The organism is Geofilum rhodophaeum, from assembly GCF_002210225.1.
Taxonomy (GTDB): Bacteria; Bacteroidota; Bacteroidia; order Bacteroidales; family Marinilabiliaceae; genus Geofilum; species Geofilum rhodophaeum.
Map to the genome: position 1 here is coordinate 57,672 of NZ_MWUJ01000008.1, position 115,343 is coordinate 173,014.

The following is a 115,343-nucleotide window of genomic DNA, read 5'->3' on the forward strand; positions in this document are numbered from 1 at the left end:
CTGCCCAAATTGAGCACACCCACTCCAGCTAGTTTCTCCACGGAAGCTCCATTATGCAGGCTGGCGTCAAAACCATTGCCACTTTTATCCGGAACCACCGTCCCGCCGCGCTTTAAGCGACCAAAGTCGTAATGCAGACTAAGGCCCTCCTCCTTGACACAGGACGAAAGTCCAACCACAAGAAGCGCCCCCAACACCCAGGTTAACCTTTTCATAAGCTTAAATAATTTGATGGTAGAATACAAAGATCAAATGCTTAGACCTAAAAACCTGTCCTAAAATCGACCAGAACTGTTCTTTTTTCTGCAAAAGCTGCCGCATCGATCAAAAATTAAAAGAGTCATTTTTTAACTTTTTCGATAAAAGAAGCCACTTATTCCATTTTGAAAACAGGAAATAACCGAAAATACTATCTTGCCAAAAAATCAAGAAACAACTATAATGAAGGGATTTGTACTCCTGCTGTTTTGCGTCCTCTCTGCAGGGGCCATGGCCCAATACAGCGCCGAAGATTACCAACGGGCCGACTCTGTGTCGCGCTTTAACAATATGGTGTACAACACCATTTCTGAATCGGGCTGGGTCCCCAACACCCAGGTGCTGTGGTATGCCCTTAAAACCCGGGAAGGAAGGACCTGGTATGTGGCCCAAGCCGACAGTGCAACAACACGTCGGGCTTTTGACCATGAGCGACTGGGTCGCTTACTGCAGCAGACCAACGAAAAGAAAAGCTTTAAGCCTGAGGAGCTGCCGCTGCAAAATGTGAACTTTAGTGCGGGACTCGACACCCTCACCTTTGAAATGGACAACCTCAAGTGGCTGTGCGATTTAAACAGCTACACCCTGAAGGCAACCGGCAAGGTAAAGAAGCGCAACAACTATGGACATTGGGGAAAAACCACCGATGAACTGAGTCAGGGAGCAGTAAGGTCGCCCGACAGTACCTGGGTGGCCTTCATTCGCGATTACAATGTGTATATTCGGCATCAAAACACCAAAGAAGAGTACCAGTTGAGCTTCGACGGGGCAAAAGGCGACACCTACTCCTCCTTCCTGGTTTGGTCGCCCGACTCCAGATTTTTGGCGACCAATAAGGTACGCCTTCACGAGAAACAATTCATTCGCTACATAGAAGCAGCACCTGCCGGCCAGTTGCAACCCAAGCTGCACGAGCTCGAATACCTGAAACCGGGCGACGCCTTACCGGTTAAGAGACCTGCGCTCTTTAACGTGAACGAAAAAGAACAAATCCCTTTAGCGACCAAAGACTTTGAACACCAATACAGCTTAAGCGGTCCCCAATGGTACAGCGACAGTCGCGGTTTCACCTTCGAATTCAACGAAAGGGGGCACCAGCGCTACCAAGTGGTGGAGGTTAATGCCGAAACAGGCGCAGTCCGCATTTTGATAGATGAAAAAAGCACCACCTTTATCGATTACAGCGGAAAGCGTTACCGCCACGATTTAAACGACGGGACAGAGATTATTTGGGCCTCTGAAAGAGATGGTTGGAATCACCTGTATTTGTACAACAGCCAAAAGGGCAAAGCCCGGGCCATTACTTCCGGCCAATGGGTGGTGCGCGGGGTGGACCATGTAGATGAGAAAGATCGCCAGCTGGTCTTCCGAGCCGGAGGCGTCCAGCCCGACGAAGATCCTTACAACGTCCACTATTACCGCATTGGCCTGGACGGAAAAGGACTCCGCCACCTGACGCCAGAAACAGGGCATCATCAAGCCTCCTTCTCGCACAACCAACGCTATCTGTTGGACACCTGGTCCACCCCCGAAACACCACCTGTAAGTGTGTTGCGGGACGCACTGAACGGCGATACGATAATGACACTGGCCAGGGCCGACATCAGCGCGCTCGAAAAGGAAGGCTGGAAGGCTCCGGAAGTCTTTGTAGCGAAAGGACGAGACGGCAGCACCGACATTTGGGGCAACATCTACCGCCCCACCCATTTCAATCCGGAAAAAACCTACCCCATAGTCGAATACATTTACGCCGGTCCCCACAGCTCCTTTGTCCAAAAAAGTTTCAGCGCCCACATGGGCGCCTTCAGCAGTCTGGCCGAACTGGGCTTTATCGTCGTTCAAATCGATGGCATGGGAACCAGCAACCGCTCCAAAGCCTTTCACGATGTATGCTGGAAAAACCTGAAAGACGCAGGTTTTCCGGACCGTATTGCCTGGATCAAGGCTGCAGCAGAGAAGTACTCTTGGATGGACACCACCAGAGTGGGCATATACGGGGCATCGGCAGGGGGACAAAGTGCTATGGGGGCCTTATTGTTTCATCCCGACTTTTATAAAGCAGCCGTGGCCTCTTCGGGCTGTCACGACAATCGAATGGATAAAATTTGGTGGAACGAGCAATGGATGGGCTACCCCGTGGGGCCACACTATGAAGCTTCATCCAATGTTGTCAACGCCCACCTACTGCAGGGCAAGCTGCTGTTGATCAACGGCGAAATCGACAATAACGTGGATCCGGCCTCTACCATGCAGGTGGCTTCGGCACTAATAAAAGCAGAAAAAGAATTTGAACTGCTGATCTTACCCTCAGTAGGACACACCCTCGGGGGCAGTTATGGAGAACGCAAACGAAGGGACTTCTTTATCAGACATCTGCGTAACGAAGAGCCCCCCGCCTGGAACCAAAGCCAATAAGCATCAAAATGGCATGCGAAAAAGGGCCCCTCCGAAATACGGAAGGGCCCTTCAAGTATCTGGCTCCAGCCAACTTAGTACGAACGGGCAAAGAGTACCCTCCGATCAGAGGGTTTACCGGTCACCATACATTGGCCTTCCTCTTCAGGTGCATCCATGGGAATGCAGCGAATGGTCGCCTTGGTTTCGTTTTTAATGCGCTCCTCGGTTTCGGGTGTGCCATCCCAGTGACAAAGGAAAAAGCCCCCCTTCTCATCGAGCAAACGCTTGAACTCCTCGTAATCGTCCACCTTAGTCGTATGGGCAGTTCTAAAGTCGAGTGCCTTCTTATAGATGTTTTCCTGAATATCGTTGAGCAGTTGTTGTACCTTGGTCTCAATACCTTCCAAAGGCATAATTTCCTTGGTGAGCGTATCGCGACGTGCCACCTCCATGGTGCCGTTTTCGAGGTCACGGGGACCAACAGCCAATCGCACAGGAACCCCCTTCAATTCGTATTCGGCAAATTTCCAACCCGGCTTGCGCTTGTCGTCGTTGTCGTACTTCACCGAAATACCCAACGATTTAAGACGCACCACCAGTCCGTCCACCACCTCATTGATACGCTCGAGTTCCTCTGCCTTCTTGTAAATAGGAACTATCACCACCTGAATAGGGGCCAATTTGGGCGGAAGCACCAAACCGTTGTCGTCAGAATGCGACATCACCAACGCGCCCATGAGTCGCGTAGACACGCCCCACGAGGTCGCCCAAACGTGATCGAGCTTCCCATCCTGATTTGCAAAGGTCACATCAAAAGCCTTGGCAAAGTTCTGACCCAAAAAGTGAGAGGTGCCCGACTGCAAGGCTTTTCCGTCTTGCATCAACGCTTCAATGGTAAGGGTTTCAAGTGCCCCGGCAAAACGCTCATTGGCGGTCTTGTAGCCTTGCACCACCGGCATAGCCATCCATTCCTCGGCAAACTTGGCATAAACCTTCAGCATGGTTTCAGTCTCCTCAATAGCTTCCTGGCGGGTGGCGTGAGCCGTATGACCCTCCTGCCACAGAAATTCAGCAGTACGCAAAAACAAACGGGTACGCATTTCCCAGCGCACCACATTGGCCCACTGATTCACCAAAATAGGGAGATCGCGGTACGATTGTATCCAATTTTTATAAGTGTTCCAGATAATGGTTTCCGAGGTAGGGCGCACAATATACTCTTCCTCCAGCTTGGCATCGGGGTCAACAATGACCCCTTTCCCATCGGGGTCGTTCTTCAAACGATAATGGGTTACCACCGCACACTCCTTGGCAAAACCATCCACGTGGGCAGCCTCCTTGCTGAAAAAAGACTTGGGAATGAAGAGCGGGAAGTATGCGTTCTGGTGCCCGGTTTCTTTAAACATATCGTCCAGCACCCTTTGCATTTTTTCCCAAATGGCATAACCGTAGGGCTTTATAACCATACAGCCCCTAACGGCCGAATTCTCAGCCAAATCAGCTTTCAATACCAAATCGTTATACCATTGGGCATAACTTTCTTCGCGACTTGTTAATACTTTTGCCATAGATTAATTCAAAATTGATAGCGCCCGAAAGCATTCTGTTTCAAGTGCCACAAAAGTAAGAATAATCGCCCGAATAATTGAATGCGCCTGCACTTTGTTTTATGCCGCAACCTTGGCCCCTTTGGTCCGTAAACCTTACATTTGAACACAGCTGTTTACAGTTTTTAATGATTATTCAACTTTTTTACACCAAACAAATCACAATACCGGGTTTTGGTATAAATTTTGCTACACATTAGGTGTACAAACCAATGAGGAGGAGAAATTATGAGAGCTTTAGTATTAACATCGGCAATGGTACTGGTTTTACTGGCCGGCGGATGCAGCACAAGCCGCATTGCAGGCCCCGGCGTTTATTACGACGACGTATACTATGTACCCGGTGTCACCCGTGAAAACATGGACGATGCCTTTTCGCCTGTTCCTCAGTTAACACGCGAAGAAGAGAAGAACCAGCAAAGAGAACTGGCTGCCATGCAACGAGAGTACGAGCGCAGCGAACGTGGAAACGCTCAGCAAGACAGGCGTGATTTCTCAGGCATCCAGGAGGAGTACGCCGGTATTTTAAACGATGAAAGCATTGAAAGCACCGATACGCTTTTGTACTATAACGACGAGACCGGCTACTGGGTAGACGGCTTCCAGGGTTCCTCCATGGACCGCGACTACGCCGAAAGGTTGGTTCGCTTCCATAGTCCTGCAGTACGTATCCCCTATTATTCTCCCTTTTACAGCGAGGTCGTGTATTACAACCATTACGATTGGAATGTATATGTTGACGGGGGCTATGCCTACGCCTTCCCGACCTGGACCAATCGTTGGTACGATTACTACTACTACAACAGCTGGCACCGGCCCTACAACTACTATTACGGCTGGAACTATGGCTGGAATTATCCCTACAGTAACTGGGGCTTTGGCTTCGGCTGGAATTATTACAGTCCTTACTATGCCTATAGCCATTGGGGGCATCCCTATTACCATGGCTATCATCACAGTCCCTATTATCACAGCCCTTACTACAGCAATAATTACTCAAATACACAGAAACAATACGGACCGCGAACCGGTTTGAGTTCAAATGCCCGGGAAAGAACCAATGGCACTTCCGGTTTACAAGGAGTCGGATCGGTACCCAGAGCCCAAGGCTCAACCACAAGAAGCAGCGCCCCCAGCACCATCGCCAATGGCTCTGTTCCCCGGTCTCAAAGCGACGCTCCCCGGAGTACGCGGACTACGGATGCTTCTGCCCGTTCAACAACGGCGGCTACGGCACAAAGCAACACATCAAGGGGAAACTCAGGGGTTAACACCACCACCCGGAGGAGTTATACGCCCTCTTATTCACAAACGGAAGGCAACACGCGTCCGGTCTATAACAGATCAAGCTATACCCGTGTAAGCAACAGTCCTCGTCCGGCCCAAACCACCGGCACAGTCCAATCACGAAGCACCGGCAGCTCCAGTCCTTCAGTCACACGACCAGCAGGAACCACAACCAGTCCTGCTTCCAGGAGGACTGCTCCGTCAGGAACTGTTCGAACAGCTCCACAACGCAGCGCTTCGCAACCAGCTGCCACGCGCCCCAGCGCTCCTACCAATTATCAACGAGGCAGCAGTACAGCGCCAAGCAGGTCAAGGAGTACTTATTCGGCTCCTGCCAGAAGTTCTGCTCCCAGTAGAAGCTACTCGGCACCCAGCAGAAGTTCAAGCTCAAGTCCCAGCAGCAGCTACTCGGCACCCAGCAGAAGTTCATCTTCCGGCAGCAGCTACACCCCTTCACGCAGCTCCTCGAGCTCTTCTGGAAGCTCCAGAAGCTCCTCCGGGTCAAGTTCAGGATCTTCTTCCCGAAGTGGTGGACGCAGATAACAATGATGAAGAACCTGTTTATTCAAACTAAAGTCTAAAACGATGAAACGAATATTCTCGATACTGACCCTCTTCGTCTTGGCCTTGGGCATTACGATGTATGGACAAACTACGGATGATGCACTTCGCCTCTCGCTGGCTCGTCCGGCAGGCACAGCACGAAGCATGTCTCTGGGTAACGCTATGGGCGCACTGGGAGGTGATTTCACCAGTCTCAGCATCAATCCGGCAGGCATCGCCGTTTACCGCAGCAGCGAATTTGCCTTCACACCAGCTCTTCACCTAAACCAGTCGTCCACCAATTATTACGGCAACACAGGAGAAGACGAAAAACTAAAACTTTCTATTCAACAAATAGGCTATGTGGGCACCTTTAAACCCGTGAGAGAGGTAAGCAGCGGAATAGTCAGCACTCACTTTGCCATTGGCTACAACCGAAATAATTCTTTTAACCGGAACAGCTATTTTATGGCCAACGGCGTACAGTCTTCACTTATGGATGAGGTGGTCTACTTCGCAGACAACACAGCTCCAAGCTCTTTACAAAGCAGGCAGCGGCTGTTTTACGATGCTTATTTAATAGATCCTATGGCTGAGCAGGATGAAAATGCTACCATCCCATCGGCCTACTACCATGCCTTCGAGGACATAGATGAGGAAGGCCCCTATTGGCCACACCAACAGTATGGCATCGACCAGCGACGACTCGTCGAAGAGCAAGGAAACGCCGGGGAATTTGTATTGTCCGGAGGTTTAAACATCAGCAATATGCTGTATCTGGGTGCAACTTTAGGCATCGCCACACACAGTTACGAGCGAACCTTAAATCACTACGAACAGGTAAACCCCAATAATACCGATTGGAATTACCTGGACCATTACACGCTTACCGAGGAGCTCAGATCCAATGCCATCGGTGCCAATCTCAAAGTGGGCATCATATACAAACCCATCAACGCCATTCGTATTGCCACGGCTGTCCATTTACCTACCTTCTACTCGGTAGATGAAGAATATGCCTACAGCGTTGATTTGCCCAATGGATTTGCAGAGTATCAAAACTACAGCACGCCGCAATACGAATTCTCCTACAATTTCACCACTCCCTTTAAATTTATTCAAAGTGTAGGCTTGGTTTTTGGCAACAAAGGCTTGCTGAGCGCCGATTATGAGTTCACCGACTACAGCAGCATGAAGTTTAAGGCAAAGGGGACCAACCTCGACATTCGGGACGACCTGAGCTTTTTTAATCAGCAAATAAACGACACCTTCCGCGGCAGTCACAATTTGCGGGTAGGCGCCGAAGTTAAGCCTTCCGAAGTTTTATCCCTTCGGGGAGGATGGGGTATGCTCACAAGCCCTTACAAGTCCAACTTCCTGAACACCGACGACACCCATTACACCTACTCCTTAGGCATGGGCTTTAGAATGAACAACATGTTTGTAGATCTAGGGTATATGCTGCGACAAGAAAAAAGCACCTACTCTTTGTATTATTCCGGATTTGTTTCAGAGGAAGATCAACAAACAGCCGACTTAAAATACAACAATCACCAGGTAGCGCTCACTTTGGGCTGGCGCTTTTAGCACGCCCTTCTTATCCTCATAAAATGTACAAAGCCCCCGTCCGATGTCGGACGGGGGCTTCTTTATAACCATGCTCTCCGAATGGGAGACTTGGTATTTAGCGCTTAATCAACATTTTTGACCGCACTTCTGTGCCAGCCTGTAAACGATAAACGTAAGCACCGGAGGACAAAGCCGCTACAGCAGTACCTCCATCAACAGAATGATTGCCTGCTGAAAGGATGCCCTGGTATAGAACGGCGACTTTTCGTCCCTTCATATCGTAAAGAGTCAAAGTAACTTCACTGTCCTTAGCCAGGCTAAAGGTAAAGGTTGTACTGCCGTCAACAGGGTTCGGATGATTCTGATGCAAGTGCAAGCCCTCTGACGCAACTTGAGCAACACCGGTAATCACCTCGGCCGATTTAAGCGAGGCTATTTTACCCACACCCACATTGGCGGGAACGACACTGGCCACAGAACTTGCAGGATCCAGGCTATAATTGTAGGGAATATTCCACCAACCGCAGTCCGATTGAGAGATCTCATTGGCGCCACAACTGCCGGTAAATAGATTGCCCGATTCGCAAATATAACCATTGGGCAAACCATCCACCGGAAATTTATCGGTAGTTAATGGCAGCAATACATCGTGGTAGTGGTTGTTTTCGACCAAAGCGTGAGCGCCAACACGGGCAGCAAGACCATAATCACTGATGTTGTTGAAGTAGTTGTTATACATGTGAATGGCACCAAAACGCAGACTGGGATTACGACCATCGGTATTATGGAAATAATTGTGATGGTAGGTAATGCGCATCTGACTGTCGACGCTCTGTGAGCTGCTGCTGTTGGTGTGACCAATCAAAGAACACTTCATGTGATCGTGCAGATAGCACCACGATACCGTTACATAACGTGATCCCTTCTTAATGTCAAGCAAACCATCGTAGGTATCCACCCCAATGCCCGCACCAATCTTACTGTGCAATTCACAATGATCTACCCAAACATGATTACACTCGTCAATGGTAAGTGCGTCGTTGGGATACAGCACCTCTCTGATTTTCAAATTTCGAACAATCACGTTATCGTAGTTACGAATATTAAGGCCCACATTCTGCAACTCCGCGGTGCTGCCAATACCCAGAATGGAAACATTGGCTCCGTGCTTAACAGTAACAATGGTAGATGAAGACGACGTTATCCGGCCATTGATGTAAACCACCTCAGGCGTTGTGTTACCCTCACGGGAGGCTGCCCAATCTTCCAGCTCAGAAAGAGAACTTATGGTACGTGTTGCACCACCGGCACCACCGGTGGTGGTCGCAAAGCCCTCAGCATTAACTGTGGCATAACCCATCATACTGAAATCCACATTGCCATCATATACAGGGTCGGGATCGGGCTCTGGTTCCGGATCAGGATCGGTGTTGCCATTGTCGCCACTGCAAGAAGCAGCCGACACGCCGTTTCCACTAACCACAACGTAGTCAATATTGGCCAGACCACCGGCATCCAAAGCTTCAAGACGGAGACTATTGACACCAGCCGACAAATTTAAAGAAACGGAAGCCGTACCCCAGCTGGTCCACGAACCAGTTGTGGGCATACTGAAAGACGACACAGCAGTATTGCCATTAACCACTACCCGGGCAGGCCGGTCACTGGCTCCATTGGCATAACGCACCTCAAGAGTAGCACTTCCTCCGGAAGCATTAATGCTGTAGTTAATACCTTTTCCGCTGGCATTTTCGGTGTTGGCAAAACCATCTCCGGTGAAACCACCATTGTTGCTATCCACAGAACCCTCTACACCACAAAAACCACTTTGGTTCTCTTGAATTTGAACAGAAGCTGGAGTAGGCTCAACAGGCCCATCACTTACAGTTACCGGTTCAAACTTAAACTGCTGCCAGGCAGATCCTTCTGTACAATTCCACTGAATAACATTCGTTCCGTTTTCGGTACCGGCAGACAAAACATCCAGACACATGCCACTGTTGCGCGCAACAATGGTATAGTAACCATCACCAGTTGGTCGCAATTGGTATTGCTGACCTTCGCCACCCCAATAGGTCCACAAATCAATATTGGCACCAGCCTCGGTGGAGATTTCGAAAACATCCAGCGCAAGCTCAGGAGCATGAGCGGGACTCAGGCGATAATAACCATCGCCAGCATCAGAAACGACCCATTGCTGATTGGCACCACCAAGATAGGCCCAGGTTTGCACATTAGCTCCTGGCTCGGTAGAGCCCCCATCTACATCAAGCGCCAAACCACTGTGACGAGCGCTGATTTTATAGCTACCAGTAACGAAGTTGTCATCATTCGTTGAACCTTCTCCGGTATCGCCACCGGTATCACCGGGTTGCTCAGCTGTTCCACCGGCCGACAAACTCATATAATACAGATTGGCGACATCGTCTTTGGAAAGGGTGTGACTGCCGGCAGCAAGATCAACAGAGAGAATGCCGGATGCAGCAGAATAACTGGTACCATCCACCTTAAACTCACCATTAAAGTCACTGTTAAAGACCAGAGTCAAGGCTGCTGCTGAGGTCGAAGTAAAAGAAATGGAGGTACTCGACTCAATTTTCAAACATTGCGTAAGGGTAAGACCATTATACACCACTGTTCCCTTTGAATCCGACAGATTACCCGAGATAGCAAAGAATGAACTGCTGGTGCCTGAGGTTGTAAAATTGTGCACCACAGCATCGCCGTCAACCGGAGGAGGTGTTGTTCCGCCACCATTTGAAGAAGCCACAAAAACAGCAGTAATATTTTTATTGGCATTCATAGTAACCGAAAGCGGATTGGATGAGCCGGAGGCATCACCCGACCAATAGCTGAAAGTATATCCGGTGGATGGCGTGGCAGTAAGACTGACATTGGCTCCACTGGCATAGTTTCCGGAAGAGGGACTCACCGAGCCTGAACCCTGTACGTTAGTTGTCAATGCGTAAGTAGTTACAGGTGCAGAACCACCAGATTCGATGGCGCCCAAATCGGGCGCAGAGCCGCTGTAAGTTATGCCTGTGGAACCGACACCGGCATCAATCAGGCGACTGCCACTCTTCAGGTTTAAAAAGCCATTAGAAGTGGGTGCACTATTGGGACCGGGAGACATCGTTACAAAATCGGAACTACTGGCCGAATAGGGCCAGGACGTGTCGGTATCGGTCAAGGCATTGGGCGCACTTGCGTCACCTACAATCCGGTCGGTATGGTTACCATCAAAAGAAACACAGTTTTTAAAAACATGTGAAGCATTGTCCCGGGTATGATAATTGTAATCGCCGTTGTTGTAGGAAGTCAGGTTGGTAAATTCAATGCGGCCTACATTCCCATTGTCAGTAAAACCATGCTTCCCATTGTTAAAGGCAATACAACGACGCAATACATGATTCACAGTATTGCTCGAAGAACCCAGCTTAAACCCGTTTTTGTCTCCTCCGCCGGAAGTAACCCCATCGGTAAGTGTTCCGTTGTTGTGTGCAATACAATTTTCAAAGTAAACTGCACCAATCGGACCAGTATCCGATTTGGTATACAAGTCCCAACCGTCATCAATATTGTGGTGAGCAACACAGTCAATAAAGGAGTTTCCGGTTCCACAAGTCAGTTTAGCCGCAAAACCATCGGCATCTTCATTATCTGAATCTTTGTTGTTGTAGGCCTCACAACCAATAATCTGATTGTTGCTGGGCCATTGAGAAATGCTGTTGGCCGAAGTGTTGTAACGACTCAACTGCAAACCGGTGTCGCAATTATCGCGAAAGACACAATCCTCAATAATATTGTTGTTGCCCGAAAGCAACATGCCATTATCGCCGGCACGCTCTATAGTAATGCCCTTCCAATGCCAGTATGCGGCATCCTGAACAACTCCTCGATTGGAAGAGTTTTCTACCCCATTGAAACGTAAAACCGGTGTTTCTGAACCATAAGCATGAACACGAACCATTGCAGAAGAAGTTCCACTTTTGTCCCTGTCAATAACCAGCGAAGACACCGTCATATTATGCGTGCCTCCCCGAAGGTAAATGTAGTCACCGGGTTGAACCAGGGACACAGCCTTTTCAAGAGTTTTCAACGGACTTCCAATGGAGCCATTGTTCGAATCATTTCCGGATGTCGCCACATAATAGCTGGCACCCAATACATTCATTCCGAGCAAAAAAGCCAGAACAAAACACAGTAAAAATTGCTTTTTCATTTTTAAAGCGTGTTAAAATTAAGGTGAAACATACTCGAAGCCCATTGGCTCCGATTTTCTAATTACGAACTCAGCTGATCAAATAACAGAATCAAAATTATGATTATCTGATGCCGCATTCTGTTAAACCAAACTTAAAACAAAAAAGCACTATGAAACAAGACACAAAATGATATTTAAGGGGGGATAAATTGACATTAATCACACAAAACCCGCCCATTGTCAAAAAAATGAATGTCAGGAAAGGTCGCTGTAGAGCGACCTTTCCTGACATTCATTAAGCAAAAAGAGTTGATTCACCAGAAATTCTTCAAATGGCATCCTCCACATTCCAGACAAAGGCCCTAAGGCCTTGCATCTCTGCTTTGCTGTTGAGACTGCGCAAACGCTCCAACAAAGGGGCCACTTTTTCATCGGGCACAATGGTGAGGATGGTTTCATTAAGGGCAGGCCAGGTGTGGGTGCCCATGTGCGGCTCCCCATCTACCGAACCCCTGCCCTGTACCTGATTCCAGCGGGTAAATCCACGCAGGTTCAATTTATCCAGCACAAATTCCACTTTCTCAGTAAGGGCCTGGTTGTAGGCTATAAACACGGTTTTCATAAGCATTTCGTTTTAAATTTCCTCCTCCATCTGCAAGGCGCGTTGCTTTTCGCGACGCATCCGGTTGGCTCCGAAAAGGGTATAAACCACAGGGATAAGAATCAACGTAATCATGGTCGAAAACATCAGTCCCCCAATAATGCTGATGCCCATGGGCTGCCATATTTCTGAGCCCTCACCAATTCCCATCGCCAGAGGCAACATCGCCAATGCGGTAGTCAGTGTGGTCATCAAAACCGGACGCAAACGTGATTTACCGGAAACAACTACCGCCTGAATCAGAGACAGTCCCCGATCGCGCATCAGGTTGGTATAGTCAACCAGCACAATACCATTCTTAACCACAATACCCACCAGCATTACGGAACCGATTAAGGAAATCAGGTTCAGGGTTTGACCGGTAACCAGCAGGGCAAGAAATACGCCGGTAAAAGCAAAAGGAAGGGTCAGCATAATAATGAGGGGCGAACGCAGGGACTCAAACTGCGAAGCCATAACAATATAAACCAACAGGACAACCAAACCAAACAACAGAAAAATATCCGCAAAAGCTTCCTGCTGCTCTTCTACCGTTCCGCCTATGTCCATCACAACACCTGCGGGAACCTCCAATTGGGCAAAACTATCGCGCAAGTCGGCGACCACATCACGAATCGAAGCCTCATAAAGCGTTCCGGTAACGCGAACGATACGCTGGCGATTCTCCCTTTCAATGGATGGGGGAGCAAAATACTCTTCGAGGCGGCCTACTTCACTAAAACGTACAAACACGCCCTGATTATTGGGCACCAATATGTTTTCAATCTCCGTGAGAGATTCCCTAAATTGTTCATCGTAGCGCACCACAATGTCGTACTCTTCCCCGTCCTCACGAAACTGAGCAGCCGTCATTCCGGTTATCCTATTGCGCAAAGCCATAGCCACCTGAGCGGTGGTAAGTCCATGAACCCCCAGCTTTTCCCGGTCAAGCACCAACTGGTATTCAACCCCCGAGGCCTTTCTGCTGATGTCCACATCTCTCAGGCTTCCCATTCCCCGCATCACCTCGGCCATTTCATTGGCCAAACGATCGGTTTCATCCAAATCGTAACCTGAAATAATCACCTCTACGTTGCTGGCACCACTGCCCATGCCCCCATCGCCACCTCCGGCATCCACACGGAAATCCTCAATTTCAGGAATGGCAGCCATCTCGGTCCGCAACAAATCACTAAGCAGATACATGTCTCTTTCCCGCTCAGTACTGGGAGTCAGCTTAAGATAAAAATTAATAACATGGGGACCGTTGTCGCCAAAAGCCGCCCATATATTGCCCTCCTGTGCAGACCCCGCACTGGTCGACACCAATTCCACTTCAGGATATTTCTCCAGGATCAAGTCTTCCAGCTTACGGGCCACCACTCGCGTCTGATCAATGTTAACCCCCTGCTGCAATTCCACTGTGGCAGCAATCTGCGCATTGTCCGATGGCGGAAAAAACTCGGTTCCCACCAGGGGCACCAAAAACAAGCTGCCTACAAAGACAACGACCGATACCACCACGATAAGTACACGCCGACGAACCGCAAAGGTTAAGGTGCGCTCGTAAAAATTATCCAATCCACCCAAAAATCGCTCAACACCATCAAAAATCCATTTAACGGCACCACGTTTACGCGGTGCATTCTTCCGCAACATTTGAGACGAAAGCATAGGCGTAAGCGTAAGGGCAGCAATGGTGGATGTTGTAACGACCAAAGTTACAATCCAACCCAGAGGCCTAAACATTATGCCACTCAACCCCGACACCAGAGTAAGGGGAAAAAAAACAGCCACCACCGTCAGGGTGGTTGCCACTACTGCCAGGCCCACCTCATTGGTCCCATAAATAGCTGCCTCACGAGGAGATGCTCCCTTTTCGATATGCGTAGTGATGTTCTCCAAAACAACAATGGCATCGTCCACCACCATCCCGATGGCGATGGATAAAGAGGACAAGGAAATGACGTTAATGGTATCTCCGGTGGCATACAAATAAATAAAAGATACAATCAGCGAAACGGGAATGGTCAGTATAATGATAAAAGTAGCGCGCCATCGCCCCAGAAAAAAGAGCACCACCAAAACAACAAAGATGCCGGCGTACAAAATGGTACTGGAGAGACTGCTTATTGAACTTTCAATAAATTCAGAGGTGTCAAAAATGGTTTCCAACTGCACGTCGGGAGGCAGGTTCTTCATCAAGTCGGGCAGCATAGCCTGCACGGCTTTGGCGATCTCTACCGAATTGGCACCACTCTGCTTTTGAATAATGATGCGGGCAGCGGTGCGACCGTTGGCACGTTCATCAAAAGTCATTTTGGCGATGGTGTCCTTTACAACGGCAACATCTGAGAGCTTCACAACCCTTCCCATAAAATTGCCCACCACAAGTTGGTTCAATTCCTCTGCGGTTTTGTACTCACCCTCTACCCGCAATGGATAAGTGTGACTACCGATATCCAGCACCCCACCAGGAAGATTCATATTCTCCTGCCCAATGAGTGTACCCAATTGCTCCACAGAAAGATTAAAAGCCTCCAGCTTCTGCGGATCTACATTCACCTGAATCTCACGCACCGGTCCACCTGCGATCGAAACCGCACCAACTCCTTCAATACGATTCAAAGGATTAACTAAGGCCTCATCCAAAATCTTAGCCAATGCGGGATAACTCTCCTCTGCAGTGGCCGACATCATAAGGATGGGGATCATATTGGTACTGAACTTAAAAATTATGGGTTTCTCCACCCCATCAGGCAACCACGATTCTACCCGCCCCAACACATCGCGAATGTCGTTGGTGGCTTCGTCAAGATTAGAACCCCATTCAAACTCCAGCGTCAGCAAAGAAAAATTATCGCGAGAAATCGAGCTGAGTTTCTTCAGATTATTGACGGTATTGAGCTGGTCTTCGAGTATTCTGGAAATATTGGTTTCGATATCCAACGCACCCGCCCCTTGGTAATAAGTATAAATGGTGACCATGGGCGGATCAATCTCGGGATACAAATCGATGGGCAAATAGCGCACCGAAAAAAGTCCGAAAACGATGACCCCGACAAAGATCAGCACCGTAGTAATCGGCTTTTTAACTGCCGTTTCATATATTCTCATTGAAAAGGGTATTTAAAATTTCTACTTCGGTCTATCCAAAACGGACCTTAGCGACTGACCTCCACTTCCGTACCATCCAGCAAGCGGGACTGACCAGCCACAACCACTTCCTCCCCGGGTTGCAAACCCGAAATAATTTCAAACTGCGATCCAATCAAACGTCCCGGCTCAACCACTTTACGTACAGCCTTTCCATTTTCTACCACAAAAACAAAACGCTCATTAATGCCAGCCTGCCTTATTAAAGCCAGATCAGGGATAACCACACGTTGCTGCTCGCCAAAGCCTAAAGTTACTCGTCCAAACATACCGGGACGAATCAAACCCTCCTTGTTCGGAAACTTCAACTCCAGCTGAAAGGTCCGGGTGCTCGGATCCACGGTAGGATACTTCAAATGAACCGTCCCCTCAAAAATCTCATTGGGCTGGCTGTCGATTCGCAGCGTCACATTCAAATCCTCATCCACCCTGGTGAAATACTGTTCACCCACATGTACCACCACCTTTACAGGGTCAATAACTTCTACAGTAAGAATGGCGGAACGCCCGTCAGCCACAGGGCTCATTCCAAACATCTCTCCATCCTCATAAAAGCGTCCGGTAACGACCCCCGAAATGGGCGAGCGCAACACGGTGTTTTCTTCCAAGTTGGCGTGCGCAGTTTTGGCCACATCGAGTTGGGCCTTAAGCTGATCAAGCTGTTGCTCCGAGATACTGCCCACCGTATAAAGCGTGTCCAAACGCGCATACTCTTTACGAAGGTTTTCAAGCTGTACCGAAGACTGCCGATAATTGGCGGCATCCATCTGAACCAGCATATCCCCCGCGCGCACATAGTCGCCTACCTCTTTTAAAATCCGGCCAATCCGAACCGGCTGGGCACTACTGATGTAAGCCTTCTCAAAAGGTTCAATATTTCCCGCAAAAGTTGCAAGCTGCTCTACTTTTTCGAGTTGTACTGTTGTGGTTTTGACCTGGGGCGTACTTTCCCCCTCTTCGGCTTCGGCAGCACTGCCGCAGGAAGTCAAAACAGAGATTCCCCCCAGGAGCACTAATCCGGCAAACGCCCTTGCAAAATGTCGCTTCATATTCAATGGTATATTATGGCAAATTTTAAAACTAAAGTCACTTACTCTTCACGACCAAGAACCTGTCGGTATTCGGTTTCGGCCGATAAATAATCAAACATAGCCTGGCTCAAATTTAGCTTAGCCTGAGTCAGCGCCATTTCAGCATCATTCAACTCCAACAAAGTTCCCGCACCGGCCTTATACCGGGTTTGTGCAATCCGAAATCCTCTTTCGGCCAGACGAACCCCCTCACGATTAGATTCTATTTGCTCCAGGGCCTTAAGCATATTGGTGTTTGCATTGTTGAGCTGAAGCACCAGGTTGCGCACGGTATAGTCGCGCTGTAATTGCAGCTGCTCTCTTCCCACAGCCACCTGTTTCTCCTGATTCCGAATAGAAAAACCCTGGAAGATCGGAAAACTCAATTGCAAACCTGCCGCCAGTGGATTGGCCCACTGATAATCCCCAAATTTAAAATCATTGGCCTGTGCCACAGCCTGATAGCTCATAAAAGCCGATAAGGTAGGATAACGTTGTGAGCGCACCAGCTTAAACTGGGTGCGCATCTTTTCCAATTGCAAATCAAGTTGGGTCAGTTGCGTATTCTGCTCCAGCATTCCGTCTCCGAAACCAGCCGTCTCCGACAATCCCACGCCTTCAAAATCAAACAAGGCCTCACTCACCTTAATGGGAATTTCCTGCCCCAGTCCAAGCAGCACCCGTACCATCATCTCAGACATCCTAACGCCATTCTCGGCTTGTACCAAACCAGGTTTTAAATTCCGTACCTGTACCTCACTGCGAATGACATCGTATTCAGCCACCAAGCCCTGCCCATAAAACTGACGGACACTTTCCAGATTCACTTCAGCATTCTCTACACTTTGAGCCATCACCTCATAAGTATCTCGGGCCAAAAGAAAGGAAAAATATGCCCTTCTCACCTCAGCTTCCATATTGATGCGCGACGCACGCGCCGATTCCAGAGCCGCCTTCATATCGTGCTCAGACAGCTTGATGTTCTGAAGCAGGGACATCGAAAAAAGTGGCATTCCGGCAGTTACCGAACCCTGAAAACTGTTCTTATAACCCATTTCCATAGCTCCTCCTGAGCCAGGACCAAAAACACCCTCTGGCAAAAACAACACCGGCAACTTCATGTTTCGGGTGTATGATCCTTCGGCTGAAATGGCCGGGAACAAAGAGCTCCATGCCTCCTTGCGCGCATAATCAACCCGTTCAACCTCCTTATTCGCAATAACAATGGTTGGGTTGTCTGAAAGAGCAAGCTCCAGGGCTTTGTCCAAAGTCAGCTCCAGACTGTCGGCGCTTTGATTTACAGGCTCCTGTCCCGTAGCCCTACCAGCATTCACCACAAGAAAAAGCGCCAATACCATAACTGCCATTTCCCTTCTGCCTGTTTGTCTAAACCTCATAATATTCATCTGTATTACAGTTGTTTCTTTTGATAATCACTCAACAGTTGATCCAATTCCTGTAGGCCATTCTTAGTTGAAATTCCACGAATGGTTGTCAAAAAGAGGGTTTCAAAAAGCTCGGACTGACTATATAATTCAGGGGGAAACACGTCCCGGCGATTCATAGCCAACATTTGTTCCATAAATATTTTAGCCACAAGCGCAGCATTGGTGCCCGACCTGAAATAGCCTCCCTTCATCCCCTGTTCAATCAATTTTCGAAGCTGGTCCACCATCGCATCCCTTCGGTAGGCAACCATCTCGTTGTACAGCTTAGGGTAATACAGGCGAAGATCCTCAAAAAAAGCAGGATTGATGATCTTGACTGAGTGGGAACCATAATCCAAAACACGCAGAACAAACTCCAATAAATGTTCGCAATTGCCTTCCAGATGAGCAATCTCTTCATCATTTTGGGCAAAAGACGCAAGCATGCAACAATGAAGCAATTCGGTTTTATCCCGAAAATGCTCATAAATCGTTCTTTTCGACATGCCCAATCGACGCGCCACTTCATCCATGGTTATCCTCCGCACCCCTTCATTTAAAAAGAAGCGGCAGGCTTCCTGCACAATTCGCTCTTTCACTTCCATAACTGGCTATAAACGAAGGCCAAATATACCATAGAAAACTACAAAAACCAAAATAGTTTTCTGCTTTTAACTCAAATTTAACAATAATCTAAAATGCTGAAATTCAGCCTGTTAAAAAAACCACAAAACCAATAGAACCAACGCCCCTCTGCACCCTTCTTTGGAAAAGCCCGAAAAGCAGACCCATCCCAAAAATCAAAAACCGCTCTGTCGGTCCGACCTATAATTGTTGTATATTTGCAGGTCACAAGGGACTGAAAAAAAATGAGAAAGAAGATTCTCTTCATCATCAACCCGGTTTCGGGCATTGGCAAACAAAAGGCCATTGAATCTTATATAAAGGAGGGCATCGACACCAAGCTTGCTGCTGTTGAAATCCTTTATACGCAACACAAGGGGCATGCCTTTGAGCTGAGTCGGAGTGCAGCCAATCACTGCCAGATGGTTGTGGCTGTAGGAGGCGACGGCACTGTAAATGAAGTGGGACGTGGGCTTATTGGAAGCCATACCGCTCTGGGCATTATCCCCACAGGTTCGGGGAATGGCCTTGCACGTCATCTCGAAATTCCCTTTAAAGTCAACAAGGCCATACAAGCGCTGAACAACCCACTCATCAAACCCATCGATGTCATCCGAATGAATGAGTTCCACTCACTCAACGTGGCAGGAATTGGCTTCGATGCCTTCATCAGTCACCTCTTTGCCCAACGCAAAAGACGCGGACCCCTGGCCTACATGCAGTTAATGACCAAAGAATTTGCCACTTACAAATCGGCCACCTACCAGGTCACCATCGGCAACGAAACCAAGGACTGGAATGCTTTCCTGATCAGCTTCGCCAACTCTACCCAGTACGGCAACAACTTTCACATCGCCCCTCAAGCGAGGGTGGACGACGGGCTCATCGACGTGTGCCTCATCCGGGATTTCCCCAAGTATACCGCCCCGGCACTGCTCATCAGCATGCTCGATCAAAGCATCGACAAGAACAAGTACGATATGATTGTAAAGGCCCCGGAAGTCACCATCTCCCACCCCACGCCTATGCTTGGCCATGTAGATGGCGAACCCGTGGAACTCGGCACTGAAGCCAAAATCAGCATTCTTCCCCTGGCCCTGAACGTGGCTGCACCACCCCCTGAGCTGCGTCAGCCTCAAAACTTCTTCTCCCCCCTCATGGAAATGCTTCCCTCTATGCCCATCAACCGCAACTGACCTCCACACCCTCCTCCACTCCGGAAGGGAAGTAGTGTAGAACAGCTGCCTTCAGAAAATAGCGTGATGAACAAGGATGCGAAACGTAACAAGCACGGCTCCACTCCGGAAGGGAAGTAGTGCAAGATGGCGACCTAAAGAAAACACCGTAAGTGAACAAAGGAGTGAAACGTCAAAAACATCGCTGTTTGAGCCACAGGCGAGTTCGATGTTTTTAGTGAAACGACTGCAGTGAACAGGTGTTTTCTGTCAGGCGCAAGATTGCACTACGACCACCCGAGTTTCGATGCTTGTAGCGGAGTGAATGGAGTGAACAAGAAACAGGCAGCAGCGCAGAACAGCTGCATCAAGCAAAACTCCGGAAGGGAAATAGTGCAAGATGGCGACCTACAGAAAACACCGTAAGTGAACAAAGGAGTGAAACGTCAAAAACATCGCTGTTTGAGCCGCAGGCGAGTTTCGATGTTTTTAGTGAAACGACTGCAGTGAACAGGTGTTTTCTGTCAGGCGCAAGATTGCACTACGACCACCCGAGTTCGATGCTTGTAGCGGAGCGACTGAAGTGAACAGGAAACAGGCAGCAGCGCAGAACAGCTGCATCAAGCAATACTCTGGAAAGGAAGTGGTGTAGAACCGTGGCCTTCAGAAAATCTCGTCCAAGCGCAGATACAGCTGTTCAAGCCTCTGAGTGTTTCCGTAAGTGAACGAAGAAGCGCAGCGTTACAAGCACAGCTCCACTCTGGAAGGGAAGTAGTGTAGAACAGCTGCCTTCAGAAAATAGCGTGATGAACAAGCTTTCCTACCGTTACAAGCATCGCTGTTTGAGCCACAGGCGAGTTCGATGCTTGTAGGTAGGAAAGTGAAGTGAATAGCTATTTTATGTAAGCAGCAGGAATACACTACGACAAAGGCCACACCCTTTCAGGTATGGCCTTCACACTAGATCAAAAAACGCTTCTACAGCAACATCCCTGCCGCCACCGTTTCATTCGTCGCCTCATCAATGAGGATCACACTGCCCGTCATCCGATTCACATTATAAGCATCAAAAAACAAAGGCTTGGTGGTGCGTACCGAAATCCGCGCAATATCGTTCATTCCAACAGAAAGATCCTTTTCCTCCTTCTCCAAAGTATTGATGTCCATCTTATACTGAACCTCCTTAATCATACAACGCACCTCAGCGGAAGTATGCTTTAAGGCGTATTTACCACCCGGCACCATCTTCTTATCATTGAACCAGCAAATCATCATTTCAATATTTTGATCGGTTCGGGCTGCGCGACCGTTGGTGGACTTAACAATCATGTCGCCACGACTGATGTCGATGTCGTCCTCCAGAGTGATCGTGACCGATTGCGGGGCAAAAGCCTTATCGAGCGACTCCTGATACAGGTCAATGCTCTTTACTTTGGAGGTGAAACCAGAAGGCAGCACGGTTACCCCATCGCCCACAGAAACAACCCCACTGGCTACACGACCCGCATAGCCGCGATAATCCGGCCAATCCTTCGATTGCGGACGCACCACGTACTGCACCGGAAAACGAAAATCATCGCGATTGATATCGCTGCCAATATGAATGTTCTCCAAAAGATACATCAAAGTAGGGCCATCGTACCAATCCATTTTCTCGCTCCTTGTCACCACATTGTCGCCCTCCAGGGCGCTAATGGGCACAAAGCGAACATCCTTAATGCTCAGTTTTGAAGCAATGGCTTCAAAATCCTTAACAATTCCTTCAAAAACCTCCTCCTTATAGGCCACCAAATCCATTTTGTTGACACAAATAATCAGGTGAGGAATCTGCAAAAGAGAAGCAATATACGCGTGTCTGCGGGTCTGTTCCAAAACACCCTGGCGGGCATCAATCAAAATCAAGGCCGCATTGGCCGTACTGGCACCAGTCACCATATTTCGGGTGTACTGAATGTGGCCCGGGGTATCGGCAATAATAAACTTGCGCTTGGGCGTGGCAAAATAACGGTAAGCCACATCAATGGTAATGCCCTGCTCGCGTTCGGCACGCAAACCGTCGGTCAGCAATGCCAGGTTCACCTGCTCGCCACCGGCCCGTACACTGGCCCGCTCTATGGCTTCCATCTGGTCCTCAAAAATAGCCTTGGAATCGTACAACAGGCGACCTATTAGGGTACTCTTACCATCGTCGACACTGCCCGCTGTAGTAAAGCGCAGCAGCTCCATATCTAAATATCCTGAATTTTTTCCGCTCATGATTCTGTGTCTGTTGAAAATGATTAAAAGTAACCTTCCTTTTTGCGGTCTTCCATAGCTGCATCCGATCGCTTATCGTCGGCACGCCCACCCCGTTCGGTAACCCGGGAAGCAGCCACCTCCTGAATAATGTCCTCCAGACTGTTGGCAGCCGACAAGGTGAGGCCGGTACAGGTAATGTCGCCAATTGTACGGCAACGCACCTGCATTTTTTTCGGCTTTTCATTCTCCCGCAACTGCATAAAAGGCGCTGTCGCCATTAATACACCGTCGCGTTCAAACACTTCTCTTTCGTGGGTATAATAAAGGGAAGGCAATTCAATATTTTCCATGTAAATGTATTGCCATACATCCATCTCGGTCCAGTTACTTATGGGAAAAACCCTAAAATGTTCGCCCATATTTTTACGTCCATTGAACAAGTTCCACAACTCCGGACGCTGATTCTTCGGATCCCACTGTCCAAACTCGTCACGGTGCGAGAAAAAACGTTCCTTAGCACGGGCCTTTTCTTCGTCACGGCGACCGCCACCCATAGCTGCATCAAACTTCAACTCTTCTAAAGCATCCAGGAGGGTTACGGTTTGCAGTTTGTTGCGACTGGCATTGATGCCCGTCTCCTCCTGCGCCCGTCCTTTATCAATAGAATCCTGCACCAAGCGAACAATACACTTAGCACCGGTTTTTTCCATCAATTGGTCCCGGTAATCCAGTGTTTCCTGAAAATTATGTCCGGTGTCGATGTGCAACAAAGGAAAAGGAACCCTTGCCGGATAAAATGCCTTAAGCGCCAGGTGAAACATCACAATGGAATCTTTTCCACCTGAAAACAACATGACGGGATTTTCAAACTGGGCAGCTACTTCGCGAATCACGAAAACAGACTCAGCTTCCAACTCCTTTAAGTGATTGATTTGATACTTATCCATGAGTTTATTTTATATAAGACCACGCAAATTTAACGCTTTAAAGGGAGATTTTGAAATAATCCCCTGAAGGATAAAACGAAAGGCCGACCCCAAGGGTCGGCCTTTGCGGCACAATAATGTTCTATCTGTCAATAAATCAGCCCTCATAAACCTTCCAATCCGCTAGGAATAACCAGTTAAGCGAGGGCACAAATGCGTATTAATACGCATCCGGTTTAGTCCTCCATCTGCACTTCGTTGGGATCAAAACTCTTATTGTATTGTTGCATAGCACGCATGCTCATACCCATGCTGGAAAAGCCTCCATCGTGGAACAGGTTCTGCATGGTGACCTTCCGCGTTAAATCGGAAAAGAGCGTAATACAATAGTTGGCGCAATCTTGTGCATCGGCATTACCCAGCGGAGACATGCGATCTGAAAAGTCGATGAGACCGTCGATGCCCTTCACCCCGCTTCCGGCAGTGGTAACGGTGGGCGACTGACTGATGGTATTCACACGCACTTTCTTTTGACGACCATAAATGTAGCCGAAACTACGCGCAATGGATTCCAGCAGGGCTTTGGCATCGGCCATATCGTTGTAGCCGTAAAGGGTACGCTGGGCTGCCACATACGAAAGCGCAACAATAGAGCCCCAGTCGTTCATGGCATCCATTTTAAAGGCAGTCTGAATAACCTTGTGGAATGAAATGGCTGAAATATCAAGCGTTTTTGCCAGATAATTGTAATCCAAATCGTTGTACAGACGCTTCTTGCGTACGTTCAAGGACATACCTATTGAGTGCAGAATGAAATCAATTTTACCACCGAGTACCTCAGTAGAAGTCTTGATCACATTCTCCAAGTCGGCCAAATTCGTGGCATCTGCAGGAATTACAGTTGCTCCGGTTTTTTCGGCCAGCTCGGTAACACTCCCCATACGGCAGGCAACGTGCGTATTCGAGAGGGTAAACTGAGCGCCCTCGGCATGTGCCATCTCAGCCACTTTCCAGGCAATGGACATGTCGTTGAGTGCCCCAAAAATAATCCCTCTTTTTCCTTTTAAAAGATTATATCCCATATTAGTTTTGATTTTTGAAGCTACAAATATAAGCTATAATCCGCCCGAAAGAAAAACTAAAGCGATTTTTGTTTTTATTAAGTCTATTTAAGGAATTCGCGAGCATTGGTCAGTGCAGCCTCCGAAAGCTCTGCCCCACTGAGCATTCCGGCAATTTCCAGCACGCGCGCATCGGCGTCGAGGGCCTTAATTTCGGACAAGGTGTGGGCTTCGGTATCGCGTTTAAAAACCTTATAATGATGCTGCCCCTTTCCGGCGATTTGTGGCAAGTGGGTAATGCTGATAACCTGCAGGCTTTGCCCCATTTCCAACATGATGCGCCCCATCCGGTCGGCAATTTCGCCGGAGACGCCCGTATCGATCTCATCAAAGATCAGAGTTGGGAGACTCCGTGCAGAGGTCAAAAGAGACTTAATGCACAACATCAAACGAGACAGTTCTCCACCTGAAGCAACTTTGGGAATGTCGCACAAATCTCCATTTTTGTTGGCCGAAAAGAGAAATTGTATCAAATCACGCCCCTGTTCACCATAAGACCCGCTGTCCTGATGCTGCAAACGAAGTCGGGCATTGGGCATGCCCAACTCAGCCAACTGACCCGCTATGCGCTCCTCAATTTCTTTAAAAACAGCCTTTCTGGCTGCAGAGAGTTCTTGAGCCATCTTTTGCAGGGCCTCCTCCTGAGTCGCCACCCGCTTATTCAAAACCTTCAGGTCCTCGTCAAAAGCATCCAAACCGCCCAATTTTTGTTCCAATTCGACCAACAAAGCCAATAAAGCCTTATTGTTGTCCACATGGTGTTTCTGCTGCAACGAATAAAGCAAATCAAGCCTATCCTGAACCATGCGAATCCGCTGCGGATCAAACTCGACCGATGTAGCCCGGTCGCCCAATTCTCTGGCCAGATCCTTCAATTCAATGTAGACCGACGAAAGCCGCTCAGACAGTTCTGAGCCGTTTTCAAGATAATCCGCTATTCTGCCCACCTCCTGGTGCACTTGATGCAGGCCGTCCAAAACCGGAAACTCCTGCTCCATCAACAATAAATTGGCTGTAGCCAGCGCCCCCTTTATCTCTTCGACGTGACTGAGTTGCTGCAACTCTTTTTCCAACTCCTCCTGCTCCTCTTCCTGCAGCGCTGCCTCACGCAATTGAACCGCCTGAAATTCCCAATAATCCCGATCGGCTTGTTGCTTTTGGTTTTGTTCAATCAAAGCATCACGTTCTTTGACCAGCTTTCTGTAGGCACGAAAGACCTCCTTGTACGACTCCAACAGCTGTTCATTGCCCGCCACTGCATCCACCACTCCCAGCTGAAAATCATTGGTCCCCAACAAGAGATTTTGATGCTGCGAGTGCACATCAATCAAATGGTCGGCCAACTCCTTCAAAAAAGCCAGCGTAACAGGCATATCGTTAACAAAAGCCCTCGACTTGCCGCTGGGCAATATCTCCCGTCTGATCAGGGTTTCTTCTTCATAGTCCACATCTTCCCGGTGAAACAAGCTTTCCAGGGCATAACCGCTCAAGTTAAATCCGGCTTCCACCACACACTTGCGGGACTTATCGCGTAAAACAGAAACATCACTGCGCTGTCCAAGAATCAAGGATAAAGCACCCAGCAATATGGATTTACCGGCTCCTGTTTCACCAGTAATTACAGTGAAGCCCGACATAAAGTTAATGTCCGCAGCATCTATAAGTGCGTAATTCGAAATAGATAGGTGATACAACATAAATGAAGTGCTTTAGGCACAAATGTAATAAAAATTACAACCTGTTGTCGTCCTTAAGCAAGGCCTCATACTTATCGGCATTAGCCGGGTTAACCTCTTTCAAGATATTCACCACACGGGCTTTCTCCATAGATGGTGAAGCAGAAAAAACATTCTGAATTTCTTCGGCTTTGGCATCGAAGAAAAAACTCAGTGCAAAAGAATTGGGCCGCTGGCGATACACCTTTTGCAAGAGTTCAAGAGCCGAAATCATAGCCGCCCGTCCCTCCTCGGGCTTGTCGGCCATCAAATCAAGTCCCCTCCGGTGGTACTGATAGGTACAATTACGCAAGGGCGTATGGTGTTCATTCAACAGGTTTTCGACCAACCAGTATCGATTGCGCGTACTCTCGAAAGATTTCCAACCCGATTCACGGGCATTTTGTGACATATTCACAATGTTTTGAGCCTGACGATAATAAGGCGTACCTCCCGAGGAAGAAAAGGAATCGTAATCGTAGCCCAGAATAACGTAGGCGTAATAGGCCAAAATCGCTACCAGGTTCGACTCCATATTATTTTCATTATACACCAGGGGTTCAAATTCAACATAACGAAAATGAAGATCCTGATCCTGAAAGTTGATCAGGGGCGACGAATAGGAAGAATTAAAAACAGGCCGCCTTGCCTGAATCTGCAAAGTACCCTTAAACTCATCGCTGCCAATTTGTTCGCGAATATTGATCATTATCGAACATTCTATGCGCTCCTCATTCTGATACACATGCTCCGTCCAATTTTGGCTGTTCATAAACTCCATAATGGAAGTCTGCAAAGTCTCAAAAACTTCTCGATTGGTCCCCTGAATGCTGGGTGCAACCACCTGCACCATACAACGGAGTTCCTGGGCACTCAAACGCTCCTGAGGCAGCAACAACATCACGCCAAGAGCCAGTAAAAATCGACTAAAACCAAGCTTCTTCCACATAAAAAAGGACTTAAAAACAGTATTACTCTAGTTGGTAATGAGACAGGCTTCCAGATGATCCACGATATCTGACGCCACCTCTGCCTTTGTTTTTAACGGAAAGTCGCGCCTTTTATTATCGGCGCCAATAATACTGATCTTATTGGTATCGCCCATAAAACCCGCTCCCTCTTCGGCCAAAGAATTCAAGACAATAAAGTCAAGGTTCTTTTTTTCGAGCTTTAGACGTGCATTCTGCTCCTCATTGACGGTCTCCAGGGCAAAACCGGCAACAACCTGCCCCGGCCTTTTCTGAAGACCCAATTCGCGAGCTATATCGGGGTTAGGCACCAGCTGTAAACTTAAGGCCTCACCACTGCGCTTGATCTTTTGGGCCGCAGGCTGCGCTACCCGATAATCGGCCACTGCAGCAGCCATAATGGCCCCATCGCATAAGGGAAAAAGTTCCTGGCAAGCCGCCAGCATTTCCGCTGCGGTGGTAACCGAGCTGCGGTGAATATTTGGATGCACAGTTTTCAAGTGCACAGGTCCACAAACCAGCTCTACCCGGGCGCCCCGGGCTGCCAATTCCTCAGCCAGGGCAAAACCCATTTTCCCCGAAGAATAATTACCAATAAAACGCACCGGATCAATGGCCTCATACGTTGGTCCGGCAGTTAACAATATGCGCTTAGCGCTCAGCGGCTTTTTTTTTTCAGCCCCTACAAACCAATCCTCCAGCAGCTGAACAATTGCTTCAGGCTCCTCCATGCGCCCCTTCCCTTCGAGACCGCTGGCCAAAGCCCCACTGGCGGGTTCAATAATGGTGCAACCCCAACTTTGCAGGGTCGTCATATTTTGAAGCGTAGAGGGATGCTGAAACATATCCAGGTCCATAGCCGGCGCCACAAACACGGGACACCGGGCCGACAAATAAGTCGTAACCAACAAGTTGTCGCAAATACCATTCACCATCTTACCCATGGTAGAAGCAGTTGCCGGAGCAATCAGCATGGCGTCGGCCCACAGCCCCAAATCGACGTGACTGTGCCAGGTACCATCTCCGCGCTCAAAAAACTCGCCCAACACGGGTTTCCCCGAGAGGGCCGACAAAGTGACCGGCGTGATGAACTCTTTCCCGGCTTTGGTCATCAAAACCTGTACTTCGGCCCCCTTCTTCACCAAAAGGCGAAGCAGGACCGCAGATTTGTAGGCAGCGATACTTCCCGTAACGCCCAGCACAATTTTTTTCCCTTTAAGCATGCTATCTGTTTGAGGGCTCAAGTTAGAAAAGCCTTAGGTTTACAACAAAAAAAAGATAAAAGAAAGTCGGCTTTCTTTTATCTTTTTAGAACTTCTCAGCAGGATAAACCTTCCTTACAATACATCTGGATTTTCTTCCTTACCGGGGTTACGGAAATAAACATTATCCTCCATAAACTCCGTTACGGCCAAGGCTGAGGCCTTAGGCAAACGCTCATAAAAACGGGAAATCTCAATTTGCTCCCGGTTTTCAAATACCTCTTCCAGGTTGTCGGTATAAGAAGCGAACTCCTGCAACTTACGATTGAGTTCCTCTTTCATATCCACACTGATTTGATTGGCACGCTTAGCCACAATCATAATGGATTCATAAACGTTACCAGTGGGCTCCGACAATTTGGCGGTATCCCAGGTAATGGTGTTTGTAGGTGCTTTTGACTTTTTAAAATCCATAGTACTATCTAATAAAACCGGTTGTTTGCTAATTCAACAAGGAGCTCACCTCCTCAAATATCTTATTGGCCTGACTCAAATACTGACTCTCGGGAAATTCATTGATGAAAGAATAGTATTCGTCCAGCGTGGACCGCAAGCGTTCTTCCTGCTTCTCCTCAACACTGTTAACAGCCTCTATATAACGGGCATCCAGGATAAGAAAAGACAACTCCTCCCGAAACTGAGTGTCGGGATAATCGTCCAGCGTGTTGCGGGCTGCAATAACTGCGCTTTGATAATTATTGCCCATGTAATCACCCAAATTGTAATACAAAGTGGCATTCAAATAGGCTTTATACACCAATTTATCACGCAACTCATCCATCAGGGTAGTGGCTTCTTTCGCCTTTTCGCTTTGTGGGTACAAATTAATGAAAAGCTGAAAAGCATCCAGGGCATTGTAGGTCTCCGTTTGATCAAGTCGGGGATTGGGCGACATTTCGTAGCTGCAATAAGCGGTCATGAACTGCGCTTCCTCCGCCAAATCGCTGGTCGGATAATTCTGCACGAAAGTGGAAAAATAGTGCTTCGCCGTAATGTAGTCTTTCATGTTATAAAGACAATCGGCATAAATATAATGAGAGGTCTCCGATTTCTCAGTACCCCTGTATATCCCAATCAGTCCACCAAAAAGAGTACCGGCACGCATGTAGTCCCCTTTCTCGTAGTACCCCATGGCCTTTTCGTACTTGAGGTCGTGGTCGTTGCTCTTCAGCAACTTCTGGTATTCACTGCATGAACCCAGTGTTGCCAACAACAGCAGCATGGCCAGACTTCGTAGTATCCAAATCTTTCTCATAAGCGCTCTAAAAAGTTTTCGATCAAAGTCTTGAACGGAAACATCCGGCAAAGATAAAGATTTCCATTCAATTCCCTAAGCATATTTTAATAATAAAAAGCCTGAGACAGCACCTCGTTATTATTGTGCCGCCAACGGTGTGCTGCAAAACAAATTTCAGGCCAGACTTACCCACCGGCTCGGCTTTAATAAATTTAAAGCGGATAAGCCGGTAATATTTAAAAAACATTACCTTTGCCCGGGAAATAATTAAAAACTTATTAACGTGGATATTTTTAATAAGATAAACGCCAACATGGGCCCGCTGGGCCAATATGGTAAAGAAGCTCATGGTTATTTCATGTTCCCCAAGCTCGAAGGGGAGATTCATCCAAAAATGAAGTTCCGTGGCAAGGAAGTCCTGACCTGGAGTTTGAACAACTATCTGGGATTGGCCAACCACCCCGAGGTGCGTAAGGCCGATGCCGAAGGGGCAAAGGACTGGGGACTGGGCTATCCCATGGGTGCCCGTATGATGTCGGGACACACCAGTCTGCACGAGGAACTCGAAGCCAAACTGGCCGATTTCGTTAAAAAGGAGGACGCCTACCTGTTGAATTTCGGTTACCAGGGCATGGTTTCTATCATCGACACCATTGCCAACCGCAACGATGTAATTGTTTACGATTCGGAATCGCACGCTTGCATCCTGGACGGACTGCGCCTGCATATGGGTAAGCGCTATGTGTTTCCGCACAACAATATGGAGAACCTGCGCAAGCAACTCGAAAGAGCTACTGCTCTGGCCGAAAAGCAAGGCGGAGGCGTACTGGTTATTACCGAAGGGGTATTTGGTATGGCCGGCGACCTGGGGCACCTCGACAAAATCGTGGCCCTGAAAAAGGATTTCGAATTCCGTCTGTTGGTTGACGATGCGCACGGATTTGGCACCATGGGTAAAACCGGCGCCGGCGTAGCCGAACACTACGGTGTGGAAGATCAGGTGGATCTTATTTTTGGCACCTTCGCCAAGTCGATGGCCGGAATTGGCGCTTTTGTCGCCGGTCGCGAAGACGTAATCAGCTATCTGCGGTACAACATGCGTTCGCAGATCTTTGCCAAATCGCTGCCCATGCCTATGGTCGTGGGGGCCCTTAAGCGACTCGAATTGCTGAAGAACCAGCCCGAATTGCGTGAGAACCTATGGACCGTTGTCAATGCCCTGCAAAAAGGCTTGCGCGAGCAAGGCTTTAACCTTGGCGTTACCGAAAGTCCGGTTACTCCCGTCTTCCTCGATGGTACAGTTCCCGAAGCCACAGAGCTGACTATGGACCTGCGCGAGAATTACAACATCTTCTGCTCCATTGTGGTGTATCCTGTTATACCCAAGGGCCAGATTATGCTGCGCATCATTCCCACGGCAGTGCACACCCTCGAAGATGTGGACTACACCATCAAGGCTTTTGCCGAAATCAAAGAAAAACTGGAAGCAGGCAAATACAAGAGCGACAAAATCGCCAGTTTATAAACCGCCTGAAAGTCTTATATTTAAAGGGCTGCCTGTTAAGGTGGCCCTTTTTTTTGTATTTTTTAACTAAATCTTTAGTCGAAAAGTAAGCCAAGGTGTTGACTGACTAAGAAATTAGTCATAAGTTTGCAGAGAAGGAAGGACAAAAACAAGTGATATGCAACTTACAAAAGCAGAAGAACAGGTAATGCAAATACTTTGGCAGCTCGAAGAAGGGCCGGTAAAGGACATCAGGGAGCAATTCCCGGAGCCCCGACCCGCCCGAAACACGGTGTCGACCATCGTGCGCATCCTGGAGAAAAAAGGCTATGTGGATCATAAGACCTATGGAAACGTTCATGTGTATTATCCACTGGTGCAAAAAGAGACCTATTCAAAGAGTCAGCTTTTTGGTCTCATCAAAAACTATTTCAACAATTCCTTTCCGGCTATGGCCTCCTTTTTTGCTAAAGAAAAGGACCTCTCTGCAAAGGAACTGGAACAGTTACTCGAAGAGACCAAAAAAGAACTGGCCCAACAAAACAAAAAGCAATAAACCCAAAACAACCTTTGTATGACACCTTTTCTCTTATACCTCATCAAAGCCAACCTTTGGATCAGTGCTTTTACTTTGGTTTACCAGTCTTTTTTGCACAACCAACGCTATTTTTCGCTCAACCGACTCTACCTGATTACGGGTATGTTGGCCACCCTGCTTTTGCCCCTCATTAAGGCACCAAGCCGCCTGCCATGGTTCTCTAAAGGGAGTACGGAGACTGTCGCAGCCGGCAAGGCCTTTGCCGAACTCCCTGTCTTTAATGGAATAGTGGAAGCGACTTCAACAACATCGGAGCCGCTGCTCAGTTCCTTCCTTCCTTACATCATTCTGGCAGGTGCTGCTGTTGTATTGTTGCGCCTGCTTTTTCAAACCATTAACATCTGGTCCCTGATTCGCCAATCGGAGACCGATCAACGGTCGGGCTTTCGCCTGGTCACCTCCACCAAAGTAAGCGCCTCCTTTTCCTTCTTTTCCTATGTGTTTGTCCATCCTTCACTTTCAGCACACGAAATCAGGGAAATTCTGAAACACGAGGCCGAACACATCCGACAGCAACACTGGATGGATTTAATTTTGGGAGAACTGTTGACGGCCCTGATGTGGTACAATCCTTTGGTATGGCTTTTCAACCGACATGTTCGTGAAAATCACGAATACCTGGCCGATGAGCAGGTGCTGCGCAACAGTACCCAACCGGGCACTTACAAGGCCGTTCTGCTCAACCAGCTGCTGGGGGCTGAAGTCATCCGCCTGGGACATTCATTCAGTTATTCACTCAACAAAAAACGATTTGCTATGATGACCCAACAAAGCACCCATACCATCCAAAAACTGAAGTTTTTATGGATTATTCCAGCCCTCGTTTTGGTAGCCCTATCCTGTGCTGAACTAGACGAAAAGTACGGCCTTGAGGAAAGCGAGACAAACAAAACCATCCCACCCCGCGAAGACGGCATGCTCTATGTTATCGACGGACGTATTCACGATGTCAACGACAAGGTACTAAGCGAGGTTATCTCCCCGGACAACATTGCCTCCATAGAGGTAGTTAAAGGCGAAGAAGCCATGAAGCGCTACGGTAATCTGGGAAAAAACGGAATTATTGAGGTCAATACCCTTTCGAAGGATATTGTGTCACGTTTAAACAGTTATACAGAGGCAGCTATAGAAAAAAGCGCCATGGAAAGCGTCTTTCCCAAAGACCATAAAGGAGGTGAGATTTATATGTTTGTAGAAGAAATGCCTGAGTTCCCGGGAGGCCAGGAAGCACTCATGAACTATCTGGCCACCAACATCAGATACCCGGCAGCCGCTATAGAACAAGGCCTTAAAGGGCGTGTTTACGTCCAGTTCGTAATTAACACGGAAGGGAAAACCGAACAAATTAAAATCCTTAGAGAAGCACACCCCTTGCTCGACAACGAAGCCTACCGCGTAGTAGCTGAAATGCCCCGTTGGAAACCCGGGATGCAGAGCGGCGAGGCGGTCAGCGTCTCCTATACGGTTCCCGTTAACTTTGCCCTGGAGTAGGAAGATCTTTAATCCCGGCTCAAAACACAAGCCTGACTTGTGTGGAGGCTGCCCGATTGTGGCAGCCTCTGCTTTTTAAGCAAGCAGGTAAGAAGCATCAACTACGCTTTTCTTCAGGCAAAGAGCGACAGCAATTCTCTGATTTCTTCTACCTTTTCGGGCTGATTGCTGCTTTCAAAAGCAAAGACCAGATTATTGAGCATGCGCTGCACAATGTCCTTATTGCTGCAGGGCAAATAATAAGAAGGATTGGGCTCCAGCTTTTGCTGCTTTACAAAAAACTCAATTTCCTTGCGCCCCAAAACTGCGCCTTTATTGATGGGATTCAGGTAAAAAAGAATGGAGATTTCTTCTCCTTTGTTGCCGGACACCAAATCGCCCCCCTCGTCAAGGTAGGCCAAAATAAAGTTCTTGGGCAAATTGACCCCGTACACCGGTAAACCCAGCCGTTGTGCCACCACCGAATAAATCACCGAAAGAGAAATGGGATTGCCTTTTCGGGTATCGAGCACATCGCAAATCAAAGAATTCTGAGCCGCCATAAAATTGGTGGTATTGCGCCCAAAACCATGCACATCAAAAAGAATATGGTTGATCACCCGCACCTTTTCCAGGGCAGTCAGGTGATCGTTAAGCTCCAGCCACACATCCTTGCGCAGTTGGTTTATTTTCAAATCCAATTCCTCGTAACGCAGGCCGGGGTATTGGTAGCGCGCCACCAGCCAGGCGCCGTAGAGCAAATCCTCCGGAGCAGCCAGCCATTGACGGAGACGACCCTTTACATCCTTAAACTGCAGCGTGTGGATCAAGTTCTCGAGACGTCGCTGATAGGTGGAGTCGTAGGTCGATTCCCAGGCCTTTTCCAGATCGGGAACAATGTCCACTTCCTCCTTCAGCAACTCCCCCTCCACGGTACTAAAAATCTCGTCGCTGGGATCATCCAACAGAGTAATGAGAGCGAGTACTTTATTTCTTTCCATACAAACAGCTTAGGTACAACAATACAAGGAGTGCCAGACCTAACGGCTGAGCCGTTCAAGTACATATTCGACCAAACGACGCACCTCAGCCTTATAATCCTTGCTGTAGGTGCCTGCCAGACGATTGGCAATAATTACGCAGACCGTGGCCGCTTCATGCCCCAAGAGGCCAGCCAGACCATAAATGGCAGAGCACTCCATCTCGTAGTTGGTAATGCGCTCTTCACCATGGCGAAAGGCAGTAATGCGTTCGTTGATATCGGGCATGGCCAGGGGCAGACGCAAAACCCTGCCCTGGGGGCCATAAAAGCCGGGAGCCGATATGGTGATGCCGGTCTTTACCTGCTCTCCCTTCAAGCGTTCCAGCAAAAGTGAACTGGCAGGAACAACATAAGGCGCAGTCAATTCAGGCAACCAGCCCGTGCTTTGCACAAAGGCTTTTTCGAGCCCCAAATCACAGAGGGCATCCCTTCCGGCATAAAAATTCAGCAAACCGTCAAAGCCCATGGCCTTTTCACTGAGCAACCAGCTGTCGGCCGGCAAATCCTTTTGCAGAGCACCCGAAGTACCCATGCGGACGAGGTTTAAACTGCGGTGTTCGGCCTTGGGCTCCCGTGTAGAAAAATCAATATTGACCAAGGCGTCCAGTTCGTTCAGAACAATATCAATGTTATCGGTACCTATGCCGGTCGACAGGACCGTAAAGTCCTTACCCCTATATGTTCCGGTAGCCCAGACAAACTCACGGTTACGACCTTCACATTGGACGCTTTCAAAAAAAGAAGCCACCAACTCCACCCGACCGGGATCCCCTACCAACAGGACGTTGTCGGCCAACTGACCGGGCTTAATGTGCAGGTGAAAAACACTGCCATCCGGATTTATGATCAATTCAGATTCTGCAATTCTGGCCATCGACATACATTTTGTTGGATTCAAATTAATAAAAAAAAAGCCACACTCCAACAAAATTCTTATCAACAGCCCTGTTCATTACATAATTCGGGGCATATTTCGTATTTTTGCAAAAAACATAATCATGATTCAACGTATTCAAACCGTCTATTTATTTCTGGCGCTGTTATTTACCAGCAGCTTGTTCTTCCTCGATATGGCGCAGCTTGCCTCAACAAACAGCACTTACCTGCTTAACTTCCAGGGGCTGGTTGAAGCCAACAAACCCACAGAACTGCTGATGCCCGCCACCGCTTTAAGCATACTGCTGACTATGGCCGCAACCCTCACTCTGGTCACCATCTTTCTTTACAAGAAACGGGTGCTGCAAATCAGACTATGCGCCCTCAATCTGGGTCTGCACGCCGGTCTCTCCATTATGATCTATTACTTTGGAAAGGCTGCGGCCCGCGAGTTCCAGGCAGAACTCTCTTTCGACTGGCCCCTTGTACTGCCCCTCGCTGCCCTCATCCTCATTGTACTGGCCCTGCGTGCCATCGGAAAAGACGAAGCCCTCATCCGCAGCCTCAACCGCATCAGGTAGAAACGGCGGCTCCGCCGCCGTGCGGACTTCAGTCCGCTTACCAGAACAGGCGCTCCGCGCCTGACCTATTCCTCCCAATCATAACCCAGGACTTCAGTCCTGGGGCCGGCGTAGGCCGGCGAGCCCCCCCCTACACATCCAACAGCACCGCCCCAGGCTCCCGATCGCCCGTCAGCAAAGCCAGCGGATCCTCGATCCGCTTCTTCACATCCACGAGGAAACCGACCGAATCCTTTCCGTCGATCAAACGGTGGTCGTAGCTCAAAGCCACGTACATCATGGGACGAATCTCCACTTTACCGTTGATGGCTACGGGGCGCTCCACAATGTTGTGCATACCCAGGATGGCCGACTGTGGCGGATTGATCAAAGGGGTAGACAGCATGGAACCAAAGACGCCACCATTGGTGAGGGTAAAAGTACCGCCACTCATTTCTTCGAGACTTACCTTCCCACTGCGCACCTTATCGGCCAGGGACTTCATATCGCCCTCAATGGCCGCCAGTCCTTTGCTGTGCACATCACGAATAACCGGAACCATCAGACCTTTGGGACCTTGCATGGCCACGGAGATGTCCACATAGTTGGGGGTCAGAATTTCTTCGCCATCGAGCATACTGTTGACCATCGGTCGCTTCAAAAGCACCTGAGCAGCTGCTTTCAAAAAGAAACTGATCAAGCCGACCTTATAGCCATATTTTTTTACAAAAGCATCCTGGTACTTGCTGCGCAACGCCATGAGGGCCGACATGTCCACCTCATTAAAGGTGGTAAGCATAGCGGTTTCGTTTTTCACCTGCACCAGGCGCTTACTCAACTGTCTGCGCAGGTTACTCATGCGCTCCCGTTCTATGTCACGTTCGGCAGCAATGGAGCTCCCCACACCTCCTCCGGCACGCAAATCCAAAACGGCATCTACTTCGCGCGAGGACAGCTTGCGCAAGCCCTTCAAAACCTCCTCAGCCGAAAGTCCCTCCGCCTCCATTTTAGAACGTGCCAAAGGCGTGCTCTTCATCCCGGTTGGCGCGGCTGCAGGAGCCTCCTGTGCTTCCTTTCCGGGCGCTTTCCCGGCCGGTTTTGCAGCGACTTTTTCTGCCGGGGTTTCTTCCGAAGCAGCTTCCTCAGGGCTATCCTCCTCCACATCGGGCACTTCCACTGAAGTGTCGATGCGACAGGCAATGGCATTCACCTTAACCGTACTGCCGGCTTCAACAACAATCTCCAGCTTTCCGCTTTCCGGAGCCGTAAGCGACAAAGTGGCTTTGTCCGATTCAATCTCAGCCAAATCCTGATTGCGACGAACCAGGTCACCGTTGGCCACCAGCCAGTTGGCCAGTTCTACTTCCGTTATAGATTCCCCGGGGGTGGGTACTTTTACTTCTATTATCATAAGGTTCCTGACTTTTTTATTAAATGGAAAAACGCCGTGGTTCAACAAAATAATAATGCGCCTTTAATATTTCTTCGCGCGACTTGCCTTCCATACAATCGAGATTGCAATAGGGCAGCTTCAACTCGCAGTGACATTTTTTAAAAACCCGGCCAATAATTTCACGCTGGCCCACATTGTGGAGGCCCAACAGACCGGTAGCGGGACTGGCACTGGCCAGTCGCGCCACTGGCACAAGGGCCTCGCCCGGCATCATACTGCGCACATAGTTCCAGGCACCCATATTCTCCGGCTCCTCCTGCACCCACAGCTTCAGACGGGCATTTTTGTATTTCTTCAACACGGCAGCCACCTGCTTCTTAGGGAAGGGATGCAATTGCTCCACCCGCACCAGGGCCACGTCCCGTGCTTCCAACTCCTCCTTACGGGCCAACAAATCGTAGTATATTTTCCCGCTGCAAAGCACCACGCGACTCACTTCATCCACATCCACATTCACATCGTCAATCACTTCTTCAAAGCCCCCATCCTGAAAATCTTCCAAAGAAGAAACACATTTGGGATGGCGCAGCAAGCTTTTCGGAGTAAACACCACCATGGGCACCTGAAAGTCGCGCTTCATCTGACGACGCAGGGCGTGAAACAAGTTGGCCGGTGTTGTAAAGTTCATCACCTGCATGTTGTTGCGGGCGGCCAGATTTAAGAAACGCTCCATACGTGCACTCGAGTGCTCCGGTCCCTGCCCCTCAAAACCATGCGGCAGATACAGCACCAGTCCGTTCATCAGACCCCACTTCTCCTCGGCCGAACTGATGTACTGATCCACAATCACCTGGGCCACATTAAAGAAGTCGCCAAACTGCGCCTCCCAAATGGTGAGCCCATTGGGAACGCCAAGCGCATAACCGTACTCAAAGCCCAGTACGCCGTATTCGGACAACAAGGAATTGTAAGCATTGAAGGAAGCGGGATTGTCGTCGAGATGCCTCAAGGGCATGTAGCGCTCGTTCATATCCTCCACCGTAAAACTGGCGTGACGGTGCGCAAAGGTGCCCCTTTCCGCATCCTGTCCACTCAAACGAACCGGATGCCCTTCGGTCACCAAAGTCGCATAGGCCATCAACTCAGCCATGGCCCAGTCGGCACGCCCGCTGTCCATCATCTTCTTGCGATCCTCTAAAATCTTGTACACCTTCGAAAAGAAAGTCCTGTTCTCCGGCAAATGATTCAATTGCTCACACAAGGCGTGCAAGCGTTTCAGGGGCACCCCGGTGGCTACCGCCTTTTCAAAATCCTCCGTTTTGGGATAGCGGTAACTGCTCCACAAATCCGGCATAAAGCGGGCTATCGACAACTTGTCTATTTTTCCCGAGGCCTCAAACTCCTTTTCCAAATAGGCATCGAAGCGGTCGATTTTCGCCTGCAACTCTTTGGCCGACATCACGCCCTGCTTCACCAACTCCCTGCCATAAATCTCGCGTGAGTTGGGATGAGACGCAATCACCTTATAAAGTGTAGGCTGCGTAAAACGGGGCTCATCGCCCTCGTTGTGACCATATTTTCGGTAAGATAAAATATCGATAAAGACATCGGTATTGAAACGCTGGCGGTACTCCATCGCCAATTCAAACACATAAACGATGGCCTCGGGATCGTCGCCATTGACATGAAAAACGGGACTGTTGGTGACCTTGCCCACATCGGTGGAATAAGTACTGGAGCGCGCCTCAATATAGTTGGTGGTAAAACCCACCTGATTGTTCACCACCACGTGAATGGTGCCGCCCGTCTTGTAACCCGGCAACTTGGCCATTTGCACGACCTCATAAACCACCCCCTGGGCAGCTACTGCAGCGTCGCCGTGCACAATCACAGGCACCACCTTATCAAAATCGCCCTGGTAAGCATGTTCCACCCGCGAACGGGCCAGTCCTTCAGCCACCGGCGTTACCGCCTCCAAATGCGAGGGATTGGGCAACAAGCTTACCCGCACCTCCTTGCTCAGGGTCTTCACCACATTGTCAAAACCCAGGTGGTATTTCACATCACCCAGCGAAACCGTATCGTCGTACTCATCGGCCACAAACTCCTTAAAAATTTGCCGATAAGGCTTACCCAGCACATTCGAAAGCACATTGAGTCGACCCCGGTGGGCCATACCAATCACAAACTCCTCGGCACCCAGCTCGCCCCCCTTATTCAAGAGCGCTTTCAAGCCCGGTATGAGACCCTCAGACCCCTCCAGCGAAAAGCGTTTCTGGCCCACAAAGCGCTTGTGAATAAAAGCCTCAAAACCTACGGCCCGCTTCAGAAAACGAAAAATGGTTTCCTTGCGCTCCTTGTCGTAGTCGGGCAAATTCTTCACCGATTCCATTTTCTCCCGCAGCCAGGCCACCACCTCAGGAATGCGTACATAAAGAAACTCTACTCCAACACTCTGACAGTAGGTATCCTGAAGATGCTGCACAATCTGGCGCAGGGGGGCGGGACCAATACCAATTTGACTGCCAGCCTGAAAAACGGTGTCGAGGTCCGACTCCGACAAGCCGAAAGTCTCCAAGTCAAGGGTGGGATGGTATTGTCGCCGGGCCCTTACCGGATTGGTCTTGGTAAAGAGGTGTCCCCTTTGCCGGTAACCATGAATCAGGTTGATTACATTAAACTCCTTGTCGATGTAATCGCCCGAACTGCCCTTAAAATTGGCCAGGGCAAAATCAAAGCCCTTAAAAAAACTCACAAAGGCCGGATCAACCGAAGCGGGATCCTTTTTGTACTGTTGGTACAATGCCTCCACAGCGCCTGGTTCGCTGTTCCCGACAAACGAATATTCATCCATAATAACTGTTGCTGCTTGCGCGCTTAATACTTCCTTAAATTAGTATTTTTAATTCAAACGAGCCTTACTGCCCCACCTTAAATTTGCTTTCCCTATATTTGAAGTTCGTACCACAAACATACAGCATGCAAAGTTTTTTGGAACGCCTGGCGCAGTACCACGTCTCTCATCATTTAACAGAAATAAACGATTTTTGTTTTGTTTTCCCGAGCCGAAGAGCTTGTATCTTTTTTGAGCGTCAGTTGGCCCGTTTGGTAGAGCAACCGGTATGGTCGCCCAAAATAATTACCATCAGTGAGTTTTTCCGTGAAGTAGACCCCACTCCGGTGGCCGACAACATCACGCTGTTGTTTCGGCTGCACCTGAGTTATTGTCGCGTTATGCAAAGCGACATCAGCATCGATGAATTTCTTCCGCTTGGAGAGATGCTGTTGAGCGATTTCAACGATACAGACAAGTACCTGGTCGACCCCAAAGAACTGTTCGCCAACCTGGCCGCCATAAAAAAAATGGAGGTCGATTACACCCATCTGGATGAGGACCAGGTGGCGGCCATCCAGAGTTTCTGGGAGACTTTTGACCCGGAGCGCCTGTCGGAACAACAGCAAAGCTTCTTAACCGTTTGGGAACGCTTGCACGAGTTGTACCAGGCTTTTCGCCAGGATTTGGACCAGGAAGGCCTGGTGTACGACGGCATGCTGCTGAGACGTGTGGCAGAGCGGGTGGCACAAAGCAAGCACCTGCCCCTGCCCTACAAGAAAGTCGTATTTGCCGGCTTCAACGCCCTCAACAAATGCGAGAAAAGGATATTTCATCAGCTCTACTTCCAAAACAAGGCCACTTTCTTTTGGGATTATCCTCGGCAGATACTGGAAGAAAAAAGCGACCCGGCCCATCCCGGAATCCGCGTGGGTCACGAAGCCGCCTTTTTCATCAAAAGCAACCTAAGCGACTTTCCGTCGCCGCGCGACTGGGAAGCGCCCTTTGCCGATAAGCTGGCCGACATAACCCTGTCGGCCGCCTCCAACGAACTGGTGCAGGCCCAGGTGGCGCAGGACTTCCTCTCTGAGGTGGCAGCAGCCACCGCAGCAAAGGAAAAAACGGCCCTCATCCTGGCCGACGAGCAGCAGTTGCTGCCCATTCTCCACTCCATCCCCGAAAGCTACCCGGCCATCAACATCACGCTGGGTTATCCCATCAAAAACACACCGGCCTTTTCGCTCGTTGAAAACCTGCTGGCCTTGCAAAAAACCACGCGCAAAACCCGCGAAGGAAAAACCTGGTACTACCATCGGGATGTACTGGCCCTTCTGCGCCATCAATACCTGAAAACCATATTGGGACAGCAAGCCGGAGAACTCATTCAGCAGCTCATCGCCTCCAACCAGCTCTTTATCGAAGCCGCCACCCTGGGCCACGATACACAACTGCAGAGCGTCTTCCGAAAAGTAAATACCACTCCGGAACTGACCGACTACCTCAACGAAATATTGCTGCTGGTTTATCACAAACTGCGCGACATGGAGGGAAAGGAATTGGAAATGGAATTCATCTTCCACCTCTACACCACCATTAAACGCCTGAGCGATGTGCTGGGACAGCTGCCCCAGCAACCCCAGCCCGCTACCTGGCAGAGCCTGTTTCGAAAACTGGCCGCTGCAGCCTCGGTGCCCTTCCAGGGCGAGCCCCTGGAAGGCTTGCAGATAATGGGTCTGCTCGAAACCAGGGCCCTCGATTTCGAAAACCTCATTATCCTGGGCATGAACGAAGGGGTTTTCCCAAAAACCACCCCACCCAACTCCTTCATCCCCTTTAATCTGCGCAAAGGGTACGACCTGCCCACCATCGACAACCAAGACGCCATATTCGCCTATTATTTTTATCGCCTCATTCACCGGGCCAAACGCATCAAACTGGTGTACACCACCTCCCGCTCGGCCACCGAAGAGGGCGAAATGAGCCGCTTTTTGCAACAATTGTACTACGAATACCCCGGCCAATTGAAAGTGGAAACCCCGCTGCAGCAGGTCGACATTCCACTGCAACCCATAATGACGGCCGAGAAGACCCCGGAGGTGCTGCGCATCCTCAACAATTGGAAAAGTCCCGGCAAGCGCGACCTGTCGCCCAGCGCATTGAGCCTCTACATCGAGTGTCCCTTACGATTCTACTACCGCTATGTGGCCGGCATTCGCGAGCCCGAAAGCATCAGCGAGGACCTCGACCCGAGGGTTTTTGGCAACCTCTTTCACGAAATGGTAGAGCGCCTCTATACCCCCTGGCTGGGAAAAATGGTCAACGAAAGCGACCTGGAACAATGGCTGAAACAGCCGGACAAAATACGCGACCTCATGGACGAGATTTTTGAAAAAAACATCCCCTTCATCAGGCAGCGCAGTGGCGAATTCAACGATTTACAGGGCAAAAACAGTCTGGTGTACGACATCCTGCAGCGCTACATTCTGCGCTTTCTCGAATGCGAAAAGCAAAGCACCCCCTTCCGCCTGCTGGCCCTCGAAGAAAAAGTCAGCATGCAGCACCCCGTCAACGAGCAGCTGAAAGTAAATCTGGGCGGTTTAATTGACCGTACCGATGAAAAAGAGGGGGTCATCCGCATCATCGATTACAAGACCGGAAAGGCTGGAAAAAAAATAAAGGCTGTGGAAGAACTCTTTTTGAGTGAAAAGCACAGCGACAACAAAGCCGTTTTCCAAACCCTCCTTTACAGCCTCATCAAAGCTCAGCAAGTGGGGCACACCGATATTGAACCAGGGGTAATTGCCGTGCGTGAGCTGTTCGACAAGCAATACGACAACAGCTTGCTGTTGAAAGAAGACAAGCGTTTTGAGAAGTTGAATCTGGCCAGGGTGGAAGCCGACTACACCGAAAAATTAAACGCCCTGCTGACCCGGCTTTTTGACCCCGAAGTTCCGTTTACCCAGACCGACAACCGGAAAGCCTGCGAATACTGTGCCTTTAAAAAACACTGTCGGCGCGACTAAAGCTTAGTCTTCCAACAAATCGGGGCGCAACTTTCGGGTTCGTGCCAAAGCCTGCTCCTCCCGCCACTGGTCTATTTTTGCCTGGTGACCAGAAAGCAGTACCTCGGGCACCTTCCAGCCCTTATACTCGGCGGGACGGGTATAAACAGGAGGGGCCAACAGATTGTCCTGAAAGGAATCGGACAAAGCCGAAGTCTCATCACTGAGCACTCCGGGAATCAAACGCACCACCGCATCCACCAAAACCGCTGCCGCCAACTCGCCACCGGTCAACACATAATCACCCACAGAAATCTCCAGGCTTACATAATTATCGCGCACCCGCTGATCTACCCCCTTGTAATGCCCACAAAGCAGAATCAGATTGCCCTTAAGCGAGAGTTGATTCACCAATCCCTGCTTCAGGGTTTGCCCGTCGGGCGTCAGATAGATCACCTCGTCGTAGCTGCGTTCCCCTTTCAGTTGGTCAATAATACGCGCAATCGGCTCAATTTGCATGACCATACCGGCACCGCCCCCAAAGGCATAGTCGTCCACCTTCATGTGCTTATCGCTAGAGTAATCCCTAATGTTGTGCAAAACCAACTCCACACTGCCCTGGTCAACGGCGCGACGAAGAATGCTTTCGGAAAAAGGACCCTCAAACATCTGGGGGAAGAGCGTTAGTACATCTATGCGCATAGCTTTAAATTTGGCGCAAAGATAGCAAAGCCTGTTGAAATGCAGGCCAAAGGAATTTTTTAAAAAACTTTGGACTTTGCCCCTAATGTAATATATTCGTAGAGTGAATATAACACCTATGGTGATGGAAGCAAATGAACTGAACAAGGAATCCCAGGAGGAAACCCGTCTGAATGCGACCGAACAGGTCGATGAATCCAAAAAAGAGGAACAAAAGACCCCGGAAGCTGCCCCTGAAAAGGAAGCCGAACCCACTGCAAAGCATGCTGAGGCTGAGACCAATGCCCCATCCGAAAAGCAAGCCTCGGACGAGCAGGCAGCAAATAAGGTGGAAGCTGCAGAGGAAGTGGAGACAACTGCACCGACTCAGGAAGACTACAGCAATCTTGATCGGGAAAGCCTGGTGGCCAAATTCCGACAGCTGCTTAAGGAACAGCCAATCAGTGACCTGAAACCGGCCGTGGATACCTTACGCAAAGTCTTCGACAAAGCCTCCGAAGAAATTGAAAACAAGGCCAAAGCGGCTTTCGTCGCCTCCGGAGAACCCGAAGAGCTCTTTGTCCATCAGCCCGACAACCTGCAAAAGGAATTCTCGGCCCTGCTTTTTGAATACCGCAGCAAACGCGACAGCGAGCGACAATCTCAGGAACACGAGAAAGAAAAGAACCTTGCGGCCAAATACGAGGTCATCGAAGGGATTAAGGACTTGCTGAACCGTCAGGAATCGCTCAACGAGACCTTTCAGGAATTTCGTGATCTGCAACAACGCTGGCGCGATATTGGTCCCGTACCCCAAGGAAAGTTGCACGATTTGTGGGAAACCTTTCACCTACACGTAGAGAACTTTTACAACTACATCAAAATAAACAACGAGCTGCGCGACCTCGACATCAAAAAGAATTACGAGGAAAAGATAGCACTTTGCGAAAAAGCAGAGGAACTGCTGCTCGAAGATTCGGCCGTTAAAGCCTTTAAAGCCCTGCAAAAACTGCACGACCAGTGGCGCGAAGTAGGCCCTGTGCCGCGAGAAAAGAAGGAAGAGCTGTGGGAGCGTTTCAAGGCAGCCACCAGCAAAATTAACCAGCGTCAGCAGGAGCATTTTGAAGCCCTCAAAAACCAGTTGAAGAAAAACCTGGAGGCCAAAATTGAATTGTGCGAAAAAGCAGAAGCGCTGCTGGCCGAGGAACTGCATTCACCCAAAGAATGGGAGGAGAAAAGCAAACAGCTTATTGATCTGCAGCAGGTGTGGAAAACCATAGGCTTTGCGCCCAAAAAAGACAACAATCTGGTATACGAACGTTTTCGTAAGGCCTGCGACAGCTTTTTCAACAGCAAGCGTGAGTTTTTCAAAACCTATAAGGACGAACAACAGAATAATCTGCAGCTCAAAACGGAGCTCTGCATTCAGGCCGAAGCCATGAAGGAGAGCAACGACTGGAAGAAAACCACGGACGAATACATACGCATCCAAAAAAAGTGGAAAGAAATTGGCCCGGTGCCCCGCAAGCAGTCCGACATTGTTTGGAAGCGCTTCCGCGAAGCCTGTGACTACTTCTTCAACCGTAAAAAGGACTTCTTCAGTCACATCGATGAAGAACAAGACAAAAACCTCGAAGCCAAAGAAGCGCTTATTGCCGAACTGACCGGGTTTGAAATCAAAGAGGACAACGAAAAGAACTTTGAAATTTTGCAGGACTTCCAGCGCCGCTGGTCCAACATCGGTTTTGTGCCGCTTAAAGAAAAGGAGCGTATCAACCAGGAATTCCGCAACCTCATCAACCAAAAGTTTGATCACCTTAACCTCGACGAAGTCAACAAAAACCTTCAGAAATTTCGCAACAAGCTCGAAAACTGGAAGGCTGAGGATCAGTTTGCCGAAAAAATCGGGCAGGAACGCAATCGCATTATGCTGAAGTTGAAGCAACTCGAAAACGACCTGGTTGTTTGGGAAAACAACATTGGTTTCTTTGCCAAATCGAAGAACTCAGATGCCTTGGTGCGCGACTTCCAACACAAAATAGAGAACGGAAAGCGCAATATGGAATTGCTGAATAAGAAACTGGACCTGATCGACGAAATGCTGTAATTATTCTTCGGCGCGACCTATTTTCGGTCAGATTTTTCTACCTTTGTGGTTTAATTAAAATTGTAGAATTATTTAACCAGATACGCCGTGCCGGATACTCGTTACGTTTTTGTTACCGGAGGGGTTGCTTCTTCACTCGGAAAGGGAATCATCTCCGCCTCCCTGGCCAAATTGCTGCAGGCCAGAGGATATAAAGTCACCATTCAAAAACTGGATCCCTACTTGAACGTGGATCCCGGAACATTGAACCCCTACGAACACGGGGAGTGCTACGTAACCGAGGATGGTGCTGAGACCGACCTGGATTTGGGACATTACGAACGTTTCCTCAACGTTCCCACCTCCCAGGCCAACAACGTAACCACAGGCCGCATTTATCAAAATGTCATCAACAAAGAAAGACGTGGTGATTTTTTGGGCAAGACGGTACAAATCATCCCCCACATTACCGATGAAATCAAAAGAAACATCAAACTGCTGGGCAGCAAGCACCGTTTTGATGTGGTAATCACTGAAATTGGCGGAACGGTGGGCGACATCGAATCCCTCCCCTACATTGAAGCGGTTCGTCAGCTGAAATGGGAACTCGGATCCCGGGCCGTAAATATTCACCTTACGCTGGTCCCCTACCTGGCAGCCAGCGGCGAGCTCAAAACCAAACCTACCCAACACTCGGTAAAGGCACTGCTCGAAGAAGGCGTTCAGCCCGATGTACTGGTCTTGCGTACCGAAAAAGATCTGGCCCCCGACATCCGCAAAAAAGTAGCGCTTTTCTGCAATGTGGACAGCCGCTCAGTAATTCAAAGCATTGATGTCAGCTCCATATATGAGGTGCCGGTAAAAATGCAGGAAGAAGGTCTGGATGAAATCATTCTGGAGAAATTAAAGTTGCCGGTAGATCAAAAACCAGAACTGAAGGACTGGAAAAGCTTTCTGGACAAATTGCACAACGCTAAAAAAGTCGTAAAGATTGGCTTGGTGGGCAAGTACGTCGAACTCAACGATGCCTACAAGTCCATCATCGAAGCCCTCATACATGCCGCCACCTACAACGATCACAAGGTGGACGTACAACTGATCCAGAGTGAAACCCTCACCTCAGAAAACATAGCCGACACACTAACGGGATTGCACGGCATTCTGGTGGCGCCGGGTTTTGGGCACCGTGGCTTCGACGGTAAATTGCTGGCCGTACAGCATGCCCGAGAAAACAACATCCCCTTCCTGGGAATTTGTCTGGGTATGCAGACTGCCGTCATTGAATTTGCGCGTAATGTACTCAAATACGAGAAAGCCAACTCCAAAGAAATGGATCATACCACCGCTTACCCGGTGATTGATTTAATGGAAGACCAAAAAAACATTACCGACAAGGGCGGAACCATGCGTTTGGGGGCCTACGACTGTAAGCTTAATAAGGAGAGTAAGCTTTCTGCAGCTTATGGCCAGGATTGCATCCGGGAAAGACACCGCCACCGCTACGAGTTCAACAACGAATACCTGTCGGCCTTCGAAGCCGCCGGGATGAAGGCTACCGGCATCAATCCCGATACAGGATTGGTAGAGATTGTAGAATTGCCCGATCACCCTTGGTTTGTAGGGGTACAGTTTCACCCGGAATACAGCAGCACGGTTTTAAAGCCCCATCCGGTATTTATGGCCTTCATTAAAGCAGCAATTAACGAAACTCCAAATACTAAACAATAAAAATGGATAGGAATTCGATAACGGGTCTGATTCTCATCAGTCTGGTACTGATTGGTTTTTATTTCATCAACAAACCTTCTGCCGAACAGGTGGAGGCCATGCAGCACCAACGTGATTCACTGGAAAGAGTAGAGTTGCTGCGCCAGCAAGAATTAGACGCTGCCCTTAAGCAACAAGCCGAAGCCAGCCCCGTGGCACTGGAAGCCGAGGCGGAGGCAACGACAGTAAGTGACAGCATTCAGTTGAACAATCAGCTTCAGGCACGCTTTGGACAGATGGCTCCCTTTGTAGAAGGAGAAGCCACCTACTACACCCTCGAAAACGAAAAGGTACGTATGGTACTGAGCTCTAAGGGTGCCCGCATCTATTCGGTAGAGCTGAAGGAATATAAAACGCACGACGGGCAACCACTGATTCTCTTCGATGGCGAGGCCAACAAGTTTGGCTTTACCTTTACACACAACACCCGCATCTTCAACACCAACGACCTCTTTTTTGAAGCACGACAGGAAAACGAGGAGCAGATCGTTTTTGAATTGGGCACCGAACAGGGTGAGCAGCTGCGTTTCAAATACACCTTGCCGGCCGACGAATACATGGCGCGTTTTGAACTGCAAACCGAGCGCCTCAACAACCTGATGGCGACCCCACGGGGCAGCATTGACCTGACCTGGTATATGGAAATGCCGGCATTTGAAAAGGGTCGCAGCAGCGAGAAGCGCTACTCAGGACTATATTACAAATACCACCTCGACGAAGTGGATTGGCTCAAAGGAGCAGGCGACGGAAGTGAAGATCTAAGAACCAAGGTCAAGTGGATTGGTTTTAAGGGCCAGTTTTTCTCCTCTGTATTTATCGCTGACGAGGCCTTTGCAAGCGCCAACGTGGAAGTAAAGGCAGAAGAAAACGAGCAAAGCAACTTTTTGGCTTACAACAAGGCCGAAACAGTGATTCCGGTGGACCTCTCCACCGACGAGAACATTGGTTTTTCCTTCTATTTTGGTCCCAACCACTTTTTCACGCTCAACAATTACGACAAGGAACTGGAGCTTAACCAACTGATTCCCCTGGGCTGGGGCATATTCGGCTGGGTCAACCGCATTGCGGTCATTCCCGTCTTCAATTTTCTTGAAGGCTTCATTGGCAGTTACGGCATCATCATCCTGATCCTGACCATCCTCATCAAACTGGTACTCTTCCCCCTCACCTACAAGTCGTACATGTCTACGGCCAAAATGAAGGTGCTGAAACCCCAGATTGATGAAATCAATGAGCGCATCCCTAAGGAGAAAGCTATGGAGCGCCAGCAGGCCACCATGGCCCTCTATAAAAAGGCCGGCGTGAATCCCATGGGCGGTTGTTTGCCCATGCTGCTCCAGATGCCCATTCTTATCGCGATGTTCAACTTTTTCCCGGTGTCCATCGAATTGCGCCAGGAGAGTTTCCTTTGGGCAACCGACTTGTCGGCCTACGACTCGATCTTCGACCTGCCCTTCAACATTCCCTTTTACGGAGCGCATGTGAGTCTCTTTACCCTTTTGATGGCGGCAACCAACATGCTGTACACCAAAATGAACTCCGAAATGACTGCCTCGGCCAACCAAATGCCGGGTATGAAGGGGATGATGTATATGATGCCGGTGATGTTCCTCTTCTTCTTCAACAACTATGCATCGGGTTTGAGTTACTACTACTTTGTTTCCACCTTGATCACTGTGGGACAAACCCTCTTGATTCGTCGTTTTGTGGATGAGAAGAAGCTGCTGAAAAAGATTCAGGCCAACCAAAAGAAACCGGTGAAGAAATCTAAGTTTGCTCAGCGTCTGGAAGAAATGACCAAGCAGCAACAACAATTACAAAAAGGCGGCAAGAACAAGAAACGTTAAGCGTTTCCACCGTCAGTTTTACCCATAATAAAGAGGGAGAAAAGCAGCTGCTTTTCTCCCTCTTTATTTTCAAAAAGCCCCTATTTTTCAAGCACCTTCCCCACAAAACGGAGGTGGGGCGACAAAGCCATCCCATTGGGGTTGCAACCCGGCCTTCCTTCGGGAATCTCCACCCCCAAACGCGAATAGTGATCCACCCACAAGGGATGAAAATCCCCCGTTTCGGGATTTTTAAAGGTCATGGCTTCCAGTTCAAAGATGTCTGACGAGCGAAAAAGGGTATACACAAAACCCGAGCAGTAATGGCCGGTCCCATCCATCAGATAGGCATCGTCGTAGGGCAAGCCATTGAGAGTGCGTGCAGTATCCAGCGCAGCGGGTATATGTATGTGCAGGGAGTCGCACAGCCGATACACATCGGCCCGGTGACGGGTTTTCAAAAAAGCCTCCAGACTTTCGCAACTCACCCCCTTCTTGGGGGCTGCATGCCAAATCCACACCGTGGAGTCCCTCACCTCCACCATACCCATGTGGGTATAGGAAGTCTCCATCTCGGTCTTGGTTACATCGTCGATGGCCGTAGACAGCTTATCGCCGCCCCACAAACCGGGACCGGTAAACACAAAGTCGCCCGACTGCAAATCGCTTACTTTAAGGTCTGGGGGCTTATGCCCGCAGCCCGGTGTCCAAAAAAGAATGCCCATAAGCACAACAACAAGACAACTTGCCGGAATGAAACGCTGCCTCATATTCCCAGGGCCCTCAACAGGTCGTCGGCCTTATCGCGATGCAAGGCACAAATCCGGTCTATTTTATCACGCAAAATAAGGTGCGCGCCCATGTACTCATGGGTGGGCGTTATGGGAAAATCCCTGTTGTAGTACTGCATCTCTTCCTCCTGCACTTTAATGCGCTTTTCGAGCTGTTGCAGTTCACTCTCATGGTCCTCCAGCACCATCAGTTCTACCGTATTCATGGCCCTTGCTTCATCGCGCTGCAACAACTCCTCGTTGCGGGCCTTCAACAGCGCCAGCTCCTTCAGATAGTAACTGAGTCTATTTTTCCAGAGTCGGTATTCAAACTCCAGATCAGTCAAAAAAATGCTCCCTTCCTTCATAGCCGTGGATTTTGTAGGGAAGATAGCAGTTTTCGCGCAATCGAACAATGCTTTATTCCTCCATTACGCAAATTTCGCCTCGAAACAGGTGGCGCAAAGTATGCCAGGCCACAACAGCAATAACCACCGCTGAAACCCCGGCAAAAAACCAGGCCATATATTTAAAAGCGGTTTCTCCGGACACTTCAAAGGCCAAAGTGGTGGCCACCGTTAAGGCGGTGAGCGGGAAAGTAAAGGCCCACCACGACATAAAAAACTTAAGCCGTGTAAAACTTCGGTACATGCTCACCAAAAGCACAAAAAAGAACAGGGCCATCATCAGTAAAAACATGGCACCCCCGTCCCAACTGCCAAAAAGCCGCATGTAAGCCAAAAAGCCTACCGCCGGCGGGGCAATTATGATGAAAAAGGTAGGAATAAACTTCTCGGGCAGCTGTCCGTGAAAAATCACCCTGTTCATAAACAGACCAAACAGAATGATCCAGAAGAACATGCCCGAGGAAAAATAAAAATACGACAGCAATTCGGGGGCATGTTCCACCCCACTTATAGGCACCAAAACATTACCCACGGCAGGAATGAACCAGGCGGGATTAAAGTGCTTGATTTCATAACTGTGTGTTATCCAGTAGCCGATGGCTTTAATCATAAAAAGGGTATGCAGCACCACGCCCGGCCACCAAAGATACTGCGATACCGAACTGCTGACCGGCTCCCAGGCAATGGACAAGAGCAGCAAGGAAATAGAAATAGAGGGAAAAAAGTTGATCTTAATGGGATGCAAAAACTCCCTGCGCACCTCGTCCATAAATCGCATGGTCTTGAGCAAATAAAGAGACGCAATAAAAATCGCCAGTCCACTCAAAGTCCACAATGCTGTGCTGTAACACCAGGAAGGCAACCAGCCGTTGCTGCCAAACTTCGACAGGATCAGGGTAGCTCCACTCAGTCCCATAATCACCGTAAAGGCCGAAATGGGAAAATACTTTATCTTATTCCACATAACTGTATGCTTTAAAAAAATCTGCTGCTCAGATTAAAGGTATGAAAAATACCCGGATGAACTCTTTCAGGTCCGATCCGGGCATTTCCAATTAACCAAAAAACAATATCTCTGTATATATAGAAGCATCGGGGCTAAGCCTGCAGCATTTTCTTCAACAGAAAATCCTTACTCTTTACCCCTACAAAACGATCCACTTCGCGACCGTCTTTCAGCAAAAGCAAAGTGGGTATGCTGCGCACCTTAAACTGCTCGGCCAGGCGCTGCTGCTCCTCTACATTGACCTTGGCCACTTGTCCCACACCCCCCGAAGACCTGGCCACCTGATTCAACACGGGAGCCATCATTTTACAAGGGGTGCACCACCCGGCCCAAAAATCGACCAGCACCACCCCCTTGGCGGTCTTTGCTTTAAAGTTATCGGTCGTCAGGTGCTGAATCTCCTCTGCATCTGGCAAGGAGGCAAAGTGCTTCATTCGCCGATAGTTAAAGTACGAATAGCCGATAAAAATCACCACAAAGGCGATGAGTCCATAATAAAAAGGGTCCATATACCAAAAGGTTTTTGTGCTTAGGCCGACTTCGACTTCAGCTGATGCAAATAGTTGGATGCGGCCAGGGCAGCAACGGTGGCATCGCCTACCGCTGTGGTAACCTGGCGATAACGTTTGGCGATGGCGTCGCCAGCGGCAAAAACACCCGGCACGTTGGTCTCCATATCCGCATTTACCACCATTTCACCCCGCTCGTTCAAGGCGACCTTCCCTTGCAGGAATTCGGTATTGGGCACGTAGCCAATGAAGACAAACACCCCGTCGGTAGCAAAGCGCTCTACACGCTGCTCCTTCAAATGGGTAATGTCTACCGCTTCGAGGTTCTCCCCGCCATAGAAGGCGCTCACCGTAGCTTCCATCACAATGGAAATCTTCGGGTGCTTACGGGCCTCCTCAATGGCATGTTCAAAAGCCTGAAAATGATCAAACTGATGCACAATGGTGACCTTTGAAGCGTATTTGGTCAGCGAAACCGCCTCCTCCAAAGCAGAGTTGCCCCCGCCCACTACCACAATCTCCTTATCGGTAAAAAAGTCCCCGTCGCAGGTAGCGCAATACGAAATGCCCTTGCCTTTGTAGCTGTCCTCCCCCGGCACCCCCAAGGTTCTGCTGCGTCCGCCCGGGGTGAGCACCACGGCATCGGCCGAGTAGGTCTCCCCGTTAGACAGGGTAAAAGTCTTCACAGCACCATCCAATTCCATATTGGCGATGTCGATGTTCGACTTTAAGGAACAACCAAAACTTTGGGCCTGTTTTTTCATGATGTTGCCCAACATATAGCCGTTGATCGACTCCACGCCGGGATAGTTGGCAATCTCGTGCGTCAGTACCATCTGGCCCCCTATGGTCCCTTCACTCAAAATAAGGGTATTCAGACGGGCCCGCGACAGGTAAATACCTGCCGTGAGTCCCGCTGGTCCACCCCCCACCACTATAGCGTCGTAATGTTTGTTTTCCATCATAACTTAAGCGTTTTTAGCTGCGCCAAACTGCTCGTTCAAAATACCGGTTACCTGATCGCGACTCTGAATGCTGGAAGTGGCTTTTACCACCTTGCCGTTTTTGTAATAAATGGTAAAGGGGATGCCCATAAAACCACGTACCTCAGGCAAGTTACGAATGACGTGTGCCTCGGGGTTGTCAAATTCCATATCGAAAAACTTCACGTGACTGTATTCGCCTTCCAATTCTTCCATGATTCCGTAAACGGGGATGCACATGGGGCCCATACGGCCACAACAAACCATTACATTCTCGTTCTCGTTGATGATTTTTGCGTGCTGCTCTGCAGTCTCAATGTGATTCAAATTTGTGTACAACATAGTATTCAATTTTTAGCGTTGATATTCGTTAATTAGCACAAGACAAAAGTAGGGCGGCCTCAGCAATTTTCTTTAAATTTGGGCTGCGACGAACTCCGCTTGCGGATTGATTTGCCTCAACTTTTTTATTGATCCGGAAATATGAAGACCATCCAGGAAGACGACAACAACTTTATTTGCGACATAGCGGCCCCCTGTTTTCACCTCCTGGCCGGAGACGAACTCACCCTGGTGCGTGAAAGCAAGACCCAGGTCTTGTTTCACAAAGGAGAAAACCTAAGCAAGCAGGGCACCTTTGCCTCCTACATTTTGTTTGTAATGAAGGGCCTGGTAAAAGTGCAGCTGCAGGAAGGCGATAAAAGCTTTAATTTGCGTTTGGCAGGAGCGGGTGAGTTTCTGGGACTCTCTACCGTTTTTGGCAAAAACACCTTCAACTATTCGGCCACAGCATTGAACGAAACCCAGGCCATGCTTGTTGAAAAGTCGGCCATTGAAGAATTGCTGAAAAGCAATGGACACTTTGCCTACAACCTCATGCGCCGCTACGTAGCCCACAACGACGACCTCTACCAAACCCTGCGCAACCTCATGTACAAGCAAATGAACGGTCGCCTGGCCGGCACCTTGCTGTATTTAAGCAGTGTAGAATTTGCCGGACAGGATGTTTTCAGCCTGCTCAGTCGCAAAGACCTCGGCGAATTTGCGGGGATATCTACCGAAAGCACCGTCAAACTGCTGAAAGCCTATGAACGGGAGGGTATTCTGAAACTGAACGATAAGCACATCGAAATACGGCAAGCGGACCTGCTGCGCGAACTGGCCGAAAAAGGATAAAAGTGGCGATATAAAGATGCAAAAGCGACTTAAAAATACCATCAGCGGACTGCTCCTCCTAATACTGGGGACCTTCAGCAGTTGCGAAAGCGACCTCCACCTACAGTTGAAGGAAGGCGGCGGGCAGCTTGTACTCTTTGCTTTTCCCACAGCCGACTCTACGCTTAGTCTACATCTGAGTCGCAGCGTAAACCACTCCTCGCTCGACGATTTTGAACGCATTTACGATGGCTACCTGGCCCTGTATCGGAACGGAGCCCGGGTCGATTCTTTTGCCTGGCCCTATCAGGAGACCTGGGCCCACCGGACCGGTCTGCCGGTGCGCGAAGGCGATGTGTGGACCATTCGCGGGGGCGACAGTAAAGGACAGCGCATTTCGGCCACCACCACCATTCCGCAGGCAGTCGCCATCGAGGGACTCGACAGCATTGGCCGAGGCAGTAAAAACGGCGATCCCTTTATTCAGTATGAACTCATTTTTACCGATCCTCCCGAAATTGACAATTACTACCAATTGCTGATCTTTGGGGAGACGCGCGACTCCCTCGACCATTTGCTGAACCGGCAAACCCTCAATTATGCCAAGACCGATGAAGTGTTTTACATACGCGACCAGGAGGGCAGCCTCCTGGGCGGCATCGACTTTCTGGGTTCCTTTTCCGACTACCTTATTCAGGGGCAGTCCCACCGCTTGCAAATCGGCATTCCATCCGTTTACCTCAGCAACCCCAAACCCGGCGAAAAACAGGTCATCCGTCTATGTCTGTTGAGTCTCTCCCCCGATTACTACCACTACCTGCGCAGTCGCGTAGTGGCCGAATACAATTACGATTTGCCCGTAGTGGATCCCATAAAAATATATTCGAATACCACGGGGGGACTCGGCCTCGTTGGGGGTATGTCCATAGCCAGCGACTCCTTGGTTCTTATCGGCTCCGACTATGAATAATCAAATTTGTTTATGAAAGCACCCCATCGTTTCGGTACAAGCATTAAGTTTAAATAGGTAACTTTGTCACCACAAAAGCTGCCAAAACTGCCATTTTGAGTTTTGGAATAAAAGTTGCAGATTTGCAGTCAAATTAAAACATATAAATACATACATATTATGGCCTTATTTGGAAAAATTGAGAATTTGGACAGCGGCTCCAACGACAACAAGAAAGACAAAAACATAAGCGACATCGAGAAAGCCCGCGTACTGATTATTGGCTCGGGACCAGCCGGTTACACAGCCGCCATTTATGCAGCACGTGCCAACCTCTCCCCCATATTGTATGAGGGTTTGCAGCCGGGTGGACAGCTTACCACCACCACCGAAGTCGAAAACTTCCCGGGCTATCCCTCCGGAATTACCGGTCCCGAAATGATGGAAGACCTCAAAAAACAAGCGGAACGTTTCGGCACCTCCATCCGTTTTGGCATGGCTACCGAGGTGGACTTTTCAGCGCGTCCCTATAAGGTGACCATCGACGACAAAAAAATAATTGAAGCAGAAGCCGTTATCATAGCCACCGGCGCCACCGCCAAATACCTCGGTCTTGAAGACGAGACCAAGTATGCTGGAGGCGGCGTTTCGGCCTGTGCCACCTGCGACGGTTTCTTTTACCGTGGCAAAGACGTTGGTGTAGTGGGCGGCGGCGACACCGCAGCCGAAGAAGCGCTGTACCTGGCCGGACTCTGTAACAAAGTGTACCTGATTGTACGTCGCGACGAGCTGCGTGCCTCCAAAGTCATGCAGGAGCGCGTATTCGCCACCAAAAACATTGAAGTATTATGGGAGCACCAAACCCTGGGCCTCTATGGCGACGGAGTTGTGGAAGGCGCCACCCTCGTGAAGAAAAAAGGAACGCCCGAAGAGGAGGAAGTTAAAATCAAAATCGACGGTTTCTTCCTGGCCATTGGACACAAACCCAATTCCGACATCTTCAAGCCCTTCCTCGAGACCGACGAAACCGGCTACATCAAAACCGTTCCCGGCTCATCCAGAACCAACGTTCCCGGCGTTTTTGCCTGTGGCGATGTACAAGACCACATCTACCGTCAGGCCGTAACCGCCGCCGGTTCCGGCTGTATGGCCGCCATCGACAGCGAACGCTTCCTGGCCGAAAATCCTTTGAAATAAGCCAAGAGACATTAGAACAAAACCAACAGAGCTGCTCTCCTAAGGGGGCAGCTCTGTTGCAACTTGGGCCTTGAAGGCCGCTGAGTACTTTTTTCTACTGGCTACCATAGCCGTTTTAAAGTTATGTTTTTTCAACTTAACTTGGTGTCCAATATTTGGGGTGCATTATATTTAAGCCTAATCCCTTCTTTTTGGATATTCTCATAAAATGGAGTAATGGAATACTTAGAATGCCATTCGTTCTTTGAATAAATTAATGGTGAAAAAATCTCTCCGGTTTTCAATTCCAACTCATAAAACTCATCCAGAAACTTAGTTTCGAAGTCAAACGAAATATTTGATGCATTAAGCAAGATCAACAAATCCCAATCAGACAGCTTCTTTGCATGTCCTCTGGCTCGTGAACCGTACAAATACACCTCTGAATCTGGTGCATTATTATCCACAACCATTTTTATCATTTGTAGTATTTTTTCTTTCCTGCTCATATTAACAAAGATAGCAATCTACGGCAATTTACACCGGTTTTACCAAAAACAAAAGATCAACTTCTCAATTCAACACCCACCAACAGCAATTCAACCCTTGACATAAACCCCTATGGCACATAGAAACGTAGCGTAACAAGCACGGCTCCACTCCGGAAGGGAAGTAGTGTAGAACAGCTGCCTTCAGAAAACAACTCGTCTAAGCGCAGATGCAGCTGTTCAAGCCTCTGAATGTTTCCGTAAGTGAACGAAGAAACGCAGCGTTACAAACACAATTGTGCTCTGGAAGGGAAGTGGTGCAAGATAGCGACCTACAGAAAACAACTCGTCTGAGCGCAGATGCAGCTGTTCAAGCCTCTGAATGTTTCCGTAAGTGAACGAAGAAACGCAGCGTAACAAGCATCGCTGTCTGAGCCGTAGGCGAGTTTCGATGCTTGTAGTGAAGTGAATGAAGTGAGCAGGAAACAGGCAGCAGCGCAGAACAGCTGCATCAAGCGAAATGAACAGGTGTTTTATGTCAGGCGCAAGATTGCACTACGACCACCCGAGTTCGATGCTTGTAGGGAAGCAAGCGAAGTGAATAGCTATTTTATGTCAGCAGCAGGAATACACTACGACCACTCGAGTTCAAGAATTTTAGCGACTTGAACAAAGGCTCCGGAAATAAGCGAAAGCGCAGATGGTACACATCAAGCGAATTGAACAGGTGTTTTCTGTCAGGCGCGTTCAGCAGCATGAAACACCATTAGAGCCTCCATCGGCGACCGCCTCACCTCTCCCAAACGGCAGCCCTTCTCCAACGCCACCTCCTCCAGCAGCTCCCGGAAAAACCAGGCTACACTCCCCGTAAAGTGCAAGGGCAGCTCCCGGTGCCCCGGATAAAGCAAAATGTTGCGGTCAAAAAACTCGACAAAACTCTCCCTAACCAGCCGACGTACAACCGGCACCTCCAAATGCTCCAGAATAAAAGGGACAAAGCCCGCTAAAAAGCGATTCGGAAAAGGCTGACGATACACCCGCTCTACCACCTGCAAGGCAGAAAGGTCGTAGCGCCCGATAAAAGCAGCCGACAAATCGGCCGGCAACTGTCGTTTAAAAACCGCGGATACCAACTTGCGTCCCAGCACCGCACCACTGCCCTCATCCCCCAGAATAAAACCCAGGGGCGAAATGTGCTCAACAATCTCGCGCCCGTTATAATGGCAGGAATTGGAGCCCGTACCCAGAATGGCAACAAGGCCCTCTGAGCGTCCACACAAACCACGAGCAGCCCCCAAAAGGTCGCTTTCGACCTCCACCCGGGCACCGGGAAAGCGCCCTTCGAGCGCAGTCACCAGCTTATTGCGTTGCGCCTCACCGGCACAACCCGCACCATAAAACCAAACTTCCTGAACCCCCACCCATCCGGGCAGTTCCATCAACACTTTTTCTATGTCGGTCAGCTCTTGATAAAAAGGATTGATGCCTGCACTTAAGGCATTTTCCTGAACCCCGCCATCGGCAGCAAACAAACACCACTCCGTTTTACTGGACCCACTATCGGCAATCAGCTTCATCTTCTTTTAAAAATCTTTGGTTACTCCGCCGGCTCTTGGCTATATTTACACCTTGTTGCGGTACAAAGCCGACACAAATTAAGCATTAATTCACCAAACACAAAGGTCATGAGCAAAGACAGCGGAACTTCAGGTGCCATTTACGGATTGGGCCTCATTGGCGCAGCCATCTACTTCATTTCCGGAGCCACCAGTTTCTGGGCAGGCGTACTCGGCTTTTTAAAGGCCCTGGTGTGGCCCGCCTTTTTGGTTTACGAACTGTTGAAATACATCGGCGCCTAAATATGGACAAAATAGAGAAGCACCTTTTGCTGCAGCCCTCGACTGCGGCCCTGAAAAGTATTGCACAAAGCTGCAAGGCACCCTACCTGTTGCTGCAACTCAGGGAAGCCGACATTGAATGGCTGCCCCGGGCCCGGGAGCGCCTCCTGCAAACAGCAGAAAACACCGGCGCCCTGCTGGTCTATGCCGACGCCTACCGCGAAAAGGACGGCCAACTGCAAGCCTGGCCCCACATCGACTACCAGGATGGGAGTCTCCGCGACGATTTTGATTTTGGTCCCCTGGTACTGGTCCAGACCGCTGCCTTTAAACTTGCCGTGGACCAGCTGGACGACCATAACTACGCAGCCTGGTACGCGGTGCGCCTGCATCTGGCCCGCCGGGGACGCATCCTTCGCCTGCCGGAATATCTTTACAGCTACAGTCGGGACAACGATAAGCGCAAAACGGGACAACAGCAATTCGATTATGTGGACCCGCGCAACCGCGAGGTGCAAATAGAGATGGAGGCCGTCTGCACCCGGCATTTGAGCGAGCTGGGCGCTCTGCTCCAGGCCCCTTTTAAAGAAGCCCCCCTCGAAGAAGGCGAGTTTCCGGTGACCGCCAGCATCGTTATTCCCGTTCGCAACCGCGTTAAAACCATAGAAGAAGCCGTCGCTTCGGCAGCGCGCCAGCGGTGCGACTTTCCGTTTAACATTTTGGTGGTGGACAACCACTCCGACGACGGAACAACGGAACGGCTGCAGGCACTGACGCAACAACACCCTCATTTGCTGCACCTGCAACCTAAAAGCAAGCAGCTGGGCATTGGGGGCTGCTGGAACGAGGCCCTTTACCATCCGCAATGTGGCCGCTTTGTGGTGCAGCTCGACAGCGACGACCTGTACAACAGCGACCAGGTGCTGCAAACCATCGTCGACACCTTTTACCGTGAGCGCTGCGCCCTGCTGGTGGGCAGCTACCAGATGGTCGACTTCCAGCTGGAGGAACTGCCACCGGGCCTCATCGACCACCGCGAATGGACCCCCCACAACGGTCCCAACAACGCCCTGCGCATCAACGGACTGGGTGCACCCCGCGCCTTTTTCACCCCCATTCTGCGTCAAATCGGTTTTCCCAACGTAAGCTATGGCGAGGACTATGCCGTAGCCCTGGCACTGAGTCGCACCTGGCACACCGGGCGCATCTACACGCCCCTCTACCTTTGTCGCCGCTGGGAAGGCAATACCGATGCCGACCTGAATGTGCAGCAGAGCAATGCGCACAATACGTATAAGGACCGACTGCGCACCCTCGAACTGTATGCCCGCACAGCCAAAAAATAGACAAATGGACTACCTTTCGGTCGAACATTTTTTACAGGAACAACTCAGCCAATGGCCCGAGGCCCGCAAGCGCTTCGAAGGTCTGGAGGAAGTCATGACCCGAAGCATCGGCCTGGGACAAGGCGAAAACCTTGTCCTCCAACTGAACCCACAGCGCATCCGCTCCTCCGCCGCCGCCACCGATGCCCCAAGCATTGCCCGGCGGGCCTGCTTTTTGTGTCCCGAACAACGCCCGCCCGAACAGCTCATCTGGCCCTTTGGCAGCGACTACCACATTCTGGTGAATCCCTTCCCCATCTTTCCACAGCACCTGACCATCGTAAGCAAGACCCACGTGCCTCAGCGCTTGGCGGGACGCATAGGCGACATGCTGCACTTGGCCCAACACCTTAAGGGCACTACCGTTTTTTACAACGGCGCAAAATGCGGGGCCTCGGCACCCGACCATTTTCACTTTCAGGCAGGAAGCAGCGACCTTATGCCCCTGGAGGAAGAATGGCGGCAACATAGGCGCGAAACCCTTTGGGAACAAGAAGCCTTGCTTATCCAGGCATCGGCCAACACGCAACGCCACTACCTGATGTTGGAAGACGACGACAGCGAGCGGCTGGAACAGGTATTGCAAAGCATTTTAGAACAGCTCCAAAAGCTACAGGAAGAAAAGGAAGAAGCCCGCATCAACCTGCTGGCGCGCCACCATGGCAGCCATTGGCGCCTCTTTCTCTTTCCGCGCGGGGCCCACCGGCCCCGCCAGTACGCCCTCGAAGGAAAAGAACGCCTGCTGTTGAGTCCCGCCTCCGTAGATTTCGGCGGCCTCTTTATTTGTGCCCGCGTGGAAGATTACGACAAACTGAACGCCCCGCAATTGCGCGACGTACTCAGTCAATGTACCTTGCCTGCCGGTCAGTGGCAGGAATTTAAAGAAAAGTTGAGCGCCTATTTTAGTAAGTTATGAAGTGGAACAACCAGGAACCGGAAATAGCGGTGGGACTGCTGCGGGCACCCGATATACAAGTCACGCTGCACGGCAGCTATCGTTTGAACGAGGAGCTGCTCAGCGGCAGGGTGACCTTCAGCCTGGACAAGGAGCACAAGGGTGCGGGGGGACTGCTCAGTTATCGGGCGGGACAGAAAACCGGTGAAACCGCTCTGCCTCTGACGCTGGTACCGGTCAACTACGACCAGGAAGTGGTGGAGGTCCACCAAATAACCATCGGTATCGATTTTCACTGGCAGCGGAAGGAGGACCAGCGTTTTCGGGGCAGTCTTCGTTTGGTGGAAGAGGGGGGACAACTCAGAGTCATTAATGTACTGAAGCTGGAGGACTATCTGGTGTCGGTCATTTCTTCGGAGATGAAGGCCACCGCCTCGGCCGAATTTCTGAAGGCCCATGCCATCATGTCGCGCAGCTGGCTGCTGGCCCAATTGCAAAAGGCGGCCGAAGGAGGAAATGCCGCCGGGGCAGCAGACCAGGACAACAACCCGGAACGGCACATTAGGTGGTACGACCGGGAAGACCATGCCCTGTTTGATGTATGTGCCGACGACCACTGTCAGCGTTACCAGGGCCTGACGCGGGCGACGGAGCCGCGGGTTGAAGCGGCGGTCCGGGAGACAAGTGGGCAGGTCCTGCTTTACAACGACCGGGTTTGCGATGCCCGTTTCTCAAAGTGCTGCGGCGGAGCCACAGAAAGTTTTGAGGAAGTCTGGGAGCCCATCCCCCACCCCTACCTGGGCAGCTGGCGCGACGGCGGGCAGGGCGACTTGCCCAATTTACGTAAGGAGGAGCAGGCAACGGCCTGGATACTGGGACAACCGGAGGCCTGGTGCAGGACCAGCGACCGGGAGGTGCTGGCTCAGGTATTGAACGACTACGACCAGGAAACGCAGGACTTCTTCCGCTGGGAGGTGGTGCTGAGTCAGCAGGAGCTGCAGCGACTGCTGAAGGAAAAAATCGGTCTGGAACTGGGCGCCATCCAAAGTCTCCGCCCCCTAAAAAGAGGCGGCTCGGGGCGCATCAGCGAACTGGAAATTACCGGAACACAGGGTCGTTGCGTGGTGGGTAAGGAACTGGAAATACGCAAAGCCCTCTCGCCCTCCCACCTTTACAGCTCGGCCTTTGTGGTAGAAGCGCAACCTGCCGGTGCGGCGCTGCCGGAGGCCTTTCGCCTGAGGGGCGCAGGCTGGGGTCACGGTGTGGGCCTTTGTCAGATAGGCGCTGCGGTGATGGGGGCCGCCGGCAAAGACCACACCCGGATATTGTTGCACTATTTCAGGGGAGCCGCCCTTAAAAAACTGTATTGATGGAAAACACGAAACAAGGGAACGGTTGGCGCTGGATTCCCTCTTTGTATTTTGTACAGGGACTGCCCTACGTCATGGTGATGACGGTATCGGTAATCATGTACAAGCGCCTGGGCCTCTCCAACACCGACATTGCACTGTACACCAGCTGGCTCTACCTGCCCTGGTTCATCAAACCGGCTTGGAGTCCCTTTGTCGATTTGTTGCGCACCAAGCGCTGGTGGATACTGGTGATGCAGCTGGTGATGGGGGGCGGACTGGCAGGGGTGGCCCTGAGTATTCCGGTCGATCCTTTTGTGCGCTACACCCTGGCCTTCTTCTGGCTGCTGGCTTTCAGCTCGGCCACCCACGACATTGCTGCCGACGGCTTTTATATGTTGGGATTGAAGGAGGACGAGCAGGCTTTTTTTGTAGGCATACGCAGCACCTTTTACCGCCTGGCCATGATGACCGGTCAAGGGCTTCTGGTGATGCTGGCCGGCTGGCTGGAGCAGCGCATGGGCATCGCCAGGGCCTGGCAAATCACCTTTGTGGCCATGGCACTGCTGCTGGTGGTGGCTGCGCTGTGGCATAGTTGGAGTCTGCCCAGGCCCCAAAACGATGGGGCAACCGAAGCGCAGACTGGTGCTGAGTTGTGGCGGGGCGTTGGCGCCTCCCTGGGCTCCTTCTTTGCCAAACCGGGCATGAAGGTGGCCGTGGCCTTTATGCTGCTCTATCGCCTGGGCGAAGCGCAGCTGGTGAAGCTGGCCGCTCCCTTTTTGCTGGATGCCCGGGAGGTGGGGGGACTGGCGCTGAGTACCGAGACGGTGGGCTTACTTTACGGGACCATTGGGGTGGTGGCGCTGACGCTGGGAGGCATTCTGGGCGGATGGCTGATTACCCGAAAATGCTTGCGCTATTGGCTGTGGCCCATGGCATTGGCCATGAATCTGCCCAACCTGGCCTATGTGGTGCTGGCCTGGTGGCAGCCGGAGGGTATGTCCATGGTGGCCGCACTGATAGCCCTGGAACAACTGGGTTATGGCTTTGGTTTCACGGCCTATGTACTGTTTCTGATTCATTATGCCGACGGGCCCTACAAAACCGCCCACTACGCCATTGGAACGGGACTCATGGCCCTGGGCATGATGCTGCCGGGTATGGCTTCGGGCTGGCTGCAAGACCTCCTGGGCTATCGCTTTTTCTTTATTTGGGTGGTGCTTTGTACCCTTCCGGGTTTTGCCCTGCTGCCCCAATTGAAGATTCCGGCACATTTTGGCCGCAAAAACCAGGGCTTTACCAAAAATTAACGGGCACTCTACAGCAGTTGTATTATCTTTGTGCCCTAAATATTTTAATATTCAACCTGTCGCAGCGTTGCTACCATGACCAAACAACGAGAAATCATTCTGCTGAACATTGCCGGTGAGGACAAACCGGGAGTTACAGCTACCCTGACCAACATTTTGGCCGAACACAATGTCAACATCCTGGACATTGGTCAGGCCGTTATCCATGAGGACCTGGGTCTGGGCATCCTCCTGGAGGTGCCCGAGAAATCGGAATCTTCGCCCATCCTCAAAGACCTGCTTTTTAAGGCCTACGAGATGGGCCTCAATATAAAGTTCACGCCCATTCCGGAGCACAAGTACGAAGAGTGGGTGAACCACCAGGGCAAGGAGCGCTTTATTGTGACCCTGCTCTCGCGCAAGCTCACCGCCAAACAGCTTTCTAAAGTCACCCGCCTCATTTCCGACCAGGGCCTCAACATCGATCTGATCAGTCGCCTCAGCGGCCGTGTTCCCCTGAACAACGGCAAACACAACAAGAGTGTGGTGGAGTTCTGGGTACGCGGCACCCCCCGCGATATTGAAAGCATGAAAACGACCTTTATCGACATTTCGGGAGAAACCGGTGTGGACATCGCTTTTCAGGAAGACAACATCTACCGCCGCAACCGCCGTTTGGTGTGTTTTGATATGGACTCGACCCTTATTCAGGCTGAGGTTATTGATGAACTGGCCCGAAAAGCGGGGGTTTACGAGCAGGTAAGTGCCATTACCGAGGCCGCCATGCGGGGCGAAATGGACTTCAACGAAAGTTTCAAGCAGCGCGTTGCGCTGCTTAAAGGCTTGGACGAAAGTGTGATGAAGGAGGTGGCCGACAGTCTCCCGCTTACCGAAGGGGCCGAGCGCCTCTTTCAAACCCTCAAGAAATACGGCTACCGCACCGCCATCCTGTCGGGCGGCTTCACCTATTTCGGCAACTACCTCAAAGGCAAACTGGGCATAGACTACATCTTTGCCAACGAGCTCGAAATCAAGGACGGCAAACTCACCGGTAAGCATGTGGGGGAAATCATCGACGGACAAAAAAAGGCGGAGCTGCTGAAGCTTATTGCGTTTAAAGAGGATATTCATCTGGAGCAGGTAATTGCCGTGGGCGATGGCTCCAACGATTTGCCCATGTTGCGATTGGCGGGACTGGGTATTGCCTTCCACGCCAAGCCTAAGGTAAAAGCCTCGGCCAAACACGCCATTTCAACCATTGGTCTGGATGCCATCCTTTATCTTTTGGGCTTCCGCGACCGTGAAATCAATATGTAATGCAGCAATATCCTTTTACAGATTTACAACCGGCCGGCATTTGGCAGTACTTCCACGAAATTTGTCAGGTACCCCGCCCCTCCAAAAAAGAAGAACGCATCCGTGCCTACCTGGTCGACTTTGCCCAAAAGCAGGGACTCGAAGTCAGGGAAGATGCCATTGGCAATATTCTGATAAAGAAGGCGGGGACGGGGGGACTGGAAGACCGGCCGCCGGTGGTGCTGCAGTCGCACATCGATATGGTTTGCGAGAAAAACAGTGAGGTGGCGCACGACTTTCTGCAAGACCCCATTCTTCCGCGTATTGAAGGGGATTGGGTGAAGGCTACTGGCACCACCCTGGGGGCCGACGACGGCATTGGCATGGCGGCCCAGCTGGCTTTGCTGGCCGATAAAACCTTGCCGCACGTTCCGCTGGAGTGCTTGTTTACGGTGGACGAGGAAACGGGGCTGACCGGAGCTTTCGGACTCGAAGCGGGTTTCTTTGAGGGCAAAACGCTGTTGAATCTGGACTCGGAGGACGAAGGAGAAATTTTTATTGGCTGTGCCGGAGGGATAGACTCGGTGGGGACCTTTATCCCCGAATGGGAAGCCACGCCGGCGGGCAGTTTTGCCTTTGAAGTGCGGGTAAGGGGACTGACCGGAGGGCACTCGGGCGACGACATTCATAAAGGACTGGGTAATGCCGTGAAGTGGCTCACCCGCTACCTTTGGGAGGCAACGCGCGACTTCGATTTTCGTCTCGCCAGCATAGAAGGGGGCAACCTGCGCAATGCCCTGGCGCGCGAAGCGCGGGCCCTGGGCGTGGTTCCCCGCAAGTACAAGGAGCAGGTAAGGGTATTGCTCAATTGTATGACGGCCGACCTCGAGGAGGAATTTACCGTCACCGAACCGAATTTTAAACTGGAACTGGAGTCGGCCGACCTGCCCGCGCAGGTGTACCGGGCCGACTTTCACCATAAGCTGGTCAACACCCTGATGGCCCTGCCCCACGGGGTTATGGCCATGAGTCAACAGGTGGCGGGACTGGTGGAGACTTCGACCAATCTGGCCTCGATTAAGGAGGTGGAGGGACAGCTGGTGGTATCGACAAGTCAGCGCAGCGCCATCGAAAGTGCCCGCGACCATCTGGCTGCTGTGGTAAAAGCCTGCTTTGACCTGGGTGGTGCCCGGGTAAGGCACTCCGACGGCTACCCGGGTTGGGCGCCCAACCCGGATTCTCCTTTGCTCAAAAACAGTGTGGCCTCCTACCGGAAGCTCTTTCAACAAGAGCCTGAAGTCAAGGCCATTCATGCGGGATTGGAATGTGGCCTTTTCCTGAAAAAATATCCGGGTCTCGACATGATTTCCATCGGGCCCACCATCAAGGGAGCCCACTCGCCCGATGAGCGCTTGCACATCCCCTCGGTAGAGAAATTCTGGAAACACCTGATTGACTTGCTGGTCTGATTTTATCGGGCAAATACTTACTTTATTGTGTATCTATTTAGGTCGCGGTGCGTATAGGTAGGCATTGGGATTATTCAACAACAATAATAAAAGGATTCATAATGGAGAGAGTTTTAACCAAGCATTTCCAGTACACTGGATTGGATGATTACGACATGTCGTTGGACGAGCAGATGAATGCCTTCCTTTCGGAAAACAAAATCACGCCCGAGCAAATACTCGATGTGGAATATGCGGCCCATTCAAGCGGCGGCATCAATACCTACACCGCGTTGCTGTTGTACAAATCATCGCAGTAAACGTTTTTTAGAACAACAAATGTGAGAAAAAAAGGAACATCCCCGGGTGTTCCTTTTTTTATTATTTTAGACAAAAAATTGCGGACATGGGAATATTCGACTGGTTTGCCAAGAGCAAGGACAATCAACCGGAACCCAAGGGCTTAGGCATAGCCCTAAGTGGGGGCAGCGCCAGAGGCTTTGCCCACATTGGGGTACTTAAAGCCCTGGAAGAAGCCGGTATTCACCCCGAAGTGGTGTCGGGCACCAGCATGGGTTCCCTGGTGGGCGTGCTGTATGCTGCGGGACTAAAGCCTGATGAAATCAAGGAGCTGGTGAACAAGCAGCCGGTGCTGAAAATGGTACGTCCGGCCTGGGGCAAGAACGGACTTTTCCAGGTCACCGAGCTGCGCAAGCTGCTCGAGAAACACATCGAGAAGGACGACTTCTCTGTACTCAAAAAGCCTTTCTGTCTGGCCGTTTCGAACATCAATAAGGGCCAAAAAGAAATCATCAGCGAAGGACCCCTCTTCGATTACGTACTGGCCTCCTGTGCCGTGCCCATCATCTTTGCCCCCCAGGTGATTAAGGGGACGACTTACATCGACGGGGGGCTGTACGACAACTTGCCGGCCGACGCCATTCGGTCGCTGTGCAAAACCCTCATTGGGGTACACGTCAATTACATTGGCGAGGTGAAAAAATTTGACGGCATCACCGAAGTGGCCGAACGCACCTTTAGTCTGAGCATCGGCGAAAACGTACGACCCGCCATGGATATGTGCGACTACCTGATTGACCCTCCGGCCATGGTCGACTTCTCCTTCTGGGATTTTGACAAGGCAGATGCCATTATAGAAACGGGCTATAAGTTCACCCGTAAGATGCTCGATGATGGACTGCTGCCGGTGCCGGAACAGCCCAAAGATTGAGAAGTTTAAACGCTCAAAGCAGTTCTTAGTCTGCTTTATCCCAAGGCTTCTTTTTCAGCCCCTACCCCTTAAACTCAAGCCTGAGTACCGCCTGAAAACCGGCACCCACCGGTGCCGGCGTCAAAGGGAAAGTCCCACCGAACCAGCGCCCCTCCTTCAGCAGGGGTGGATTCAAGGCCCATTCCTGCGCAGCCACCTGCACCTCCCTCCTTTCAATGCGCCAAAACCCACTGCTTTGGGGATGCAGCCGCTGCTCCAAAGCCAGATTCAATCGCCCCATGGTGCTGCGCAAATTCAACTCAATGCAAGGATGCAAACGCAAAGCACCCGCCTCGTCCCTAAACAACAGGGCATCCACCCCGGCAAAACCGTGGTAGTGCAGGTGCAAATCCATCCCGCTCAAAGCCTCCTGCAATTGCCCTGCAGCAGCAAGCAACGCCTCCTCCATCGGAAAAGCACCCCACTTTTCAGTAGGCCGCTGCCCGGCATAACAACCCAAAAACTGCCCGTCCTTATCCGTCTCAAAAAAAGTGGTGCCGCTAAAATGTACCCCCTGGGTATCCAACACAAAATGAAAGGACAAGTCCTGCACCTTGTCGAGGAAGGGTTCGGCCAGCAGCGCGCCCTGCTGGCGCAGCTTACCCAAAACCCAGGGGTTACGGGCTGTGCCTTCGGAGCGCGAACGAATCTTGAACAAGCCCCTGCCGGAAGCACTCCAGGGAGCTTTCAGCAACCAGGGCTGCGTCATTGTGGCTTCGAGGACTTCCAGCTCTTCGGGCCGCTGCAAAACACGGGGCACTTCAGGAATGGCCAAAAGCACAGTTCCTTTTATCAGCCCCTTCATTCGCAAAGCCAACTCCCTGCCGGTATAGCGACTCAGCAAGTCGCGGTGGTCCGACTGCCACGGAAGCAGAGGATGGGGTGTCGGCTCCAGTCCCAAAGCTCGTAACCAGCGAATGGCGGCGGGACTCCAACCCCAGGGCTGTGCCGAAACAAGCGTGTTTTTGGGAAGCTCTTGTTCTGTAGCCCACTGCACTTTTGGGCCACCCACCTGCCTCAGATAAGCCGCAAAGGCCTTGTCCACCGACGCAGGCAGCCACAGCCAGTCGCCCTCCCCCGCCAGCCACAACGGCAGCAGTGCCAGCTCCCGCTCAAAAGCACGCAAATGCGCCGGCGGCTGGTACGAAACCTGTCCGTTGGCCACGGCCATTTCACAGGTGGGATTAAAAAAGAAAAATTGTGGGGCCATACATCATCTACCAGAACGGCAAAAGTACAGCTTTCTTTTAGAAACTCATTTCAGCCCGAAACCTTATCCCATGTCGGTCGCTAAAATCCGTATGCCGATAAGTACCGCCCAGCAGCCGTGCGGACTTCAACCCTTGGGGTTTTTCACCACTTACGCCACCGCTGTCCGCGCTACACGCTCCGGAGCACTCCCCAGCACCTCTCTAATCCTTGTCTGCCAGAGCTCGGCCAAACGCAGCTCGTTCGACACCGCAAAACCATCCACCTCCGAATCATAAAAGACCAGGCGTTTGCTTGTTTCTCTAGCCTGCTTCATCTGCAATTCCAAAGCCACAACTTCGATAATCTTTACCGCATCACTTTTGCGTTCAACAGTTCTTGAAACCACGTCAACACGACAACTTTTCACCTGATTCAGACGAATACGAGCAGTTTGACGTTGTGCCTCTTCTCCGCGTGCAAAAACCAAGAAAGCATTTTGAGCATCCATCCCTATTCCGGCATTATTCCACAACTCATGAACCGATAAGTGCCCGCCATCAGCCGCGGCCATTTCGGTCAACAAGGCCAACAAAGCTTTCTTACGGTTCTTTTCTTTCCCGTCTCTAAAAAATATAAAGGGGGTGAACAACAGCGCTACCAGCACTGCGCTCAATACTATCATTCCTGTACTCATTTCTATATCATTTAAAATTAAACCATTGTAATACAACATACATGCACAAAGCGGCCCACCTTATAAAGGCGACCAAGCGCTGCATTTAATGAAACCCAAACTTTATTCCGTTTGGGGACAAACAACAGTTTTCAGGAATAATAATGAAAAGGAAAAAGAAGGTCGAAGACCTGCGGCTCAACCACCAGCCAGCGCGTCTCTTGAAGGTCCTGACGCAACTGCAGAGCAATAAAAGCCAAAGCTGCAGGAGAGTGTATGTCGCTCTTCTTCCCCGGCAGCTTTATCTGAAAATCGGCCTGATTGGCCAACTCACTTAAGAGCACATTCAGTGGCTCTGAAAAAGTACCCTGCGGTACAGCAAGCCCATTGGAAACAACATAAGCATGCTGCTCGCCTACAGGACGCTCTGCCCCACCAGCCATACCCTGTACTCCGCCCAGCAGCAGCAAATACAAGATGGCCAATTGCAAGGCACTATGTTGCACCACTCTTTTCATAATGCAAAGATACAACAAATTTTTGCCGACCCACAAGGCCTCCCAGGACTGAAGTCCTGGGCCATGATTGGGAAAAAGCAGTGTGCCCCCGATAGGGGCACGAACAAAAAAGGGGACTAAAGTCCCCATCGAGGCTTCGCCTCGATACAAGCCCGGGGCACGGGTGCCCCGAGGCTGCGGACTTCAGTCCGCTTTCAAGCACAGGCGCGCAGCGCCTATCCGCTACCTCTTAATCATAACCCAGGGTTTCAACCCTGGGAGACCTGGGAGCCCTGGGAGACCTAAACCACCTATACCACCTACACCACTTCCCGCCCCTCTAAGCACTACCGTGTACACCCCGGGAGCCAAACCAGAAAGTCCCTGCAAATCCGCCCGACCTTCAGTCGCAACAGTCTGAACCCGCTTTACCAAACGACCACTCATATCATAAAAAAGCACCTCCAGCAAGTCTCCACCCGCCCATGAGGCACATTCAATAATCAGATGGTCATCGAACGGATTGGGTGCCACTGTCACATCACCTGCCATGGAGGCTGGCTGGACCAACGAAGTCGATACCTGGGCCGACAAATCACGCACTTCACCAAAAGTCAAGGCTGCCCCAAAAATCTTCAAATCATCCATACTACCAGGATAGGGCGTATTATAATAACCATCACAGTTGCCCAGAATAAGTGCAGAGGTCACGCCAACGCCCCCGGTTGTTGCGTCACTTCTTGAACCCACCAGGGCTCCATCAACATAAACCAACAACTGCTCGGCGGCCTTATCGCGCACACAAACCAAGTGATGCCACTGGTCATCAAACCACTGATCGGCTCCCTCAATATCCAAATTGGTTTTAGTCACATCGTCGTCCACTGCAAAGACCAACTTGGAACCTTTATACTGAATACCAATCCATTTGCCATTTCCCCCATTGTTGTGATCGTGCTTACCCTTATGCAGAAGGTACGAATCGGGCTGCGAACCATCCGACTTAAACCACATAGCAATACTAAAGGACTGCTGATCGAGCAAAATGCTTTCATGGTGCGGGAAGGAAAAGTGCCCCGTGGCAGGAACCGTAGGAAAACCAACACCTCCGTTGAGCTGGCCCGCGGCCCAGTCTGGCTGCAAATCAACGGCAACTGAATTTGTTCCACTAATCACATCCTTGGCCTCCGAACCAGATTGCTCATCAAAGGGAATATGCAACAACAATTCCCTGTCGCCCAATTGTGCGGTAGTAAATGAAGCAACCTCCGACAAGGAAGTGCCCAGCGCATTTTCCGCCTCGATTTGCCAGCGGTAAGTTACCCCCTCTTGCAATTGAGGCAAAACAAAAGCAGGCGCCTGGAGGTTCGCAGCTATTTCCGTTAAGCCCCCTCCGTCTACAGACATAAAGACCTTGTAGGTCAAAGCACCGGCAACCAAATTGGTTGAGTTGCTCCACTGCAACTCCAGTCTTCCATAATCCACACCAAGTGCTCCATCTGCCGGATATACCAATTCGCTAACAACCGGAGGTACGGGAGTTTCCAGTGTCTTAGTTTCGAAGAAAGAAGAATAGTCAGACTCCTGATCTGTATTCACCGTCTTCAGCCTAAAATAGTATACGGTGCCTGGTTCCAAATCCGCTATTAACAACTCTGCTGCCGTTGCATCCACACGACCATATTCAACAAAATGATCCGAGGATGTCCCCATTTCCACAACCACCTGATCTGCCTGAGTTTCCAAACTCTGCCATTGCAGGACTAAATTATTTTCTCCCACCTCTGTAGCCCGAAGCGCATAAGGATAGCGCAAGAAAGACTGCTCATGCTCAAGAACCATCCCATGACCCAAAAAGTAACTAAGATGGGGTGGTTGATTGTACCCCACATTCTGCCAGGCAATGGCGGTACGGTACTGAGCATCATGCATCAAACAAGGAATGCGATAAATCGTAGGAATAACAGTGGTATAGATCCGCAAACTGCTGTTGTCAGCGGCTCTGAAGATAACCTCCTCCCGCCAGTCGCCCAACAAGTCGGCCTGCAAACCCGGATTCGATTTGGTCGAGTTGTTCGAAGCACAGCCTGAGGCAGTAAAAATGGACGTTCTCGGATACTTGGTGATGCTGGTTCCATCCAGCATTTCCCGCAACAAATCGCCATCCCACCATACAGCATGATTTATGGTTGGCCCCGACCCCACAACATCTCCTTTGCTGTTGTATACCCCCATTCCACTGGAAGCCCAATACTCATTGCCAGGATGTTCGGCAATAACGTCGGCTGTTAAACCACGGCCAATATCGTTGCTGTTTTTCTTTTGCCAAATAAGTGCTCCCGTATGTGCATCTCGTAAGGACACGCCATTTCCTCCCGACTCATGGGGCATAAAAATCTCCAGGCCGGGACGATCAGGAACCAGATCGCCCACATGCAGGGCATCGCCATGCCCCAAACCGGTACTGTGCAACCCTTTACCATCATGGTCAATCACACAGGAACCATAAATAATTTCATCAAAGCCATCGGCATCAACATCAGCTACACTCAACTGATGATTGCCTTGTCCCGCATAATCCCCATTACCATTGTCCTTACTGTCAAAAACCCAACGAGGCACCAGCGCACCATCCTGCCAATCCCAAGCGGCCAAAACAGCACGGGTGTAATAACCACGAGCCATAACAATACTTGGACGCTCCCCATCCAAATAAGCCACCCCGGCCAGAAACCTATCCACCCGATTGCCATAACTGTCGCCCCAATCACTGACCTTTCCTCGCGGGGGATGGTACGACACAGTAGCCATCTCTGCCCCGGTAAGCCCATTAAACACCGTTAAATATTCCGGTCCGGTCAAAATATAACCACCACTGTTTCGATAATCTTCGGAATGATCGGCAGTTGCCGCCGGCCCTTCACTTAAAAACCCGCCTTCTCCATCGATGGTCCCAGGCGCTGTTTTACACACCACTTCAGCCTTGCCATCACCATCAAAGTCGTACACCAAAAACTGTGTGTAATGAGCACCTGCACGTATATTTTTCCCCAAATCGATGCGCCACAGAAAAGTTCCGTCCAATTTATACGCATCCAGGTAAACATTACCGGTGTAACCCGATTGCGAATTGTCTTTTGAGTTAGAAGGATCCCACTTCACAATGATTTCATAAGTGCCGTCACCATTCAAATCGCCTACACTTAAATCGTTGGGACTATAGGTATAATTTACCCCGTCGGGAGTCTGCCCACCGGCAGGCACCGATAAAGGAAGATTCAGATAATTGGAAGTCCATACTTGCACCGCTCCATCTCCTGCTTGCTCCACCCCATCAACAACAGCCCGCACTTCATAGGCATGATTGGTCCCCACAGCATCTTCATAGTTTGTAGCCCCCTTTAAAGGATGCTCATTCAGCTTCTCACCATCCCGATACAGATTAAAGCCAACTCCATCTGGGTCTGTCCCCAAATAGCGCCAACTCAGAAAAACAAGAGCATCCGACTTTCGAACGGCCACCAGACCACGATCGAGTGTTTCCAATTGGGGTTGCGCATAAAGCGAAGCGCTAAACAATACCAGCAGTAAAAGAAATGTCTTTTGTTTTGGGCGAAATAGAATTTTCATAATCGGGTTAATTATTTTTTGATGCACCCAAAACTAACAAAAAGTGCCGCCCTCAAGGCAGCACTTTTTGACATTTTTTGTGAACTTTTTGACACTTTTCTACTTTTCCAGCCTAAAATAGCCAATCATAGACTTCAGCTGCTCTGCCTGACCGGCCAACTCTTCGGCACTGGTAGCCAACTCTTCCGATGCGGCTGCATTTTCCTGAATGATGTTGTTCAAATCGTTCAGCGCGTTATTGACCTGATCAACCCCGGCCGACTGTTCGGAACTCGAAGCAGCTATTTCCTGAACCAATTCTGCGGTGCGCATAATTTCAGGAGCCAGCTCCACAAGAATACGCTCCGAGGCTTCGGTAACGGCCAGACTGTTGCTGGATATTTTTGCAATTTCGTCGGCAGCCAGTTTACTTCGTTCGGCCAGCTTGCGGACCTCTGAAGCCACCACGGCAAATCCTTTCCCGTGCTCTCCGGCACGGGCAGCTTCCACCGAAGCATTCAAAGCCAATATATTGGTCTGAAAGGCAATATCGTTGATAATGGAGATTTTCCCGGCAATATCCTGAATGGATTCCAGACTCTCACGCCCCGATTGTTCCATCTGCCCCATACCAGTTTGAGCCTGCAAGGATATTTTTTCGGTTTGCTGCGCATTCTCTGTATTCTGCATGATGTTGGCGGCCATCTCTTCCATAGATGACGAAACCTCTTCGGCAGCCACTGCCTGAGCATTGGCGCCTTGTGACATTTGCTGTGAACCGGTGCTGATTTGCTGACTGGCAGAAGCAATCTCTACTGCTCCTGTTTGAATTCCGGCGACGATTTCGCGCAACTTACTCACCATCTTCATCAAAGCCCTGGTCAACTGCCCCACCTCATCCTTTTGGTCCAAATCAATGTAGGCGGCTAAATTTCCGGCCGCTATTTCCTGAGCAAAAACAACCGCCTTATTTATGTTTGCCGACAAGGAACGACCGATAAAGTAATTGATAAGGACGATGGCCAGCGTACTCAGAAAAATAATCAAAATCAATGCACGACGGAGGTTCACAACCATTTGAAAAATCTCTTCCTCAGACACAGAAACCACAATATAGGCATCCATATCCGGCACATAACTGAAATATTGTATTTTATTTTCCCCCTCCCATTCGTGACGGATGCTTCCTTCCTCTTCGCCCCGACTCATAATTTCCTGGTAAGCCGGGTCACTGGTAATGCTGGCGCCTTCGTACATTGGATGAACCAACAAAGTTCCCTCACCATCCACAATAAAAGGATAGCCCGTTTGGTAGTACTGCTTCCTACCAAACAAAGTCTTTATGCCGCCCATATCTTTCTCGGGCATGCCTACAAACACCATCCCCACGGGTGCTCCTTCGTACATCAAGGGGCGATAAGCGGTCAAAAACCACTCGTTTAAAACAACCGCCCTGCCCAGATAATCCTGGCCCTGTTCTATGGCAGCTATTACCGGAGAGTCATCGGGAATAAAAGTATTGACTGCTCGCTTCCGCTCTTCATCTTTAATGGTGGTGGCCACCCTAAGATAACCGCCCTCTATTTTTTGAAAAAACGTAGCCTCGGCACGGGTCAAGTCCCCAATTTTATCCACCAATGCAGAGTTGTCGTACAAGGGCTCACCATCCAAACGCCAAAGCGGTAAATCAACCAGACTCTTGGCCTGACTGGCTTGGTTAACCACTTCAAGTTCCAACACCTCGCCACGCTGATAAGTTATTTCGCCACTGTTGCTGAAGACCTCCATTGCCACGTCAATACCGGAAGCTACGCGGACTTGCCGCTCCCTGATCTGCAATTCGACAATTTCTTTCAGATTAGCGACCTCTTCGGTCAAATTGGCATTGGCATCCGACAAAATGTTGGCACTTTGCACCCGGTACAAATAAATGCCCATAGCAGTCAACAACAACACCACTGCAACACTGGTAAAAAGACTGATCCTAAAACCAATCTTCAAATCCCTGAATCTCAACTTCACCATACAACAACCTCTCTTCAATTGGGAAAATACATTCTACGTAAAGTCACGTGGCGCGTTGTATAAAAAGCTTTAAATTAAGCTAAATCCACCAAATCACTGAAGCAAAACACCATTCCTCATTCAACAATCCTGACACGATCAAGACTAAAGGTCCCATAAAAGGAATCAAACTGAACATAAGTCTCCTCAAATATAAAACCATCAGAGCCATCCACTTCAAGCATAGAACCACGACTCAGCGGAGTGGTTCTGGATAAAACGTCGGTCAACACAACTGCCCCCTTCTCCTGCAAACAAAGCAGCTCCTCTTTATGAACACCAAGCGGAAAAGTAAAGACACGATGCGCCACTGAATGACCGGAAACATAGTAGCAAATATTTGCAACCACATTTTTATCGCTTAAAACAAAAACCTTATTAGGATGAGCGATTACAAAATCAGCAAGAGCTTTATCATTATTAAAATCCAAACGATTAGCAGGTAAAATGGCCAACGAAGCATTCCAAACAAACATAGCCAATCCCAATTTCCACAAAATTCGATTTGGAAAATCAAAAAATCCAACCAGAACTAAGGGCAAAAGCACTATAAGCACGACCATAAACTCGGCGTTCCCATGCGAGAAAAAGGCAAAGGCCAAATGCAAAACAAAAGCCAGGATATGCACTTTTACTGTAAGCGAAATATGCTGAAAGCTGATCATACGCATAAAGCGAAGGTCAAACAATGATAAAAATGCAAGCGACAAAGCAAAAATTGCCACCCCCCACAATAAAGGAAAGCCTTTCAAAAACAACAGAATATTACCATGAACCTGAAAGAAGGTTCTAAAAAGGCTGATTGGGGTCATAAGAAAGTTTCGGTAATCAATGGAAGCCTCAGCACCATTACCATAAAAGTCATGTAAAACAAACCGCAATAAATCAACCACGCCCAACGCGCCTTCCTCATAAAAAAAATAAACCAACAAATAAACAAAGGGCACGATTGAACTCACCGCCAGGAACGACCAAGCCAATCGACGTGATTTGTGCATCAATAAACCAACAAACAACGCAAACCACCAAAAAATTTGCAGTTGATGAAAAAGGCAAGCCAGGGAAGCAAAAAAAGCAGACAAAAACAGAAAATGGCTTTTACTTTTTCGAGAAAACAAAGCAAAGAATACCGACCCCAACAAGGAGAAAAAAATGGGAATCAGGTAGGTCTCATTTTCAACAGCAAAACGCCATAAGCCAAATGAACTCCCTACAAAAAATAACCAGCCGTTTATGGCTTTATTACTCAGCGACTGCAGATTCAAATACCATCTAAACACCAGAAGGATCCCAAATGCCGCTACCGCATTAAGCACCTTCATAAAGGCCAAAACATCTGCATTTATCCCAACAAGGCCTAAGGCCTTTAACAATACAAAACCCAAAGCATTGTACAACAAATGATGAGAACGAAACAAGTTGTACCCATACTTTATTTCCTCGGCGTAGCCCCAACCATCAACGGTAGAATTATTCGTAGGAAACAGCAGATAAACTAATAGAAAAAAAAATGGGAGCCCCCATTTTTTCAACCCAACGAGGAAGTATGAATTATTAAATCGCATTTCGGGGAAACTATATATTATTTATTTGAAGAGCAGCGGACATTAACCGGCACAAAAATAACAGAATCCTTAATCATCAGCAATTCAAAATACAATTTCCAAAGACCTGGCAACACTACAAATGCCATTCAAAACACTTAGCCTAACAAATAACATTTAGCTAACATCTCAATCCTTGATTCATGCTACTTTTGGCACAGTATCAACCTTAACTATGTATGAACTGGAATTCCTTACCCATTAAAAGCAAGCTGTCCTACAGCTTTTCGGCATTAACCGCCCTCTTTACAATAGGGGGCTTATTGATTATGACCACTCTAATAAACATAAACCAGTCGGCCGGGGAGATGCACAACAGCCATTTGCCCGCACTTACCCGCATTAACAATTTGGCATCGACCTGGCAACAGGCCCTCTTTTACCTGCGAAGTTATACACAGCACAAAAATCCGGAATACTTTCTCAAAGCCCAGGAAATGCTGGATCAGACCGAGTATTGGAGTAAGCTTCAATTGCAGAAAGGCGGCCCGGAAACCAGATCCCTATCCGACTCCATCAACCAGGCGCTTCATAATTTCAGAACGAAAAGCCAACTCGTTGAAAAAGCCATTGAAGGCATTGACCAAAACTACAACAAACTCGATTCGGCCATCAATAACCTCAGAACCTACAGCGACAATTATCTGCAGCTACAGTACCAAAAACTAAAAAACGACGTAGATAAACAGGAGCCTGACCACATTATAAAGCGAAGGGCCGACAAAATTGAGTTGATGAGTCAAATTGTTGCCACAGCTACCCAATTAAAAACCAGCATCGGCGAGGCTAATTTCAAGCACAATTATGCGCTTCTCGATAGTCTTCCGGCCTCGCTTAATGTGGTAAAAAACAATCTCGCGGTGCTTCGCCCCATAACTACCAAGCGCTACGATTTGGATGCTATGGTTGCTATTGAAGAGCTGGCCGACATTTGCAGATCTGCCATCAACCAGGTCATTAACAGCTACAACACAAGCAGTCGCCTTACCGACCACAACAACAATCAACAGGACCTGGCTTTGGTCCACCAATTACGCAACATTACCGAACAGCAAGTGCTCAACCAGGCTGCATCGTACCAAAAACAAACACAACGCGCACAATTTATCTGGTGGATCATCATCCTGCTGGTAGGTGGAACAGGCGCAATACTGGCACTGCGGCTGAGCGCTTCCTTAAGCAAACCCCTCATCAATCTTGCGAAAATTTCTGCCTATCAGGAACAGGGCTTTTTTCCCAGATTTGAACGCCTGGCCAGGAAAGATGAAATCGGCACCTTGACCAACATCATGCAATCGGGTCAGGAAAAAACACGGAACTTGGTAGAAAGCCTGCAAAACATCGCGTCCACCATTGACCGACTGATCAACCAGCTGCACCTACGCAGTGTTAAACTGGATAAAGCCAGCTCCACTCAGTCAAATAATGCCCAGTATATAGCCAACAACCTTAATGCCATCGCCCAACTATCGGAGACCAACGCACGAAATGCAGCAAAGGGTGTTGTCGAAATTAAAAAAGCATCATCCGTTGTTGCCACCTATACCCAACAAACAAAACACTCCCTTGCCACCCTTCAAAACCTTATGAATCATTCGGACAACATTGCTCATTTAGCCCAACAGAGCTATATCTTGTCGTTGAATGCTTCAGTTGAGGCAGCCAGAGACAATTCCAGTCTGCAAAGCAAAGGATTTGCAGTTATCGCCCAAAACATGCGAGTGCTGGCCGAAAACGTACGCGACCTTTCCCAACAAATGAGCAAACTTAGCGCACAAGGTCGTGAAAGCTCCAACAGTACCCTCAACCAAGCCGAAGAGGTGCAGCTGTCCATACAGAAAGCCATAGCTCTGTTTTCAGATTTATCGGAAGGCGCTCAAGGCCAAAACCAAGCCGTAAACAACATCATGAATGCCGCAAAAGAATTTAACCATTACAGCTCGGCAAACACCGGAATCGCTACAGAAATGGCTGGCGAGGCAGCCCAGCTCGGCCAATTGTCTCGACAGCTTTATCAGCTGCTCGAGTTTTACCGAACCGACGACATTATTGTCACGGAAACACCGCATCTGAATAAGGTGCTGTAAGAAAATTCAGGGAAGAACTTTGAGCCACAATAGCAAGAAATAGCTTTCCCACTTTTTCAAAGCCAGAAACTAAAGGGCATCAAAACAAGGACTTTATACTCTTCTATAAGTTTAACCCCAACAAATAGGTAGAAACATTTAGGGATGGACCCTTCGACCAGACTCGGCCTAAATTCGAAAACCACAGCACTTTAAGCTTAATAACCCAACGGATAACATCTCGCTAACGGTCTAATCAAAAGCATCAATGATGGGGATTGGGCCTTAAGAAAGCCCAGTCTAACTTTGTCCAAAGAAAAAAGAAAGCAACATTGGGCAAGCAAAACACCTCAAAATATTCCAACAGGCTACCAAAGAAATCAAAACTACTGCAAGCAATTATTGGTAGTTTACTTCTTTGGCTGTCCCCTCAGGCAATTTGGGGTAAAAGCCCTTTGACGTATAGCGGCCAGGTGGTAGATGCATCAAGCTCAAAAGCAATACCTATGGTAGCCATAGGAATAAAAGAAACGAATCAATGGCTCTATACCAACAGCGAAGGTCGATTTAAATTCACCACTCTGCCCCCCTCCCCATTTTCGCTCCAGATCCGGTGCCTGGGCTATCAAACCCTCGAAATCTCCATAATTGAGCTACCTACCGAATTCCAGACCATTACTTTGCACACGCAAAACCTGAACATCCAGGAGATTACCGTAACCGCAACCGAAAAGCAGGGCGAAAGCGGTACGTCAGTGATCGACCAACAAGCCATGCAGCACCTGCAACCCTCAGGTTTTGGCGATTTACTGGAACTCTTGCCCGGATACCGATGGGAGGCCCAGGACTTATCACAAACCAGCACAATAAAATTGCGTCAGGCTGGTGACGATGCAAATACAGCTCTGGGCACGGCCTTTTACATCGATGGTATTCCCTTAACTCCCGATGCAGAGCTTCAGGGAAACAACCTGTCATCAGGCGATCTTAAACTCTCGGGGCGCCTCAATGCAGGCCAGGGCATTGACCTGCGCAGTCTGGCTACCGACGATATCGAACGTGTAGAAATCATCAGGGGTTTACCCTCGGTAAAATACGGCAACCTGTCCACCGGAGCGGTAATTCTAAACCGGAAATGGGGAGCCAGCCCCTTAAATTTTAGGGCCAAAGCCGACCTAAAAAACAAGGTGCTCGCACTAAACAAGGGCTTTACTCTAAAAGAGCATTCCAGCACCCTCAACCTAAGCACCGAAATACTTAGCTACAAAGCCGACCCTCGAAATCCGCTCGAAAACTATATGCGCAGCCAATCGACCCTAAAGTACGCCCGAAATATTGAAATTGGGGATGGCTCCCTGATAATTAAAGGCGGACTGGACTTCCTCGCAACCATCGATCGTGAAAAGGAAGACCCTGAGTTGAATTATGGCTTAACCGACACTTATAAACATAAGCGAAACAAAACCGGGATCAACTTGCAAACCGAACTGAGCCTGCCTGGCACATGGAACAAAAACACAACTTTTAAAACAGCGGTCGACTACAGCCAAAACAAACTCACCCGGGAGCGAATGGTTTCCTTAACAGGACCTCAACCCCAACCCATAGCCACAACCACAGGAAAAAGCGACGCGCTTTATCTTCCAACACAGTACATGGCCTGGTTTGAGCGAGACGACCAGCCCCTTAACACCTTTACCTCCCTGGATTTCAATCTTGCCAGAGCATGGGATAGTCTTCGGCTCAACATCAGCACCGGAGCCGAATGGCGCAACCACAGAAACCTGGGGCAGGGGGATCGGTTCGATCCGAGGCGCCCAATATCACCGGGCCAGGGTGGACGCCCCTACAACTTCAGTAAAATTCCTACCCTGCACAACCTGGGTGCTTACATCGAAACAGAACTTAGCATTCTACTTGGAAAACACCAAATAAAACTACGCCCCGGAGTCCGACTCAGCAGTATGACGGGACTCTCACAAAACTATGCAATAAATGGCATCGTATATGACGACTGGCGAACACAGGCTACCTACAGCTTCTCCGGACGCACGCTGAATGAAAAACCTGTACGCTTTGCTCTTCATACGGCATGGGGACAATTATCACGGATGCCCAACATGGTTCACCTCTACCCACAGGAAAAATATCGGGATATTGTTGAACTCAACTATTTCTCTCAAAACCCCGATTTGCGACGACTGTATGTGCTAACCACAGTTGAAGATGTTCGCAATTACGACCTGAAACCTGCACGCAACTTAAAAAAGGAAATAGGAATGGAACTGCGCATAGGAACAGCAAGTCTATCCGTTACGGCCTTTGAAGAAGAAATGCAAAACGGCATAGTGGCAGCATCCAGTTACAAGGCGCAGCAATACGATTATTACGAACCGTCTTCTGTTTCGCCAGAAAACCTTGACGGACCACCTGCCTTGTCGTTGTTTTCAAAGGAGGTACGCTCCAACTTATTCAGCTATACCCAATACACCAATGGGGCAACACTAATAAAAAGAGGCATCGAGTACCAGCTTCAGACACCCAAAATTTCGAGCCTCCACACACGCATCAGCATCAGCGGTGCCTGGTTCAAAACCTGCTACGACATATCCCTTCCCGAATACATCGACCGCTCGTTTTATTACGGTGGGAAGGAATACCCGTACGTAGGGGTTTTTAATACCAGCTTCAGTCAAAGCCAGGATAAAGCCCTACACAACACCAATTTGCAGGCAGACACCCATCTTACGCAGCACCGACTGTTGTTATCGCTAAGCCTGCAAACCACCTGGTACGAAAAGCGTCAGTATGTTCCATACAACGGTACTCCGGTGGCTTATCTGGACAACCATGGCATCTACCATACATACAACCAGGCCGATGCCAGCGACCCCATGCTCCGCCTTCTTCAGCGCAGCTTCACTCCCTACCATTTCGACGAGCAAAAAACAGCCATCGACCTGGGAATAAACCTCAAAGTGCGTAAAGAAATTGGAGACAACCTCAGTTTTGCCTTTTATGTAAACCGCCTCCTCAATTATCTGCCTGAGTACCAAAGCTACACAGGTGCTACAGTTATTCGAAACAAACAACCCTATTTTGGAATAGAATTAAAACTAACCATCTAATAAACAGCAATTATGAAACAAATCAAATGGGCCCTGGTCATAGCAAGCACACTCCTTTGGGGTGCCTGCACCGACAACGAAACACCCACAACAGAAGTGACTATAACAGTGGAAATGCCAGAAGTTATGCGCACGGGAACCTCTCCTGAAGGATTGACCATTGAAATTACCAATGTAGGCAACGGCCGTACTTACTCTGGAGAGACCGATCCGTCAGGCGCTTTCAACTCAATTGTGGAAGAAGGGGTGTACAACATTGTAGTATCCGGCGAAAAAAGCTACACCTCAGCAATTGGCGCCGACCAATTTGAACAAACCGTTACGCTTAAAGGTCTGGTCGAGAACATCAGTATCAGTGGCAGCTGGATGGAGTCAGAAGTCGCGCTGTTTATTGCACCCGCAAGCAGCGGCTGGGTATTTAAAGAGCTTTACGTTACGGGCTCACAAACACCGGAAGGGAAGAGCTATTATAAGGACAAATATTTCGAAATTTACAACAACAGCAATGAGGTATTGTATGCCGACGGACTCTCGTTGGGGGAGTCGGACCACACCACTTCTTCGGCTCTGAACATCTGGGCAGACCTCATCAACGATCACTTTGTAACCCAAGTGGTTTACACCGTACCTGGCGGGGGAAGCGATTATCCTGTTCAACCCGGAGAAAGCATCATTTTGGCCGATGTTGCCATCGACCACCGCAACGACAACACCCAGTCCTATGACCTGTCCACAGCAAATTTCGAATGGTACGACGACCATGTCCTGGATGTAGATGTCCCCGAAATCCCCAACCTTATCAAAAACTTCAGCGCATCAGCCAGCATCTGGACACCACACAACCGGGGATTCAAATCCTACGTCATATTTAAGCCCGAAGGCAGTATGGAGAGCTATCTGGCAAACAATATGATTGAGAAACAGAACGCCAACGGATCTACATCAATTCGTTACAAAGTGGCCAACAGCATTATTTTAGATGCCGTGGAAATGGGCACTCCGTCCGACTTTCAAAGCAAAGCACTGAGCGCAGCCCTTGATCTCAGCTACATCAACTGCGGAGACGGCGACGACAGTCGTTATGGAAAGGTGGTCAGACGCAAAATTCAGACCATCGAGAACGGCCGGGTAATATACATGGACACCAATCATTCAGCCGTTGACTTTTTAAGCACCGTAAGCCCCAAGCCCGGTGTTATTGAATAAAGTGTAAGAAGCATCAATGCCACAAAAACTCGTCCTTTTGTTTGTTCTATTCGTATGCCATGCGAAAATGCAGGGAGCCGACACCTTGTCGGTTCCCCTGCATTACTACCAGCGGCACTCGTCAGAAACACTTATATTGAGTATGGGAGATGAGAACCCTGCACTCCATCATTTTTACCCTCTGCCGGGTTACACCGAAATAGCTGCCGGAGTTCTGCATCAAAACCTGGGAGAACAGCGCTATAATTTTCAAGGCAAAACCCAAACACTATTTGAGGCAAAAGCAGCAGGCCTGACTCAAAGAACAAAAACAAGACTCTTTGGGAGCGCCGCCTACCAGAGTGGCAAGGAAGACCAAATAAAATGGACCTATGTTGAAGACGAGCAACGAATTGGTCCCTACCAGGTTGCCGACAGTTCTTCAGGCAACAAAGAATTCGAATCCTATCTGCTTCAGGGAGGGCTTTCATGGGAGAATCCACTGGGTGTATTGGGCCTGTCTGCCCAATACCGGGCAAACAACAACTACCGCACGAAAAATCCACGTAGTCACTCGGTGGTTTCTGATTTCAAAATACAAGCTGGATGGACCTGCAACCTGGGAAAAAATTATCGTGGAGGCTTGTCTGTTCAGGCCGGCAACTACCAGCAATTCCTGAGCATAGCCAATATGCCCAACGAGCGCAAGGACTTGTTCTATTTTATGTACGGCTACGGCTATTTCAATCAAAGCATTTCGGGTACAAATGCCAACTATAGTGTCGACTACACGGGCAATAGTTACGGAGTCGCTCTGCAGCTGATCCCAAGCCTTATCAGGGGCTGGTTTTTTAACGGCAGCTACCATCAGGAAACCACGGACGCCCTTTATGCCAGTCGCACCAGAGGCAGTTATCAGGTGCATCAACTCCAACTGAAGCTTGGCCATCAATGGCAAAGTGAAGGCAGCACACACCGAGGAGGCCTCAAATACAAGTCCTTTTCGGGTTTGGGTACCGAATACTATTATCAGACTGTGGTCACCGACAGCAGCACCAACAGTTCAGAAAGTCGACTGCTTTCGAGAAGTGCAAAATACAAAGAAAAACATCAGCTGTATGCGCTGTTTCTAAACAGTTACCTGAGCCACGGCAACCTTAAAATCAACCCAAAGGTCGAAGGCGGAGTTCAGTCTTTTCAATCGAGCTACAAAACCACTCCTTACTGCGAGCAGACAAAACACTGGTTTGCTCAGGGCCATCTGGATTTATATAAAATTCAGGCTGCCAGCATGTCGGGAATTATCCTAAGCCTTAATTACGAACAATTGATCACCAGCAAATTAATAAGCAACGGCGCCAATCGCATAGTACAGAACACACTTATACCCAACCATACTGCCAGAAGGGCAAATCGTTACTCCGCCCTGGTTGGTTTCCGGCATACACGTAACATCTGGACCAATGCCGCCTGTGGCCTAGAAGCCAGCTTTAATCTTAGCTCTATCTATAATCAAACAACCACCGCAATGGAGGTGACGCTCGCCTTGTGGCTGTAAGACAATAAAAAACATCTTAAATACAAATGGAAACAGTAATCGAATGTCGGAACCTCACCCATTACTATGGCGAACGGTGCATATACGAAAACCTGAACTTCAGAATAGCGAAGGGTCGAATAGTGGGCCTGCTTGGAAAAAACGGCACAGGCAAAACCACCACCATTAACATCCTCAACGGCTACTTGCAACCCCGGGAGGGGGAATGCCTCATGCTGGGGCACAAAGCCGGCCAATTGCCACCCGAAATAAAACAACGCATAGCCCTGCTGCTCGAAGGTCATGTGCAGTATGCATTTATGAACATCCAACAGATTGAGCGTTTCTATTCCTCCTTCTATCCCAACTGGAACCGTGCGCCCTATTACGAGCTCATGAAAAAACTCAAGATAGCTCCGGGGCAACGCATCTCACGGATGTCCTGCGGCCAAAGATCACAAGTGGCTCTGGGCCTCATTCTGGCACAAAATGCCGATCTGCTGATTCTGGATGATTTTTCGATGGGACTGGATCCCGGATACCGCCGTTTGTTTGTTGATTACCTGAATGAGTATGCCAGGGCCGAAAACAAAACAGTGTTTGTCACCTCCCACATTATTCAGGACATGGAAAGGCTTATCGATGAATGTATGATTCTGGATTATGGCCAATTGTTGTTACAAAAACCCATCGACGAAATCCTAAACACCTTCAAGCGCTATCGCATTCATACAGAGAGAGAACCCCAATGGGAACGTTTAAGCGGCATTTTACACCCCGAAAAAATCCGCGATAAAGTGGAGTTTTATTCTTTTAATGGCCCCGAACAGATTGCAACACAATTGCAACAACAAAACATCAATACAGAACAATTAAAAACTGAAAGGCTAACACTAGAGGAAGCCTTCATTGGCTTAACAGGCAAATACTAAACCCATGATAAAAGCACTACTTTATAAAGAATGGCTCAAAACGCGCTGGTTTATTTTGGGCGCAACCATTGCAGGACTCTTACTTCAAAATTGGCTGTTTATGAAAACAGGCCGATCGCTGCGCCTGGTTGGCGCCGAACACATTTGGGATGTTATCATCAATCGCAATCAATTTTTATTTACCGAATTAAAATACCTGCCCCTGTTCTCCGGAGCCTTAATGGGACTGGCTCAATTCTTACCCGAGATCACCAATCGGCGCATCAAACTCACCTTTCACCTTCCCCTGCGCGAAAAGACTATAACGGCATGGATGGTTGGATACGGGATTGGAGTTTTGCTCCTGCTGTTTATCCTTCAAACCAGCATCCTTGCTGTTGGCATGTCGGTCAATTTTGCCCCTGAGATAGTGGCCAACGGTCTCCTTACCGTAATGCCCTGGTATGTTGGGGGACTATGGGCCTATCTGGCCTGTGCTTTCGTTGCCCTGGAACCTACCTGGCGTCAGCGTATTCCCAATCTGCTTGTGACTGTTGCACTCCTTCGCACCCTGTACCTGTCCGACTTCCCGGCAGCATACCAAAAAATGCCCGTATATCTGATGGCGCTTACCATTGTTTTAACGCTATGGACCTGGCTCTCGGTTTACCGCTTTAAAATTGGCCGGCAATAACAACCTGACTCAACAACAATTCAAACGCGCCCAACAACCATGTGCGCTATAGGCCTGATGAAAACAAAAAAATTTTTCAAATGAAAGCATTAAAAACACTACAGATAATTATCACCATTCTAATGCTGTCCTGGCTATTACCCTGGGTATGGAAGCTGGCGACAGATAAGCCCCAAAACAACCCCTTTGTCTACTACAGCAGTCTGATTAATTCCTTTGGCATACGAAGCACCATTAATGAAACAACACTCCTTACCGATGCCCGGGACAACAGCTATACCCAAACCCAGTTCGACAGCATCCTGCCCATGGTTTATTATCGTCAATTAGCACGCGAGGGACAATTACCCGACAGTCTGCACGGGCAAGAGATCAACCAGCGCATTATTGCCCGCAACAATTTCTTTTACCGCTATCGGCCTTCCGACAAAAACCAACCCCTAATCCCGCTCTATGCCCTGTTCGAGTCCATGCCCAAACGGATAGATCTTGAAATGCCGGGAGATATTATGCGCCTAAGGAAGAAACCAGAATTCATTAATCCCGATACCGGCAACTCCAACACTCACAAAAGCGCCCGCTTTGCCATCGAACTTGAAAAAAACGGCTTTGTAGGCCCTCCCTCGCTGATTGCTGGCAATCCCACCACCCGCAAATCGTACGACGAAGGCTACGTTATAGTTGACCAGAACAAAAACCTGTTCCACTTAAAAATGGTCAACGCACGACCCTATGTAGCCAAAATAGAAATGCCTGAAGATTTGCATCTATCTTGGATAACAGTTACTGAATATCCAACCAAAACCTTCTATTGCTTCCTCATTTCAAAGGACGGACGCCTATTTACAGTACAAACCGATGGTTATAAGCTGAAAGAAATCCCTACCCCGTCCTTTGATCCCGAAACAGACAATTTGCTAATAATGGGGAACCTGTTTCATTGGAACATTCAGGTGAGCACCAATCAGAGACAAACCACTTATGCTGTCGACGCCCATAGCTTTAAGCTTGTGAACCAATACACCTTTGAAACACTACCCCCCAAAGAATGGCTCCAAAGCAGCATTTTTCCCTTCAGCATAAACTTTTCATCGGCCAACGACAAATTCATATTTCCCCGAATAAAATTTAACGGCTGGACTCATTTACCGGCTTCCGTTTTATTACTTTTGGGCTACCTGGCATTGCAATACCGAAAAAAGAGCTGGTGCCCGGTAACCACCATCCTGTTGCTGGTCACCGGCATCTACGGACTTCTGGCCTTCCTCTTGGTGGGCGACACCAAACATATTTAACGCAAATAAATCAAACACTAAAAAAAACGAGATGAAAAACATTTTTCTTTTCAGCATCCTTGCCTTATTGGCAACCAGCTGTGGCCACAAAAAAAACCAATCCGGAAACAGTGAACCCACCCGTCCTTCTTTTGAAACTTCCGCCGCCATATCCATCAACGAAATGCTGTCCATAGCCCCCAATAATGTAGGCAAAGAGGTAGTTCTGAAAGGAGTGATAACTCACGTATGCAAACACTCCGGCAAGCGTTGCTTTATTAAAGACAGCACCAACACCTCCATACGCGTGGAAGCAAAAGGTGAAATTGGCGGTTTCAATTCCGAACTAAATGGCCACTCAATATACGTAAAAGGCAACATCAGAGAAAACCGACTGAGCCAGGTGCAAATACTGGATTGGGAAAGAAAAACCCTGGCCCAGAAAGAGCAGGCAGAAATCGACCAAAATCAGTGCAGTGCCGAGTTGGCCAACATTCAGGAAATGAAAGACTGGATGGCTACCAACAACAAAGACTTTTACTCGATTTACTATTTGGACGGAACCGACTACCAAATTGCAGAATAAGATAAGGGGCTTAAGCCCCTTTTTCAAAGCATACAACATCCAAGAGAAGATAACACACCTCTATGAAGGCAAAAAACAAAATCAGACTATGGTTGCGACGCATCCATCGCGACGCTGGCTATCTGGTAGTTGGCATAACCCTGGTTTATGCACTCTCGGGCATTTTCCTACATCACAAAATGGGAGTTAAAACCACCATTGCAACCATTCAGATGGCCCCCAAACTCAATCCTGACCAATTAAAAATCGAATGGCTAAACCAAAGCAACTTGCCATCCATTAACCTGATTGATGAACGTCCGCAACAAATCCAATTCTATTTCCCGGGAGGAATGGGTCACTACCAAAAGGGCAACGGTCTTGCCATTTTCGAAACCTACAAAGATCGCCCCCTGGTTTTGTTCATGAGCAAACTCCACGAAAACCAGGTAAAAGGCTGGTCGATAGTGGCCGACATTTACGCTGTAATCCTTGCTTTTCTGGCCTTGTCGGGACTCTTTATGGTCCCCGGGAAAAACGGCTTTTTACGTCGCGGAATTTGGTGGTTTGCTGCAGGCATTCTTTTAGTTCTTGCCTTTGCGCTTGTATAAAAAACGCCCGGGAGACCTATTTGAGAAATAAAACAACGACTGCCCAAAGGCAGTCGTTGTCCATACCCTCCTACTTTTTTACAGATCCGCGTGTGCTGTAAACCCCAACCTGCACCCAGGCAATGGCAGCTTCTATGGTACTAAAAGGCCTGGAACTGTATCCTTCATCGTGCATCTCAACAAGTACAGGAATTACAATATCCCTGGGAGCCTCTGTAACAATGGCAATTTTATAACCACCAAACACCTCAATATGCCGTTTATAAAAAGCGGCAATTTCAACATGCCTGACAGGTACAACATCGAAACTTGCCTTTCGGTAATCCAAAACAAAACCACACTTGATTTCAGGTATCAAACCCTCCCTAAAAGCAAACTCCCAGGAAGAATTAATGTCCTCAATGGTTATCGCCCCATAGTAGGTTTTAAACAGGATGCCCCGTTCCTCATCAAAATAATATGAAAACTTCTTCTCTTCCATCTCCCATCTAAAATAACCAGACGTCCTTTCTCTTTAAATATACGAAAAAGACACCCCTTTCGCTACAGCCCAATATCAAAAAGACTCGGACTTTCGTCAAAACACAAGCCTTTCGTTCCAAATAATAAAAACCTTTCATGCTTGAATCATCTCGCACGAAAGGTTTTTTCATAACTACTCATTTGATCACTTATTACAACTTCTTCCCGACATAAAACATATAGCCGTAATACTGCTTGTACTTACTGTACAGCTCTGCTTCATAGCGCATGGTTTCTATAAAGCCAGCAGCGGCAGGATTCCCCTCATGCTCTTGTTGAAAAGATTTCAGTCGCAAAGCCTGCCAGGTATAATAATCGGTCCATACCAATTCGGGCAACATAAAGGTGGCCACAGGCAAATACCCGGCGTCCTGCATCTGAGCCACCTTATTCGGAATGGTAGCTATTTCGGGATAAATACTGTCCCAAAAATCCTGTATCTCCGCAGGTCGCTCCCCACTGAACCAGGTATTCTCGGTCACCGCAATGTAGCCACCCGGTTTCAGAAACTTCCTCCACTCCCTGAGTCCCCGCTCAAAACCAATGTTGTAAATCGCACCTTCCGACCAAATCAGGTCAAGCTCCTCCTTCTCAAAGGGCAGGTCGGCCATGTCGCCAACCATACCGCTTACTCTGGTATGCAAACCCCTACTCCGGGCATTATTGTTGAATTGAGCGATAAAATCGGGCCAGGAATCCACTCCGGCAATTTCTCCCTGCAAACTTTCACCCAAAACCATGGTTTGTCCACCGGTTCCACAACCTATGTCGGCAATTTTCGACTTTTCGTTTAGTCCCTGAATAAAACCAAGCGCTTTCATAGTTTGTTCAGGGCTACCTGGGCCCTGACGCTCAGTATGAGCAAAAAAACTGTAAATAATACTCAGGTCAAAATCATGAATATTCTGCTTTTCCTTTTTCATGTTCATTTTAATTTACAAATGCACCAGACCAGAAGCCGCTCAAGGGCGTCCTTCCCCCATGCATTTAATAGAAATAATAAAATAAAAAGCTTTGTCCCCGAAAAGAAACATCCGGGAGCAGAAAAAAGACACAACCCATACCTTAGGTACGGATTGTTTACAGAACAATGTCCAAATTGATTCTAAGCATCCAAAAGATTTATCAACATCAAAAGTAAACAAAAACAGAAAATCAAGTTCTATTTCCCACGAAATTTTTCATACTTTTACCGCACATCGTTGGGGGTGCCTGTATATCCAAACAGGCTGAGATAATACCCCGGAACCTGATCTGTTTAATAACAGCGGAGGAAAACGAGAAAGACATTCGAATTTCATTATTTACAAAAATTCAGGTCGTTTCGCTTTCCGCGAAACGGCCTTTTTTATTTTAAAAACTATGATCAACGCACAATCCATTTCGGCCGACCTGGCGGCAGTGCGCCAGAACAACCCACTGGTACACAACATCACCAATTTTGTGGTAATGAACAACACCGCCAACGCCCTGCTGGCGGTAGGCGCCTCCCCGGTTATGGCCCATGCCCTTGAGGAAGTAAACGACATGGCGGCCATAGCCTCCGCCTTGGTCCTCAATATGGGCACCCTAAATCCCGAATGGGTAGAAGCCATGCTCCAGTCGGGCCAAACCGCAAAAGCCAAAGGCATTCCGGTCGTATTTGACCCGGTTGGTGTGGGAGCCACCCCCTACCGCAACCAGGCAGCTGCGCAAATTCTTGCGCAGTGTCGACCCGACATCATTCGTGGAAACGCCTCAGAAATCATGGCACTGGCCAAAGAAAACACCGCCACCAAGGGAGTGGACAGCACTGTAGCGACCAATGCTGCCTTAAATGCTGCGCAGACCCTGGCTCTTGAAACCGGAGCCATTGTGGTCATCAGCGGAGCGGAAGATTTAATAACCAATGGTCAACAACTCATCCGAATCAAAAACGGAGCTGAGTTAATGGCCAAAGTAACCGGCATGGGCTGTACGGCCTCGGCCCTGTTGGGCGCCTTTGCGGCAGTCAACCAAAACCTGTTACTGGCTGCCGCCCACGGCATGGCGGTAATGAGTATTTGTGGCGAAAGGGCGGCAAAAAAGGCAGCCGGCCCGGGAAGCCTGCAAATGCACTTTACCGACATCTTGTACCAGCTTGACGAAAAAGACATTACCGACACCTTTATTGAGCAGCAATCATGAACCCAAAAAAAACATTCGACCCCAGCCTGTATCTGGTAACCGACCGGGATTTGTCGCTGGGTCGCCCCCTGGAATTTATCGTGGAAGAGGCCATAAAGGGAGGGGTCACCATGGTCCAGTTGCGCGAGACCAGATGCAGCACTCTGGAGTTTTACCAACTGGCTTTACAACTCAAAGCCCTATTAAAACCACAGAACATACCCCTCATCATCAACAACCGGGCCGACATCGCCCTGGCTGTGGATGCCGATGGTTTGCATATAGGACAAAGCGACCTGCCGTGGCAGGTCGCCCGACAGCTCCTGGGCCCCGATAAGATCATTGGCCTGTCGGTCGAAACCCTCCAACAAGCCCGTGCGGCCAATGAGTTGGATATTGATTACATCGGCATCTCTCCGGTCTTTGCCACCCCAACCAAAACAGATACCGCCCCACCCTTTGGTTTAGATGGCGTCAAAGCAGTCTGCGCAGTTTCCCGCCATCCCACTGTGGCCATTGGAGGCATCAACAGCACAAACGCAGCACAAATAATCGCCAACGGCGCCAATGGCATCGCAGTAGTCTCCGCCATTTCGGCAGTAAAAGACCCGAGACAAGCTGCTCAATCTTTAGCAAACATCGTTAAAACCAAAGTTTATGAAATGGAGTGAAGAAGCATGGGGCGCGAACGCTCCCGTTTATGAAGCAGTTATAAATCTGCCTTTTATCAAGGAATTAATGACCGGCGAATTAGCCCAGGAAAAGTTCCACTTTTACCTGCAGCAGGATGCCCATTATCTGGCAGAATACGGAAAAATACTGGCTGCTATTGCCGGCAAACTGGACAGAAAAGAGTGGCGCGAGGCCTTTCTGAAATTCGCTTCCGATACGGTTTCCGTTGAGCAAGCCTTGCACCAGTTCTACTTAAAAGAAAACAAGCACAAGGCAACAGAACCTTCGCCCACTTGTGCGCTTTATACCGGACATTTGTATCAGCAATTGGCCGGCGCATCCATTGAGGAAGCCTTGGCCGCCGTACTCCCTTGTTTCTGGGTTTACCAAAAAGTGGGCGACCACATTCTTGCACATCAAAGCCAAACAAACAATCCTTACCAGGCGTGGATCAACACTTATGGCGGGGAGGACTTTGCTTTGGCCGTTAACAAGGCCATTGCCATTTGTGATGCCGCAGCAGCCGACACAACGCCGGCGCGACGCAAACAAATGACCAGGGCCTTCGGCCTTGCTTTTAAAATGGAATGGATGTTCTGGAACAGTGCCTGGAATCTTGAGCAATGGCCCGTTTAAGACACCTTCACCAGGAAACCGAAACCCATAACGAATAAAAATTTCACACCTAAAAAAGATGAAATACACCCGCGTTCTTAGCATAGCCGGAAGTGACCCCAGTGGAGGCGCCGGCATTCAGGCCGATCTCAAAACCCTGTCGGCTTGCGGCTGCTTTGCCACCACCGCCATCACAGCCATCGTAGATGAAAATACCGTAGGCGTGTATGGGGTCCACCCGGTACCCATCGATTTTGTAAAAGGACAAATCAAATCGGTCCTGGACGACATTGGTACCGATGCCATAAAAATTGGCATGCTGCATTCTTCCGAATTGATTCGGGCCGTTAAAGAAGTACTGCTGCCCTACCAAATCCGCAACATTGTTCTGGATCCGGTAATGGTGGCTACTTCAGGAGGCAAACTGCTGATGGACGAGGCCATAGCCACCTTGAAACATGAGCTGCTGCCTATGGCCCGGGTAATAACGCCCAATATCCCGGAAGCCGAAATCCTCCTCGGTCGCAAAATATCACAACAGACCGACCTGCCGGGCGTTGCCAAAGAACTCTCACACAAAGGCACGGTCTCCGTATTGCTGAAGGCCGGTCATTTTTCCGACGAAGAGCTGGTGGATATTTTCTACAATGCAGAAACAGATGAGACCATAGAATTGCCGTCCCCGCGCATCGCCACCAATAACACCCACGGAACCGGCTGCACCCTCTCGTCGGCAGTGGCTGCCTTTCTGGCGCAGGGCTTAGCCCTTAATGAAGCCATCGTCAAAGCCAAAAACTTCATACACAGCGCCATTGTCGAAGGTGCGCGTTATCAAATCGGAAAAGGAAACGGACCAGTCCACCATTTTCACGCCTGGTGGAAATAAAAGAATTGGGCCCAAAAGCCGGGGCTTTTGGGCCTCAAGATCTATCTCCTTATCCGACGGAATGGCCTAAGCTTTTCCTCGGTCAATTGGGCTTTATACAATTCGTAGCGCGACAAGGCAAAGAACAGGTCGGATAAGCGATTGATGTATTTCAGAATGAACTCTTCCACAGGGTCCTCCCTGTGCAAGGTAAACAATCTGCGCTCCGCCGTCCTGAGCGTGGTGCGCACCACATGACATAGGGCAGAAACTTCATTGCCTCCGGGTAGAATAAACCAATCATGGGGTTGTGGCATTTCATTCAACATCTCATCGATCCATTGCTCACAAAACACCTCGCCATCATCAGGTCGGGCTACGCTGTTTTCCGCTCGTTTGGACGAATGGGTGGCAATGTGCGACATCATATCCATGATGTCGGTCTGAATCTTAAACAAACCCTTCTGCCAAGGATGATCATCATCCAATTTTGCGCGCAGCAAACCGATAAAAGAATTGGCCTCATCCAATTTGCCATTGCTTTCAATTCTTATATCGTCCTTTTTACAGGACATATTTCCAAAGATTTTGGTCAAGCCCTTATCTCCGGTACGTGTGTAAATTCTCATTTTCCTCAATTTTAAAATTTCATCATCAATAATCTATGGTCTTTTGACTTCCAGGGTCAGGGAATTGTTGTGACTTTCCCAACGGTTGTTGCCGATGTTTTCATGGATGGTAACAAACAAAAGTACCAGTCCCGGCTTTTCAGGAATAAAAGTGCAGATCCCCTCCCCATCGGCGAAAATGTTGTTTCGTCTTTGGTTCTCCACGTCGTATAAATCAACGGTGCTATCCAATACATAGTGCTCATTGTCGTAAGCCACCACCATTCGCGCATAGGCAACTGCTTGTCCGTCGCGCAACACCCTGAACCTCACAGGCTCGCCCACTATAAGGGCATTGGGTGGGGACAATGGAATAATCTCCACACCCTGATTCAATGGTCTTGGCGTATAATCGGGCTCGCCTTTGCAGACATAGGTGTCGGCGCTGCTGAAATACTGAAGCGTTATCTTTTTTCCTGTCACCCTTAAAGTATCGTCCGAAAAGTACTTCTTCCCCTCCTCGGTTTCCACTCCCCGGTATTTGGGCCCCTTTCGGGGAGCGGCATGTATGCGGTAGGTGCCCGAATCAGCAATAAGCGGTTCCAAATAAACAGCGGCACTGGTTTTTGCAACGGGTGCAACAATCGATTGCTCCCCTTTGGGATCAATCAGGTAGTAAGCAGGGGCAAGCATAGCAAAATCGGCCTGGAAAGGATCTTCAGTAAAGGACGACTCGACCTGAAACCGACTGTGCAGAACGACAAATTGGTTCGGCTTTAAAAAAGGCACATGGGCGCTAAAAACGACTGCTGCAAGCGCCAATAGAACAGACATAAGGTGTTTTTTCATAGGAAATAATTTTATCTTCTTAATCAAAACTAATTAGCGATTTGATTTAAACGCTGCATTTAAAAGGAGTAACTGTAAGAGGCCATCAACATACGGCCCGGCATATTGTAGCCATCTTTTTCGGTGTAGTTTTCGTTGAGAAGGTTTGAAACAGTAACCCCAAAACGGTAGCTTTTAACCGAATACCCCACAGAAAAATCAAACACCAAATATTCGGGATGCTGTAGAATTTTATCCTTTGCAGTATAGCCCCCACTGGTATAATAGTGCTCTGGCGTCAACCCGGGACGTAACTTTGAGAAGTTGTCCTTTTCTAATCTGGAACCAAGGTACCTGCCGTGAAGGCGCAGCAAAAAGCCTTTATAATTATCATACACCACACCGAAATTGGCATTGCTTTTTCTTGCATAAAGCAGGTCACGGCTAACGATACTGTCCTTCCCGGCGCTTGAAACAAAGGATTCATCCACTGTGTTGTTGAACATGTAAGTCCAATTGCCATAAAGCTCCAACTTAAATGCATCGCTGAACAAAGCCCCGATATTTGTTGAAGCCATCAGTTCCACCCCATTCATGGCCGAATTGTTGGCATTTTTATAAGTGGTCACATCGTAGGCCACCTTGTTCTGGTTCACAACGACTGAATCCAGCGTCGTTTCAATAATCTTGTCGCTGTGTCGGGTGGTAAACCAGGTCAAATCCAGAAAGAGAAATTTATTGGGCGTTGAATAACTCAGTCCCAAATCAATGGTTGATGAGGATTCGGGCTCTAAGTCGGGATTGCCCATGTAATTCTTGACCCACCAAAAATCCCAGGCAGCCAGGTATTCAGATACCGCATAAAATCCAGCGACTTTAAAAGCATCGGGCACCGAAAAACCGGTACCATAGCTGCCGTGCAACTTCAGATTATAAGGCAGTTTATATTGCAGGCCCAGGGAAGGATTTATGGTCTGGTAGTTTTCAGAACCACCGGTTCCCTGGAGCGAGTCGTTCTGCTCGATATGATAAGAGATGTAGTTGTATCTGAGTCCCCCATTCACATCTAAACCGCCCTTGCTGTAGGTCACTTGCGAAAAAAGGGCCGCCTTGGTATTGTTATGATTGGGAGAATAAGGATTGATTGGGCTGGCCTTGCCATTAAACCGGTCCGACGCATAACGATAAACATCCAGATCGGCTCCGGCAAGCACCTTAAAACCGCCCAGTGAAAAATTATCGTGCATTTTAAAACCGTATTCACGTATGTCGCTGTTAAAAGAAACAAAACTTGTGTCGGAATTATCGGTATAGTTCGCATTGACTTCCCGGGTAAAATACGGACTGAAATACAAACTGCTCTTTTGCGTCTTACGCATCAAAGTACCATTCCAATTAATTCGGTCAATGTCCTTTTTACTCTGCCCATAGCTTCCCCAATAATTGCCGGGCGTTTTTATGTCGTTGGCATTGAAATAAATCAAATCAAAACCGGTGCTCCAACTGTCGCTGATGTTGTAAACATACTGACCATTAAGCTGATTGTACTGCCAGGTGGAATTTTTCATCACATCACCAAACGAAGCCTTGTCCAACATCAGCTTCCCCTTCTCCGATAATTTCAGCGCATTGCTCTTTCCAATTCGATAATCGAGTCTTTGTTCATTACGCAGGAACCCAATGCGGAACAACGATCTGGGACTCAAAACTCCGTTAACGCTGGCACTCATTTTCAGGTTCCCATAACTGCCATAGCCGACTTCTGCGCTTCCATTGTTCTGCGCAACAGGCTTTTTGGTAATGATGTTGATGACCCCTCCCATGGCATCAGAACCGTATAAGGTTGAATAGGGACCTTTAATGACCTCAACCCTTTCCACAAGATCCTTATCCAGACAGCTGATGTTGGTGGTGCCCAAAGGATTGCCATTCAGGAGCAAAAGCGTATAGCTTCGGGCATGGGCACTGGGCGAAAAACCCCGCATGCCAATGGTTGAGGACAAGCCAGGATATTGGATGACATCAAGATTTGTAGCAGTTTTAAGCACATCGGCCATATTGCTAGAAGGCAAGGATTGCAACATGCCCTTGTCTATTATTTCCACCTTTTGGGGTATGTTCTTTAATTGGGTATTGGCACGGGTGGTAGCCACCACCACCTCATCCAGCTCATACCGCCTGAGTGAATCCTTCTCTTGAGAAAAAGCAGGGTTCGAAATAAGGCACAGCATACCCATTAGAAATAAATTCTTCATTTTTTAAAGGTTATAATTTAACAATAAAAGAAGTAGAAACCTTCCTCCCGAAAGCTATGATAGATAGAACCTTGCAGGCCTTCTGGCTTGTCCTGTTTTGTTTGAAACTAAAAAGACCGCAGGATTCTTTGACCTCGGATTTTCCTGTGTAAGTACCTCGGTCTTATATACATCTTCAATATTTTTAAAATTTAAAATCTCATTAGGCGTTCCTTGCCTGTATAAGGCGCCTGAGCGCATTAATATCAAGTAGTCACAATACTCGCTGGCCAAATTCAAATCATGAATAACCATAATTACAGTCAAGCCAGGCGCTTGCGTCAACTGATGTATCAAATTCAAAATCTGCACCTGGTGCGAAATATCGAGATGGGAAGTAGGCTCATCCAACAGAAGCAAAGAGGGCTCCTGGGTCAGGGCCTTTGCAATGCTTGCCAATTGCTGTTCGCCACCGCTTAGTTTCGAGAACTTCTTAGCTCTTAGTGGGTATATCCCGGTCAGTTTCATATATTTCTGAGCAATTTCATAATCCCGCTCAGTTTCAAAAAACTGATATTTCTTTCGATAGGGAATCCGGCCCATTAAAACATACTCTTCAACGCTGATATCAATGGGTTCTGAAAATTGGGTTACCACAGCAATTTCTTTAGCCCGTTCGGTATCTGTAAAACCAGCCAGGTCTTTTCCTTTAAGAAAAACCTGGTTTTCGGGCAGTGCCAGTTCGCCGCTGATGCCTTTAAGAAGGGTTGATTTACCGGAACCATTGGGACCGATTATGCCGGTGAGCATTCCTTCCATAACCCTAAAGCTAACATCCACAAGCTGAAAGGCATGGGCATAGCCGTAATTCGCATTCTTAACTTCTACTAAGTGCATGTTCCTAATCCGATTTTAGTTTCTTGCTTAAGGCAGTAATAAAAACTACACCACCCAACATCCCAGTAATAACCCCAATGGGCAACTCATTGGGTGCAATAATCGTCCTCGCCAGGATGTCACTCATAATTAAAAAGATCCCCCCTCCCAGAAAAGAAGCCAAAAGGAGCACCCGGTAATCTGTCCCAATGATACTGCGAACAAGGTGGGGGATAATTAAGCCAACAAAACCAATCACCCCGGAAACCGAAACACTTATTCCGGTAATTACCGAGGCAGTTATAAACACCACCTTTATCGAACGATCCGTTTTTACTCCAAGGTGCTTTGCACGAACCTCACCCAGTCGCAAAGCATTCAGCGGAACAACATACAAATAACTGACAGCCAAACCCAAAACAGAGAAAAACAAGGAGGTGTATATCAAAAATTTATTGGGCTCATTAAGTGAACCCATTATCCAAAAAACGATGCTTTGAATATTCTCAGCCGTTGTAACGGACATAAAAAACAGCATGGCCGAAGAAGCGATAAAACTGATCATTACTCCAATCAAGAGCATCCGGTTAATGTTCAAATTCTTGTTTCTTTTCGAACTCAGCCGGTAAACCAGAAATATGGAAACAAAAGCTCCAAAAAAACCAGACAAGGGCAACATTAGGGAGGAGACTTTAAAGTGCAGCTCCAATACAATGCAAATGGCTACGCCCAAAGCAGCCCCACCTGATATGCCCATGGTATAGGGCTCTACTAAAGGATTTCGGTACACCCCTTGCAAAAGGGTTCCGGCAAGACTTAAAGCCCCACCCACCGAGAATGCCAAAATGGTCCTCGGTATTCTAATATTGTCCAAAACCGCAAATTCGAGTCCCTCTTTCAATCTCAAATACCTCAGAATATCAGGCACAGAAATATCCATGTCACCGACCGAAAGAGACAACAGCGCAGCGCAAAGCACCATAGCTATTAAAACCAAAATGGTAACCAACCAGGTCAACAGCCTGCTGTCTTTCAAAAACATAAACCGACTAATCATTAAGGTATTCGGAAATAAGTCTCATGGTTTGCAAGAAGGTTGGAGGGGTGGGCGTACAAGCCAAATCCGAATCAATAATAAATATCTTATTATTTTTGACGGCATTAAGGTTGTCGAAACTTTCCCAAACCTTCTTTTCTTCTTCCCCAACAATTCCCATGGTAACGACAAAAATATAATCCGGATTTCGGGCAATCACAGCCTCTCTCGAAAGTGCTCCCCTTGCCAGGTTTTCCGCAACATTGGTGGCATTGGCAAACAAGATGTAATCATTCATAAAGGAACTCGGAATCACAGCATATAGAGGATCGGCGCCAATTTGAATAAAGACTTTCTTATTAACGCTGCTCGTTGCGGCAAGCAACTTTAATTCTTCAATTTCCTTTTTAATATTAGCCACCTGTTGAACGGCATCCTGTTCTTTCCCGAGGAGTTTTCCCATCTCAACAAATTGCGAACAAACCCCTGCAAACGAATTGGGCGTAGGAAAAACCTCAACACGTATATTGAACTTCCTCAACATCTCAATATACTCCGGGTTGGTAATGGAGGTTGCAAGCACCAGGTCAGGCTTTAAACCAACAATTCTCTCGACATTAACAGTTACCATCGAAGCAACTACCGTTTTATCGTCCTCTTTCGCCTTATGGCAATAACTGGTGCAAGCAACCAAACCAGATTGTGCGTTCAGATAATAAATATTCTTTGTTAAAGATGGAGCTAAGGAAACCACCCTCGAATATTGTTGGGCATTGGCCATGGTAAAAAACGCAAGCCATGCAGCCAACAAAAAGATTTTTTGGCCTTTCATTATCGATCATTTTAAAGGTAAGAAAACATGATAATCCTTCTCGTAGGGCGTGCCCTTCTCAAACGCTACAGGATGGGAAAAAAGGGGACCATCGTAGACAAAGGAATGGTACTCCCCATTCTCCGCACATGGGTCGATGTCCGCAATGGCCGTTATCTCCTTAAAAAAGGGCAGGTCCAATTCGCGACCGACCCAATGTTCACCGAGCTTATTCTTATGGACTGCTACGGTAAGGGCTTTAAACCCCAGCTCAACGAACTCCATCAAAAGCGCCTGGGTATCATTTTCCCAGAGCGGGAAAATGGGGGCAACATCGAGATCCTCACAAACCCGCTCGATCCATTGTCGGTGCTCAACAAGGTAAATATCACCGAAAACACCGACTGTAACCCCCTCTTTCTTAAGCTCATTCACAACCGCCTTAAAGCAGCTCTCATAGCCCCTGGCATCAACAGCTTGCTGTACAATTGGAAGGTTCATGGCCCGGGCCTGGCTTTGAATAAAACGCTTGTGGATTCCATGTGAACGCGACTGTTCGCCATCGGCATCACACATGTTTACCAAACATGCCATTTCATGGTCATTGGTCTGAAGATAACGATACACCGCAAGCATGCAGTCTTTACCTCCACTCCAGGACGCAAATGCTTTCATAACAAAGATTTTTCACCTCTGAGAAATTCGAAAAACCGCAGAAAAAGCTCCAAAAAGCGCGCTCATAACAGTGATTCAAAACTTTTCTCCCGAAGTTTGAATGAATAAATTACCTTTTGGCAGGTCTTCTGGCTCGTCCTGTTTTGAGGCCTTCCCATTCCGAAACATCGGAACAGTGGCAAGAGTATCTCAAAACATCCCTGTTTACACAGGAAAATGGACTTACAGCTGCGGGTACAGCTCCGGAATTTTCATTTCACTGAAGCACCGGATTCCCATTTTAAGGTTTTTCCTGAAAAGGAAAAATCCACCAAAACGATGCGAAGATAGATATTTCTGTTTGGTAATGATACCAGAACTACATTATTTTTTCACCTCAATTTCATAGGTTCCGGGCAGAACTTCAAAAACAAACTTTCTCCACCCAACAACTTAACCACAACTTAACCCTTCCCTAAAGGGGGGGGTAACCTGCTTATGGTACTTTTGGCTACCAAAATATAAGCAATGACAAAAGCGACTTCCGCCATCCTGAGCCTTTGTCTCCTGAGCGTATTCGGCCATTTCATTCAGGCCCAAAAACCAGATTTACAAGGCCACCGTGGAGCCAGAGGCTTACTCCCCGAAAACACCATTCCTTCGATGCTAAAGGCCCTGGATATGGGCGCAAGCACGCTCGAACTGGATGTAGTCATAAGTGCCGACCACCAGGTGGTGGTTTCCCACGAGCCCTGGATGAATCACGAAATTGCCACGCCTCCCTCGGGAGACGATTTGACCCAAGAAGATAAAGAGGACACCAACCTCTACCGCATGACTTATAGCGAAATTAAAAAATGGGATGTGGGACAAAAAGGGCACCCTGGTTTCCCGCTGTAAGTAGAACAACACATTCAGCGGGCTTTAAAGCCCAAGTAGCTTTGGCTGCGCTCCAGGAGCGTGAGACTTTAGCAGAATTATCAAAGCGATTTGAAGTTCACCCAACCATGATTTCCAAATGGAAGCAGGAGTTCGTAGCTCGATCCTCAGAGATCTTTGCTTCCAAGGCCCCCAAAGATGATTTTGAGGAAGAAAGGACCCACCTGTTTTCTAAGATAGGACAGCTTGAAATGGAGCGTGACTGGCTAAAAAAAACTTCAAAAAGGTTGGGACTATGACAGAGTTAAAAGGTTATATATCAACTAATGAGGAACTAAGTGTTCGGCAGCAATGCGAATTATTGGACATAGCGCCCAGTAGCTATTATTATAAGCCTAAAGGTGAAAGTTCGGAGAATCAGGAAATCATGCGACTTATGGATGAGGAGTTTTTAGAGCATCCCACTCATGGCGTACTGCAAATGCAGGACTTCCTTTTTGCAATGGGCTTCTTGGTTAATCCAAAGAGAGTTAGACGGCTACTTCGCAAGATGAATATTATGGCCATCTATCCCATATAATACACCCCAAATATTAGACATCAAGTTAAGTTGAAAAAACATAACTTNACAGCCGACCTGATTCGCAAAGCCCAAGGAAAGGGGATGAAAGTGATTCCATGGACCGTAAACGATCTGCCGGCAATGCAGCGACTGCTGGAGGCGGGTGCCGACGGCATCATTTCCGACTACCCCAATCTTTTTAAGCAACTTAAGACCTCAGGCATTCAGCAACAACTATAGGTTGAAAACTGATAATTGCATTCATAATATAGCTGGTATCTACTTCAGAAACAGGAAGCTCATCAAACAAATCTCTCCATGCACAAATTTTAGCCAGATCTCCTTCTGCCATTATTACTGCACTGAGGTAATTCAGATAATAAAGATATTCCAAGGTATGTACAACCTTTCTATTGCCAAAAAAATGGCTTGCTTCAAGCAAAACACAAGACCGGCTATCCAGTTCCTTTCTAAGCAATTCATAACGCTCTTTCACCAATTTCACCAAAGGGTAATTGGGATACTCAGCCGCCAATTTATCAATACGCTCCAGCAAATCAACATTCTCCGTCTGCCCTTTCAGAGCCAGAAAACCAAGGAGCCCATTGGCCGCAGCGCCTCCTGCTGTACGAAAACCATCAGAAGGTTTGCCAGTCTCCATTTCATCATCGATAAGTTTCACCTGCCTCAAAAAATCCCTCTTGGTCTCTTCGGAGTACTGGCCTGCTGTTCCATTGAGCAACTCATCAGGAACATATTCTGCATCAACGTCTATGGCCAATGCCAGTTCCGACAACTCATTATAATGCTTATCATAATCCTCCTGCTCCATCAAGTCAGTACTTAACGAATTTACCAGTTCGTTAAATCTGTCAAGCTCATCACCAGCAAGACTTTCCTGACTCATCACCAACTCCTTAAAAAGCCCAACCTTTTCAGCCAAAGTAAAACCTGAAAATTCATCATCATCGTCATCATCATCCAAGGCATGCATAACCCTCCCATCCTTTCTAAACAACAAAAAGTTGCCAAAGCCGGCTTTCTCTTCAAGCTGATGTATCGCTCTGGCCAAGGCCTTTTTATTATGCCAAAGATCCGGCAACAGGGTCGGAAGACCATCCATTCCACATACGATCTCCATTAACGGAACAGCATCGGTATCCTCATCCAGAAAGTATTGTGTCGTTGAGGTGAAATCCCTGCACGGCTTAAAACCAAACTCATCAGCAAACTCTAATCCGGCAAAAATAATGTTGTGTGCCAATTCGTAACCGACCATCTTCTTTTCGGTCTCCAAGTCGGTATAACGCTCCAAAACCTCCCGATATTCCAATTCACCAATATTAAAGTAATAAAATGTATCCTTTACGCCGAGACAGAATAAATCAACCAAATATAGTCCTACGGTAAAGTTGCCGTTTGAATGCTGGCGTGCTATAACGAGGTCTGCAATTTGGGATTCCTCCCAATCGGAATTAATCCAACATTCAACAACAGGCAATTTCCTTGCCCGGGTTCTAATGTAATTAGCAGGACTAAGCAAGGGGGCGGTCTTCAATGATTTTTTCCTGGCCATAAGTGTAGTGGCTAACTGGTACTTTAAACACAATTTAACGTCAACAATGATTGTTGCAACGAGAACTTACAACCATCGTCACAATTATAGGTAAACATACAAAAAACAAAAACGCAGAAGTAAAACAGCAGATCAAAAACGCAGAAAACATAAAATATTTATGGCGATCACATTTTAACCAACGAAAAGGGCGCCAAATACCAGATATTTTTGCGCGACTTTGAGAACGAAACCGGCTACAGCGACAGTCCCGATGCACGCAAAAACAAGCTGGGCACCACCAAGCACCTCATGTATGCCTTTCGCAAGCTGAAAGAAACGCCCGGGTTAATGAAGCGCATGAGTACGACCTATCCCTTTATCGAAATATTTTGTGACCCGCTTAATGATTACCGTGTCAGCTGGAATTGGCCGCACACATTAGAGATGAATGAGCAGGCTTTACTCTCCAGATATTTCAAAAACAAACGCTTCATCAACGACGAAGCACTTCTGGATTTTCTCTCATTTTTTGAGGAGGCAGAAGAACTGCCACGCATCCATATAAGGCCCGAAGTAAGGGAGAAGGTAGAACAGGCCTATGAAAGAAAACTATTGGCAGACATCGGGTCCAGAGTGACTCTTTCGTTTGATAACATAAAGGCAAACCTGTACGACTATCAGAAAGAGGGAGTCCGGTTTGTCACCTTTAAAAAAGGAGATTTTCGGCTTCACACGAACCCTGATTGTGTGTCCTGCTTCGCTTAAACAACAATGGAATAGAGAGATTGAGCATTTTTCTTCGGAAAAGGCCCTTGTAGTTCAAGGTCCACCTGACGAAAGAGAACAACTGTACAAAACGGCCAAAGAACATTTTCTTATCGTAAATTACGAAACCATCCTTCGCGACCAGGTTATTTTAAATAAAACGGGCATAGACTTTTTGATCCTGGACGAAGCACAAAGAGTAAAAAACTACGAAGCCCAGACCAACGCAGCGGTCAATCGTCTCGAGGCCAAACACACGCTGATTATTACCGGAACACCCATCGAAAATCGCTTGATTGACATTTATTCCATAGTAAATATTCTGGATCCCCATTTCTTCGGACCCCTTTGGGAGTTCTCTTACCAACACTGCTTATTCGACCCCGAAAAACCCAATAAAACAAATGACTATTTTGATCTTCAAAAACTCAACAAAAAGCTTGAGAGCATACTGCTTCGTCGCGAAAAGCGTCAGGTTCTGGACCAGCTGCCTAATGTTCAGCAAATCAACATTCCGTTTGAGCTATCCGATTTACAAAGAAGTTACCACCACGAGTATGCTTTAGGAGTTGGAAAAATCATACGTAAGAAGTACTTAACTGCTTACGATTTAACCAAACTTCAAATGCTGCTGTCGAGCATGCGAATGGTTTGCGACTCCACCTACCTGATTGATGAGGAAACCATGCCAGACACTCATTTTAACAACGAGGAAGTACTGGTGGCGGAACCGGAGTCCACCATCAAGAACAATAAAAGTTCGGAAGAAATTGACCTGTCGGAAGAAATCGGAACGACTACGGAGTCCGCACCCCTTGAGTCTCCCGGCACAGAATCACCGCAAACCGCAGAAATTGAGCAAGTCATGAACAGTGGCCTGCAGTTTCTCTCCGGACTTTTTAAAATGAGTACCGGAAAGGACATGGGACTGGAAAACCAGTCCATAGAAGTCAATAAAAACACCGGAGAGGTAACGATGAAATTTAAACTTCCTGGTTATAATTGAAACCAACCAGAACCCTACCTACGCTTTTCGCAGGGACAAGGCTTTGCTTTGTAGCTGGAGGACTTGTAGGTCGATGAGCAGCCCAGCAAAAGCAAGGCGCAAAAAGTTACCACAGTCCATTTCACTGCTACAGCATAAGTGTTCTTCATAAAAACAGATTCATTCGACAAGGAGCAAAATTAAAAATCCTGCGCGCATAAACAAACGACAAAAAACGGAATCACTGCAAAAAACAGCAGCAAAATGCTTAACTTGGTTTTTTTACCGGACTATGGAAGAACAAATCAAGGAAATCGCACAAAGGGTAAAGGAACTTCGTGAAGTTTTAGAACTTTCTCCCGAACAGGCAGCCCGCAACTGCAACATCAGTACCAGTGCTTACCTTAAAATTGAAGAAGGAAAAACCGACATCTCGGTAGGCACCCTGCACACCCTGGCCAAATCCTTTGGCGTGGAAGTCTCCACCCTGCTCTCAGGCGATGAGCCCCGCATGCGCTCCTACACCCTCACCCGAAAAGGACAGGGCGTAGCAATGGAGCGTCGCAAAGCCTACAGCTATCAGGCACTCGCGGCCAATTTCATCAACCGAAAAGCCGAACCTTTTTTGGTAAAAGTCTGCCCCAAGCCCGAGGACCAGCCCATTGATTTCAACAGTCACCCCGGTCAGGAATTCAATCTCATACTCAAGGGCAGCATGAGATTCTACCTAAACAATAAAGAAATGCTCCTGCACGAAGGCGACAGTATTTACTTCGACTCCGGGCTCCCTCACGCCATGCGGGCTGCCGACAATGCGCCCTGCGAATTTTTAGCCATCATCTTTTAAAACCCACTCATGCAGCTTTATAAAAACTACCTGGTTCAAGATCACTTCCACTCCTTGGAAGACTTTCAACAGAACTTTAAAGTAAAAGTACCCGACAATTTCAACTTTGCTTACGATGTGGTGGACGAATATGCCCGCCTGGAACCCCAAAAAACTGCCCTGGTATGGATCAATGATGAAGGGGATCACCATACCTTCAGCTACCTCGACCTGAAAGAAAAATCGGAGGCTACCGCCTCCTATTTTCAATCCCTAGGGATACAAAGGGGCGATAAAGTCATGCTCATCCTCAAACGACGCTATGAGTTTTGGTTTGCCTGCCTGGCCCTCCATCGCCTGGGCGCCACCGCCATCCCGGCCACCCACCTGCTCACCTCCAAAGACATCATCTACCGCTGCAAGGCCGCAAGCATCAAAGCCATTGTGTGCGTCGGCGAAGCCCTGGTTTTGGAGCACATACAGAAAGCACAGCCCCTCTGTCCCTCCCTTGAAATCAAGATCTCCATTGGTCCCGACCTCCCTCCCGATTGGGAAGATTTCCAAGCGGGAATACAGCAAGCACCACCCTTTGTTAAACCCGAACTGCCCTCAGAAAACAGCGACCTGCTCTACCTCTACTTTACCTCCGGAACCACCGGACAACCCAAAATGGTGGCCCACGATTATACCTATCCCCTGAGTCATATCATCACCGCCAGCTTTTGGCACAATGTAAAGGAAGACGGACGCCACCTGACCGTAGCCGACACCGGTTGGGCCAAGGCCGTTTGGGGCAAGCTGTACGGACAAATGCTCGCAGGCTGCAGCGTTTTTGTTTACGAACACCAAAAATTCAACCCGGCCGAATTGCTGAAGGTCTTGTCCGACTATAAAGTCACCTCCTTTTGCGCCCCGCCCACCATTTACCGCTTTCTGATTCGGGAAGACCTGAGCCGCTACGACCTTACTGCCCTAAAATACTGCACCACTGCAGGGGAGGCCCTAAATCCCAAAGTTTACGACACCTTCTACCAACAAACCGGAATCCGCCTGATGGAAGCTTTTGGTCAGACCGAGACCTCCGTACAGCTGGCCACCTTTCCATGGATGACGCCCAAGCCGGGCTCCATGGGCATACCCGTGCCCATTTACGACATCGACCTACTGAAACCCGACGGCACCTCCTGCGAGGACGGAGAGCAGGGCCAGATTGTAATAGGGGTAGGCGAAGAGTCGCCCTTGGGCCTCTTCAAAGGATACTACCGCGACGAAGCGCAAACCCGGCAGGTTTGGCAAAACAGCATTTACTACACCGGCGACATTGCCTGGCGCGACGAAGACGGTTATTATTGGTTTGTAGGACGTGCCGACGATGTCATCAAAAGCTCAGGCTACCGAATTGGCCCCTTCGAAGTAGAAAGTGCCCTCATGACCCACCCCGCCGTGGTGGAATGTGCCGTAACCGGTGCCCCCGATGAAATCAGAGGCCAGGTAGTAAAAGCCACCATCGTTCTGACTCCCGGCCTGGCGGCCACCGAGGCACTAAAAAAAGAAATCCAGGATCATGTAAAACAGATTACCGCCCCCTACAAATACCCGCGCATCATAGAGTTTGTAGCAGAACTTCCCAAAACCATCAGCGGGAAAATCAGGCGCGTTGAAATCAGGGGGAGGGAGAGTAAAACAAACTGATCAAGTCTTAAATTTTAATTACAATTAGCCGGTCTGTATTCACAGACCAGCTAATTCAGCGGAGGACCTATTCTTACTGGTCGGCCCCCAGGGAACGAAGAATTTTATGAAAAATATCGTTGTTTTGATAAAACCCTTTGAAGTTTTCGGCCCCAGGTCCCATTGCAAAAACAGGAACCAAATCAGCCGTATGCTGGTCGGTATTAAAATAAACCTCGACCTCATCAATGCTTTTACCCTTTCCAACAGAGACGCCACCCGTTTCATGATCGCCCGTAACAATCAAAAGCGTATTGCCATCAGACTTAACAAAATCGATCACATAAGCCAGCGTCTCTTCAAAGTCCATCATCTCAGCCAATAAAAAGTTCTTGTCTTTTGCATGTCCGGCCCAATCAATGTACGAGCCCTCTACCATTAAAAAAAAGCCTTTCTCTGCGGCAGACAGTCGCTGCAAAGCGGTTTGCGTAGCCCTTGGCAAAAAGTCACCACGCCCCTTGTGTCTTGGTTCCAGGCCCCCGTCTGCAAGCAGGTAACCATAAGGAACTCCTACATCCCCAACGGAACCCACCTGCACACTGTCCATTCGGTACCCCAACGCCACCAATTCCTCAAACAAGTCCCGTCCATCGTTGCGTTTATTAAAAAACGACAATCCGCCTCCTGCAAAAAAATCCAGGTTAGCGCCCACCAGCTGCTCTGCAATTTCTTCCTCCATATCACGATCTGTCACCTTGGCATAAAAAGCAGCCGGAGTAGCATGCGTTATCGACGAAACACTCACCAATCCAGTCTGATAGCCCTGCGATTTCAAAACACTCAATATAGAAGGCACAGGCATTGAATCCATATCGAGCCCCAAACCCCTGTTAAAACTCTTTTGCCCAGTGGCAAAAGCAGTTCCTGCCCCGGCCGAATCGGTAACCTTGTTCGAGGCGGACGAAGTATTGATAAAGCCCACCTCCTTAAAATCTTCGAAAGCAGAGGCTCCGTCCTTATAATAGAACATAGTAGTTAACTGTCCCACCCCCATTCCGTCACCAATCATAAAAACCACATTTAGAGGATCCTTCTCGGGTGATACTGTAGCGTTTTGCTCGCCAGCCCCCTCGCAAGCCGGCAGCATCAATGGCAAAACCATGACGCCCATTTTGAAAAACAACTTAGTCATAAAAACATTATTATCCATTCTACAATTAGTTGGCATATCCTTGATTCTGGAGCAAATAGCCTTCAATATCCGACGCTCCGTCAATTGCGGTTTGGGGTATGGGAAACAATCTTCGGGTGACATCTGCATTGGTCTTTTCGGTCCAGCCCTCCTCATACTTCCCAAACCGAATCATATCGGTCCTGCGCTGATGTTCCCAATAAAACTCAAATCCCCGCTCTCTAAAAAGAACATCAAGATCCAGATTGGTTAATGGAGAAGGGGTTACCTCAGGCCGGGCAGTACGAGAAGCCCTGAGCTGATTCACCAAAGTCAAAGCACCATCGACATCCCCCATTCTCAAAAGCGCTTCAGCACGCATTAAATAAATATCGGCCAAACGCAGAATGACCAAATCTGCCTCCCCTCTGTTTCGTCCATCGGTCGAGGCCTTGCTCCATTGGTACTTCATAACACGATACCCGGTATTATAGTCACTTCCTGCCGACGAGAAATCAACAAACTCGGTATAGTCCACATAAGCATCGGCCTCTGGTCGACGCCAGTCGCGCATTTCCCCCAAAAGATAACGGCCAGACTCATTAACAAGAAAGGGGGTTTTATTGCCGGTGTTCTGCAATCCCAATTGTAAACCGCGAAAAATCCCCCTGTTTAATTCAAAATCCTGTGCAGCGATGGCTCCATCTTCACCAGCCACCAAGCGCTCCCAGTAGAAACGAGCATCCGCTTCTGCCGGATCAACATCCCCATAAGCCGCCAACCACGACTGATAAAAATCGGAGGTTATAGCCGCACCGTCGGTACCATTACCTGACGGATAGAGTGGATTGCCATAGAAGCTCCCCGACATGGAAAAATACGACATCCGGTTGTGTCCGTTTAAATCGGGTCGCTGATCCACGGCAAAGATCAATTCTTTATTAGAGTGATTATCGTTATCAAAAATGGCAAAATACTCCTCCGACAATTCATAATTATTCAACGCCACCACCTTGTTGCAGTATGCGATAACCGCTTCCATATCGGCTTGCAAAAAGTTAAAACTTGAGGCATAAGGTTGGCGCCAAACAGCTGCATTCAGATGCAGACGGGCCAACAAACCATAAGCAGCCCCCTTAGTTAATCGGCCCGGCCCCACACTCTCACTCAACTGATCCACAACAAACTCCAGCTCCGACTTGACATAATTGACAGCCATTTCCCCCCTCAGGATCTCAGAAACGACATTTGGGTCGTCCTTCTTAAATACAAGGCCCCAAAGGTCCAAGGCAATCATATTGTAATAAGCCCGCAACCCCCTTACCTCAGCCAAAAAAACGGCAGTCTCCGTCCCGGGTTCTGCCAAAGGCGTCAATACATTTATGGCAGTAACAGTCCGGGATATCATAGTGGTTAATCCATCCCAGCTCATCTGGATGTTTCGGTGTGAGGGAGTGTAAGTATGTTGATGCAACTCCAGATAAATACCATTATCGCCCCAATCCCGGCCACCGCGATAAGGCAAAATGGCTTCATCGGTTGATATTTGCTGCAAGGCAAAGTACTTGGTATGCAGAAAAAAATCAGGCAGCAGAGCATAGGCAGGAGCTACAGCATTCTCAACCAAATCAGCATCAAGAGCACCCCCGGACAAGGACTCATCCAGAATCTTTTCATTCAGGTCGGTACATGAAATTACCAGCCACATTACCGAAAAAACATAAAACAATAAACGAATTTGTTTCATAACCGAACTCTATTAAGATTAAAATGTTGCACTCAAATTAAAAACAATAGTTTTGGCCCGTGGATAGCCGTCTAAATCAATTCCAAAAGACTGGATGCCTCCTACCGACCTGTCCTGATTCACCTCCGGGTCAAAACCCGAATAATCCGTCCACACAAACAAGTTTTGACCGGTAACTGAGAAACGAAGCTCCTGCAGCCAATCCTGTGAGCCAAGCTTAAAGTTGTAACCCAGCGTCGCGTTATTCAATCTCAGGTAGGCGCCGTCCTCAAGGTAACGGGTAGAAACCGACGACGAATTGGCCAGGCTCTCATCGGGATAGGCCACAGCCAAATCCGTAGTGTTCTGAGAATTGGCCAACATAGCCTTATAAAACTTATTCATTGCGGTGTTGTTGTAGATCTTATTCCCGGAGACGCCATTGAAGTTTAACCCAAGATTAAAGCGACGATACGACAAACTCAAATAAAAACTATAAAGCAAATCAGGGAGTGCACTTCCAACCACCATCCGACCACCGTCCTCCGAATTTTCAAACTGAGACAAGCCATCCTCACCAATTCCGGTAAACTTTTGCATATAAAATGAGCTCACCGGATGACCGTTTATGATCCCATTTATGGTTGCCCCGGTTAACCCTGAACCTGAAGCCGATCCGGTGGTCAACACGGTAAATGGCGATCCTTCTACCACATTATCAAGAAAAGAGAAAGTTCCACCCACTCCGAAAGCAAAGTCTCCAAAACTTTGATACTTATAATCCATTGCCAGCTCCAGACCCTTATTCGTAATGGTCATATCCTTTACATTGGTCCAATAAGTTGTGGCTGGCTGTATGGGGTCTGAAGGAACAACTTCAAGTAAAATATTATCGGACACTTTATGAAAATAGTCCAATGCACCAGATAGCGCACCATTGAAAAGGCCCAAATCAAGGCCAAAATTGGTTTGGGTAGCCACCTCCCATTGAATATCAGGATTGGCCAGTCTCACAAAAGTCGTTCCGGCAGGATAAGCATCCGATTCATGTAAAGGATAACTGTCGCTCCCCGAAACACGAGTCGTATAAAGTGCTTGCGTAATCTTGGACGGAATTTCCTGATTTCCAGTCTGCCCCCATCCAAAACGCAACTTCAGATTACTCACAAGTCCATACCCCATAAAGGGCTCCTCAGAAATACGCCAGGCACCGGCAAAGGAAGGAAAAACGCCGTATTTATTGTTCTCCCCAAACTTTGAAGATCCATCAGCACGCAAGGTGGCTGTCAGCATGTACCTCGACCGGTAATCGTAGTTTACACGACCAAAAAACGACTGCAATTCATTTATCAAAGCCCATCCTCCGGGTTTATTACCCACTAAATCAATGCGCTGACCCAAGCCAGGGTTGTATCGGGGTTCAACGCCATTCTCGGGAAACAAATCCACGCTCCAGCTTCTCCAACGGTCAAAAGTCTCCTGATACGAATGCCCCCCAAGGAGAGTAACATTATGTGCGGAATGCTTCAAATTGTAGGTTAAATAGTTCTCAATAAGCAGATTGGTTCCATTGAAATAATCTTGTTGCAGTCGACCTTCCTCAAAAGGGTCGGTACTGGCTGTATGTTGATAATCACTGTCTGACGACCTGTTCTCATAACCAAAATTTGTTTTGTAAACCAGTCCGTCCGCCAATTCCAGAGCCGGTGAAATACTGAACTGGGTTCGCCTGCTCTCAGAAAAATTGCCATACAACTCAGCCCCAATTAATGGGTTGGTCAAGTCCGGATACTTTACTGGATTTCCAGCTTCATCACGTGCCGGGTAGGTGGGATTAAAGTCCAACATCTGTGAAACCAGTGTCCCCGTATTGGGACTACTGCCTTTCTCAATCGAAGTGCTCAGATTATAATCTATATTCAAACGTCCCTGGAGTAATCTCTGAGTAACACCAACTCTGCCGGTGTACCGCTCTATTTCTGAATTGAGAACAATCCCCTCTTGATTTAAATACCCCACTGAAGCCCTGTACGTAAACCCTTCTGCTCCTCCACTAAGTACCACATTATGGTCCTGGGTAATGGCCGTCCTGGTCAACTCTTCCTGCCAATCGGTATTACCTCCACGATCTTCCAGTTTCCCACCTATTTCAACGATACGAGACCTGAACTCATCGGCGCTAAAGACAGGAATCTTGCGTGCCAACGAGGATATGCAAAGACCGCCAGAGACCATCACAGTTGAACGCCCCTCCTTTCCCTTTCGGGTGGTAATTAGGACAACCCCATTGGCCCCTCTGGAACCATAAATTGCCGTAGCCGAAGCATCTTTCAATACATCAATGGATTCAATATCATCGGAGTTCAAAAAGTTTAAGGGATTGCTGCCTGTCCCGGTACCCGACAAACCTATCGGAAAACCGTCTATCACAAATAAAGGCCCGGTTCCCTGACGAATGCTGCCTTGTCCTCTTATGATTATACGCTGGTCACTGCCTGGAGCTCCGCTTGAAGAGGTGATACTGACCCCGGAAACTTTCCCTTGCAACAATTCGCCCGGCGAAGCACTTATCCCCTTATTAAACTGCTCTCGTCCGACAGAAACTACCGAACCGGTAATGTCTGATTTTCTTTGACTGCCATATCCTACAGCAACCACTTCGCTGAGGCGGGTAATTGAAGCAACAAGAACCGCATCAACAATTTCCTCATTGCTCACCTCCATCTCCAGGGTCTCCATCCCAATAAACGAGAAAACCAGGATCCCTCCCCCCTGGGGTTTCGTCAACTGGTAACGTCCGTCTGTTCCGGTAACCGTTCCTCCGGCTTCACCCTTAAAAACGACGGTAACCCCAGGTAATTCAAAGCCATCCTCATCTGTAACCCTTCCAGCAACTGGTCCATTGGCCTTTACAAAAGAACCAAAACCAAGAACAAGCATTCCCAACAACAAAAAACGACGGGTTGCCCTGAACAATCTTTCATGCTCCAAATACATCATAATAAATGTTTGTTTATATTACAAATCACAATAACTAACACACAACAAATCAGATGACTTAAATACAGATGTCTTACAATACCTGAGTGTGCAGCTGCCAATAGAAAACCGGCATAAATGCGATTGCGAAGTAATACAAACACCAACCAGGGCCCATTAAGCCAAGGTTAACAAAAAATAAAATAATCAGATGATTGGTTCTTCAACCCTTTGTGCTAAGGCATAAAAAAAAGGAGGCTTGCGCCTCCTTTTAACTTATTGCATTGCCAATTGTCTCAACTTCCGTTCCAGAGCAGTTTCACCCTGCTCCACCATCCGACTCGGCCGATCCGCATTGTAGTCAACCAAACGACTTTCCTTATCAAAAATCATATAACAAGGCACCCAGTTGATCTCCATAAAACGATGCAGGCGCGAATTAAATCCATTCAACAACACAAAATGATTGTCTCTGGTTTGTGTCGCCTCAAACAAAGGTCCCCAGTTGCGATCCCACACCCAATCCATCGAAGCATAAACAAACTCAATCGGCTCCTCCTGCAATTTGTCCTTCAACTGCCTGGCATACGGCATAGCAGCACGACAAGGGCCACAGCCCATGCCCCAAAAATCGAGATACACCACCTTGCCTTTAAAACCATCCATTAACTGACCAAAGGTCTGCTCCACACCACTGGTATCCACAAAAACAGTTTGAGCGAACTCCTCATGCAAAGGCTGTCCAAGCAGAGAACGTTTTTCATTAAACTTATCAAAAGCCAGATCCAGGGTGCGCGTTGCCAGCGGATTTTTCACCAAAGTATCGGCCATGGCAACCGCTACCGAATCATAATGATCATTAGACAGAGAAGATATTATCCACGTGGCCAAGACATATTCCCGGGTTAATCCCGACAAGGAATCGGCCAATAAGACATACACAGCCGAAGACCGATCAATAGTCGAATCAGCACGTACCAACTCTCCCATCTTCTCAAAAAGCAGATTCCTTAAGCCGGAAGCATAGCCGTGGTAAACGACACGGTCGTCATCCACAATCTCCGAAAACCGTTTGTAGCGATCAACCGATGCAGGCAGTTTCAACTCCGATAATGAAATGTCGTTCCGGTATGCATAGGTACTTGGATATTCCCGAATAAGCTCTTCAAAAATCACTTCAGTCTGGACACCAAACCACGCAACAAACGGCTTCTCCAACTTGGACTTCTCGTCAAAAGCATCAAAATAAGCCAAACGTCTTGTTTTAAAATCCTCCGCCCATTCTACAAATCCTGTCGGGTTGAGCTTGCCTTCATTCATGGCCGAATAAAACGCTCTCGTGCTGCAACCATCTTGAGTTGCTTCATACAAAAAACGACTCTTGGCAGCCCCCTTTCCACTAAAATCCAATGAGCCATCACTCACACGAATAAAAACATCATCACCGGGCAAAAGGCAAACTTCATATAGC

93 protein-coding genes and 2 riboswitches (2 of these 95 cut by a window edge) are annotated in these 115,343 nt (G+C 48.7%); of the genes, 44 read left to right on the forward strand and 49 right to left on the reverse strand.

The annotated features are described in order from the left end of the window. Nucleotides 1-215: the 5' end (the start) of an immunoglobulin-like domain-containing protein gene (locus B4W65_RS09040; RefSeq protein ID WP_088654828.1), read on the reverse strand. 1,972 nt of this gene lie to the left of the window's left edge; only the first 215 of its 2,187 coding nucleotides appear in the window; its start codon is at nucleotides 213-215; its stop codon lies beyond the left edge, outside the window. A 226-nt stretch (nucleotides 216-441) separates the two neighbouring features. Here B4W65_RS09040 and B4W65_RS09045 point away from each other — a divergent pair, with 226 nt between their 5' ends. After that, complete coding sequence (locus B4W65_RS09045) at nucleotides 442-2,673, forward strand: S9 family peptidase (protein ID WP_088654829.1); 2,232 nt, start codon at nucleotides 442-444, stop codon at nucleotides 2,671-2,673. A gap of 74 nt (nucleotides 2,674-2,747) precedes the next feature. Here B4W65_RS09045 and proS read toward each other — a convergent pair whose 3' ends face one another. Next, nucleotides 2,748-4,223 (reverse strand): proline--tRNA ligase, encoded by a 1,476-nt coding sequence (gene proS / locus B4W65_RS09050; RefSeq protein ID WP_088654830.1) that lies wholly within the window; start codon nucleotides 4,221-4,223, stop codon nucleotides 2,748-2,750. Nucleotides 4,224-4,517: 294 nt separating this feature from the next. On the opposite strand from proS, the gene B4W65_RS09055 reads away from it, so the two are divergent. Together B4W65_RS09055 and B4W65_RS09060 are read left to right on the forward strand one after the other, a co-directional pair. Beyond that, entirely contained in the window at nucleotides 4,518-6,092 is a 1,575-nt protein-coding gene (locus B4W65_RS09055) for a hypothetical protein (RefSeq protein WP_088654831.1), read from the forward strand. Nucleotides 6,093-6,134: 42 nt separating this feature from the next. Then, nucleotides 6,135-7,679: an OmpP1/FadL family transporter gene (locus tag B4W65_RS09060; protein WP_146697757.1), complete on the forward strand. Its 1,545-nt coding sequence runs from the start codon at nucleotides 6,135-6,137 to the stop codon at nucleotides 7,677-7,679. A 97-nt stretch (nucleotides 7,680-7,776) separates the two neighbouring features. On the opposite strand, the gene B4W65_RS09065 is transcribed toward B4W65_RS09060, so the two are convergent. The 6 genes from B4W65_RS09065 to B4W65_RS09090 all read right to left on the reverse strand — a co-directional run bounded on the left by B4W65_RS09065 (nucleotide 7,777) and on the right by B4W65_RS09090 (nucleotide 18,763). Then, the gene (locus tag B4W65_RS09065) at nucleotides 7,777-11,883 is read right to left on the reverse strand and encodes an RICIN domain-containing protein (RefSeq protein WP_088654833.1); all 4,107 of its coding nucleotides are present in this window, start codon (nucleotides 11,881-11,883) and stop codon (nucleotides 7,777-7,779) included. Nucleotides 11,884-12,193: 310 nt separating this feature from the next. Beyond that, the gene (locus B4W65_RS09070) at nucleotides 12,194-12,487 is read right to left on the reverse strand and encodes a PG0541 family transporter-associated protein (protein WP_088654834.1); all 294 of its coding nucleotides are present in this window, start codon (nucleotides 12,485-12,487) and stop codon (nucleotides 12,194-12,196) included. A gap of 12 nt (nucleotides 12,488-12,499) precedes the next feature. Beyond that, on the reverse strand, nucleotides 12,500-15,622 hold the full coding sequence (locus B4W65_RS09075) for an efflux RND transporter permease subunit (RefSeq protein WP_088654835.1): 3,123 nt from the start codon (nucleotides 15,620-15,622) through the stop codon (nucleotides 12,500-12,502). A gap of 47 nt (nucleotides 15,623-15,669) precedes the next feature. Continuing rightward, nucleotides 15,670-16,710, reverse strand: coding sequence for an efflux RND transporter periplasmic adaptor subunit (locus B4W65_RS09080; RefSeq protein WP_088654836.1), 1,041 nt, complete (start codon nucleotides 16,708-16,710; stop codon nucleotides 15,670-15,672). Between the two features lie 41 nt (nucleotides 16,711-16,751). Continuing rightward, on the reverse strand, nucleotides 16,752-18,128 hold the full coding sequence (locus tag B4W65_RS09085) for a TolC family protein (protein WP_240509526.1): 1,377 nt from the start codon (nucleotides 18,126-18,128) through the stop codon (nucleotides 16,752-16,754). 14 nt (nucleotides 18,129-18,142) lie between these two features. Beyond that, nucleotides 18,143-18,763, reverse strand: coding sequence for a TetR/AcrR family transcriptional regulator (locus tag B4W65_RS09090; protein ID WP_088654838.1), 621 nt, complete (start codon nucleotides 18,761-18,763; stop codon nucleotides 18,143-18,145). 264 nt (nucleotides 18,764-19,027) lie between these two features. On the opposite strand from B4W65_RS09090, the gene B4W65_RS09100 reads away from it, so the two are divergent. Continuing rightward, nucleotides 19,028-19,978 carry a diacylglycerol/lipid kinase family protein gene (locus B4W65_RS09100; RefSeq protein ID WP_088654840.1) on the forward strand — a complete coding sequence of 317 codons (951 nt, stop codon included), beginning with the start codon at nucleotides 19,028-19,030 and terminating at the stop codon, nucleotides 19,976-19,978. Nucleotides 19,979-20,935: 957 nt separating this feature from the next. Here B4W65_RS09100 and cysN read toward each other — a convergent pair. From cysN to B4W65_RS09140, 8 genes are all read right to left on the reverse strand, one after another. Next, nucleotides 20,936-22,213, reverse strand: coding sequence for a sulfate adenylyltransferase subunit CysN (gene cysN / locus B4W65_RS09105; RefSeq protein WP_240509527.1), 1,278 nt, complete (start codon nucleotides 22,211-22,213; stop codon nucleotides 20,936-20,938). A 23-nt stretch (nucleotides 22,214-22,236) separates the two neighbouring features. Beyond that, entirely contained in the window at nucleotides 22,237-23,142 is a 906-nt protein-coding gene (cysD, locus tag B4W65_RS09110) for a sulfate adenylyltransferase subunit CysD (RefSeq protein WP_088654842.1), read from the reverse strand. 215 nt (nucleotides 23,143-23,357) lie between these two features. Continuing rightward, nucleotides 23,358-24,203 carry an enoyl-ACP reductase FabI gene (locus tag B4W65_RS09115; protein ID WP_088654843.1) on the reverse strand — a complete coding sequence of 282 codons (846 nt, stop codon included), beginning with the start codon at nucleotides 24,201-24,203 and terminating at the stop codon, nucleotides 23,358-23,360. Nucleotides 24,204-24,286: 83 nt separating this feature from the next. After that, nucleotides 24,287-25,939 carry a DNA repair protein RecN gene (recN, locus tag B4W65_RS09120; protein WP_088654844.1) on the reverse strand — a complete coding sequence of 551 codons (1,653 nt, stop codon included), beginning with the start codon at nucleotides 25,937-25,939 and terminating at the stop codon, nucleotides 24,287-24,289. A 34-nt stretch (nucleotides 25,940-25,973) separates the two neighbouring features. After that, entirely contained in the window at nucleotides 25,974-26,906 is a 933-nt protein-coding gene (gene porD / locus B4W65_RS09125; RefSeq protein ID WP_240509528.1) for a type IX secretion system protein PorD, read from the reverse strand. Between the two features lie 27 nt (nucleotides 26,907-26,933). Then, on the reverse strand, nucleotides 26,934-28,148 hold the full coding sequence (gene coaBC, locus B4W65_RS09130) for a bifunctional phosphopantothenoylcysteine decarboxylase/phosphopantothenate--cysteine ligase CoaBC (protein ID WP_088654845.1): 1,215 nt from the start codon (nucleotides 28,146-28,148) through the stop codon (nucleotides 26,934-26,936). A 114-nt stretch (nucleotides 28,149-28,262) separates the two neighbouring features. Further along, entirely contained in the window at nucleotides 28,263-28,601 is a 339-nt protein-coding gene (locus tag B4W65_RS09135) for a DNA-directed RNA polymerase subunit omega (RefSeq protein ID WP_088654846.1), read from the reverse strand. Between the two features lie 28 nt (nucleotides 28,602-28,629). Continuing rightward, a complete protein-coding gene (locus B4W65_RS09140; RefSeq protein WP_088654847.1) occupies nucleotides 28,630-29,442 on the reverse strand; it encodes an outer membrane protein assembly factor BamD in 813 nt (270 codons plus the stop codon). A 265-nt stretch (nucleotides 29,443-29,707) separates the two neighbouring features. Here B4W65_RS09140 and B4W65_RS09145 point away from each other — a divergent pair, with 265 nt between their 5' ends. The 3 genes from B4W65_RS09145 (at nucleotide 29,708) to B4W65_RS09155 (ending at nucleotide 33,017) form a co-directional block, all read left to right on the forward strand. After that, on the forward strand, nucleotides 29,708-30,949 hold the full coding sequence (locus B4W65_RS09145) for an aminotransferase class I/II-fold pyridoxal phosphate-dependent enzyme (protein ID WP_088654848.1): 1,242 nt from the start codon (nucleotides 29,708-29,710) through the stop codon (nucleotides 30,947-30,949). Nucleotides 30,950-31,136: 187 nt separating this feature from the next. Next, nucleotides 31,137-31,484: a BlaI/MecI/CopY family transcriptional regulator gene (locus tag B4W65_RS09150; protein WP_394335454.1), complete on the forward strand. Its 348-nt coding sequence runs from the start codon at nucleotides 31,137-31,139 to the stop codon at nucleotides 31,482-31,484. A gap of 18 nt (nucleotides 31,485-31,502) precedes the next feature. Further along, nucleotides 31,503-33,017 carry a M56 family metallopeptidase gene (locus B4W65_RS09155; protein WP_088654850.1) on the forward strand — a complete coding sequence of 505 codons (1,515 nt, stop codon included), beginning with the start codon at nucleotides 31,503-31,505 and terminating at the stop codon, nucleotides 33,015-33,017. 113 nt (nucleotides 33,018-33,130) lie between these two features. Here B4W65_RS09155 and B4W65_RS09160 read toward each other — a convergent pair whose 3' ends face one another. Together B4W65_RS09160 and B4W65_RS09165 are read right to left on the reverse strand one after the other, a co-directional pair. Then, nucleotides 33,131-33,997, reverse strand: a complete 867-nt coding sequence (locus tag B4W65_RS09160; RefSeq protein WP_088654851.1) for a transglutaminase-like domain-containing protein — start codon at nucleotides 33,995-33,997, stop codon at nucleotides 33,131-33,133. Between the two features lie 39 nt (nucleotides 33,998-34,036). Then, nucleotides 34,037-34,912: a nucleoside phosphorylase gene (locus B4W65_RS09165; protein ID WP_088654852.1), complete on the reverse strand. Its 876-nt coding sequence runs from the start codon at nucleotides 34,910-34,912 to the stop codon at nucleotides 34,037-34,039. Nucleotides 34,913-35,036: 124 nt separating this feature from the next. Here B4W65_RS09165 and B4W65_RS09170 point away from each other — a divergent pair, with 124 nt between their 5' ends. Further along, the gene (locus B4W65_RS09170; protein WP_088654853.1) at nucleotides 35,037-35,495 is read left to right on the forward strand and encodes a DUF4293 domain-containing protein; all 459 of its coding nucleotides are present in this window, start codon (nucleotides 35,037-35,039) and stop codon (nucleotides 35,493-35,495) included. Between the two features lie 130 nt (nucleotides 35,496-35,625). Here the strand turns inward: B4W65_RS09170 and odhB are convergent, their stop codons facing one another. Then, on the reverse strand, nucleotides 35,626-36,885 hold the full coding sequence (odhB, locus tag B4W65_RS09175; RefSeq protein WP_088654854.1) for a 2-oxoglutarate dehydrogenase complex dihydrolipoyllysine-residue succinyltransferase: 1,260 nt from the start codon (nucleotides 36,883-36,885) through the stop codon (nucleotides 35,626-35,628). Between the two features lie 19 nt (nucleotides 36,886-36,904). Beyond that, nucleotides 36,905-39,721, reverse strand: coding sequence for a 2-oxoglutarate dehydrogenase E1 component (locus B4W65_RS09180; protein WP_088654855.1), 2,817 nt, complete (start codon nucleotides 39,719-39,721; stop codon nucleotides 36,905-36,907). A 125-nt stretch (nucleotides 39,722-39,846) separates the two neighbouring features. Between B4W65_RS09180 and B4W65_RS09185 the strand changes: the two genes are divergently transcribed. Next, the gene (locus B4W65_RS09185) at nucleotides 39,847-42,723 is read left to right on the forward strand and encodes a PD-(D/E)XK nuclease family protein (protein ID WP_088654856.1); all 2,877 of its coding nucleotides are present in this window, start codon (nucleotides 39,847-39,849) and stop codon (nucleotides 42,721-42,723) included. A gap of 3 nt (nucleotides 42,724-42,726) precedes the next feature. Here B4W65_RS09185 and trmD read toward each other — a convergent pair whose 3' ends face one another. After that, nucleotides 42,727-43,404, reverse strand: coding sequence for a tRNA (guanosine(37)-N1)-methyltransferase TrmD (gene trmD, locus B4W65_RS09190; protein ID WP_088654857.1), 678 nt, complete (start codon nucleotides 43,402-43,404; stop codon nucleotides 42,727-42,729). Between the two features lie 124 nt (nucleotides 43,405-43,528). On the opposite strand from trmD, the gene B4W65_RS09195 reads away from it, so the two are divergent. The 3 genes from B4W65_RS09195 (at nucleotide 43,529) to yidC (ending at nucleotide 49,083) form a co-directional block, all read left to right on the forward strand. Next, the gene (locus B4W65_RS09195; RefSeq protein WP_088654924.1) at nucleotides 43,529-45,490 is read left to right on the forward strand and encodes a DUF349 domain-containing protein; all 1,962 of its coding nucleotides are present in this window, start codon (nucleotides 43,529-43,531) and stop codon (nucleotides 45,488-45,490) included. Nucleotides 45,491-45,577: 87 nt separating this feature from the next. Then, nucleotides 45,578-47,197, forward strand: coding sequence for a CTP synthase (locus B4W65_RS09200; RefSeq protein WP_088654858.1), 1,620 nt, complete (start codon nucleotides 45,578-45,580; stop codon nucleotides 47,195-47,197). 2 nt (nucleotides 47,198-47,199) lie between these two features. Continuing rightward, a complete protein-coding gene (gene yidC, locus B4W65_RS09205; RefSeq protein WP_088654859.1) occupies nucleotides 47,200-49,083 on the forward strand; it encodes a membrane protein insertase YidC in 1,884 nt (627 codons plus the stop codon). A gap of 80 nt (nucleotides 49,084-49,163) precedes the next feature. On the opposite strand, the gene B4W65_RS09210 is transcribed toward yidC, so the two are convergent. The 6 genes from B4W65_RS09210 to B4W65_RS09235 all read right to left on the reverse strand — a co-directional run bounded on the left by B4W65_RS09210 (nucleotide 49,164) and on the right by B4W65_RS09235 (nucleotide 53,079). After that, on the reverse strand, nucleotides 49,164-49,787 hold the full coding sequence (locus tag B4W65_RS09210) for a YiiX/YebB-like N1pC/P60 family cysteine hydrolase (protein ID WP_158522818.1): 624 nt from the start codon (nucleotides 49,785-49,787) through the stop codon (nucleotides 49,164-49,166). A 41-nt stretch (nucleotides 49,788-49,828) separates the two neighbouring features. Beyond that, complete coding sequence (locus B4W65_RS09215) at nucleotides 49,829-50,200, reverse strand: hypothetical protein (protein ID WP_088654861.1); 372 nt, start codon at nucleotides 50,198-50,200, stop codon at nucleotides 49,829-49,831. Nucleotides 50,201-50,252: 52 nt separating this feature from the next. Next, complete coding sequence (locus B4W65_RS09220) at nucleotides 50,253-51,203, reverse strand: SLAC1 anion channel family protein (RefSeq protein ID WP_088654862.1); 951 nt, start codon at nucleotides 51,201-51,203, stop codon at nucleotides 50,253-50,255. Between the two features lie 134 nt (nucleotides 51,204-51,337). Continuing rightward, nucleotides 51,338-51,754: a thioredoxin gene (gene trxA / locus B4W65_RS09225; protein WP_205741247.1), complete on the reverse strand. Its 417-nt coding sequence runs from the start codon at nucleotides 51,752-51,754 to the stop codon at nucleotides 51,338-51,340. 20 nt (nucleotides 51,755-51,774) lie between these two features. Next, nucleotides 51,775-52,719 (reverse strand): NAD(P)/FAD-dependent oxidoreductase, encoded by a 945-nt coding sequence (locus tag B4W65_RS09230; protein ID WP_240509529.1) that lies wholly within the window; start codon nucleotides 52,717-52,719, stop codon nucleotides 51,775-51,777. Nucleotides 52,720-52,722: 3 nt separating this feature from the next. Continuing rightward, nucleotides 52,723-53,079: a YbbN family protein gene (locus tag B4W65_RS09235; protein ID WP_088654863.1), complete on the reverse strand. Its 357-nt coding sequence runs from the start codon at nucleotides 53,077-53,079 to the stop codon at nucleotides 52,723-52,725. Between the two features lie 141 nt (nucleotides 53,080-53,220). On the opposite strand from B4W65_RS09235, the gene B4W65_RS09240 reads away from it, so the two are divergent. The 3 genes from B4W65_RS09240 (at nucleotide 53,221) to trxB (ending at nucleotide 56,038) form a co-directional block, all read left to right on the forward strand. Then, nucleotides 53,221-53,913 carry a Crp/Fnr family transcriptional regulator gene (locus B4W65_RS09240; RefSeq protein ID WP_088654864.1) on the forward strand — a complete coding sequence of 231 codons (693 nt, stop codon included), beginning with the start codon at nucleotides 53,221-53,223 and terminating at the stop codon, nucleotides 53,911-53,913. 16 nt (nucleotides 53,914-53,929) lie between these two features. Continuing rightward, the gene (locus B4W65_RS09245) at nucleotides 53,930-54,862 is read left to right on the forward strand and encodes a DUF4249 domain-containing protein (RefSeq protein ID WP_088654865.1); all 933 of its coding nucleotides are present in this window, start codon (nucleotides 53,930-53,932) and stop codon (nucleotides 54,860-54,862) included. A 159-nt stretch (nucleotides 54,863-55,021) separates the two neighbouring features. After that, entirely contained in the window at nucleotides 55,022-56,038 is a 1,017-nt protein-coding gene (gene trxB / locus B4W65_RS09250; RefSeq protein ID WP_088654866.1) for a thioredoxin-disulfide reductase, read from the forward strand. A 131-nt stretch (nucleotides 56,039-56,169) separates the two neighbouring features. Here the strand turns inward: trxB and B4W65_RS09255 are convergent, their stop codons facing one another. Both B4W65_RS09255 and B4W65_RS09260 read right to left on the reverse strand, forming a co-directional pair. After that, entirely contained in the window at nucleotides 56,170-56,526 is a 357-nt protein-coding gene (locus B4W65_RS09255; protein WP_240509530.1) for a nucleotidyltransferase domain-containing protein, read from the reverse strand. A 716-nt stretch (nucleotides 56,527-57,242) separates the two neighbouring features. Then, the gene (locus B4W65_RS09260) at nucleotides 57,243-58,082 is read right to left on the reverse strand and encodes an ATPase (RefSeq protein ID WP_088654868.1); all 840 of its coding nucleotides are present in this window, start codon (nucleotides 58,080-58,082) and stop codon (nucleotides 57,243-57,245) included. Between the two features lie 108 nt (nucleotides 58,083-58,190). On the opposite strand from B4W65_RS09260, the gene B4W65_RS17385 reads away from it, so the two are divergent. The 9 genes from B4W65_RS17385 (at nucleotide 58,191) to B4W65_RS09300 (ending at nucleotide 67,236) form a co-directional block, all read left to right on the forward strand. After that, complete coding sequence (locus tag B4W65_RS17385) at nucleotides 58,191-58,364, forward strand: hypothetical protein (protein ID WP_169713475.1); 174 nt, start codon at nucleotides 58,191-58,193, stop codon at nucleotides 58,362-58,364. Between the two features lie 2 nt (nucleotides 58,365-58,366). Then, nucleotides 58,367-59,689 carry a glycosyltransferase family 2 protein gene (locus B4W65_RS09265; protein WP_088654869.1) on the forward strand — a complete coding sequence of 441 codons (1,323 nt, stop codon included), beginning with the start codon at nucleotides 58,367-58,369 and terminating at the stop codon, nucleotides 59,687-59,689. Between the two features lie 4 nt (nucleotides 59,690-59,693). Then, entirely contained in the window at nucleotides 59,694-60,644 is a 951-nt protein-coding gene (locus B4W65_RS09270; protein WP_158522819.1) for a DUF4922 domain-containing protein, read from the forward strand. Then, on the forward strand, nucleotides 60,641-61,993 hold the full coding sequence (locus B4W65_RS09275) for a SpoIID/LytB domain-containing protein (protein WP_088654870.1): 1,353 nt from the start codon (nucleotides 60,641-60,643) through the stop codon (nucleotides 61,991-61,993). The genes B4W65_RS09270 and B4W65_RS09275 overlap by 4 nt, the downstream gene beginning before the upstream one ends. Beyond that, nucleotides 61,993-63,282, forward strand: a complete 1,290-nt coding sequence (locus tag B4W65_RS09280) for an MFS transporter (protein ID WP_088654871.1) — start codon at nucleotides 61,993-61,995, stop codon at nucleotides 63,280-63,282. The genes B4W65_RS09275 and B4W65_RS09280 overlap by 1 nt, the downstream gene beginning before the upstream one ends. A 75-nt stretch (nucleotides 63,283-63,357) precedes the next feature. Continuing rightward, the gene (gene serB / locus B4W65_RS09285; protein ID WP_088654872.1) at nucleotides 63,358-64,578 is read left to right on the forward strand and encodes a phosphoserine phosphatase SerB; all 1,221 of its coding nucleotides are present in this window, start codon (nucleotides 63,358-63,360) and stop codon (nucleotides 64,576-64,578) included. Further along, nucleotides 64,578-66,026, forward strand: coding sequence for an aminoacyl-histidine dipeptidase (locus B4W65_RS09290; RefSeq protein WP_088654873.1), 1,449 nt, complete (start codon nucleotides 64,578-64,580; stop codon nucleotides 66,024-66,026). The genes serB and B4W65_RS09290 overlap by 1 nt, the downstream gene beginning before the upstream one ends. Nucleotides 66,027-66,127: 101 nt before the next feature. Continuing rightward, entirely contained in the window at nucleotides 66,128-66,325 is a 198-nt protein-coding gene (locus B4W65_RS09295; RefSeq protein ID WP_088654874.1) for a hypothetical protein, read from the forward strand. A gap of 86 nt (nucleotides 66,326-66,411) precedes the next feature. Further along, on the forward strand, nucleotides 66,412-67,236 hold the full coding sequence (locus B4W65_RS09300) for a patatin-like phospholipase family protein (RefSeq protein ID WP_088654875.1): 825 nt from the start codon (nucleotides 66,412-66,414) through the stop codon (nucleotides 67,234-67,236). A 61-nt stretch (nucleotides 67,237-67,297) separates the two neighbouring features. Here B4W65_RS09300 and B4W65_RS09305 read toward each other — a convergent pair whose 3' ends face one another. From B4W65_RS09305 to B4W65_RS09330, 6 genes are all read right to left on the reverse strand, one after another. Next, complete coding sequence (locus B4W65_RS09305; protein ID WP_088654876.1) at nucleotides 67,298-68,485, reverse strand: hypothetical protein; 1,188 nt, start codon at nucleotides 68,483-68,485, stop codon at nucleotides 67,298-67,300. Nucleotides 68,486-68,635: 150 nt separating this feature from the next. Further along, nucleotides 68,636-69,160, reverse strand: coding sequence for a hypothetical protein (locus tag B4W65_RS09310; RefSeq protein WP_146697758.1), 525 nt, complete (start codon nucleotides 69,158-69,160; stop codon nucleotides 68,636-68,638). A gap of 131 nt (nucleotides 69,161-69,291) precedes the next feature. Continuing rightward, nucleotides 69,292-69,657, reverse strand: coding sequence for a hypothetical protein (locus B4W65_RS09315; protein ID WP_146697759.1), 366 nt, complete (start codon nucleotides 69,655-69,657; stop codon nucleotides 69,292-69,294). A gap of 222 nt (nucleotides 69,658-69,879) precedes the next feature. Continuing rightward, the gene (locus B4W65_RS17700; protein WP_088654879.1) at nucleotides 69,880-73,266 is read right to left on the reverse strand and encodes a rhamnogalacturonan lyase family protein; all 3,387 of its coding nucleotides are present in this window, start codon (nucleotides 73,264-73,266) and stop codon (nucleotides 69,880-69,882) included. A gap of 99 nt (nucleotides 73,267-73,365) precedes the next feature. Beyond that, nucleotides 73,366-75,270, reverse strand: a complete 1,905-nt coding sequence (locus B4W65_RS09325) for a methyl-accepting chemotaxis protein (RefSeq protein WP_088654880.1) — start codon at nucleotides 75,268-75,270, stop codon at nucleotides 73,366-73,368. Between the two features lie 116 nt (nucleotides 75,271-75,386). After that, entirely contained in the window at nucleotides 75,387-76,391 is a 1,005-nt protein-coding gene (locus B4W65_RS09330) for a hypothetical protein (protein WP_146697760.1), read from the reverse strand. Between the two features lie 701 nt (nucleotides 76,392-77,092). On the opposite strand from B4W65_RS09330, the gene B4W65_RS09335 reads away from it, so the two are divergent. From B4W65_RS09335 to B4W65_RS09375, 9 genes are all read left to right on the forward strand, one after another. Further along, a complete protein-coding gene (locus tag B4W65_RS09335) occupies nucleotides 77,093-79,000 on the forward strand; it encodes a methyl-accepting chemotaxis protein (protein WP_088654882.1) in 1,908 nt (635 codons plus the stop codon). A gap of 452 nt (nucleotides 79,001-79,452) precedes the next feature. Beyond that, entirely contained in the window at nucleotides 79,453-82,107 is a 2,655-nt protein-coding gene (locus tag B4W65_RS09340; RefSeq protein ID WP_262487809.1) for a TonB-dependent receptor, read from the forward strand. Between the two features lie 12 nt (nucleotides 82,108-82,119). Beyond that, nucleotides 82,120-83,313 (forward strand): DUF4876 domain-containing protein, encoded by a 1,194-nt coding sequence (locus tag B4W65_RS09345; RefSeq protein ID WP_088654884.1) that lies wholly within the window; start codon nucleotides 82,120-82,122, stop codon nucleotides 83,311-83,313. A gap of 37 nt (nucleotides 83,314-83,350) precedes the next feature. After that, nucleotides 83,351-84,850 carry a DUF6850 family outer membrane beta-barrel protein gene (locus tag B4W65_RS09350; protein ID WP_146697761.1) on the forward strand — a complete coding sequence of 500 codons (1,500 nt, stop codon included), beginning with the start codon at nucleotides 83,351-83,353 and terminating at the stop codon, nucleotides 84,848-84,850. A 26-nt stretch (nucleotides 84,851-84,876) separates the two neighbouring features. Continuing rightward, complete coding sequence (locus B4W65_RS09355; protein WP_088654886.1) at nucleotides 84,877-85,761, forward strand: ABC transporter ATP-binding protein; 885 nt, start codon at nucleotides 84,877-84,879, stop codon at nucleotides 85,759-85,761. A gap of 4 nt (nucleotides 85,762-85,765) precedes the next feature. After that, nucleotides 85,766-86,434 carry a hypothetical protein gene (locus B4W65_RS09360; protein WP_088654887.1) on the forward strand — a complete coding sequence of 223 codons (669 nt, stop codon included), beginning with the start codon at nucleotides 85,766-85,768 and terminating at the stop codon, nucleotides 86,432-86,434. Between the two features lie 80 nt (nucleotides 86,435-86,514). Beyond that, nucleotides 86,515-87,729, forward strand: coding sequence for a DUF4857 domain-containing protein (locus B4W65_RS09365; RefSeq protein ID WP_088654888.1), 1,215 nt, complete (start codon nucleotides 86,515-86,517; stop codon nucleotides 87,727-87,729). 31 nt (nucleotides 87,730-87,760) lie between these two features. Then, complete coding sequence (locus tag B4W65_RS09370) at nucleotides 87,761-88,294, forward strand: hypothetical protein (protein ID WP_088654889.1); 534 nt, start codon at nucleotides 87,761-87,763, stop codon at nucleotides 88,292-88,294. A gap of 62 nt (nucleotides 88,295-88,356) precedes the next feature. After that, nucleotides 88,357-88,884 carry a PepSY-associated TM helix domain-containing protein gene (locus tag B4W65_RS09375; protein WP_088654890.1) on the forward strand — a complete coding sequence of 176 codons (528 nt, stop codon included), beginning with the start codon at nucleotides 88,357-88,359 and terminating at the stop codon, nucleotides 88,882-88,884. 70 nt (nucleotides 88,885-88,954) lie between these two features. On the opposite strand, the gene B4W65_RS09380 is transcribed toward B4W65_RS09375, so the two are convergent. Both B4W65_RS09380 and B4W65_RS09385 read right to left on the reverse strand, forming a co-directional pair. Then, nucleotides 88,955-89,365 carry a hypothetical protein gene (locus B4W65_RS09380; protein ID WP_088654891.1) on the reverse strand — a complete coding sequence of 137 codons (411 nt, stop codon included), beginning with the start codon at nucleotides 89,363-89,365 and terminating at the stop codon, nucleotides 88,955-88,957. Nucleotides 89,366-89,558: 193 nt separating this feature from the next. Continuing rightward, on the reverse strand, nucleotides 89,559-90,329 hold the full coding sequence (locus tag B4W65_RS09385; RefSeq protein ID WP_088654892.1) for a class I SAM-dependent methyltransferase: 771 nt from the start codon (nucleotides 90,327-90,329) through the stop codon (nucleotides 89,559-89,561). A gap of 271 nt (nucleotides 90,330-90,600) precedes the next feature. Further along, nucleotides 90,601-90,699: riboswitch (TPP riboswitch) on the forward strand. Nucleotides 90,700-90,768: 69 nt separating this feature from the next. Between B4W65_RS09385 and thiM the strand changes: the two genes are divergently transcribed. Genes thiM through thiD form a run of 4 tightly spaced genes read left to right on the forward strand, consistent with a single transcriptional unit; the run spans nucleotide 90,769 to nucleotide 93,724 of the window. Beyond that, a complete protein-coding gene (thiM, locus tag B4W65_RS09390; protein ID WP_088654893.1) occupies nucleotides 90,769-91,572 on the forward strand; it encodes a hydroxyethylthiazole kinase in 804 nt (267 codons plus the stop codon). Further along, a complete protein-coding gene (gene thiE / locus B4W65_RS09395) occupies nucleotides 91,569-92,222 on the forward strand; it encodes a thiamine phosphate synthase (RefSeq protein ID WP_088654894.1) in 654 nt (217 codons plus the stop codon). Before thiM ends, thiE begins: the two co-directional genes overlap by 4 nt. After that, the gene (locus tag B4W65_RS09400) at nucleotides 92,209-92,859 is read left to right on the forward strand and encodes a TenA family protein (RefSeq protein ID WP_088654895.1); all 651 of its coding nucleotides are present in this window, start codon (nucleotides 92,209-92,211) and stop codon (nucleotides 92,857-92,859) included. The genes thiE and B4W65_RS09400 overlap by 14 nt, the downstream gene beginning before the upstream one ends. Nucleotides 92,860-92,917: 58 nt before the next feature. Further along, nucleotides 92,918-93,724 (forward strand): bifunctional hydroxymethylpyrimidine kinase/phosphomethylpyrimidine kinase, encoded by an 807-nt coding sequence (gene thiD, locus B4W65_RS09405; protein WP_088654896.1) that lies wholly within the window; start codon nucleotides 92,918-92,920, stop codon nucleotides 93,722-93,724. 41 nt (nucleotides 93,725-93,765) lie between these two features. Here thiD and B4W65_RS09410 read toward each other — a convergent pair whose 3' ends face one another. From B4W65_RS09410 to B4W65_RS09440, 7 genes are read right to left on the reverse strand one after another with little or no spacing between them, the layout of a single operon-like run. Beyond that, entirely contained in the window at nucleotides 93,766-94,332 is a 567-nt protein-coding gene (locus tag B4W65_RS09410) for a cob(I)yrinic acid a,c-diamide adenosyltransferase (protein ID WP_088654897.1), read from the reverse strand. 33 nt (nucleotides 94,333-94,365) lie between these two features. Continuing rightward, the gene (locus B4W65_RS09415; protein WP_088654898.1) at nucleotides 94,366-95,160 is read right to left on the reverse strand and encodes a DUF4198 domain-containing protein; all 795 of its coding nucleotides are present in this window, start codon (nucleotides 95,158-95,160) and stop codon (nucleotides 94,366-94,368) included. A 59-nt stretch (nucleotides 95,161-95,219) separates the two neighbouring features. Then, nucleotides 95,220-97,394, reverse strand: coding sequence for a TonB-dependent receptor plug domain-containing protein (locus B4W65_RS09420; protein ID WP_088654899.1), 2,175 nt, complete (start codon nucleotides 97,392-97,394; stop codon nucleotides 95,220-95,222). A 54-nt stretch (nucleotides 97,395-97,448) separates the two neighbouring features. Continuing rightward, complete coding sequence (locus B4W65_RS09425) at nucleotides 97,449-98,270, reverse strand: ABC transporter ATP-binding protein (protein WP_088654900.1); 822 nt, start codon at nucleotides 98,268-98,270, stop codon at nucleotides 97,449-97,451. A 4-nt stretch (nucleotides 98,271-98,274) separates the two neighbouring features. After that, entirely contained in the window at nucleotides 98,275-99,291 is a 1,017-nt protein-coding gene (locus B4W65_RS09430) for a FecCD family ABC transporter permease (protein WP_088654928.1), read from the reverse strand. Between the two features lie 7 nt (nucleotides 99,292-99,298). After that, complete coding sequence (locus B4W65_RS09435) at nucleotides 99,299-100,117, reverse strand: ABC transporter substrate-binding protein (protein WP_088654901.1); 819 nt, start codon at nucleotides 100,115-100,117, stop codon at nucleotides 99,299-99,301. A 6-nt stretch (nucleotides 100,118-100,123) separates the two neighbouring features. After that, on the reverse strand, nucleotides 100,124-100,771 hold the full coding sequence (locus B4W65_RS09440; RefSeq protein WP_088654902.1) for a Dph6-related ATP pyrophosphatase: 648 nt from the start codon (nucleotides 100,769-100,771) through the stop codon (nucleotides 100,124-100,126). 101 nt (nucleotides 100,772-100,872) lie between these two features. Next, a riboswitch (cobalamin riboswitch) is annotated at nucleotides 100,873-101,101 on the reverse strand. Nucleotides 101,102-101,278: 177 nt separating this feature from the next. Here B4W65_RS09440 and B4W65_RS09445 point away from each other — a divergent pair. From B4W65_RS09445 to B4W65_RS09460, 3 genes are all read left to right on the forward strand, one after another. After that, nucleotides 101,279-101,650: a glycerophosphodiester phosphodiesterase family protein gene (locus B4W65_RS09445; RefSeq protein WP_088654903.1), complete on the forward strand. Its 372-nt coding sequence runs from the start codon at nucleotides 101,279-101,281 to the stop codon at nucleotides 101,648-101,650. A gap of 274 nt (nucleotides 101,651-101,924) precedes the next feature. After that, a complete protein-coding gene (locus B4W65_RS09455) occupies nucleotides 101,925-102,209 on the forward strand; it encodes an IS3 family transposase (RefSeq protein ID WP_088654905.1) in 285 nt (94 codons plus the stop codon). 30 nt (nucleotides 102,210-102,239) lie between these two features. Beyond that, nucleotides 102,240-102,431, forward strand: coding sequence for a glycerophosphodiester phosphodiesterase (locus B4W65_RS09460; protein ID WP_240509531.1), 192 nt, complete (start codon nucleotides 102,240-102,242; stop codon nucleotides 102,429-102,431). Here the strand turns inward: B4W65_RS09460 and B4W65_RS09465 are convergent. Further along, on the reverse strand, nucleotides 102,400-103,767 hold the full coding sequence (locus B4W65_RS09465; RefSeq protein WP_146697762.1) for a hypothetical protein: 1,368 nt from the start codon (nucleotides 103,765-103,767) through the stop codon (nucleotides 102,400-102,402). The genes B4W65_RS09460 and B4W65_RS09465 overlap by 32 nt on opposite strands. 210 nt (nucleotides 103,768-103,977) lie before the next feature. On the opposite strand from B4W65_RS09465, the gene B4W65_RS09470 reads away from it, so the two are divergent. From B4W65_RS09470 to B4W65_RS09485, 4 genes are all read left to right on the forward strand, one after another. Beyond that, on the forward strand, nucleotides 103,978-104,514 hold the full coding sequence (locus B4W65_RS09470) for a hypothetical protein (RefSeq protein WP_088654908.1): 537 nt from the start codon (nucleotides 103,978-103,980) through the stop codon (nucleotides 104,512-104,514). Next, the gene (locus tag B4W65_RS09475; RefSeq protein WP_240509534.1) at nucleotides 104,495-105,520 is read left to right on the forward strand and encodes a DEAD/DEAH box helicase; all 1,026 of its coding nucleotides are present in this window, start codon (nucleotides 104,495-104,497) and stop codon (nucleotides 105,518-105,520) included. Before B4W65_RS09470 ends, B4W65_RS09475 begins: the two co-directional genes overlap by 20 nt. A 271-nt stretch (nucleotides 105,521-105,791) precedes the next feature. Next, nucleotides 105,792-106,346, forward strand: coding sequence for a helix-turn-helix domain-containing protein (locus B4W65_RS09480; protein WP_088654910.1), 555 nt, complete (start codon nucleotides 105,792-105,794; stop codon nucleotides 106,344-106,346). A 9-nt stretch (nucleotides 106,347-106,355) separates the two neighbouring features. After that, nucleotides 106,356-108,017 (forward strand): AMP-binding protein, encoded by a 1,662-nt coding sequence (locus B4W65_RS09485; RefSeq protein WP_088654911.1) that lies wholly within the window; start codon nucleotides 106,356-106,358, stop codon nucleotides 108,015-108,017. A 73-nt stretch (nucleotides 108,018-108,090) separates the two neighbouring features. Here B4W65_RS09485 and B4W65_RS09490 read toward each other — a convergent pair whose 3' ends face one another. The 4 genes from B4W65_RS09490 to B4W65_RS09505 form a co-directional block, all read right to left on the reverse strand. Further along, a complete protein-coding gene (locus B4W65_RS09490; RefSeq protein WP_158522822.1) occupies nucleotides 108,091-109,188 on the reverse strand; it encodes an alkaline phosphatase in 1,098 nt (365 codons plus the stop codon). A 25-nt stretch (nucleotides 109,189-109,213) separates the two neighbouring features. Next, complete coding sequence (locus tag B4W65_RS09495; protein WP_088654913.1) at nucleotides 109,214-110,914, reverse strand: RagB/SusD family nutrient uptake outer membrane protein; 1,701 nt, start codon at nucleotides 110,912-110,914, stop codon at nucleotides 109,214-109,216. A gap of 18 nt (nucleotides 110,915-110,932) precedes the next feature. Beyond that, on the reverse strand, nucleotides 110,933-113,893 hold the full coding sequence (locus B4W65_RS09500; RefSeq protein WP_205741249.1) for a SusC/RagA family TonB-linked outer membrane protein: 2,961 nt from the start codon (nucleotides 113,891-113,893) through the stop codon (nucleotides 110,933-110,935). Nucleotides 113,894-114,148: 255 nt separating this feature from the next. After that, nucleotides 114,149-115,343, reverse strand: partial view of a TlpA family protein disulfide reductase gene (locus tag B4W65_RS09505; protein ID WP_146697763.1) — the 3' portion only. 257 nt of this gene lie beyond the right edge of the window; only the last 1,195 of its 1,452 coding nucleotides appear in the window; its start codon lies off the right edge, out of view; its stop codon occupies nucleotides 114,149-114,151.

Bases quoted from the DNA above. Each gene is read 5' to 3' on its own strand.
- B4W65_RS09335 (WP_088654882.1), top strand. From the start codon at position 77,093: ATGAACTGGAATTCCTTACCCATTAAAAGCAAGCTGTCCTACAGCTTT.
- B4W65_RS09345 (WP_088654884.1), top strand. From the start codon at position 82,120: ATGAAACAAATCAAATGGGCCCTGGTCATAGCAAGCACACTCCTTTGG.
- odhB (WP_088654854.1), bottom strand. From the start codon at position 36,885: ATGATAATAGAAGTAAAAGTACCCACCCCCGGGGAATCTATAACGGAA.
- B4W65_RS09400 (WP_088654895.1), top strand. From the start codon at position 92,209: ATGAAATGGAGTGAAGAAGCATGGGGCGCGAACGCTCCCGTTTATGAA.
- trxB (WP_088654866.1), top strand. From the start codon at position 55,022: ATGGCCTTATTTGGAAAAATTGAGAATTTGGACAGCGGCTCCAACGAC.
- B4W65_RS09305 (WP_088654876.1), bottom strand. From the start codon at position 68,485: ATGGCCCCACAATTTTTCTTTTTTAATCCCACCTGTGAAATGGCCGTG.
- recN (WP_088654844.1), bottom strand. From the start codon at position 25,939: ATGTTGTATCACCTATCTATTTCGAATTACGCACTTATAGATGCTGCG.
- B4W65_RS09210 (WP_158522818.1), bottom strand. From the start codon at position 49,787: ATGGGCATTCTTTTTTGGACACCGGGCTGCGGGCATAAGCCCCCAGAC.
- B4W65_RS09425 (WP_088654900.1), bottom strand. From the start codon at position 98,270: ATGCACTTAGTAGAAGTTAAGAATGCGAATTACGGCTATGCCCATGCC.
- B4W65_RS09155 (WP_088654850.1), top strand. From the start codon at position 31,503: ATGACACCTTTTCTCTTATACCTCATCAAAGCCAACCTTTGGATCAGT.
- B4W65_RS09215 (WP_088654861.1), bottom strand. From the start codon at position 50,200: ATGAAGGAAGGGAGCATTTTTTTGACTGATCTGGAGTTTGAATACCGA.
- B4W65_RS09300 (WP_088654875.1), top strand. From the start codon at position 66,412: ATGGGAATATTCGACTGGTTTGCCAAGAGCAAGGACAATCAACCGGAA.
- B4W65_RS09180 (WP_088654855.1), bottom strand. From the start codon at position 39,721: ATGGATGAATATTCGTTTGTCGGGAACAGCGAACCAGGCGCTGTGGAG.
- B4W65_RS09055 (WP_088654831.1), top strand. From the start codon at position 4,518: ATGGTACTGGTTTTACTGGCCGGCGGATGCAGCACAAGCCGCATTGCA.
- B4W65_RS09090 (WP_088654838.1), bottom strand. From the start codon at position 18,763: ATGGAAGTGAAAGAGCGAATTGTGCAGGAAGCCTGCCGCTTCTTTTTA.
- B4W65_RS09100 (WP_088654840.1), top strand. From the start codon at position 19,028: ATGAGAAAGAAGATTCTCTTCATCATCAACCCGGTTTCGGGCATTGGC.
- B4W65_RS09140 (WP_088654847.1), bottom strand. From the start codon at position 29,442: ATGAGAAAGATTTGGATACTACGAAGTCTGGCCATGCTGCTGTTGTTG.
- B4W65_RS09085 (WP_240509526.1), bottom strand. From the start codon at position 18,128: ATGAGGTTTAGACAAACAGGCAGAAGGGAAATGGCAGTTATGGTATTG.
- B4W65_RS09480 (WP_088654910.1), top strand. From the start codon at position 105,792: ATGGAAGAACAAATCAAGGAAATCGCACAAAGGGTAAAGGAACTTCGT.
- B4W65_RS09500 (WP_205741249.1), bottom strand. From the start codon at position 113,893: ATGATGTATTTGGAGCATGAAAGATTGTTCAGGGCAACCCGTCGTTTT.
- B4W65_RS09255 (WP_240509530.1), bottom strand. From the start codon at position 56,526: ATGAGCAGGAAAGAAAAAATACTACAAATGATAAAAATGGTTGTGGAT.
- B4W65_RS09265 (WP_088654869.1), top strand. From the start codon at position 58,367: ATGGACAAAATAGAGAAGCACCTTTTGCTGCAGCCCTCGACTGCGGCC.
- B4W65_RS09495 (WP_088654913.1), bottom strand. From the start codon at position 110,914: ATGAAACAAATTCGTTTATTGTTTTATGTTTTTTCGGTAATGTGGCTG.
- B4W65_RS09270 (WP_158522819.1), top strand. From the start codon at position 59,694: ATGGACTACCTTTCGGTCGAACATTTTTTACAGGAACAACTCAGCCAA.
- cysD (WP_088654842.1), bottom strand. From the start codon at position 23,142: ATGGATAAGTATCAAATCAATCACTTAAAGGAGTTGGAAGCTGAGTCT.
- B4W65_RS09365 (WP_088654888.1), top strand. From the start codon at position 86,515: ATGAAAGCATTAAAAACACTACAGATAATTATCACCATTCTAATGCTG.
- B4W65_RS09410 (WP_088654897.1), bottom strand. From the start codon at position 94,332: ATGAGAATTTACACACGTACCGGAGATAAGGGCTTGACCAAAATCTTT.
- thiM (WP_088654893.1), top strand. From the start codon at position 90,769: ATGATCAACGCACAATCCATTTCGGCCGACCTGGCGGCAGTGCGCCAG.
- B4W65_RS09150 (WP_394335454.1), top strand. From the start codon at position 31,137: ATGCAAATACTTTGGCAGCTCGAAGAAGGGCCGGTAAAGGACATCAGG.
- B4W65_RS09420 (WP_088654899.1), bottom strand. From the start codon at position 97,394: ATGAAGAATTTATTTCTAATGGGTATGCTGTGCCTTATTTCGAACCCT.
- B4W65_RS09235 (WP_088654863.1), bottom strand. From the start codon at position 53,079: ATGTTGTACACAAATTTGAATCACATTGAGACTGCAGAGCAGCACGCA.
- B4W65_RS09325 (WP_088654880.1), bottom strand. From the start codon at position 75,270: ATGGTGAAGTTGAGATTCAGGGATTTGAAGATTGGTTTTAGGATCAGT.
- B4W65_RS09060 (WP_146697757.1), top strand. From the start codon at position 6,135: ATGAAACGAATATTCTCGATACTGACCCTCTTCGTCTTGGCCTTGGGC.
- B4W65_RS09360 (WP_088654887.1), top strand. From the start codon at position 85,766: ATGATAAAAGCACTACTTTATAAAGAATGGCTCAAAACGCGCTGGTTT.
- serB (WP_088654872.1), top strand. From the start codon at position 63,358: ATGACCAAACAACGAGAAATCATTCTGCTGAACATTGCCGGTGAGGAC.
- B4W65_RS09245 (WP_088654865.1), top strand. From the start codon at position 53,930: ATGCAAAAGCGACTTAAAAATACCATCAGCGGACTGCTCCTCCTAATA.
- B4W65_RS09415 (WP_088654898.1), bottom strand. From the start codon at position 95,160: ATGAAAAAACACCTTATGTCTGTTCTATTGGCGCTTGCAGCAGTCGTT.
- B4W65_RS09430 (WP_088654928.1), bottom strand. From the start codon at position 99,291: ATGTTTTTGAAAGACAGCAGGCTGTTGACCTGGTTGGTTACCATTTTG.
- B4W65_RS09385 (WP_088654892.1), bottom strand. From the start codon at position 90,329: ATGAAAAAGGAAAAGCAGAATATTCATGATTTTGACCTGAGTATTATT.
- B4W65_RS09260 (WP_088654868.1), bottom strand. From the start codon at position 58,082: ATGAAGCTGATTGCCGATAGTGGGTCCAGTAAAACGGAGTGGTGTTTG.
- B4W65_RS17385 (WP_169713475.1), top strand. From the start codon at position 58,191: ATGAGCAAAGACAGCGGAACTTCAGGTGCCATTTACGGATTGGGCCTC.
- proS (WP_088654830.1), bottom strand. From the start codon at position 4,223: ATGGCAAAAGTATTAACAAGTCGCGAAGAAAGTTATGCCCAATGGTAT.
- B4W65_RS09280 (WP_088654871.1), top strand. From the start codon at position 61,993: ATGGAAAACACGAAACAAGGGAACGGTTGGCGCTGGATTCCCTCTTTG.
- B4W65_RS09290 (WP_088654873.1), top strand. From the start codon at position 64,578: ATGCAGCAATATCCTTTTACAGATTTACAACCGGCCGGCATTTGGCAG.
- B4W65_RS09240 (WP_088654864.1), top strand. From the start codon at position 53,221: ATGAAGACCATCCAGGAAGACGACAACAACTTTATTTGCGACATAGCG.
- cysN (WP_240509527.1), bottom strand. From the start codon at position 22,213: ATGAGCGGAAAAAATTCAGGATATTTAGATATGGAGCTGCTGCGCTTT.
- B4W65_RS09315 (WP_146697759.1), bottom strand. From the start codon at position 69,657: ATGAAAAGAGTGGTGCAACATAGTGCCTTGCAATTGGCCATCTTGTAT.
- B4W65_RS09465 (WP_146697762.1), bottom strand. From the start codon at position 103,767: ATGGCCAGGAAAAAATCATTGAAGACCGCCCCCTTGCTTAGTCCTGCT.
- B4W65_RS09445 (WP_088654903.1), top strand. From the start codon at position 101,279: ATGACAAAAGCGACTTCCGCCATCCTGAGCCTTTGTCTCCTGAGCGTA.
- B4W65_RS09375 (WP_088654890.1), top strand. From the start codon at position 88,357: ATGAAGGCAAAAAACAAAATCAGACTATGGTTGCGACGCATCCATCGC.
- B4W65_RS09165 (WP_088654852.1), bottom strand. From the start codon at position 34,912: ATGGCCAGAATTGCAGAATCTGAATTGATCATAAATCCGGATGGCAGT.
- B4W65_RS17700 (WP_088654879.1), bottom strand. From the start codon at position 73,266: ATGAAAATTCTATTTCGCCCAAAACAAAAGACATTTCTTTTACTGCTG.
- B4W65_RS09275 (WP_088654870.1), top strand. From the start codon at position 60,641: ATGAAGTGGAACAACCAGGAACCGGAAATAGCGGTGGGACTGCTGCGG.
- trmD (WP_088654857.1), bottom strand. From the start codon at position 43,404: ATGCGCATAGATGTACTAACGCTCTTCCCCCAGATGTTTGAGGGTCCT.
- B4W65_RS09160 (WP_088654851.1), bottom strand. From the start codon at position 33,997: ATGGAAAGAAATAAAGTACTCGCTCTCATTACTCTGTTGGATGATCCC.
- B4W65_RS09075 (WP_088654835.1), bottom strand. From the start codon at position 15,622: ATGAGAATATATGAAACGGCAGTTAAAAAGCCGATTACTACGGTGCTG.
- B4W65_RS09380 (WP_088654891.1), bottom strand. From the start codon at position 89,365: ATGGAAGAGAAGAAGTTTTCATATTATTTTGATGAGGAACGGGGCATC.
- B4W65_RS09355 (WP_088654886.1), top strand. From the start codon at position 84,877: ATGGAAACAGTAATCGAATGTCGGAACCTCACCCATTACTATGGCGAA.
- B4W65_RS09435 (WP_088654901.1), bottom strand. From the start codon at position 100,117: ATGAAAGGCCAAAAAATCTTTTTGTTGGCTGCATGGCTTGCGTTTTTT.
- coaBC (WP_088654845.1), bottom strand. From the start codon at position 28,148: ATGCTTAAAGGGAAAAAAATTGTGCTGGGCGTTACGGGAAGTATCGCT.
- yidC (WP_088654859.1), top strand. From the start codon at position 47,200: ATGGATAGGAATTCGATAACGGGTCTGATTCTCATCAGTCTGGTACTG.
- B4W65_RS09310 (WP_146697758.1), bottom strand. From the start codon at position 69,160: ATGAGTACAGGAATGATAGTATTGAGCGCAGTGCTGGTAGCGCTGTTG.
- B4W65_RS09115 (WP_088654843.1), bottom strand. From the start codon at position 24,203: ATGGGATATAATCTTTTAAAAGGAAAAAGAGGGATTATTTTTGGGGCA.
- B4W65_RS09065 (WP_088654833.1), bottom strand. From the start codon at position 11,883: ATGAAAAAGCAATTTTTACTGTGTTTTGTTCTGGCTTTTTTGCTCGGA.
- B4W65_RS09045 (WP_088654829.1), top strand. From the start codon at position 442: ATGAAGGGATTTGTACTCCTGCTGTTTTGCGTCCTCTCTGCAGGGGCC.
- B4W65_RS09455 (WP_088654905.1), top strand. From the start codon at position 101,925: ATGACAGAGTTAAAAGGTTATATATCAACTAATGAGGAACTAAGTGTT.
- B4W65_RS09220 (WP_088654862.1), bottom strand. From the start codon at position 51,203: ATGTGGAATAAGATAAAGTATTTTCCCATTTCGGCCTTTACGGTGATT.
- B4W65_RS09440 (WP_088654902.1), bottom strand. From the start codon at position 100,771: ATGAAAGCATTTGCGTCCTGGAGTGGAGGTAAAGACTGCATGCTTGCG.
- B4W65_RS09295 (WP_088654874.1), top strand. From the start codon at position 66,128: ATGGAGAGAGTTTTAACCAAGCATTTCCAGTACACTGGATTGGATGAT.
- B4W65_RS09070 (WP_088654834.1), bottom strand. From the start codon at position 12,487: ATGAAAACCGTGTTTATAGCCTACAACCAGGCCCTTACTGAGAAAGTG.
- porD (WP_240509528.1), bottom strand. From the start codon at position 26,906: ATGTGGAAGAAGCTTGGTTTTAGTCGATTTTTACTGGCTCTTGGCGTG.
- B4W65_RS09490 (WP_158522822.1), bottom strand. From the start codon at position 109,188: ATGACTAAGTTGTTTTTCAAAATGGGCGTCATGGTTTTGCCATTGATG.
- thiD (WP_088654896.1), top strand. From the start codon at position 92,918: ATGAAATACACCCGCGTTCTTAGCATAGCCGGAAGTGACCCCAGTGGA.
- B4W65_RS09135 (WP_088654846.1), bottom strand. From the start codon at position 28,601: ATGGATTTTAAAAAGTCAAAAGCACCTACAAACACCATTACCTGGGAT.
- B4W65_RS09080 (WP_088654836.1), bottom strand. From the start codon at position 16,710: ATGAAGCGACATTTTGCAAGGGCGTTTGCCGGATTAGTGCTCCTGGGG.
- B4W65_RS09195 (WP_088654924.1), top strand. From the start codon at position 43,529: ATGGAAGCAAATGAACTGAACAAGGAATCCCAGGAGGAAACCCGTCTG.
- thiE (WP_088654894.1), top strand. From the start codon at position 91,569: ATGAACCCAAAAAAAACATTCGACCCCAGCCTGTATCTGGTAACCGAC.
- B4W65_RS09485 (WP_088654911.1), top strand. From the start codon at position 106,356: ATGCAGCTTTATAAAAACTACCTGGTTCAAGATCACTTCCACTCCTTG.
- B4W65_RS09230 (WP_240509529.1), bottom strand. From the start codon at position 52,719: ATGATGGAAAACAAACATTACGACGCTATAGTGGTGGGGGGTGGACCA.
- trxA (WP_205741247.1), bottom strand. From the start codon at position 51,754: ATGGACCCTTTTTATTATGGACTCATCGCCTTTGTGGTGATTTTTATC.
- B4W65_RS09170 (WP_088654853.1), top strand. From the start codon at position 35,037: ATGATTCAACGTATTCAAACCGTCTATTTATTTCTGGCGCTGTTATTT.
- B4W65_RS09370 (WP_088654889.1), top strand. From the start codon at position 87,761: ATGAAAAACATTTTTCTTTTCAGCATCCTTGCCTTATTGGCAACCAGC.
- B4W65_RS09185 (WP_088654856.1), top strand. From the start codon at position 39,847: ATGCAAAGTTTTTTGGAACGCCTGGCGCAGTACCACGTCTCTCATCAT.